A 115,343-nucleotide genomic window follows, 5' to 3' on the forward strand; every position below is an offset into this window, starting at 1 on the left:
GGACAATACCATAGAAAATATAAAAAAGACGATAAGTTAGATTTAATGCATATAGCTATTTGTCGTCTTTTGGAGCCATACGGGTTCTATGAATTCAGTTTTTTTGATGAAGATGGCTGGCCTCATTATAATGTAGTTGAAGAATTACCCTCTTTAAAGGCAGGGGAGCAATCTGTACTGATGAAAGAAGCGATTGTTACATATTTCATAGAAAAAGACTTTATACAATAAACCATGAAGAAACCCTATTACGCTGTTATTTTTATATCTACTAGAACAACAGGTGATAATGGATATGGCAAAATGGCCCATTTTATGGAGCAATTGGCCAAAAAGCAACCTGGTTTTATTGGTATAGAAAGTGCCAGGGAAGAAATTGGAATTACCGTAAGTTATTGGGAGAGCTTAGATGCAATTCATGATTGGAAACAACAGACCGATCATTTATTGGCACAACAAAAAGGGATAGCAGATTGGTATAATTCATACACTGTTCGCGTTTGTTTAGTAGAACGAGAATATAGTTTTAATAAAAACCATTAAGTCTTCCGGTCTTTGCAATCAGCTTTAATTCCGCTATATTTAGGAAAATAACTTAAAGCACATGTCAAGGCAATTTATAGTATCATTAGATCAGGGAACTACAAGCTCTAGGGCTTTGTTGGTAGACCATGACGGTACCATTAAAGGAATGGTCCAAAAAGAATTCAAACAAATTTTTCCAAAATCTGGCTGGGTAGAACATGACCCAAAAGAAATACTGTCCTCTCAGATGGCTGTTTTAAAAGAGCTTCTAGAAAAAGAGAACGTAAAACCAAACGAGATAGTTGGTATAGGGATCACTAATCAAAGGGAAACAACGGTAGTTTGGGATAAAAATACGGGAGAACCTGTATATAATGCCATTGTTTGGCAAGACAAGCGTACGGCAGATATCTGTGAGCATCTGAAGAAAATAGGACTTACGGAGCACGTAAAGAAAACTACGGGGTTGGTTATTGATTCCTATTTTTCAGGAACCAAGGTAAAATGGATATTAGATAATGTTGATGGCGCAAAAGAGAAAGTCAAGGCAGGAGATTTACTTATGGGTACTATAGATACTTGGTTGGTCTGGAATATGACAAAAGACCACAATCACGTAACCGATTATACCAATGCATCACGTACCATGGTTTATGATATTGTTAATCTGAAATGGGACGATAAACTGTTAAAAGCGCTAGGCATACCTAAAACAATGTTGCCAGACGTAAAACCATCTTCTGCAGATTTTGGAGATTATGAGTTGGATGGTGTTAAAATACCTATTGCTGGTATTGCGGGTGACCAACAAGCAGCTTTGTTTGGTCAGGCTTGTTTTAAGAAAGGTTCCGCAAAGAATACGTACGGTACCGGCTGTTTTATGTTGATGAATACCGGTGAAAAACCTCAGTTTTCTAAAAACGGACTTTTAACAACAATAGCCTATGGTTTAGACGGTAAGGTCAATTATGCCTTGGAAGGAAGTATTTTCATTGCAGGAGCTGCCATACAGTGGTTACGAGATGGTCTAGAACTTATTAAAGATGCCAAGGAAACTGAAGAATTAGCAAATTCTATTGAAGGGGAAAATCCAGTATATGTGGTGCCAGCTTTCGCGGGTCTTGGAGCACCGTATTGGGATATGTATGCCAGAGGAGCCGTTTTTGGTTTAACAAGAGATACAGGTAAAGCACATTTGGCAAAGGCAACTCTAGAGGCGTTGGCATATCAAACCAAAGATATTTTAAAGGCAATGGAAGATGATTCTGGTATTCAGCTTAAGAATTTAAGAGTAGATGGCGGTGCATGTGCAAACAATCATTTAATGCAGTTTCAGGCAGATATTTTAGATTCTGAAGTTCACCGACCAGAAATTATTGAATCAACAGCAATGGGCGCAGCATTTCTTGCAGGAATTCAAGTTGGTTTTTGGGAACAATCAGACATTGATCAAAGCCGACCGATGAATCAAATCTTTAAGCCAACTTTTGATCGAGTGAAAAGAAAACGTTTGTACAAAAAATGGCAAAAGGCTGTAGAACGATCAAAAGGTTGGGAAGAAGAAGAGTAGCATAAATATCAATTTTACAATTTATTAATTTTATAGAGCATAGAATAGCATAACACTAGTTCTATCTTTGCTTATAAATGTTAGGTTTTGGTCTAATTGCGACCTAAATAATCGTTTCAAATAAAATAGACATCTACTGATGAAGAATATAAAATTTACCAATTTAGAACGTCAAAAAACAATAGATAATTTAGCATCTGAGGATTTTGATTTGGTGGTTATAGGAGGGGGGATTACCGGTGGCGGTATTGCATTAGATGCTGCATCGCGTGGCTTAAAAGTAGCGGTGTTAGAAAAAGGAGATTTTGCTTCTGGAACCAGTAGTAAATCAACGAAACTCATACATGGCGGATTGCGATATTTAAAGCAGTTCGATTTTTGGTTGGTGAAAGAAGTAGGCTCAGAACGTGCTATTGTACATAAATTGGCGCCACACTTGGTTTTACCTGAAAAGATGTTATTGCCATTAATAGAAAATGGATCTTATGGTAAGTGGTTAACATCTATTGGTCTTAAGGTGTATGATATTCTAGCTCAGGTTACGGGTGATGATAAACGAAAGATGCTGGAGAAAAAGGAAGCCTTGAAATTAGAACCTTTATTGCCTAAAAAGATTTTGAATGGTGCAGGGTATTATGCAGAGTACAGAACAGATGATGCTCGTTTAACCATTGAAAATATAAAGACCAGTCTTTTGTTCGGTGCCCAAGCATTAAATTATGCCAAAGTGAATGAGTTTGTATATGAAAATGATAAAGTTGCCGGTGTTAAAGCAATAGATACGGTTACGGACAAAGAATTTACCATTAAATCTAAATACGTAATAAGTGCAGCCGGTCCGTGGGTAGATGAGTTAAGAAGTCTTAACAATTCTAAAAAAGGAAAACAGCTTCATTTAACAAAAGGTGTTCACTTGGTGTTCCCTTATGAAAAACTACCGGTTAAGCAATCTTGTTATTTTGATATACCAGATGGTAGAATGATGTTTGCTATTCCAAGAGGTAAAATTACGTATGTAGGTACTACGGATACCAATTATAATGATAATAAAAATAAGGTAAGGACAGATCTTGCAGATGCTATTTATTTAATATCTGCGGTTAATAACATGTTCCCGGATATTAATCTTGAATTGGAAGACATTGTTTCTTCTTGGGCAGGTTTACGTCCGCTTATTCATGAAGAAGGTAAATCTGCTTCAGAGCTATCTAGAAAAGATGAGATTTTTGTGTCAGACTCAGGTTTGATCAGTATTGCGGGTGGTAAGCTTACAGGCTATAGAAAGATGGCCGAAAGAGTAGTGGATCGCATTGCCAAGAAAATGGAAGAGAAACATGATACTGTTTTAAAAGAGTGTTTTACAGAGAAAATATTTCTGTGTGGTAATGTTGATTTCAAGAAATTTAAACATGTTAAAAAGTACATTGATGAGGTGTACGGTCTAATTAAGGAAGATGGTTTTACAAAGCACGATGCTTGGTTTTTGGTAACCAACTACGGTAAGCAAACAGAAACTATTCTTGAAAATTACAAGGGTATAGTAGAAGCCGATAAATACGTACGTTTAGCCAAGGCAGAATTAGCATTTGGTATAGATTATGAAATGGTGCAAACCCCTATGGATTTCTTCATTAGAAGAACCGGTAGGCTATATTTTGATATAGATAGCATAAGAACGCTTATGGAACCTTTACTTGCAGAGTTTAAAACTAGGTTTAAGGTTACTGATGACGTAATCGAAGAATGGAGAACAACCTTGAATGCAGAATTGAAAGAGCATTCAGATTTTTCTTTAGAGAGACGTTAATCTAACTGATCGGTTAAATCAAGAAATACCTTTTTAGGATTCTTATTTTCATAGAGAACTTTATAGACAGCGTCAATAATTGGAGTTTTGACCTTTTTTGTAAAGTTCTCTTTTATTTTATAAGCACTTTTTGCGGCATAATATCCTTCGGCGATCATACTCATTTCCATTTGGGCACTTTTTACGGTGTATCCCTTGCCAATCATATTGCCAAACATTCTGTTACGGCTAAATATAGAATACCCGGTCACCAATAAATCTCCTAAATAGGCAGACTTGTTAATGTTGCGATCTAATTTATGAATACGTTTGGTATAACGCTTCATTTCTCGAATAGCATTACTCATCAAAACACTTTGAAAGTTGTCTCCGTAACCTAGACCATGTGCAATACCCGCTGCAATGGCATAAATATTTTTCAGCATAGCGGCATATTCGGTCCCGATGATATCTTTACTGATACTGGTTTTAATATAAGCACTAGCTAGGTTATTGGCTACTAGTTCTGCCTTTTCAGTATCTGCACAAGCAATGGTCAAGTATGATAGACGCTCCATGGCTACTTCTTCAGCATGGCATGGACCGGTAATAACACCAATATGTTCAAAAGGAATTTCATACGTATTATGAAAATGCTCCCCAACTATCAATCCTGATTCTGGTACAATACCTTTAATTGCCGAAAAGATAATTTTATCCTTCAAACAAGCCGTTAATTTTTCTAATTCTCCAACTAAAAAAGCAGAAGGTATCGCGAAAATTAAAACATCTGCATAATTGACTGCTTCGTTAATATCATTCGTCAAGAACAGTTGCTCTGATTTAAATTCTACCGAAGTAAGATAATTTGGGTTGTGTTTTTGAGTTTTAATGTGCTCAATAGCATCGGTATTACGCATGTACCAACCTATCTCTTCTTGATTGTTAGTTAGCATTTTTACAATAGCCGTAGCCCAACTTCCTCCACCTAAAACCGCAAATTTCGCATTCTCGTTCATAGTGTAAATTTACCAATTATTTGCATGATCATAATATGATTAGAATCAGTCTTGTAAAATTTTGGCATGGAGATTGTTTCTAGGTAGATAACCTATTAAATGAAATCTTATGAAAACACTAAAACTACTTACAGGATATTTCCTATTGGCAACTTTAATGGTTTCTTGTTATACAGAAGTAATTATTGAAGATGATTTTATAGAAGAGTCGGCATTTAATACCGACCAAGTTTTACAGAGTTATGATTTATGGTATGTAGATATTAATGCTACTAGAGGTAATGGTGAAGTACCATTTCTACAAAGGGCATTTACGGTTTCTTTTGACCGGGGAGTATTGTATGCAAATAATAATATTGTAGGTATTGGTAAAACAGGTGGCGGCTATGGTATTGATGTAGGAACTTATGGAACGTTAAGAGGTACTGTAGATATAAATCATGATATTGATGGCTCTTGGTTTTTAGAAGTTTATGCGGTAAACAATAATACCATAGAGTTGTATGATGCCAGTACAGATACTTCATATTACTTAAAAGGGTACCAAATAAATAATTTTGATTATGACATGGTTTTCTATGATAACATAAATTATTTCATTCAAGAATATGATGCTTGGGAGAAAATTTATACCAGTGAAACAGGTGCGTTAAATGATTTTGATAATGAAAATTATTTACAGTTTTTACCAAGATATTTTAGGTCTTCTTTAAATGCACCAAACTCTAGTATTTCAAATCTACGATGGGATTTTGAAGGTGATTACCAAGTCTTTAATGTTCAAGGGGATAATTCATTGAAAACCCTGACTTTGGATTATGATTTCTTTGGTAATGACTATTTTGAATTATACGTTATTAACGATAATACCATAGAATTATATCATCCAGAAAGTGGCACAATATATGAGTTTAGAGGTAGAGGGTATCAAGAATATTTGAAGTCTGGAAAAGGTACAGAGAGTAAGAAAAGAATTAAAACTTCTAACCCTACAATGAACGTAGAGCGGAAGAAGGCAAAATAGTTTTTAGGTTGATTGTCTCAAGAGTGCCCTGTCAAAATATTTGCAGGGCACTTTTTTATGCGTCATCCTTAACATCTTCCATAATTATAGAATCTACTTCTCTAAGCGTATCTGTGTGAAGAACAGAAATATCTCCCGTAGTTTCAAATACCACGGCTTTTACTTCAGAAAGCTGTAAAACATTTGCTTCACGTAATTTCCCCATTAAATCAGCTTGGCTCACTAAAGCTTTCTTTAAATTGTTTTTTAAGATAGTGCCATTTTTCATTAACAAAATAGGGGTGTTGGTCATAACTTTCTGTGCAGAATTAGATGATGACAGTAATTTGGCGAACAATGCTTGTAGACCTGCAAGTAGGGCAATAGAAACCATAGCAGGCATTAAGCTAGATACTGGCTTGTTAACCGCATCTGCTAAAATTGATCCCATGGCAATAGTTACGGCAAAGTCAAAACTTGTCATTTTTGCAAAAGTTCTTTTACCGGTTACCCTAGTAATGAACATCATGTATAAATAGATGAAAACTGCTGCAATACAAATTTGAAAAACAGTTTTGAAAGTAAGTGGGTCAAAAATTTCCATGGTTGAATTTTAGAGGTTGTACACTTTATTTAAGAGTTGAAAAAGTGCATGCATTATGCTTTGCTAAAATTAACACGGTATGGTTTTAATTGTTTCCTCTATTGATTATAATTCTATTGCAATTAATTAGTTTGAAGTCTTTTTTTAAATGCAGATGGATTTTCTCCCGTTACCTTCTTAAAAGTTCTGTTGAAGTAAGACAGACTTTCAAATCCGCATTCAAAACAGGTTTCGCTCACATTTTTTCCGTTTAGTAATAAACGTTGCGATTGGCTGATGCGATATTGATTTAAGAATTCAATAAAAGTACTACCGGTCGCTTTTTTAAAGTAGCGACAAAAAGCAGGTTTGGTCAAGTTGCAGAACTTAGCAACTTCATCTACAGATATTTTACCCTGGTAACGTTCATCGATCAAGGCATAAATATCACGAATTCTACTTTGCTCCTTTTTACTGTACCTGTTCTTATAAGGTTTTTTATGTAGTAGTTCAAATTCATTGCTTTGAGAAAGTCTTTTAAGAATATTCATGATAGCCATAAAATATTCAAAAGGCTTTAGGGTGTGAAGTTCTTTTAATAATTCGCCCACCACTTTTTTAGTTTCTCCGTGAAAAGCAATTCCGTATCTGGATAGATCCAATAATCTATTCAAGTTTTTCAATTCAGGAATAGGGTCTACAAAAGTATCTTTAAAAGTAGGTTTAATATGTAAAACCTCTTCGCGATAGGTAGTCTTAACACCGTAGTCAAAATTTAGATGTGGTATGTTAGAACCAATAAGAACCAAATCTGTTTCTTCATACTCAGAAATGTGGTCTCCTACATGTCTTGTGCCGTTGGCGCCTTCAATATATACCAGTTCATATTCCGGATGAAAATGCCAATAAAAAAGATGGCTCAGCTTGGGGTCGTGTAATAGCCTAAACGGACTTTTAGAAGCGGGGTCAATAGTTTCTAGTTCTACCTTCATAAGATTAAATGTAACAAAATTGCAGTTAAATTTAATGAGGCGTGCCTAAAAAATCAATATTGTTCAAATTATGGTCAATATTACGGTAGTTCAAGTTGCTAACGCTCAGTAGTTTTATAAAATACTTCAACCTTAAATTTTATACGATGCAACAGACAAATAATAAAGTTGAGCAGGGAAATAAAGCACATAAAGATAAACCCGGTAATCCATCAACAGCAACCAGTAGTAAGAAAAAATTGAACGATAGATCAAATGGTAAACCACTTCGAGCACTCAGCGAAGAGGATTGGAAGTTTTGGTTAGAGAATGGTTATATAGTAATAAATAATGCGGTGTCTTTAGAGCAAGCAAAGGCAACTGCAGATTTTCTTTGGGAGTTTGACGAAAAGAGCCCTACGGATTCTTCAACCTGGTACGCTCCACCAAGGGCAGAAATGAAAATGAAAGAACTAATGGGAACGGGAATGGTTGAGGTTTATAACCATCAACATTTATGGAACAATAGACAGACCCAAAGAGTATATGATGCTTTTGTAGATGTTTGGGGAACAGAAAAGCTTTGGGTTACAATAGATCGGGCAAATTTAAATTTCCCGTTACCACCAGGAGTAGACAAGAAAGGATTTATACATTGGGATTATGATCCGGAAACCAAGCCACAAAATGTCCAAGGAGTATTGGCATTAGCTGACCAAGATGATGAGAATATGGGAGGCTTTCAATGTATACCGTGGTTGTATCGCAATTACAATTCTTGGAAACTGACACAACCAGAAGACCGCGATCGTTTTCAGCCTTCATTAGATGGTTTAGAAGATAAAATTGTAAAAGTGAAAATGAAGGCTGGCGATCTGTTAATTTTTAACAGTACGGAACCCCATGGCATTAGACCAAATAAGTCTAAGGATAAAGTTAGAATTGCACAATACATTTCAATGATGCCTGCCGAGCCAGAAAATGAAGAAATGCGTAATTGGAGAGTTAATTCTTGGAAGAACAAAATTGCACCAGAAGGATATGCTTTTCCGGGCGATCCACGTAAATGGGAGCAAACCAAATATGATACTGCTAAATTATCACCTTTGGGAGAGAAATTATTGGGATTAAAAGCCTGGTAGACAGATAATATGGTAATATTATGTTAGTTAGTGGCGAGGCCGGTAAATATGACTTATTTTTGCGCCCTTAAATTCATCGAGCATGCAGAAGTACCTCAATATTTTCGATTTCAATCAGAAAGTAGATTATAAAAATGAAATTTTAGCGGGATTAACGGTTGCAATGACAATGATTCCAGAATCGTTGATGTTTGCCATACTTGCAGGGTTTTCACCATTGGTAGGTTTGTACGGTGCATTTATAATGGGCTTGGTGACCGCAATTTTCGGTGGAAGACCTGGTTTAATTTCTGGTGGAGCAGGAGCTACCGTAGTTGTTTTAATGGCATTAATGAACTCTCATGGTTTAGAATATGTTTTTGCGGCAGTTGCCTTGGCAGGTGTTTTTCAATTGATTGTAGGATTTTTAAAGTTAGGAAAGTTCATTCGTTTGGTTCCACAGCCGGTAATGTTTGGGTTTGTGAACGGTTTGGCCATTATTATATTTATGGCGCAAATGGATCAATTTAAAGTTGGTGTGGGTGATGCTGCAGTTTGGCTAACAGGTGCTACATTGTATACTATGGTAGGTTTGGTGTTGTTCACTATTGCAATAATTGTTTTTGTTCCTAAACTTACCAAAGCGGTACCCGCTTCGTTAATAGGAATCATTGTTGTGTTTCTAGTAGTGTACTTTTTAGATATTGAGACCAAACAAGTAGTAGATATTATAAATCAAGATACGTTACCAGGAGAAGAATTAAAATCGCTTAGTGGGTCTTTGCCATCTTTTCATATACCAACTATTCCCTTTACGTTAGAAGCCTTTAAAATTATATTGCCATACGGGTTAATAATGGCAGCTGTAGGTCTTACAGAAGGTCTATTGACCTTGAACTTGGTAGATGAGATTACCAATACAAAAGGTAATAGTAACAGAGAGTGTTTGGCACAAGGTGGTGCAAATATATTGAACGGTTTCTTTGGTGGTATGGGTGGTTGCCCAATGATTGCACAGACTTTGGTCAACCTATCAGCTGGTTCTAGAGCGCGTTTATCAGGTATAATAGCTGCCTTGACCATATTGGTGATTATATTGTTTGGGGCACCGGTAATAGAATTGGTACCCATAGCTGCATTGGTTGGTGTTATGGTTATGGTTTCTGTAGGTACGTTTGAGTGGGCAAGTTTTAAAGCTTTGAGAAGAATGCCTAGGTCAGATATTTTTGTAATGATTTTAGTTACTTTAATTACCGTAGTACTCCACAATTTGGCATTAGCGGTATTGATAGGGGTAATCATATCTGCATTGGTATTTGCTTGGGAAAGTGCCAAGAGAATTAGAGCTAGAAAGTATGTAGATGAAAACGGGGTAAAGCATTATGAAATTTATGGACCTTTGTTCTTTGGTTCTACTACGCTTTTTAATGAAAAATTTGATGTTCAAGGTGATCCAAGCGAAGTTATTATCGACTTTAAAGAAAGTCGCGTTTCAGATATGAGCGGTATAGAAGCTTTGAATAAGATTACCGAACGTTATGCCCAAGTGGGTAAAAAAGTTCATTTACGTCATTTGAGTAATGATTGTATACGTTTATTGGCAGCTGCAGATGATATTATAGACGTAAACGTAATGGAAGACCCTACGTATAAGGTAATGGTAGACAAGCCTCTTTCCAAATCAAAAGTAGATGAACCAGAAACTAAAAATCCTTTTAAGTTGTGGGGCTTATAAAACTCAAGATTAGGAGTTAAAATAATAGATGGCATAGAATGCACCTATAACAATAGTTATGGAAAGAATGTAAATCCCGACCTCTTGTATACTATCTTTTTTAGCTTGGGCTATTATTCTGTCACGCACCATTTTGCGTTCAAAATCGGTAAGTTCTTTGAAGTGTAACTTTGTTTCTTTTGTATAATCTAAATAATCTTTGCGAAGCTCTTTAAAGCTTCTACTTTTTTTAAGTAAGGCCCTGTTCGCTTTTATTACTTTCATTGGTTGTCCTCCGTATCCCATCGTTCTGTCTTTCTTATATGTAGTAAATTCTAAGGTTTTGTTACATAGAATTGAATTATTCTTATTTTTTGGACAATTCTTTTATACATTTATTGATTGTAATAGAAGATTGATTTTCCTTTTTGTACGGGAGAATTTTAATAGATTAGAGTATTAGAAATATGAAGAGTAAAGTTAGTTTGCTTATCGCAATTATTGGGTTGATTATTTTAAACAGTTGTAAGGTGGAAGAGTCAAAAAATGAGGAAGTTCTTTTTGTAGGTACCTATACCGATAATGGTAGCGAAGGTATTTATAGATTCCATCTTAATTTAGGTACCGGTGAGTTGACAAACCAAACTTTAGCAGCCAAAATTAAAAGTCCATCATATATCGCATTTTCTCCAGATAAAAATTCTTTATATGCAGTTAGCGAGGTCAATGATTATAAAAAAGATGATGGTTCAATTACCACATTCAGGGTAAAAGATACCTCTCTTGTTTATGTGGAAGAGCAATCTACACATGGTGCACACCCATGCTTTGTTGGTGTAAGTAATGATGGCAAGCTAGTGGCTGCAGCAAACTATACCGGGGGTAATGTAGCGGTTTATAATGCTTTAGAAAATGGAAATCTAAAACCTTCTCCACAGATTATAGATCATAAAGTTTTAGATACGACGAGAAAAGCCCATGCGCACATGTCTTCATTTTTAAATGGCGAATTAATTGTGTCTGATTTAGGTCTTGACCGAATAAAAAAGTACATCTTATCTAATGGAAAATTTATTCCAAGCAATCAGAAAGAATTAGTGGTTGCGGAAGGTGCAGGACCTAGGCATTTTGTAAGCTCTAGTGATGAAGAATTTCTTTACGTCATCAATGAATTGAATTCTACGATAACAATGTTTCAAAAAGAAGAGAGCAAGTATTATGGAAAGAAAACCTATGATACCGTAGCATCGGATTTTGAAGGGGAGAGTTTCTGCGCAGATATTCATTTATCCCCAGATGGCAAATTTCTTTACGGTACAAATAGAGGGGAGAATACTGTAGTAATATTTAAGGTCGATAAAACTACCGGAAACTTAGAATTAGTAGGTAGGGAGTCTGTAAAGGGCGATTGGCCAAGAAACTTTACTATTGACCCTACGGGTAAATATGTACTGGTAGCAAATCAACGTAGCAACAATATTGTTGTTTTTAATAGAAATGCAGAAAATGGCACTCTAAGTTTTGTGAGCCAGGTTGATTTGCCTAGTCCAGTATGTTTAAAATTCTATTAATTAGATTTAATAATCTGTAATAAATCATTTTTAGGTACTACACCAGATTGTCTCCAAACCTGTTTACCGTCTTTAAAAAGAATCATAGTAGGTACACCTCTAACTTGATATTGCGAAGCTAGAGTTTGATTTTTATCTACGTCTATTTTAACAACTTTGATAGCGTCACCCAAATCTCCTTTTACATCTTTTAAAATAGGAGCTAGTGTTTTGCATGGTCCGCACCAGTCAGCAAAAAAGTCAACTAAAACTGGAGTGTCCCCTTTAATGATATCAGAAAATGATGATTTCATATCTTTTGTTTTATAAATTAATATTTTCTTTTAGCTAATGTTAAGTTAGCAAATTCCTGTTGATGGATCACAACTATCACCTGTGGCAATTATTTTTAGTGGAGCCACTTGTTGAAAGGCTTCTAAAAATGCAGCAGGTGGTTGTGCACCGCTTATACCGAATTTATCGTTGATGATAAAGAAAGGTACACTATTTACACCTCGTTGCTGGTAATGTGCTATTTCTTGCTTTACCGCATAGGCAATAGCATCATCATTTAGAGTTTTTTCTGTTTTTTCTGAGGACCAATCATATTCGGCCATAATAGCACTTAGAACGGCAACATCGTTTAAATGAAGATTTTCATCAAAATACGCTTTCATAAATCGTTCTTTTAGAGCGTCTTTAAAACCTTCTTCCCCGGCAACGTGTAAAAGTTGATGTAAGGGCAATGTGTTTACCGCCAACCATTCTTTTCCGAAGTTGAAATTAATTCCTTCTTCTTTGCCACTTTCTTCTAATCTTTTGGTCATTTCAAGTGGTCCTTCTACACTGCCAAATTTATTAGTGAGATAGGTATCTCTATCTAACCCTTCTTTTGGTATGTTAGGGTCTAGTTGAAAAGGATGCCATTCAATTTCTATCTCTGCTCCGTCCCATTCTTTTATTGCTTTTTCTAATCTTTTCTTACCAACATAACACCATGGGCAAGCAACATCAGAAACTATATCTATTTTTATTTTATCGTTTTGCATATATGTATCGTTTAATATTTAATTGGTCGTAAAAAGTCATGAAAACATACGCTTAAAAGTGACCATTAAAATGAAGTAAAAAAGAAAACCCTTTCATGTACATGAAAGGGTTTTCGGTATTAGGTTGGCGTTTAACTCTAAAGAGTACGTAAATATTCTGCTATGTTACGTGCCTCATCTTCTTTTAAGTTTTGATTAAGCATTATGGCATTGTTGTATTCTTTCAATAATGCTTTTGCAATAGGGTCTTCTTTCAACATTTTATCAGGGTTGATAATCATGTTCATTACCCATTCTGGACTTCTACGTTCGTAAACACCTTTTAGTGCAGGTCCGATCATACGTTGTTCTGCCATATGACAAGCAGTACAAATTGTTTGGAATTTTTCTTTACCTGCAGCGGCCATTTCTTCATTAACAGCGTCATCAAAAGTAACACTGGTAATAGGACCAACTCCTTTATTATCTAAATCAACTGGCACGCCTTCACTTGCCGTTTCTGTTTTAGCTTCTTTTTTGGTTCTGTTCATTTCAAAACCATCTTTTTTCTCTTCCTTCTTCTCGCCACAACTAATTATCATTGTGCCAAGAGCTAATAAGGTGAATAATTTGCGCATACGTAACTTTCTTTTAAGTGTTGTCAGTAAATTGAGCGACTAATATATGAATTTTTGCGGGTAGAAGTGTATATAAACAAGTAACCATTTTAGTTTTTAACTAATAATCTAAAGTAAGTAACAAATTAGATGAATGTTTTTGTATTTGTTCAATAAACTTAGGCAATATTATCTAAAAATTCTAGTGTACGCCTTTCTGTATAAGTGTAGTTATTGTTTCCGTAAAACCCAACATGACCGCCATATTTAGGCATTTCTAGAAAAAGCTTGCTATGATGTTTTGCAATCTCTACAGGGTAGCATTCAGATCCTAAAAAAGAATCATTCAGTGCATTTATTATTAAAGTAGGTACTTTAATATTGTCTAAGAATTGAAGACTGCTGCTTTTTGCATAATAGTCCATTGCATCATTAAAACCATGGGCTTTGCTAGTGTAAAAATCATCAAAATCTTTGAGAGTCTTAATATTGCCGATATCTGTATCGGAAATAAGCTCAGGAAATAATTCTTGTTTTAATCTCAGTTTTTTAATAAGATTTCCCTTGAACCGTTTGGCATATATGGCATTCTTGAACTGAAGTAGCTGGTGCAGTGAGTCTGCTAATTGGCAAGGTACCGAAATGGCAACTGCTCCTTTAATTTCATTGACCCTTTCTCTTTTCTCGCCTAAATATTTTAAAAGTAGATTACCGCCAAGACTAAAGCCATGCAGATATATACTTTTGTATTCATCTAAATGTAAAACATGTTCAATAACAGCTTGTAAATCTTCGGTAGCCCCAGAATGGTAAGATCTAAATAATTTGTTGGCAGTGCCACTGCAACCTCTTAGGTTAATGGCACAAACATCATAACCAGATTGTGTTAAAACTTTGGCGCTACCCTGTATATAAGCTCTCTTAGAGCTCCCTTCTAGACCATGAATTATAATCACTAATTTTTTAGAAGGAGCTGAAGCATAGCTCCAGTCTGTATCTAAAAAATCAGAGTCAGGCAGGGTAATACGAATGCGTATTTGCTCTAAATCACCTACTTTTCTAACCAACCCGGAATATATGGTAGATAGGTGTCCGCTTTTAAAAAATAATGGCGGATTGTATGTAGAGTCAATTAAAGGCATCTATTTGTAAAAGCTAAAATTATGTTTACTTAGGGTATGTTTCTAGAACCTTCATTTGTTCTTCTATAGCCTCTTTAAATTCCGCTTTTAAGTGTGATACCAGTTCGGTGACAGCTATAGAGTCATCTATTAATGCAGAGCCTTGACCTGCGGACCAAATAGTTTTCCAAGCTTTTGCCTCAGTATTCATTTCTTTGCCGAAATCTATTTTGACATCTTTTTTAAGGTCTTCTTCTGTTATACCTGCCGCTTTTAAACTGGCGCCAAGAAAATTGGCATGTACACCAGAAATAGAAGCAGTATAAACCACATCGCTAGCGCCTGCATCAATAATCATTTGTCGATATTCTGGTGTGGCCTTACTTTCATTGGTATTAATGAATCTTGTACCCATATATGCTAGATCTGCACCCATTTGAAGGGCAGAGGCTATGTCTCTACCAGTACTGATACAACCGGAAAGGAGAATAGTTTTATGGAAAAATTTCTTTATTTCGGCAACCAAGGTCATTGGGTTGATGGTACCTGCATGACCGCCTGCACCGGCAGCAACAAGAATTAATCCGTCAACACCTGCTTCGGCCGCTTTTTCTGCATGACGCTTTTTAATAATATCGTGAAAAACCAATCCGCCATAACTATGTATAGCATCTACAACTTGCGAAACAGCACCTAAAGAAGTAATAATCAATGGTACTTTATGTTTAACGCATAGTTTTATATCTGCCTCTAATCTAGGGTTTGTTTGGTGCACGATTAAATTTACACCGAACGGAGCCGCTTTTTTTCCGGTCTCTTCTTCAAATGCCTTTAAGGCAGATTTGATTTCAATAAGCCATTCTTCAAAACCTTCGCTGGTACGTTGGTTCAATGCAGGGAAAGTACCAACAATGCCATTCTTGCAACATTCTATTACCAATTGTGGTCCAGATATTAAAAACATTGGTGCTGCAACTGCAGGCAAGGATAACTCTTTGATGAAAGCGGGTTTGTTTGACATAGTGATGTAAATTTTGAACGTGACTTAAAAATAACTATAAAAAACGATGTTCTTTAGTTCTTACATTTCAAAACTATGGTATTTTTATAAAGTATTATGCATGCATAGCAAAAATTATTAGAATGTATACAAAGGATTTTGAAGTACGGTGGAGTGATATTGATGCAAATCGTCATTTGGCAAACTCGGCATTTGTTAATTTTATGAGCCACACAAGATTGGCTTTTTTAATGGAGCTTGGTTTTAACCAAAAGACAATGGTAGACTATAAAATAGGTCCTGTGGCTTTTTATGAACATATGTATTATTTTAAGGAAGCCTTTTTAGGGAATAATATTAAAGTCTCTTTAGAAATAAAGGGACTAAGTGAAGATGGAAAGTTTTTTGAATTCTATCATGATTTTTATAATGATAAAGGAGAAAATATTGCTCGTTGTGAGATGATGGGCGCATGGATCAATTTAAAATCAAGAAAGCTAACGGGGCTGGCAGAAGAATTGCTAAGTAAATTTAGTAACATTGAAAAAGCAGATGGTTTTAGGGTTTTGACGAAAGAAGACACAAGGCGCTTTTTGAAAATTCCTAAAAATTTATAAGAATTGTAATGTTAAATACTTTATTTTTAAGTGACACAATGAATTACAGTTAGTACCCCCCTCTTTGACTGTTAAGTTATAATAACCACCAATACTAACATTTATATTTAATGGTCAGCCTACCAGAAGAAATTTTTAAGGACACTTACGGTAAAGTAAAAAAGTTGATTGTAACCAAAAAACTGGTTCCTGGTCAACTCATAACAGAACATAGGCTGTCCCATACTTTAAATATAAAAGACGACACTGTTCCGGTAGTGTTGCTACAATTGAAACAAGAGAGTCTTCTAGTGGGTAGTTTGGACAATGGTCTTACCGTTAGAGAATTAAGTGAGCAAGAAATCTCAGAAATGTTTGACTGTAGAATTGCACTGGAAACCATGGCTGTAAAACTATTTACCCAAAATGCTCCGCAATCTAAAATTGACGATTTAAGAAGTCTTTTGGTGCCATTTGAAAATGGACCTAAAAACGGTTATGTTTTCTATAAAATTGATAGATATTTTCACGAATTCATAATTAAAAGCTGTGGAAATAGAACGTTGTATGAAATGTACAAGTCTGCGAAAATATTACCTTTTATGGATTTGATGGGTTTGAATAGACCTTTGCATTTAATTTTGAAAATGCATCTTGACCTTGTTTCTGCCATGCATCACCGAGATGAAAATAAGGCTGTAGAAATCTTATCGATGAATTTAGAAAATGCTAAAAAATCACATATTTATTGTCCCTGAAGTTGTCTTTTAGGTTTTTTGCTAGAAAGATAAACACCAACTAATACAAAACAAGCAGCAACAATTTTTACTGTTGTAATGGTATCTTGACCAGTAATAACTGCATAAGCTATACCTAATAATGGTTGTACATAAACGAAAGCACTTAAAGTAGATGCCTTAAGCTGGGTAAGAGCAAAAATATTGAATAGGTAAGTGCAAAAGGTGGTCCCTATAATTACAAACCCAATCCCAAAATAAGCTTCAAAAGGTAAGGTACTCCACGAAATATCTATAAATTCTTGATATCCAAAAGGCAAACAGATAAGCACGCCTAAAGAGAAAAGCCATTTCATAAATGTAAACGGATGATATTTGCTAATCAATACTTTTACCAGTACTAAATAAGATCCGTAAAACATAGAGTTCAGAAAAATCAGGAAGTTACCTAACGGAATATTTGGAGCATCCTGTCTAACTTCTGCACTAAATAGTATTAAACCTAAAGCGCCTAATAACCCTATCCCAATACCAAATATTTTTCTGCCAGAAATCTTTTCCTTTAAGATTACGGCAGACAGTATAAGAACAATAATTGGTGACGTTGTAATCAGTACTGCGCTATTAATAGGAGTAGAAAGAGATAGACCTTTAAAGAATACTAACATGTTGAAAGCCATACCCAATATGGCACAAACTAACATTCTAAGATAATCTTTAGGGTCTATATGTTCTTTTGGTCCTAAAGGTGATATCAGCCAAAATAGAATTGCAGCACCCAAAACCCTAAGAATAATGAATCCAAAAGGTTGCACATAATGTGGCATAACACCTTTTGCAATAGTATGGTTTAAGGCATATATCGTAGTCGCTCCAATGGCGGCAAGTATGGCTAATAACCTTTTGCTCAAGGGTGTATTGCCATTTTAGCGGCTTCAACCACTTTTTTGCTATTACCAATAAATATTTGTTCGTCAACAATAATTACGGGGCGTTTTAAAAAAGTGTATTGTTCTAAAATCAACGCTTTAAAATCGTCTTCAGATAAGTTTTGTTCTTTAAGATTGCGTTCTCGGTATAAAACAGCTCTTTTACTGAAAAGAGCTTCATAACTGTTAGAAAGTCTATGCATTTCTTCAAGTTGAGAGGTAGTAATAGGTTCTGTTTTTATGTCTTGTAATACAAAATTAGTAAGAGGTTGCAGTTCTTTAATAATACGTTGGCAAGTAGTACAAGTACTTAAATGATATATTTTTTTCATGTGTATGATTGTAAGGAAGATGTTTTTATGTCTTTCTGAAAGTAAAACACCTTAGTTAGATGTAGACTTTAGAAATACAAAGAAACCTAAATATCATTAATTGTGCTATTTTTACAAACCTTAAAATGTGAAATGATGACAGAGAATTTATTTGGTATTATGTTGCAAAATCGTAAAAATCTACATGCGATATTAACAAAGACTCCTAAAGAAAAATTGCTTAGAATACCTGAAGGATTCAATAATAACGTTTATTGGAATATTGCACATACAGTAGCAACGCAACAACTTCTTATCTACAAGTTAAGTGGTTTGCAAATGCGTATACCAAATGAATTAGTTGCCAAATTCAGTAAAGGTACCGTGCCAGATGGTACAGCAACCGAAGAAGAGATGATGATGGTAGCAGATTTTTTAATTTCTACGGCAGAATGGCTTATTGAGGATTATAATACGGCACTTTTCCAATCATTTAACGAGTATACAACAAGTGCAAAGGTTACGCTTAAGAATGTTGACGATGCTATAGTGTTTAATTTATTACATGAAGGGTTGCACCTTGGGCAGATTAGTCTTTTGTTAAAACAGTTGTCTTAAAGTTCTTTGGGGTACTTTAAAAAAGTATTTGCCTCTGTGTAAGGTATAGTCAGTATGATTGGACCATCTGCAAAAGATGCTATTTCGTAAGGTTCATAATATAGTAGTAGTCCGTTTTCTGTATACCCCATGTTATCGGGTAAATAAAAACGCTCTGTTTCGAACATAAAACCGGTGTCGTTAATGGAACCTTCTGCAGGTATGTTTTCTTGTTTTCTAAAAAGTGTTTCGGTGAAGGTTTTAAATTCTTCTAAATCGGTGAATAAATCTTCTTGATATAATTCGGTGCCGTTAAGTTTATCAAAATTTAAAAATCGGTTGGTACCATATCCGTGTGCCCCACCAGTATAGATGTAAGATTCTAATTTAATGGTGATGATGCTTTCGTTTTCAAAAGTGATATTCCCTTCAACAGTAGCTTCCCAAGGCATAGATTCTTCTGGAAATTTTCCGTTTACTTCTTTGTAATCATCTAGAAATGTCTCTTTTGCTTCTTCAAGATTTTGTGCGTTACTTTCCTCATAAAAATTCAGCAATGCTATAATTTCACTTTCTAAGGCTGCGTTGATGGTTTTGCTGATTTTTGTTTTTCCGTTTGCTTGCGGAATTTCTATGCGTACAGAAGTACAATTTTCGCAAGAATCTGTAGCGATAGTTAATGGTTCAAAAGAAAGCGAATTCTTGTTATTACAGGCAAGTAACAGAAAACAGATAAGTAGGCAGGTAAGCTTAGATTTCATGAAAAGATTAGATTTATTGTAAAAATACAGCTTCATTGTATTCCCCGAAAGATAACGATACATTTGTGTTATAAATACTTGAATATGGCTTCTAAAAACTTAAAATTTAATACCAAGACCATACATGGAGGTCAGCAACCAGATGAAGCTTATGGTGCAGTTATGCCGCCAATTTATCAGACCTCTACTTATGCCCAGACTACACCGGGTGGTCATAAGGGATTTCAATATTCTAGAAGTGCAAACCCTACAAGAACAGCGTTAGAAAATTCATTGGCAAGTATAGAAGGAGGGGAATATGGTCTGGCTTTTGGCAGCGGTATTGCGGCAATAGATGCAGTCATTAAATTATTGGAACCAGGAGATGAGGTAATTTCAACCAATGACCTTTATGGAGGAACCTACAGAATATTCAAAAAGATTTTCGAAAAGTTTGGTATTGTATTTCATTTTGTAGGGATGCAAGGAGCAGATGCCGTACGTAATCAGATAAATTCAAGGACAAAATTAATTTGGGTAGAAACACCAACTAACCCAATGATGAATATTATAGATATAAAGGCAATAGCTGATTTAACTATGAATTCTGATATTTTGCTAGCGGTAGATAATACATTTGCTACGCCATATTTGCAAAAACCTTTAGAATTGGGTGCAGATATTGTTATGCATTCCGCTACTAAATACCTTGGTGGTCATAGCGATACAGTCGTTGGGGCATTGGTAGTTAAGGACAAAGAATTGGCAGATAAACTCTATTTCATACAAAATGCCAGCGGTGCGGTTTGCGGCCCCATGGACAGTTTTTTGGTGTTAAGGGGAATAAAGACCCTACATGTACGCATGCAACGCCATTGCGAAAATGGTAAAGCAATAGCAGTGTATCTTAAAAACAATCCTAAAATTGAAAAGGTATACTGGCCCGGTTTTGAAGATCATCCTAATCATTTAATTGCAAAAGAGCAGATGAAAGATTTTGGAGGTATGATTTCATTTGTGCCAAAAGGAGGTAGTTATGAAGATGCCGTTAAGATTGTAGAAAAGTTACAAGTATTTACATTGGCAGAGTCTTTAGGTGGTGTGGAAAGTCTAGCAGGTCACCCTGCAAGTATGACCCATGCAAGTATTCCAAAAGAAGAACGACTTAGTAGCGGTGTGGTAGATGCATTGATAAGATTAAGTGTTGGTATTGAAGATGTTGATGATTTAATTGCAGATATAGAACAAGCGATAGGATAATGCCCTAAATGTTAAATTAAATGTAGCAAGTATAGGTAGTTTGTTGTCAAAACAACAATTTTTATCGAATTTTAAAAAAATAAGCAATCAAATTACACAAATAGCATAATTTTGACGTTATATTTTGAAATCAATAATTTAAATAAGTTTAAATAGCTTTATGGAGAATAAAATAAAAGCATTTATGGACGAGGTTATCTCCAGAAATGGACATGAGCCAGAATTCATTCAAGCGGTGCAAGAAGTTGCAGAAACAGTTATACCATATATTGCAAGTCAAGACATATATAATGGTAAGAACATTCTTTTAAGAATGGTTGAGCCAGAGCGTTTAATTTCTTTTAGAGTTGCTTGGGTAGATGATGATGGTGAAATTCATGTAAACCGTGGTTATAGAATTCAAATGAATTCTGCTATTGGGCCATATAAAGGTGGTTTGCGTTTTCACCCTACCGTAAATGCAAGTATCTTAAAATTCTTAGCTTTTGAGCAAGTATTCAAGAACAGTCTTACAACATTACCTATGGGTGGTGGTAAAGGTGGTTCTGATTTTGACCCTAAAGGTAAATCTGATGATGAGGTAATGCGTTTTTGCCATGCCTTCATGTTAGAGTTGAATAGACATATTGGTCCAAACACAGATGTTCCTGCAGGTGATATTGGTGTTGGTGCTCGTGAAATAGGTTTCCTTTTTGGTATGTACAAAAAGATAAGAAATGAGTTTACGGGTGTATTAACCGGTAAGGGTCTTTCTTGGGGTGGTTCTAAAATTAGACCAGAAGCAACAGGTTACGGTACCGTATATTTTGCACAAAGTATGCTTAAGACAAAAAACGAAAGTTTTGATGGTAAGACTGTAGTAATTTCTGGGTCAGGTAACGTTGCACAGTACGCTGCTGAAAAAGCAATTTTATTAGGTGCAAAAGTGGTGACACTTTCAGATTCTAGTGGTTATATCTACGACAAAGACGGCATCAATGATGAAAAGCTTGCTTTTGTAATGGATCTTAAGAATAATAGAAGAGGGCGTATTTCTGAATATGCAGATAAATATCCTTCTGCAGAATTTTACGCAGGTAAAACACCTTGGGAAGTAAAATGTGATATTGCATTACCATGTGCAACGCAAAACGAGTTAGATCAACAAGATGCTAAAAATCTATTGAAAAATGGATGTATGTGTGTTGCAGAAGGTGCAAATATGCCTTGTAATACAGATGCTGTTCATGAATTCAACAACGCAAAAATATTGTTTGCACCAGGTAAAGCTTCAAACGCCGGTGGTGTAGCAACATCAGGATTGGAAATGTCTCAGAATTCATTAAGAATTAGCTGGACACGTGAAGAGGTAGATGAGCGTTTAAAAGATATTATGGAAGATATTCATGATTCTTGTATTGAATTCGGTAAAGAAGAAGATGGTTTCTGTAACTATGTAAAAGGAGCCAACATTGCTGGTTTCGTTAAGGTTGCAGATGCAATGCTTGCACAAGGTGTGATCTAGAAATTAGATTAGCTAAAGCACATATATTTATAATGCGAGGTTCTATAGTGGAGCCTCGCATTTTTTTATACCTTTTCGTTACCAAACTTCAATCAACTATCTTTGTTTAAACAGATGTTATAATATGCAGGTAACCACAAAGGCGATAGTATTTTCTGCACTAAAATATGGCGACACAAGCCTTATTGTAAAAGCCTTTACTGCATCTGACGGAATTAAATCTTATCTATTACGTGGTGTTTTGTCTTCAAAAAAAGGGAAATTGAAAACTGCTTATTTTCAGCCTTTAACACAACTAGAGATTGTTGCAAACCACAAAAACAAGGGTACTTTAGAAACACTGAAAGAAGCCAAGGTGTTCTATCATTACCAAACATTATATGCAGACATGGCAAAAAACGCCATGACTTTGTTCTTGGCAGAGCTGTTGAGCAATAGTATACGTGAAGAAGAAATGAATGAAGATTTGTTTCAATTTCTAGAAGCATCGTTGCAATGGTTAGATATGCATAAAGATGTTGCTAATTTTCATCTCTATTTTATGTTGTCGTTGACACGGTATTTAGGTTTTTATCCAGATGTATATCAGATAGATAAGCCTTATTTTGATTTGTTGGAAGGTGAATTTGCAGCAGTAGAATCATTGAACCCTATGTTGAGAGGTGAAAATATTTATTATTTCAAGACCTTATTGGGCACAAATTTTGATGCAATGCATACCGTAAAGATGAAAAAAACCAATCGCCAAGAATTACTGAAATCCCTAATACTTTATTTTGAATTGCATTTACAGGGATTTAGGAAACCAAAGTCGCTTGCCGTTTTAAATGAAGTTTTCAATACCTATGTATAAGTATTTAGTATTAGCACTTTTTTTATGTTGTTGTCTTGGCAATGCTCAAGAGATTATCGTTTTAGATGCCGATAGTGGAGAAGAGATTTCCAATGTTGCCGTGTATAACAAAGACAAATCTAAAATTGCATTATCAAATTTTGATGGGGTTTTTGATGCTTCGGTATTTATGGCTAAGGAGCGCATCACCCTAAAACATATAGGGTATCAAGAATTTAAAACCACAAGATTACAACTACAAAGGCAAGGTCAAAGAGCTTATTTAATTATGAAAGTCCAACAATTAGATGAGGTGGTCATGTCGGTTTCTAAGTGGGAACAGCAAAAGAGAGATATTCCAAATAGAATTATTTCTTTAGATGCTAGGTCAATAGCATTTTCTGCACCCCAAACTTCTGCAGATTTACTCCAAAATAGCGGAAAGGTCTTTGTGCAAAAAAGTCAGATGGGTGGTGGTAGCCCAATGATACGTGGTTTTGCAACCAATAGATTGTTGTTGTCTGTAGATGGGGTAAGAATGAACAACGCTATATTTAGAGGGGGTAATGTGCAAAATGTAATTTCTATTGATCCTTTTACCGTTAAGAATACAGAGGTAATATTTGGACCGGGTTCAGTTATTTATGGCAGTGATGCTATTGGAGGGGTGATGAACTTCTACACTAAAAAGCCTATGCTATCTGAGAATGATAGTCTTTTGGTACATGGTAATGCAAATTATAGGTTTGCATCAGCGAACATGGAAAATACAGTTCATGCAGATATTAACCTAGGAAAAAAAACATGGTCGTCACTAACGAGTGTTACCTATAATAATTTTCAAGATTTAAGAATGGGTTCACATGGTCCAGATTCTTATCTAAGAAATACTTACGTACAAACTACTAATGGTGTTGATGAACTAGTTGAAAATGCTTCTCCCAAAAAACAAGTGCCAACAGGGTATGACCAACTAAATTTAATGCAAAAATTCTTGTACAAGCCTAATGCTAAATGGGATGTAAACTTGGGAGCATACTATACCGAAACTTCAGACTATTCTAGATATGATAGATTTATAAGACCGGCAAGTGATGGTTTAGGGTTGCGCTCGGCAGAATGGTACTATGGTCCTCAGAAATGGTTTATGGGAAATGCCCAAGTACAGAAAAAAGGAAACGGAAAGGTGTATGATGGTTTAAAATTAGGTTTGGCTTATCAGCATTTTGAAGAAAGCAGAATTAATAGAGATTTTCAAGATGAGATCAGAAATTCTACAAAAGAAAAAGTAGATGCCGTAAACTTTAATATTGATTTTGAGAATAAGAAAATTGGAAATTTTAAGCTTTATTATGGTACCGAATATATTTATAACAAGGTAAGGTCAACAGGAAATGATTTTAATATTGTAACTGAAGAAAAAACAAATGCAGCTTCCAGATATCCAGATGGTTCTACTTGGCAAAGTTTGGCAGGTTATGCAAATGGGGAATATAAGGCAAAACCTAATTTTACGATTATGTCTGGGTTAAGGTATAGTCATGTCTGGGTAGATGCAGTGTTTGATGATACTTTTTATGATTTTCCGTTTGAGACAGCAGATTTAAGTACAGGTGCATTAACGGGTAGTTTGGGCTTTAGTTGGTTTCCAAGGGCAAATCTTCAAGTGACATTAAATGGTTCAACAGGTTTTAGGGCACCTAATATTGATGACGTGGGTAAGATATTTGATTCTGAACCTGGATCGGTAGTGGTTCCTAATCCCGATTTAGAACCTGAATATGCCTATAATGCCGAAATAGGGGTGCAACGTAATATTAATGATAAGATTATTTTAAAGGGAACGGCTTATTATACCTATTTAGTAGATGCCTTGGTGAGAAGAGATTTTAGCTATAACGGCATCTCTGAAATTGAATATGGAGGCGAATTGAGTAATGTGCAGGCAATTCAAAATGCTGCTAAAGCTTATGTCTATGGTTTTGAATTTGGGTTAGAGGCTTATTTGACAGAGCAATGGTCGTTATCATCTAACTTAACATTGACAGAGGGCGTAGAAGAGGAAGATGATGGATCTGACACTCCTGCACGTCATGCGGCACCAACATTTGGAGATTTTCATATAGTATGGAAAAATCAACGATTACGAACAGATGTATTCTTGAATTATAACGGAGAGATAGCAAACGAAGATTTGGCAGTATCAGAACAGGCTAAGGAATATATTTATGCGGTAGATGAAAACGGCAATCCGTTTTCTCCATCTTGGTATACTTTAAATTTTCGATCGCAATATGATGTTACCAATGATCTTAAAGTCACTACGAGTATAGAAAATTTAACTGATCAGCGTTATAGAACTTATTCATCTGGTATAGTTGCACCAGGTTTAAATATAATTCTTGGAGTAGGATATCATTTTTAAATAAAAAAAGACCCGCTATTAACGGGTCTTTTAAAATTATAAAAAAAAGGGTTATTGTTAGTGTTTAACCGCATTTTTTACGTCTTCAGCTTTTTGAGCTGCTTTGTCAGCCGCACTATTAGCAGCATCTTTTACGTCATTACCTGCTTCTTTTACAGCGTCCATACCATCTTGACCTGCTTTTTTAGCGGCATCCATAGTATCTTCACCTGCTTTTTTAGCAGCATCCATACCTTCTTGACCAGCTTCTTTTACTGAATCAGCAGCTTCACCAGCAGCATCCATTGCTCCTTCACCAGCTTCTTTTGCTGCATCCATACCTTCTTGACCAGCTTCTTTAGCAGCATCCATTGCTCCTTCGCCAGCTTCTTTTAAATCGTCACCAGCATTTTCTAAAGCAGCTCCTGCTTCTTCTGTTGCAGATTTTGCTTTATCAGCTGCATCTCTACAAGAAACAGATAAACTAAGTGCTAAAATTGCTAATGATCCTAAAATTACTTTTTTCATTTTTGTAAACTTAAATGGTTATTTGTTCGTGGTAATATACGTAGAAATTTAACTTTTGGATGTTTATGACGTTAATAAATTCATTAATACATGGTTTATAGGTATTTCAGTACGGTCAATACGCTCCTTTTTGATCAAAATTTTATAATTTTGCAGCCTTTTAAACCTAGTACCATAAGCATTTCGTATGAAGTTCACAGAATATCAAGGATTGAATTTACCAAAGGTCGCAGAAGAAATACTTGACTACTGGTCAAAAAATGACATTTTTGAAAAAAGCATCGCTACTCGTGAGGGTAAAGACAGCTATGTTTTCTATGAGGGTCCGCCTTCGGCAAATGGTATGCCGGGTATTCACCATGTAATGGCTAGAACCATTAAGGATATCTTTCCAAGATATAAAACCATGAAGGGTTATCAAGTTAAGCGTAAAGCTGGTTGGGATACTCATGGTCTTCCAATAGAATTGGGTGTTGAAAAGGAATTGGGTATTACAAAAGAAGATATTGGAGTTAAAATCTCTGTAGAAGAATATAATGCCGCCTGTAAAAAAGCGGTAATGAGATATACAGATGTTTGGAATTCAATGACCGAACAAGTTGGCTATTGGGTAGATATGGAAGATCCTTATATCACTTACAAGTCCAAATATATGGAGACGGTATGGTGGTTGTTAAAACAAATCTATTCTAAAGATTTAATTTATAAGGGGTATACTATACAACCATATTCCCCTAAGGCAGGGACAGGTTTAAGCTCGCATGAGCTAAACCAACCAGGTACATACCAAGATGTAACGGATACTACGGTGACCGCTCAGTTTAAAGCCGTAGAAGAAACCTTGCCGGATTTCTTGCAGAATGAAGGAACGATATACTTTTTGGCCTGGACGACAACACCTTGGACATTACCTTCCAACACGGCATTGACAGTAGGACCAAAAATTGACTACGTGCTTGTAGAGTCTTATAATCAGTACACTTTTGAGCCAATGAATGTAGTGCTTGCCAAGAATTTGGTAGGTAAACAATTCTCAGGTAAGTTCACGGAGGTAACAGAGAAGTCGGCATTGTTGGAGTATAAATCTGGCGATAAAAAAATACCTTACTACGTTGTTAAGGAATTTAAGGGAAAAGATCTATTGGAAATAAGATATGAGCAGTTATTGGATTATGTATTGCCATATGAAAACGCAGAAAACGCTTTTAGAATTATTGCAGGAGATTTTGTTACCACTGAAGATGGTACGGGTATTGTTCATACCGCGCCTACTTTTGGTGCAGATGATGCTTTTGTAGCAAAGCAGGCGGTTCCTGAAATACCGCCAATGTTGGTGCTAGATGAAAATGCCAACTTAGTGCCCCTTGTTGACTTACAAGGTAAGTTTAGGCCAGAGTTGAAAGAATTGGGCGGTAAGTACGTAAAGAACGAATATTATGAAGATGGTAAAGCGCCCGAACGTTCAATAGATGTTGAAATTGCCATTAAACTAAAAGAAGAAAATAAGGCCTTTAAGGTAGAGAAGTATGTACACAGTTACCCTAACTGCTGGCGTACGGATAAGCCCATATTATATTATCCTTTAGATTCTTGGTTCATTAAAGTGACGGATGTTAAGGATAAAATGTTCGGTCTTAACCAAACGATCAACTGGAAGCCAAAAGCAACTGGTGAAGGTAGATTTGGTAATTGGTTGGCAAATGCAAATGATTGGAACCTTTCTAGGTCACGTTATTGGGGTATTCCATTGCCGATCTGGAGAACAGAAGATGGTAAAGAAGAAATTATTATAGGTTCTGTTGCTGAGCTAAAGTCAGAAATGGCGAAGGCAGTTGAAGCGGGAGTATTGGAAAAAGATATTTATGCAGACTTCGTAGTGGATGATATGTCTGACGAGAACTATGATAAAATAGATTTACATAAAAATATAGTTGATCAAATAACATTGGTTTCCGCTTCTGGAAAACCAATGAAACGTGAAAGTGATCTGATTGATGTTTGGTTTGATAGTGGTTCTATGCCATATGCACAATGGCACTATCCTTTTGAGAATAAAGAATTGATAGATGAAGGAAAAACGTTTCCTGCAGATTTCATAGCAGAAGGGGTTGATCAAACACGTGGTTGGTTCTATACCTTGCATGCAATCGCCACTATGGTCTTTGATTCTGTTGCGTATAAAAATGTGGTATCTAACGGGCTGGTTTTAGATAAGGACGGTAAGAAAATGTCTAAGCGTTTGGGCAATGCCGTAGATCCGTTTGAAACAATGAACGATCATGGTGCAGATGCTACAAGGTGGTATATGATCAGTAATGCCAACCCTTGGGATAACTTAAAGTTTGATACAGAAGGTATAGTAGAGGTTAAGCGTAAGTTCTTTGGTACTTTGTATAATACATATTCATTTTTTGGATTGTATGCCAACTTAGATAAATTTACGTATGCTGAGGCAGATGTACCAATGGCAGAACGTACAGAGATTGATTGTTGGATCCTTTCTGAGTTGAATTCATTGATTAAAACAGTTGATACAGCTTATGAAGAATATGAGCCAACACGTGCTGCTAGGGCAATTTCAGAATTTGTTCAAGAGAACCTGAGTAACTGGTATGTACGTTTGTGTAGAAGACGTTTCTGGAAAGGTGAATATGCTACAGATAAAATTGCGGCATATCAAACCCTTTATACCTGTTTAGATGTAGTGGCTAAACTTTCTGCGCCTATTGCACCGTTTTTTATGGATCGTTTATATTTAGATTTAAATAAAGCTACCGTAAAGGATGGTTTTGAAAGTGTGCATTTAGCAGATTTCCCTGTGGCAGATGAGTCACTTATTGATGAAAGCTTAGAAGTGAAGATGCATAAAGCACAGGTAATATCATCTTTAGTACTGTCTATTCGTCAAAAAGAGAAGATAAAAGTGCGTCAACCTTTGCAGAAAATCATGATTCCTGTGCTTGATAACAAGGATAGAGAAGAAATTGAAGCAGTTTCAGAATTAATTAAATCTGAAGTTAACGTTAAGGAAATTCAATTGTTAGATGATGCTTCTGGAATATTGGTAAAACGTATTAAGCCTAATTTCAAGACTTTAGGTCCAAAATTTGGTAAAGAAATGAAGCAAATTGCTCAAGTTGTCAATGGTTTTGAACAGAATGACATCCAAAAAATTGAGCAGGATGGCGAATTAACAATCCAATTAGAAAATAAAAGTATTACTTTACAGTTACAGGATGTAGAAATCTCTTCTCAAGATATTGAAGGTTGGATGGTAGCGACCTCTGGTAAATTAACCGTTGCATTAGATGTAACTATTAATGACGAATTGAGAAATGAAGGAGTTGCAAGAGAGTTGGTAAATAGAATTCAGAATATTAGAAAAGATTCTGGTTTTGAGGTAACCGATAAAATTGCAATTGAAATATTGAAAGATGGTTTTGTTGAAGTTGCTGTAGAAAATAATGTAGAATATATTAAAGCAGAAACATTAACGGCCGAACTTAATTTTGTAGAAAAGTTGGAAAAAGGCATAGATATTGCTTTTGATGAGGTAAAGACTAAATTGTTTATTGAAAAACATTAAAATATGGCAGAAGATTTAAAAGTGAGGTATTCTGACAAAGATTTGGCAGAATTCAAAGTATTGATCGAAGAAAAGGTTGAAAAGGCAAAAAGCCATTTAGAGCTATTGAAAAGTGCTTACATGAACGATGGTAATAATGGTACGGATGATACGTCTCCTACCTTTAAAGCTTTTGAAGAAGGTTCAGAAACTATGAGTAAAGAGGCGAACACGCAATTGGCTATTAGACAAGAAAAGTTTATTCGTGACCTTAAAAATGCCATGTTACGTATAGAAAATAAAACTTTTGGTATATGCCGTGTAACGGGTAAGTTGATCAATAAAGAACGATTAAAACTTGTGCCGCATGCTACATTAAGCATTGAAGCTAAAAATATGCAATCATAATTTAAACGCCTTTAGGGGCGTTTTTTAATAGCCATAATTTTGAGAGTTTCCTTGTTATGTTTCGTGCTTCTATTTTCTTTTGGCCTTAGTGCTCAGAAGAAGGTTTACAAAAATATATTAGCAGATCATATTAGTTTAATTCAGGTAGATGCTGCCAATTGCTTTATTGTTGAGCTACATACAGGTGATAATAATGAAATCAGTGTTGAAGCTGAAATGGAGGGCGAGTACAGTCAAGACTTGGATTTGGAAGTTTCAACAAACGGGTCTACTCTACTTGTAAATGCGGGCTTTGCTCCTAGCTTTAAAAATCCAAATGATAAATTAAGTGCCCATAAAGTAGTTTCTATTTTATTAAGATTAAAGGTGCCCTCCTATAAGAATTTAGAAATTTTTGGAACTAATACCAGGGTACTTTTAGATGGTAAGTATAATAAATTACAAGTGTCTTTATCAGATGGTACATGTGTACTTAACAATGTTATTGCCAATGCAAAAATAAAAACGCAAAGCGGAAATATTAAGGTTTTTTCAGCCGCCGCTACTATTGATGCCGTTAGTAAGTACGGTTCAGTTTCTTCAAACGTAATACCGGCAGGAAATTCATCTTTTAAACTACAAACCGTTACCGGAAATATTGATCTCTCTAAAACCGAATAATATTTATATTTTTGCGCTCATTGATTAAAGCCCATGAACATTAAAAAATCTGTACTATTTATTCTGTTGATATTGATTATTGATCAATGGAGTAAGATTTATATAAAAACCCATTTTGTATTGGGAGAGTCAGTTGAGGTATTTAACTGGTTTAAAATTCTATTTATTGAAAATGAAGGTGCTGCTTGGGGTGCAAAATTAAGTGATGTGTTGCCTATTTCAGATAATATAGGAAAGCTGGTATTGACCGTATTCAGATTATTTGCCATTTTTGGTATAGGATATTGGCTTTTTGATGTCATTAAAAAGAAAGCTTCAAATACTTTAATATGGGCAGTTTCTTTAATTTTTGCAGGAGCATTGGGTAATATTTTGGACTCGGTTTTCTACGGTGCTATTTTCAATGAAAGTTATAACGAAGTAGCAACGCTGTTTTCTGACGAACCTTACGGTAAATTGTTTTATGGTAAAGTAGTAGATATGTTATACTTTCCTATGGTAGATTCTACTTGGCCAACTTGGATGCCTATGGTGGGCGGACAAAATTTTAGGTTCTTTGAGCCTGTTTTTAATATTGCGGACACGGCAATAAGTACAGGTGTTGGTATCTTATTGGTTTTTAACAAAAGAGCTTTTAATAAAGAAGAGGAGTTGTCAACTGAAGAAACCGAGACTTTTCAGGATTAAGAGGTTTTGAAGGAATAAACGTTTTGGGGAGTAATGCAGTAGTCTAAGGGAATATCTGTAGTATCTACATCTTCTATGTTACTTTCGGCTTCAAAAAATGATAGCCCAATTTTTATAACATCTTCTTTGCATTCACCAAGAAAACGGTCATAGTATCCTTTTCCATATCCTATTCTGTTTCCTTGCTCGTCGAAAGCTAAAAGAGGAATAAACACAACATCTAATTTTTTAGCTTCTATAGTAATACCATCCACAGGTTCAGGGATGTTTAAATTATTGGTAGTGAATTTAGTGTTGTCGGTAAGAAGATAATGTTCTAGTGATGTATCTGAAATTATTTTAGGTACAATTACATTTTTGTCTAAACCGAGTAATATTGAAATGATACCTTCTGTGTCTATTTCAGATTTTTGCTCAATAGGAAGAAATATGTGGAAATAAAGATTATTCCATATAGGTAATTGCAAAACTGAATTTGCAATTGCAATACTTTGTGAAGATACTTGAGAGGTTGTTAGGGAACTGCGTAGTCTTAAATATTTTATGCGTAAATCTTTCTTCAACATAGTGAAGTGATTTTAACATTATGATATTTCAATTTATTCTTTACCTGCAACAGCAAAAAATACCTTGAAAAATAACATTAAAATAAGGTAAGTTCCTAAAGTGATGATGTAGCTATCCATGATGTATAATTTGTAAATGAGCCTATAATTGTTGTTGTTGAGTTAAATTTAGGTAAAAAAATTAATAAAACATCCTTTAAGTGCACTTTTTTGTCGTTGAAATGCACTTTTTTATAAAAAAATTAACAATTTCATTCATATAACGTAGCATGTAATCAATTAATTGTCTGAAAATCAAACTTTTAAATATATGGATATATTTTTAGATTATTGATACCATAATAATGATATGTTTAAATTATTTAAAAAGAAATAATAGGCATGTAAAAAAATCATATTCATAATTAGTTAGAAAAAGTCTGTCTTTAGATTTAACTAAGTTGACGTATTTTAAAATGGCATTAATAGACTAATTTAGTAGTATTAAATTATGACAGAAATTCCCATTAAAATACAATTAAGCGCATTGCCTACCAGTCCGGGGGTGTATCAATTTTATGATAGTGATGACGGTATACTATATGTAGGTAAGGCAAAGAATTTAAAAAAACGTGTTTCATCGTATTTCAATAAAAATCATGAATATGGTAAAACACGGGTTTTAGTTAAAAAGATTCGTTCTATAAAGCATATAGTGGTACCTACAGAGTCAGATGCTCTTTTGTTAGAGAATAACTTGATAAAGGAATTAAGGCCTCGGTATAACGTATTATTGAAGGATGATAAATCTTATCCTTGGTTATGCTTAAAGAATGAAAGGTTTCCAAGATTGTTTCCTACGAGAAGGGTAATTAAGGATGGATCAGAATATTTTGGTCCATACACCAGTATGAAAACGGTACGTGTGCTGTTAGATTTAATTAAGAGTGTTTACCCGTTGAGAACCTGTAATTATGATTTGTCTGCAGAGAAAATTAATGCGGGTAAATATAAAGTGTGCTTAGAATATCATTTAGGTAATTGCAAAGGACCTTGTGAGGGCTATCAATCTATAACGGAATATGATAGGCAAATAGATGACATACGTGAAATAGTAAAGGGTAATTTCAAGTCTTCGATTACTTATTTCAAAAGTCAAATGAAAGCATTGGCAGAAGAAATGAAGTTTGAAGAAGCTCAAGAAATAAAGGATAAAATAGATGTTTTAGAGAATTACCAGGTTAAATCAACTATTGTAAACCCTAAGATCAGTAATGTTGATGTGTTCAGTATAATATCTGATAATGCTTTTGCCTATGTAAATTTTCTTCAGTTGGCACATGGTTCAATTATAAGGTCTCATACTATGGAGATCAAGAAAAAACTTGAAGAGAAAGATGAAGATTTGCTTGAGCTTGCTATTGTGGAAATTAGAGATAGGTTTAAGTCAGATTCAAAAGAACTTTATGTGCCTTTTAATATTGCCGTATCACCAGGCTTGAAAGTTACGGTGCCTAAGTTGGGAGATAAAAAGAGAATTCTTGATTTGTCTGAACGAAATGCTAAGTTCTTTAGGCAAGAACGTTTTAATCAAATTAAGATTATTGATCCAGATCGCCATACAAATAGGATAATGGCGCAAATGAAAAAAGATATTCGTTTATCTGCCGAACCTAGACATATTGAGTGTTTTGATAACAGTAATATACAGGGTAGTAATCCTGTAGCGGCATGTGTAGTATTTAGAGATGGTAAGCCTTCAAAAAAAGAGTATAGACATTATAATATAAAGACGGTTACCGGTCCAGATGATTTTGCGTCAATGGAAGAAGTGGTGTATCGTAGGTATAAAAGATTGCAAGAAGAACTACAGCCATTACCGCAATTAATTGTTATTGATGGTGGTAAAGGTCAATTATCATCGGCTTTAAAAAGTTTGGATCTTTTAGGATTGAGAGGTAAAATTGCTATTGTAGGTATAGCAAAGAGGTTAGAGGAAATATACTTTCCAGAAGACCCTATACCTTTATATTTGGACAAAAAATCTGAAAGTCTTAAAATAATTCAATATTTACGGAATGAAGCCCATAGGTTTGGGATTACATTTCACAGAAATAAAAGAAGTAAAGGAGCAATTAATTCTGAATTAGAAGGAATTGATGGTGTTGGTGAAAAAACGGCACAACAACTATTGAAGAAATTTAAATCGGTAAAACGTATTAAAGAAGCTTCGGTAGAAAGTTTAAGTCAAGAAGTGGGAGCTTCAAAAGCAAAAAAGATATATGAATCTTTTCGTAAAGAATAATTTCAAAAAAATACCAATGGTATTAGCGGTGCTTTTAGTGAGTACCGGTTCTTTGATTGCTCAAAATATAGGTGAACAAAATAAACCTAAAATTGGCTTGGTGTTAAGCGGTGGCGGTGCAAAGGGCATGGCACATATTGGTGCGTTAAAAGTAATTGAAGAAGCAGGTGTCAAAATCGATTATATTGGTGGCTCAAGTATGGGGGCAATAGTAGGCGCGTTGTATGCTGCAGGTTACACTGCTAATGAGCTAGATTCTCTATTCAAAGTAACCAATATAGGATCGTTAATTCAGGATAATCTACCAAGAAGTGCTAAAACCTTTTATGAAAAAGAAGATTCTGAACGATATGCATTAACATTACCTTTTAAGAATTTTAAGGTAACGGTGCCTCCTGCAATTTCTGGAGGTCAGAATATTTATAATGAATTTGTTAGGCTCTTATACCATGTAAAAGATATTAACGATTTTAATAAGCTACCTACCCCGTTTGTATGTATTGCAACTGATATAGAGACAGGTAAACAGGTAATCTTAAATTCAGGGTACTTGCCAGAGGCTATTTTAGCTAGTGGAACCTTGCCGTCATTATTTGAGCCTACTGTTATTAATGATAGAGTCTTAATAGATGGGGGCGTAGTTAATAATTATCCAATAGATGAAGTTAGGGCAATGGGGGCTGACATTATTATCGGTGTAGATGTACAACATGATTTATCTGATCGAGATGCATTGTTATCTGCCACAGAAATTTTATTGCAGATCAATAACTATAGAACGGTTGCGGATATGGAAGTGAAGTCTAAAAAGACGGATATCTATATAAAACCGCATATAGAGGAATATTCGGTAATAGATTTTAATAGACTGGACGAGATTGTTAAAACAGGGGAAGTTGCTGCAAATTTAAAAAAGGAAGAACTTAAAGAACTGGCTACTGATTATAGAAAAAGTGAAAATTCAATTTCTATTATAGGTGCAGATGATAAATTGACCATTAATAGGTTGTTGATAGACGGTAATACCGATCACACCAGAGGCTATGTAAAAGGTAAATTAAGATTCAGTCTTGATGAACCTACGAATTTTGAAAGGCTTCAACAGGGTATCAGTAATTTATCTGCAACGGGTAATTTTAGAACTATTAAGTATAAGTTGTTGGATAATATGAATGGTGGTGAAGACTTAATTCTTCCACTTGATGAAACTAAAAACACGTCTTTTTTACGATTAGGTGCTCATTTTGATGATTTATATAAAAGTGCTGCACTTATAAATATTACAAAGAAGAGAATATTGTCAAAAGATGATGTAGCCTCTTTTGATTTTATATTAGGGGATAATATCAGATATAATTTTGAATACTACTTGGATAAAGGTACTTATTGGAGTTTTGGCATTAATTCTAGATTTAGTGATTTTGAGCAAGAAATTGACTTTGAATTAATAGAGGGTAATTTTGAAGTTGGTACAGGAACGGCGCTCAATAGAATTAACTTGAATGTATCTGACTTTACCAATCAACTGTATATACAAACGGTAGTTAAAGAGGAGTTTGCGTTTACCCTTGGTGGCGAGTTCAAGCATTTACAATATAGTACAAGAACATTTGGTGACACTCCAGATGTTACAACGCCCGGCACAACATCTAGTAATGGTAGAACCTATTTTGAGCGAAGTAATTATATCAGCGCTTTCGGGTCATTAAAACTAGATACTTATGACGATAAATATTTTCCTTCAAGAGGTTTATATTTTGATGGTGATATGCATTATTATGTGCTTTCGTCAGATTTCAATAATAATTTTAAAGATTTTTCAGTGTCTAAAGCTCGTATTGGCATGGCAATGCCAATAATCAATAAGTTGTCTATAAATATTGAAACAGAAGGTGGTTTTAAATTAGGTACCTCAAATGTAACTTCGTTCGATTTTCTTCTTGGTGGTTATGGTACTGACTTCATAAATAACTTTGTGCCATTTGTAGGGTATGACTTTATTAGTCTGCCAGGAAACAGTTTTGTAAAAGCATATGCTAGGTTAGATTATGAATTTGTACAGAAGAACCATGTGCTGTTCAGTGCAAATTTTGCCAATGTAGACGATGATCTTTTTAGAACGGGAGATTGGTTCAAAGCACCTACATATTCTGGTTATGGAATAGGGTATGGCTTAGAATCTTTTTTGGGTCCGGTAAACCTTATGTACTCTTGGACACCAGAAATTGACAAATCTCAATTTTTTGTAAGCATTGGTTATTGGTTCTAGTTTTTCTTGTTTAAAACTACCGTGGTAAAGGGTCATAATTAGTCTATATTTCTTAATAGTTTCCCAATTATTAATAGGAAGTGTGAATAACTGTTAAGGTTATCCTTAAAGTAAGTTAAACAGTAGTACTGGTAGAATAATGTGCCTTAAATTTACATCAGCTAAGGGGTGGTTCCCTTACAACTTTAAGTAGTGGTTTTTCATAATTTAAAGTTTGGTTGGTTATTTAGGAAAAGCCCAGTTTTTAAGCTGGGCTTTTTTTATACAACAATACTTTGGAATAAATTTTGTTTAAGATATTGTAACGAAAGTTATAGAGAGCTATCTATTACTATTTTTACAATAAACTACTGACTATGAAAAAATATTTTTTACTTGCCCTGGTCTTAACATATTTTGGTGTACAAGGTCAAAATACTAAGTCAGCTTTTAAGACAGGAGAATGGTTGAAGTTTAGAATGCATTACGGTTTTTTAAATGCAAGCTATGCTACACTGCAAGTTAATTCAACCACTTTAAACAATAAGTCTGTCTACCATGTAGTGGGCCATGGTGAAACTACCGGTGTGGCCAGTTGGTTTTTTAAAGTAGATGATACCTATGAAAGTTATTTTGACAAGCAAGATGGTAAGCCATATAAGTTTGTTCGTAAAATTAACGAAGGGGGTTATAAAAAAGATGTAGAGATAAACTTTGACCATAATGCATCTAATGCAGAACTTAATGATAAGAAAAACAAGAAAAAGCTTAATTTTACATTAGAGAACAATATACAGGATCTAATATCCGCTTTTTATTATTTGAGGAACAACTATAAAACAGAAGACCTTGAAGTAGGAAAAGCAATTACCCTGAAAATGCTTTATGACGATGACGGTATTTTCAATTTTAAACTTAAGTATTTAGGTTTAGAGGTTTTAAATACAAAATATGGTAAAGTAGAATGCTTAAAATTTAGGCCTTTGGTACAATCGGGGCGTGTATTTAAAGAGCAAGAAAGTTTATCATTATGGGTTTCGAACGATGACAATCGAATTCCAATTAGAATTAAAGCAGATTTAGCCGTAGGTGCTATAAAAGCAGATATTGATGGGTATAATGGTCTTAAGCATCAGTTTAAAATTATAATGGATTAGACCCTAAATGGAAGATAGAGAGAAGATCAAATCCCAAATATCTAAACTAGAAGAAAAATATAAAGATTCAGGGCAAGATCTTAGCTCTTATTTAGATGGTCTATTGCACCAGCGTTATCTTACCTATTGGGACTATATACATTTAGACACCCTATTAAGTCTACAAGTACCAAGAACTCATTTTCCTGATGAAGAAATATTCATCATGTACCATCAAATTACCGAATTATACTTTAAATTGATTTTGCACGAGCAAAAGCAATTGGTAGATGATAAAAGTGACAATTTAGATTTTTTTATAGAAAAGGTCAGAAGAATAAATAGTTACTATAAAGTTCTAATATCTTCATTTAGTGTAATGATCAAAGGTATGGAGCGAGAGCAGTTTTTGCAATACCGTATGGCATTGTTGCCTGCCAGTGGTTTTCAGTCTGCACAGTTTAGAATGATCGAGCTTTATGCCACGCCCTTAGAAAATTTGGTTCATGTATCGGAAAGGGCTCAATTCTCATCAGAATCTACGATCGAAGAGTTATACGAACACATTTATTGGAAAAAGGGTGCTACAGATAAAGAAACGGGCGAAAAAACATTGACATTGAAACAGTTTGAATATCGTTATACGCCCAGGCTGATAAGAATAGCAAAACAGGTAGAGAATACTACAATATATCATAAATACTTAAGTTTGCCCATAGAGCATAGAGAAGATGCGGTATTAGTGGAGGCGTTAAAGACTTTAGATGTAAATGCTAATATAAATTGGCAATTGATGCACATGGGTTCGGCTCATAGATATTTAAGAAAAGAAACCGGTGATATAGAGGCAACAGGTGGTACCAATTGGAAAGAATACCTGCCGCCTAGTTTTCAAAAAATTGTATTCTTTCCAGAATTGTATACAGAACAGGAATTAAATAATTGGGGTAAACAGTGGGTAGACCATATGTTGAATCCAGATAAATCAAGAGTAGAATAATGCAGAAATATTGGGGGGTATTATTGGCATTGACAGTAATTGCATCATGCAAGGACGCCGGTAGTGAGAAGAAGGATATAGCTCAAAATCTCAAGGTTATAGAAGCACCTGAAGTCAATGAGAGATTTGGTTTCAATTTAGATGAATTTAACGTTAAGTTAGATACTGTAAGGTATGGGGATAGTTTTGGTGAATTAATGCAGGATAATAAAGTAGATTATCCAAAAGTTTTAGCTATTTCGGAAAATTTTAAGGATAGTTTTGATGTACGTAAAATACGCGTGGGCAGGCCATATGCTATTTTACAATCTAAAGATACTACTGCGCAAGCTCAGGTGTTTATTTACGAGAACGATCCAATAAACTATACCGTAATAGATTTGCGGGATAGCGTAAAAGTCTACAGGGATAAGAACAAGGTTAAGTTTGTTCAACGAGAAGTTTCGGGGGTTATAGAATCTAGTTTGTCCGAAGCTATATTAGAACAGGGCGTAGATTATAATGTTACGCACAACCTGGCAAATGTATATGCGTGGACAATAGATTTTTCAAGATTACAAAAGAACGATAAGTTCAAGATCATCTATAATGAGAAGTTTATAAATGATACGGTATATGCAGGTGCCGAACCGATCGAAGCTGCATTTTTTGAGCATAATGGCAAACCTATTTATGCCTTTGCCTATGAAAATGATTCGTTAAAAAGTTTGGTCGATTATTTTGATGAAAATGCAAATAATCTAAGAAGAACTTTTTTAAGAATGCCCGTTGAATATGGTAGATTATCTTCAAGGTATAATCTTAAGAGAAGAATAAAATACTACGGTTATAAATTACGCCCACATAAGGGTACTGATTATGCTGCCCCTATTGGAACACCAATAATGGCTACGGCAGATGGTACGGTGGTAGAATCTACACGAAGAGGCGGTAATGGTAAATATGTAAAAATTAGGCATAACGGTACGTATTCTACCCAATATTTACATATGAAAGCCCAAAAGGTGAAAAAGGGTGAGTTTGTGCGTCAAGGAGATGTAATTGGTTGGGTTGGTATGACTGGTAATACCGGAGGGCCACACGTATGCTATCGTTTTTGGAAAAATGGAAAGCAAGTTGATCCATTAAAAGAAGAATTGCCACAAGCAGAACCATTACATGATTCGCTTAAAGAAGAATATTTTGCATATATCTCAACATATAAAGAACAGTTAGATTGTATAATCTATCCTAAAGTTTTAATTGAAGAAGAAGACGAGGATTTACTAACACTTAATCAAGAAAATGGCACTAAATAAAATAAACCCACAGCAAACCGATATTTGGAAAGAATTAACGGCGCATTATGAAGCTACAAAGGGAGAACATCTTAGAAGTTTGTTTTCTTCGGATGCAAAAAGAGCTGAAAAATTTACGCTGCAATGGAATGATTTCTTGTTCGATTATTCAAAGAACAGAATTTCTGAAGAGACCATGCAATTACTGCTTAAGTTGGCTGATGAGGTGAATTTAAAAGGAGCTATCAAAGATTATTTTGGTGGAGATTTAATTAATGAGACTGAAGGTAGGGCTGTGCTACACACGGCATTGCGTGGTAAAGAAGATGATGAGGTTTTGGTTGACGGTGAAAATGTAATGCCAGAAATCTATGAAGTAAAAAAACATATAAAAGAATTTACAGATTCGGTAATTAACGGAGATTTAAAAGGTTATACGGGTAAGGCTTTTACAGATGTGGTAAATATTGGTATTGGTGGTTCAGATTTAGGTCCGGCAATGGTAACCGAAGCATTAAAGTTTTATAAGAATCATTTGTCTATTCATTTTGTTAGTAATGTTGATGGTGATCATGTTCATGAAATTTTAAAAACGTTAGATCCTGAGACAACTTTATTTGTGGTGGTTTCTAAGACCTTTACAACACAAGAAACTTTAAGTAATGCTACTACTATAAAGAAGTGGTTTTTAAATCATGGAACACAAGAAGATATTGCAAAGCATTTTGCAGCGGTATCAACTAATAGTGAAAAAATAGCTGAGTTTGGTATTGACGCCGCAAACGTATTCCCTATGTGGGATTGGGTTGGTGGAAGATTCTCATTATGGAGTGCGGTTGGTTTAACAATTGCATTGGCGGTTGGTTATGACAACTTCGATGCTTTATTAGATGGAGCCAATGAAACAGACGTGCATTTTAAGGAAACTGATTTTTCAGAGAACATTCCGGTTATTATGGCATTGATAAGTGTTTGGTACAATAATTTTTATGGTGCTGAAACAGAAGCTATAATTCCTTACGCACAATATTTAAGTAGATTCTCTGCCTATTTACAGCAGGGTATTATGGAGAGTAATGGTAAAAGTGTAGATAGAGCAGGTAATACTGTTAGTTATGAAACGGGTACTATAATTTGGGGCGAGCCAGGCACCAATTCTCAACATGCCTTTTTCCAATTGATACATCAGGGAACTAAATTAATACCTACAGATTTTATAGGCTTTAAACATTCTTTGCATGGAGATAAGGATCACCATGACAAGTTGATGGCAAACTATTTTGCGCAGACAGAGGCTCTAATGAACGGTAAAACTAAAGAAGAAGTAGTTGCAGAGTTAAAAGAAAAAAATCTGTCACAAACTGATATTGATAAATTAGCTCCCTTTAAAGTATTTGCAGGTAATAAGCCAACCAATACCATATTAATAAATAAGTTATCACCTAAAAGTTTAGGAGCTTTGATAGCGCTTTACGAGCATAAGATTTTTGTTCAAGGTGTCATTTGGAACATATTTAGTTACGATCAGTGGGGGGTAGAATTAGGAAAACAGTTGGCTGGGACTATTCTTGACGATATTAACAATTCAGATATTTCTGATCACGATAGCTCAACATTGCGACTTTTGCAATATTTTAAGAAATAATCTTAAATCCAATAAAGATTATTTAAAAAGGATAACTATTTCATTTCCAAGTAAATTATGTGAAGTTTTTGGGTATTTTTGAAATGCTGATTTAACGTTGTCTTAACGTTGGAGGTTTTAAAATATAAGACTTTTGCAGCAAGTTAAAATAACTAACAAATACTCGAAGAAAATGAAAAAAATGTATTTTGCATTAGCGGCATTTTTAATGACCGTGACTGCTTTTTCACAAGGACCAATTACAGGTACTGTATTAGATGGCGACACTAACACTCCGTTGCCAGGTGCTACAGTAATGGTAAAAGGTACAACTAATGGAACATCAACTGATTTTGATGGAAATTTTACAATTAATGCAAGTGCTGACTCAGGAACTTTAGTAGTTTCTTACATCGGTTTTAACTCAAAACAAGTAGCTTTCACTTCAACTGGTAGTATTGGTTCAATAGTATTGGAACCTAATGCAGAGGAATTAGAAGGTGTTGTTGTAACTGGAATTTTAGATATAGCAAAGGATAGAGAAACTCCTGTTGCCGTTTCAACTATTAGAGCTGCTGAAATACAAGAGAAATTAGGTTCTCAAGAATTGCCTGAGATACTTAAATCTACTCCTTCAATATATGCTACTAAAACAGGTGGTGGTTTTGGTGATGGTAGAGTTAATGTAAGAGGTTTTGATTCTAGAAACACTGCTGTAATGGTAAACGGTATACCTGTGAACGATATGGAAAATGGTCGTGTATTCTGGAGTAACTGGTCTGGTTTAGGAGATGTAACTACTGCTATGCAGGTACAAAGAGGTTTAGGTTCTTCTAAATTGGCAATATCTTCTGTAGGTGGTACTATTAATGTTATAACAAAATCTACTGAAAAAGAAGAAGGTGGTGCTGTAACTTTAGGTGGTGGTAATGATGGCTACTTAAAAACTACTGTAGCATACAATACTGGAAAATCTGATAAAGGTTTTGCTGCATCTATTTTATTAGGTAGAACTGCTGGTGATGGTTACATTCAAGGAACAGAATTTGAAGGTTACAACTATTTTATTGGTTTAGGTTACGAGCCTAATGAAAAGCATAATTTTCAATTCGTATTAACAGGTGCTCCACAAGTTCACAACCAAAGAACATCAAGTTTCTTTAATGTGGCAACTTTAGCTGATCATTTAGAATACGGTGCTAAATACAATTACAACGGTGGTACTTTAAATGGTGAAGAATTTGGTTGGAGAAGAAACTTCTATCACAAGCCTATTACTTCATTAACTTGGGAATGGAAGGCATCTGAAAAATCTACATTATCAACTTCTGCTTACGCATCTTTTGGTCGTGGTGGTGGTACAGGTGATATTGGTTCTGGACCAAACTTTGGCTTTGCTAGTTCTAGCAGGTATAGAATACCAGAAACAGGACAAGTTGATTACGATTTAATATCTCGTTTTAACGGTGGTGAAGCGGTTACATTTTATGATGGTAACGAGTACCAATTATCACCAAACGGTGATGGTGAATATATTACTACTGGTTTCGGAGATGGTTTAGCTAGAAGAGCATCTATTAATTCACATAACTGGTTCGGTGTTATTGCAAACTTAAATACACAAATCAATGAAAAATGGAGCTATGATGTTGGTGTTGACTTAAGAAGTTACAAAGGTATACACTACAGAAGAATGGATAACTTGCTAGGTGCAGATGGTTATTTAGATGATGATGATATTAACGATCCAACTCATGTAATTCGTGAAAGTGATGTAATTGATTCTGATTTTAGTTCTATTGTAAACGTATTTAAGAGTATTGACGATGAAGAAAAAATTGATTATTACAATGATGGTCTTGTAAGATGGACAGGTGCATTCGGTCAAGTAGAGTATACTGATGGTGTAGTATCTGCTTTTGCTCAAGGTGGTATTTCTAATCAAGGATTTAAGAGAATAGATTATTTTAACTATTTAGATTCTGATCCTTTACAAGAAACAGATTGGGAAAACATCTTAGGTGGTAACATTAAGGGTGGTGCTAACTTCAACTTAAACGAAGCGAACAACGTTTTCGTTAACGCTGGTTATTATTCAAAACAACCTCAGTTCGATGCTGTTTATATCAACTTTGTAAATGAGTTGAATCCAGATTTGACTAATGAGAAAGTTTTAGGTTTAGAAATGGGTTATGGTCTTAATCTTGGTGATTTTAGAGCAAAGGTTAACATTTATAGAACAACTTGGAAAGATAGATTCGTTAGTATTGGTGTTGAAACTCCAACAGGTGATGAAGGTAATGCAAACATTAACGGTGTAGAGCAAATTCACCAAGGTATTGAAATTGAAGCTGACTACCGTGCATCAGATGTTGTACAGTTTAGAGGTATGTTATCTTTAGGTGATTGGGAATATGCAGGTAATGCAACTGGTCAAGCTTTAGATGATGACAGAAATGTTATTGATCCAGATGTTACGTTGTTTTTAGATGGTGTAAAGGTAGGTGATGCTGCTCAGTTCACAACGAACTTAGAAATGATCATTAGACCTATTGAAGATCTTAAGATTAGCGCAAACCTTTACAATGCATCAAGATTATATGCATTCTTAAATGCTGAGGATTTTGATTCTGCTGATAACCAAGGTTCATTACGTTTACCAAGTTATACGCTTTTTGACTTAGGTGCATATTATACTTTTGGTTTTGGAGGAAGCAACAAACTAAGTATTGCTGCTAACGTAAACAACCTTTTTGATACAGAGTATATTGCTGAATCTTTAACAAACACGTTTGCAGAAGGTAATGGTGCTACTTATGAAGGAATTTCAACTGATAACAAAGTATTCTTTGGTTTTGGAAGAACTTTCAACGTAAGCGCTCGTTACAGTTTCTAAGTATTTAATTACAATAAATATTAAACCCTGACTGCGAGGTCAGGGTTTTTTTATGCTCAAAATTCAGTACATTTAAAACTTAAAATTAGAACTATGTACGAAACTATTCAGATGCTACATTCATACTTGGCTTATATTGCATTGGCTATATTGATATTAGCAGTTATTAATGCTATTACAGGGCTTGTAGGTAAGCGAATCTTTAATATGGGAAAAGACCTTAGATTAAGTCTTTTTGCACTTATTCTATGCCATATTCAATTATTGGTAGGGTTAATTTTATACTTTGTTTCACCAAGCGGATTAAGCGCAATACAAGAATTTGGTATGGGTGGTTTAACTTCTGCCGCACGATTATTGGCAGTTGAGCATCCTTTCATTAATATATTAGCAATTGCATCAATAACCATTGGTTGGTCAAGACATAAGAAGTTTGTTGAGGGAGCTAAAAAATTTAAGAGCATTGCTATTTTTTACACCATAGGTTTACTTCTTATTCTAAGTAGAATTCCTTGGGGGCAATGGTTTAATTAAATAACAGTTCACAAAAAATAACGAGCCAAATTAATAGTTGGTTCGTTATTTAATTTTGTTTTTTTATAAGGTGTAAATAGACAGGGAGGTGGTCGCTGTATCCACCAACATAACTTCCGCCTGCGTAAGTCCGCAACGGGTAACCTTTATATTTACCTTTTGGGTCCATTAAATAAGAAGGGGAGAAAATACCAACCTTCCAGTAGCTATAACTTTCTCTTTCTTTATTTATAAGAGTTGATGTCATATAAAGTTGGTCAAATAAATTCCACTTGTCTCTATAGGCTAAAGAACCTCTTCCTTTTTTGTAAAGTTTTTCCATAGGTCCGTAAAGACTTAAAGAGTCCAAATTGTTATAATTTTTTTCAACTTGTAATATTTTTTTAAAACTAGGGTCTATGGGATCATCGTTAAAATCTCCCATGCTTATAATCTTAGCTTTAGCGTTTTGTCTTTGAACAGAATCTATAATACGCTTATTTAGTTTTGCAGCCTCTAATCTAAAAGGTCTACTTCTGGCTTCGCCTCCACTTCTAGAGGGCCAATGATTTACCATAAAGTATATCTTTTCATTATCTAATAATCCTTCAACTATAAGCTGGTCTCTTGTGTAATCTCGTTTTCCTTCTAAGTTAAAAAGTAGTAATCTATGGCTATTAAAATTTACAGGAACAAATGCATTTTTCTTATATAATAAGGCAACATCAATACCTCTTTCATCAGGTGAATCAAAATGTATAATTCCGTAGTTGTATTTTGACAGGTTTTCATGGTGTATTAAATCTTCAAGTACGTTTAAGTTTTCTACTTCACAAACGCCAACTACGTCTGGTGCAGTTTTGTTATCCGCTGAACCAATTTCAGAAATAACTTTGGACATATGTTCTATTTTTTTCAAATAGCGTTCTTCTGTCCAATTATCTTTTCCTTCTGGAGTTCTATCATTATCGTAAATTAAAGAATCATTTTTTGTGTCGAATAAGTTCTCAAGATTGTAGAATGCAATTGTTCTAATTTGATAGGTGTCAGCCTTTTGAGCAAAGGTTAATAGAGGAAAAAATAGTATGATGATAAATGATATTCGCATTATAAAGGGTATTTTATCTTGATTTTCAGTGAGTATGCAGAATTTCCGCGTTAATTATTTCTTAAATATTATCTTAATGGCTCAATATTAAAGCTTTAAGTTTTAGAATGATTAAGCATCTCCTGTTTTTATTACTATTTATTAAAATATGTTTCATTAATGCTCAAAGTACTATAACAATATCTGGCCTAATTAAAGAAAAAGTTAGAAGTGAAGTAATTACAGATGTAACTGTTGTTTTAGAAGGCGCATCGATATCAAGTAAAACGAATGAATTAGGAGAATTTCAACTTATCGTTTTCAATAAGGGAGAATTTATACTTCAAATCTCTTCCACCGATTATAACGCTAAGAGAATACCAGTTTATCTCAGTGAAAGTAATATTGATTTAGGAGTTATCTTTTTAGATAGAGATATAACCGTAGAGAAATCTATAAACTTGATTAATATAACCGATGATGAATTATTAGATGATGAGATAAATTCTAATGCGCTGGCTTTATTACAATCCACAAAAGATATTTTTCTGAATAGGGCGGCGTTCGATTTTGGTCAGGCATTTTTTAGGGTTAGAGGGTATGATTCTCAATATGGCGAAGTTCATCTTAATGGATTGCCCATGAATAAAATGTATGACGGCAGACCGCAATGGAACAACTGGGGAGGGTTAAACGATGTAATTAGAAATCAGCAATATGCAAATGGCTTAGAGGCATCTGAGTTTACTTTTGGTGGTGTTTTAGGAAATACAGATATAGATTTAAGACCATCTGGTTTACGACCTGGTACAAGATTATCATCTTCAGTATCGAATAGAACATATCGTGGTAGGTTAATGGCAACCTATAATTCTGGAGTTAAGGATGAAAAATTCTCATATTTAATTTCTGCTTCTCGGCGCTGGGCAAAAGAAGGGTACATCAATGGCACCTTATATGATTCTTATTCTGTTTACGGTACCATGGAGTATTTGTTGAATGAAAAGAATACGTTTTCGGCGACTGCAATGGTTGCCTCAAATAGAAGAGGGCGCTCGTCTGCAATTACAGAAGAGGTGCAAGAGATACAAGGAAATAGATATAATCCGTACGCAGGTATTCAAAACGGAAAAATTAGAAACTCCAGAGAAAGACATATTCGTGAGCCACTATTTCTTTTAAATTACCATCACGAATCTAAGAACCTTCAAATTAAAGCTGGTATTGGTTATCAAACAGGTATATATAAAAGAAGTCGGTTAGGGTATTACAATGCTCCAAATCCAGATCCTACATATTATCGCTACCTACCAAGTTTTTACTTAAACTCACCAATTGGGGTTAACTATGAAAGTGCAATACAGGCAGAGGAAGGTTTTCTGGAACATCCACAATTTGATTGGAATAACATATATAATGCGAATACAAGTTTAAGCCAAAACGGTGAAGCCGCTTATGTACTATATGATGATATTACTAAAGACAATCAATTAACTGTTAGAACAAAGGCCAATATTAATTTTAATAATCATTTAAGATTAGATGTAGGGTTAACTCACCGCCAACTATACTCTAATAACTTTGCTAGAATAGATGATCTTTTAGGAGCGGAGTATCATAAAGATATTGATGTGTTTTCAGAAACATTAAATAATCTTTCAACTGAAGTTGATAAATTAGAAGGTGAAATTTTTAATTATCATTATGATTTAACCGGAAGTAATACAGATATATACACTCAAATAAATGCACATTATAATAAGGTTAAAACATTTGTCTCCGGTAAATATGAAGTGGTAAATTATCAAAGAAAAGGCTTGTTTCAGAATGAGCGATTTATTGATAACTCAATAGGAGAGAGTGAAAAGGCCGAGTTTTCTAACTGGTCGTTAAAATCTGGAATATCTTATACAATTACGGGTAGGCATTGGGTTTCTCTTCATGCAGGCTTAATAAATAAAGCGCCAGTTTTACAAAATGTATTTATTAATCCTAGGGAGAATAATACTATTGTACCCAATTTGCAAAGCGAAACCATAACTAGTGTAGACGCTAACTACTTTCTTAGAATGCCAAAATTGACGGGTAGATTTACTGGGTTTTATACACGCTTTCAAAACACCACCGATGTTAATTTCTTTTTTGTTGATTCTGGGGTAGGTTCAGATTTTGTGCAAGAAGTAATCACAGATTTAGACAAATTGCATTTAGGTATTGAATTAGGCTTAGAATATCAGTTGTCTAGTGCGGTTAAATTATCATTAGTTACCTCTGTTGCAAAACATGAATATGCTAGCAATCCTTTTGTGACCATTAATTTTGACACTGCAGCTGAAGATTTGATTGATATATCTGGTTCTAAATTTTTAGGTCAGTCCAACATTAAGGGGTATAAGCTGGCGCAAGGTCCGCAAAAAGCAATTGCAGCTGGTATAGAATATAGAGATCCCAAATATTGGTGGATAAGTGCTTCTGCGAACTATTTAGCGAACAATTATGCTAATATTTCTACAATAACTAGAACGCAGAGTTTTCTTATAGATCCAGAGACGCAATTAAGGTTCACTGATGCAACAGATGAAAATGTGCAGAAGCTTTTAGAACAAAAACCACTTGATAATTTCTATTTATTAAATATGGTTGGCGGTAAATCATGGCTAAAAAAAGGAAAGTATATAAGTGTATTTGCCAGTATTAATAATGTTTTTGATACCACTTTTAGAACAGGGGGCTATGAGCAAAGTAGAAACGGTAATTATGGTCAGTTAAGACAAGATAATTTAAGTGGTAACCCGTCTTTTGCACCTAAATATTGGTATGGTTTCGGTAGAACCTATTTTTTAAATTTTGCTTTTAGTTTTTAAAAATCAAGTAATTGAAATGAATAATAGTGTCAGTAAATATATTGCGATAATGACTATTGTCATCATGCTTTTCTCATGCGTGAAGAACAGAGAATTTGATACACCTGAATTAGCTTGCTCGGATTCTGAATTTTCGTTCATAAGTATATCTGAATTAAAGAGTTTGTATAATGGAGAAACCATGCAGATTCATGAAGATTTGTTTGTTAAAGGTTATGTGATTTCGTCAGATAAAGAAGGTAATTTTTTTAATACTGTACATTTTCAAGATGAGTCAAGCAATCCTTCTGATGGTATGCAGATAGAATTGGAATTAAGAGATTCTCATTTGTTCTTTGATGTAGGTCAGCAGATTATCATAAAATTAAAAGGATTGTATTTAAGCAAATCTAATGATGTGTATAAAATTGGAGGTGTGTTTACCTCTTTTGGTAATCGTAGTGTTGGTAGGTTGCCTAAAAATGTTGTCTTTGATCATGTTTGGATGTCTTGTGAATTAAATAGCGGCATAGAACCTACTTTGGGTGTAATCTCAGAATTAAACGATTCTATGTTGAACACCCTGATTACACTAAACAATGTGGAAATTAAACAAGAAGAACTAGGAGAAACTTTTGCTGTTAAGGAAGAGGAAACATTACGTACTCTTGTAGATTGTTTAGATAATGAATTGGTTATGGTAAACAGTGGTTATGCAGATTTTCAATCAGAAATTCTACCAGATAAAATGGGTACAGCTATTGGGTTGTTAACTAAAGATAATAATCAATATCAATTAATTCTCAGTAGTAAAAATGACCTTGTATTTACTCAAGAACGCTGTAAAAATTTAATCGATGAGTTTACGTCTTCATCAATTTTAATATCCGAGATTGCCGATCCAGATAATAATGCAGGGGCACGTTTTGTAGAACTTTATAATACATCAGAAGAGACTCTGTCTTTGAAAGGGTGGAAATTGAAACGCTATACCAATGACAATATTGAAGTTAGTTCAAGTATAGATTTATCCAATTATGAAATACCTGGCAAAGGGTTTCTAATAATTTCACCCAATGCAGAAGAGTTTAAAAATATATACGGTTTTGACTCCAATATCTCTGTAGGAACTAATTCACCGGCAGATTCAAATGGTGACGATACTATCGTGCTAGTAGATCCCTTTAATTCTGTTGTAGATATATTTGGTGTTATAGGTGAAGATGGTAGTAATACCAACCATGAATTTGAAGATGGTAGAGCCGTTAGAAAAATAGAAATAAATTCTAATAATACTGTTTTTGATCCTGCTGAATGGTTAATTTATAACGATACTGGGGGTGAAGGTACTATTAACCAGCCTCAAAATGCTCCGTTAGATTTTACTCCTGGTTTTAGATAATATTACATCTTATCCTTAGAATCTATAATTTTTTTGACCGCACTTTCTGTCAAAGGTTTTACAATATAGTCTTTGACTAAATTATAATCTTTAGCTTTCTCCATGTATTTAGGACTAATAAAAGAGCTGGTAATATAAATTTTAATGTGACTTATTTTATCTTCAGGAAGGTCTTTAAATTCTTCTAGAAAAGACCAGCCATCTCTATTGGGCATATTTAAGTCTAGAAAGATGATATCTGGTAATTTTATATTTTCAACCAACAAACCAATAAGTCCGTCAAGCGCCTCTTGGCCACCTGTATAGTACAGAATGTTATCACTAAAGTTATGATGCTTTAAAATATTCTTACTACTAACTGAAAAAAATTCGTCGTCATCAATAATACAACAACTAGAAAATATACTCATTTTTAATTATTTCAAAAGTAAATCTTGATAAGATTTTGGGTTGTTAAGTCTGTAATCATTTACAATTGACTAAGTTATGTAATTTATTGATTTCTAATTGTTGATAATAATAAGTTTCACTTATTGTTATCAACAAAAGTATTCTTAAAATTTAGGAGCATTTATTTGTATTAACTTTCTACTAATGCTCCTAGTATTTTAGTTAAATCATCTGGGGTAATAGGTTTAAGAATATAGGTGTCGACCTGGTCATAATTTTTAACCCGTTCTAAGTCTCTTGGATCTACAGAAGAGCTAATAATGTAAATTACAATTTTTTTTGATCTTGGACTTTTACAGTTTTTAAACTCGTCTAAAAATTCCCATCCGTTCAAAATAGGCATATTAAGGTCTAAAAATATGACGTCTGGTAATGGTTCGTTGGCGATACATGTTTTCATGAGTCCGTCAAGAGCTTCTTGTCCGTTGTTATAAACGATAACAGAATTTGCAAAATCTACCTCCTTTATAATTCTTTTGGTACCATATACGAATATGGGGTCATCATCTATAATACAGCAAATTTCAACTTTTTTCATAATCAATTTTAGTTTAGCTCTGTTTAAGTTCTATGAATATAGTGGTGCCTACATCTACAATACTTTCAATAGTTATACTGCCGCTCATTGCTTCTATTTGGTTTTTTGTAATAAATAGACCTATACCCTTGGCATCTTTGTGTTTGTGAAAGGTCTTGTACATGCCAAATATTTTATCGCCATGTCTATCCAAATCTATTCCCTGACCATTATCAGTAAAAGTTATGAGAACATGATCTTTTTTTAATATTGATTTTATCTTAATTGACGGGTTGCGATTTGGTGAACTGTATTTTAAAGCATTTGTAAGAACGTTTAAAAATATACTTTCTAAATAAGCCGGTACTGCATTAACGAAATGAGATTTTGATACATCAATATTTATGGTTGCTTTTTGCTCTTCAATCAACCCATTTATACTTTTTGTTATTTGGTTGATAGTATTTAGAACACTAATACTCTGTAGTTTTTCAAGAGCTCCGGTTTTAACCTGTACAACGTCGTTTAAATGTGCAATTGTCTCTGTTAGACTTTCTGTGGCACTGGTTATCATTTTGTTTAAATTTTTACGCTCGTTCTCATCCTTTTCTTTATTTAAAAATTTAGTCAACATGGTCATATTCGTAGAATGTGACCTAAGATTATGAGATACTATATGCGCAAAATTAGTTAGACTTTCATTTTGGCTTTTAGTGACGTCGACTAATGTCTCAAGTCGTCTTTTTGAGTCTATGCTATCTGTAATGTCTAAGAATTGGGTAATTGCATGACTAGGTTTTCCTTTTAAATCTTTTACAGGGGTAACACCAATAATGGCGTGTACTATTTTTCCATTTTTATGAAAGTATCTTTTTTGTAGCTGTAGGTTATTTTCTTCGTTATTAAAAACTTTAGTCTTAAAAGCTTCACTATCGGTTAAGTCATCTGGATAGGTGATATCCGTAGTTTTCATATTTAATAATTCTTCTTCTGTATAGCCTAAGCTTTTAGATAAACTCCTGTTTACTTTTAGCCATTTAAGTTCTGGGCTAACTAATGCCATACCAATGGCAGAGTGTTCAAAAGTCTCTGCAAATAGTTTGGAGTTTTGTTCAAGTTTAAGCTCTGCACTTCTTAAATCTGTAATATCCCAATTGGCACCGGTCATCTTTACAGGATTACCGCTAAAGTCTTTTATAGTTTTAGAAATACCTTTAATATGCCTAATTGACCCGTTTTGATGATATATTCTATATTCTTCGTCAAAATCCTTAATTCCGCTAATTGCATTTTTGGTGGCAGTTACCGTTTTTTCTTTGTCATTAGGGTGTATTGTTGATGACCAAGCTTCAAATACACCTGAAAATTGATCTTTTTTTACATCAAAAATCCGATACATTTCATTATCCCAAACCAGTTTGTCTTCTATTAGGTCATAATCCCAAGTTCCAATTTTTGCAGACTGATTTGTAATTTTTAAGCGTTCCGTAATTTCTTTATGTGCTAATTCAATTTTTTTGCGTTCATCTATGTCTTGAAATGTACCAACAATTTTTATGGCCTTGCCATTGACTATTTCTACTTCTCCTTTTGCAGCCACCCAAATCTCATTACCCTTGGCGGTAATAATTATTAATTCGGTATGAAATGATTTTAAGTCTGCAATAGCAGTACTTACTAGGTGGGTAATATTGTCTCTATGAATTCCTTCTTTGTAAAAATTAATTCCATCCTCCAGATTAGGTTTGAAATTCTCATCTACTTCATGAATGTCTTTTGTTGTTTTGGTCCAGTTAACTAATCCTGTATTAAGATCAAGTTCCCAACAGCCAATTCTTGCTACTTCTTCAGCTTTATGAAGAAGTTCAATTTCTTTCTTATAAACCGTAATATCATCTAAGAATATTATAACTCCGTCAAACTCATTGGCTTCAAAAGTTGCAGGTAAGATTTTCCATTTTAGCCATAATGTTTTGCCGCTGGGCAAAGTAAATTTTTCCCCTGTATTAATATTTTTTTCCCCCTTTATTCCATTAATAATGGCAGTTTTAAGAGTTTCAGGTAATTCAACGGTAACGTCAAAAAAGTGTTTATTCGTTATATCGTTACTGTTTAAGGTAAATTTTTGTATCCACTCGTTAGAGTAGCTAATAAAGTTTAACTTAGTATCCACGATAGCGATTGCATTGGGGGATTCTCTTAAAAGAAAGTCAACAGCTAATGTTCTCAAAGGTTCTTACATTTAAAATTAAAGGTACGTATTTCATATTAAGTAAGGTAATATTGTTTATAAGTAAGAAAATACAACCTAATTTAATTTTGTTATCTTTTTAAACGCTGAGTGTAATTTATAAGATGAAACCATGAACGAGTTTTTTTTCAAAGGAATAAGAGAGGGTAGCTTTAATGAGGTCAAAGCAATGCTCGAAAAAAATCCATTACTAGTGAATAGTAAGGATGGTAGAGGGTCTACTCCCTTAATATTAGCCACTTACTATGATGAGAAAGAGATAGCTTTGTTATTGTTGGACCATGGTGCTAAAATAGATGCTGTAGATGAATCTGGTAACACTGCATTAATGGGTGTTTGCTTTAAAGGTTATACTGATATAGCCAAGTTGTTGATTGATAAAAAAGCTGAATTGAATAATCGTAATGCTATGGGTGCCACATGTTTAATCTATGCTACACAATTTAATAGATTAGAGATTGCAAAATTATTGATGGCAAATGGCGCCGATAAAACGATTAAAGATAATAGGGGGAATAGTGCATTAGATCATGCTAAGACACAGGGCTTAAGTGCTTTTATTGATATGTTGGAATAAGAAATGAAGGAGAATCTAAATAAGAGTCTTAAAATTGCCTTGATTCAATCTATTTTACATTGGGAAAATCCATTGGCTAATAGAGAGATGTTCGGTAATAAAATAGAACAGATTGTCGAATCTGTTGATGTAATTGTTTTGCCAGAAATGTTTACTACAGGCTTTACCATGTCACCTGGTAATATTGACAAAAATGAAGGGTTGATTACCTTGGATTGGATGAAAAAAATGGCATCTACTCATAATAGTGCTATTACAGGTAGTATTGTATTTCATGACGATGGCAAGTATTACAATAGGCTTTTTTTTGTGGAACCAAGTGGTGATTACCAAAGTTATGATAAGCGTCATACATTCACATTGGCAGGTGAGGATAAGGAATATACAGCAGGTACAGATAGGTTACTATTGCTTTATAAAGGCTTTACTATTTGCCCGTTAGTGTGTTATGATCTTCGTTTTCCGGTATGGAGTAGAAATACAGAAAATTTTGATGTATTGCTGTATATCGCAAACTGGCCAACACCAAGAGTTAATGCTTGGGATGCTCTTTTAAAAGCAAGGGCTATTGAGAATATGGTCTATTGCATTGGGGTAAATCGTATAGGTGAAGATGAGGTAGGGCATAAATATCCTGGGCACTCAAGTGTATATGATCCTCTGGGAAAGTTAGTTCTACTTTCTGAAAAAGAAGAAACATCAATAGTTGAAATTTTTAAAAATGAAATTGATGATGTTAGAAATAAACTTCGGTTTTTAGATGATAGAGATGAGTTTACTCTATTAAATTAAAGACTTCTATTTTTTCCCAATTAGCTCGTAATTCAATCAAGTTTGGGTAGTAACTAATTTTTTCTGGTTGCCTTTTCTCTAAAAAACTACCGGTATCCCATTTACCGTTACCATTCGTGTCAAAAATAACACGTGCTTGGTATTTGCCGGGATCAAGATTGTCAAAAACATATACTTGCGATTCTGTTGAAAAAATTTCACGTTGTAAATCGCCCTTTTCATTGGTTAATTGCACAATTATAGGATACACAATATTACTACCATTTAAATTTAAAGTAAGATTGCCATAATCAGCTAAACCTTTAGTTCTAAATGAATAAGCGACTGAGTCATTAGAAGTTTCAAAAAAATCTGTGACTGCGCCTGGTATTAATTCCATTCTATAGCTTTGGTCCGGGTCAATTTTGAAATCAAAATTCAGCAAATTCTCTAAGGTGTCTAGTTTTAATTCGTAAGCTATTTCAACAGAGTCCTTATCCATTAATTTAATTTTGGTACTGTCATAGCTTACTAGTGGTGTATTACTTAGAAGGTTAATAGGCTTATCCATTTCTATATTTCCATTTTGGCTCATAGAAATTTTCAACGAGTCAAACCCAACTTTTCTGTTCTTCACTTTAAATGTGTCTTGTATTTTTAAGTTTTCGTTGGTAATTGTAAATAGAAGAGAATCCATTTGGTAGGGTGTAAACCAAAAATTCAATGTATCCTTTTCTCTTTCTTTTGTAATCTTTGTTTTAACGCTATCAGGTATTTGGGTTAAAGTTTCAATTTTAATACTGTCACCTTTACCGTAGTATCCAAAACTTATTCTATTGCTTGCTTCCATGCTGGGCACAGCTACACCGTAATCTTGTATTTCTTTGAAAAGATTTAAAAGGTAAATTGAATCTGTTGGTAAGCTAATGGTATCTTCTACAAATCCTATTTTATCTGTTTTCTGATCAAATAAGTTATTGCTAGACGCATCTTTAATGCCAAATAGGGCATATTTACCTTCTTTTAGATTTTTAAGTTTAAATATTACGGCACTATCTAGCGTATTTGTAATATAATTGGGAGGTCTTTTGTAAACCGTAGAATCATTATAACTACTGTCAATTTTATAAAGCATAACGCTTATAAAATCATCTGCTTTTTTGTTGAAAGCATCTTTTACTACTCCTGTTAACTCTAGTGAGTCAATATAATCACCGGTAGAGAATACATAAGTGAAAAAAGAATTTGGATTTTCTTCATTATTATCAACAATACCTTGACCAAAATTAAAAGTGTAGGTTGTATTAGGTTCTAGTGTATCCTTAATGGTAATTTCTACATATTTATTGGCATTGCCAATAGGGGAAAGTACCGGGGAATTTTTTAAAGGCGGAGAAATGATAAGTTGTTTTTGAATATCATTTAACTTCACCAATTCATTAAAATATAATCTAATTCTCTGCCCTTTAAAATTGGTGGTTAAATTAGGGGGTTCTGCTTTTGTTAATTTTGGTGGAGTAATATCTTTTGGTCCGCCAGTAGGTGTACCTCTTTGTGCACATTGGTAAGAAACCAGTACAATGACAAAAATAAATATTAAACCTAGAATTTTTCTGCCCATTAGTGTATTTATCGACCGCAAAGAAACAACATATTTTATAGAAATCTAATACTAAGGAACAACGGCCATGCTAGAAATATAAATCTGAATACCTTCAATATCTTTGAAAGTGTTGGCGCAAATTTCCATAGTAGCACCGGTAGTGATTACATCGTCTACCAAAAGTATGGTTTTGTTGGCTAGTATTTTTCCATTTTTAATTTCGTACAAGGACCTATTATCATACCATCTACTTAGTCTATTCTTTTTGGTTTGCGTTTTTGTATTAGCGGTTTTTACTAAAATGTTATCACTGTAATCTGCGTTAATATGAAAAGCAATTTGTTTTGCAAAAAGCGCTACTTGGTTATAACCTCTTTTTTTGAGTTTTTTTCGATGTAAAGGAACAGGAATTACAAAATCAATATTTGGTAAATGATTTTGTTCTTTTATTATTTGACCATGCCAATCTCCTAAAAACTGTCCAATACCTTCTTGGTTTTTGTATTTTAAAAAATGTATTAAGTTTTTTACGATTCCAATTTCGGTAAAGAATAAGAATGAATTTGCTTTTTTTATGTTAATTCGACCATAAAAAATACGGTCAACTGCATTTTCATCGTTAAAGGTGTACTCGGTAAGTGGTAATTGATGTCGGCAAGATGTACAGAGAAGCACCTCTCCTCTATATAATCGTGCATTACATCCAAAACATGATATGGGTAACAGTATGTTGGTAACATCCTTTAGTATATTTGAAATTCTGTTTTTCATCAAATTTTACAGATTAAACAACCTACAGCCCGCTTTTTAAATGGACAGTCAAGATAATAAATTCAATTATAAAATAATACTGGCAGCATTTGTTGCAGTTCTATTAGCGTTATTAATTGCGTTCTACTATAGTTATGCCCAGTCAAATGCTCAAATTGACTTTTTAGAGCAAGAGAAAGAAATTTTGGTAAGAGATCTTACCCTTATGAAAGCAGATGTAGACCGTTTGTCCGCAAAAAGCGAAATGAACGAAATTGAATTACAAGATTCTAAATTTAAGGTACAAGAGCTTTTAGATTCTGTTGGGCGATTAAATTTTACAGTTCAAAAACTGAGAGAGTTTAAAACAGAGTTACGTAGGTTAGAATCTAAGAATGATAGTTTACTTCTAAAAAACAACTTCTTACGTTACAATAATATGTTACTTACAGATAAGTATGACGAGTCTCGTAAGCAAATTGAAAATCTAAGGGCAAATAGCAATTCTTTGGCGGAGGCAGAAGCTTTGCAAAGAAGGAAAATATTAGAACTTAACCAGAAATTAAAGACCAAAAGCTATTTAAAAATGGCTAATTCTGAAGGTAGTGGTTTTAGGTTGATTCGTGGTACAAAGCCTACCAAAACAAATAAGGCCTCTATAATTGAAAAGCTTAGAGGTTGTGTAACGGTTTTGGCAGATGAGAGCGAAGCTAACAACGAAAAAGTGATTTATCTTCAGTTCTTAGATCCTAATAAGCAAATTATTGAAGATAATGCCAATACAATAACTGTAAATGGTAACGTATATAGCAAAAGAGTTGAATTTGTTTTTACAGGTACAGACCAGTCTTTATGTGAAGCTATTACAATACCAGAAGGTTCATTAGAGCAAGGTATTTATACCTTGAACGTGTTTGAAGATGAACGATTAATTACTTCTTCTGAATTTGAATTAAAATAATTATTATTTTTTTAGCCTATTGTTCTATTTTTGCCGCATGGCAAAGCAAGAAGATGATTTTAAGCGTGTAATCTCACACGCAAAGGAATACGGATATGTATTTCAATCTAGTGAAATTTATGATGGTTTAAGTGCTATTTATGATTACGGTCAAAATGGTGTTGAACTTAAAAAGAATATACGTGACTATTGGTGGAAAGCCATGGTGCAGCTCAATGATAATATTGTTGGGTTAGATGCGGCAATTTTTATGCATCCGTTAACGTGGAAAGCTTCTGGGCATATAGATGCATTTAATGATCCGTTAATAGATAATAAAGACTCAAAAAAAAGATACAGGGCAGATGTTTTAGTAGAAGACTATGTTGCTAAAATTGATGCTAAGATTGAAAAAGAGGTAAAAAAAGCAGCTAAGCGTTTTGGCGATGCTTTTGATAAAGAACAGTTTCTACAGACTAATCAACGTGTAGTTGATTATCAAGAGCAAGGTAAAGCAATCTTGAGCAGACTGGGTAAATCTTTACAGAATGAAGATTTAGCCGATGTAAAAGCACTTATTGAAGAATTGGATATAGCATGCCCAATGTCTGGCTCAAAGAACTGGACAGATGTAAAGCAGTTTAATTTAATGTTCGGTACTAAATTAGGTGCCAATGCAGACAGTGCAATGGATCTATATCTTAGACCAGAAACTGCACAGGGTATTTTTGTAAACTTCTTGAACGTACAGAAATCTGGTCGTATGAAGCTTCCTTTCGGAATTGCACAGACTGGTAAGGCATTTAGAAATGAAATTGTTGCAAGACAGTTTATTTTTAGAATGCGTGAGTTTGAGCAGATGGAAATGCAATTCTTTATTCAACCAGGTACACAAAAAGAATGGTATGAGGTTTGGAAAGAGAAAAGAATGAAATGGCACTTATCTTTAGGTCTAGGTCAAGATAACTACCGTTTTCATGACCATGAGAAGCTTGCACACTATGCAGACGCTGCATCGGATATTGAATTTCGTTTTCCGTTCGGATTTAAAGAGTTGGAGGGAATTCATTCCCGTACAGATTTCGACCTAAGCAGCCATGAGAAATTCTCTGGTAAGAAATTACAATATTTTGATCATGAGGTGAACAAAAATTATGTTCCTTACGTTTTAGAAACTTCTATTGGTTTAGATAGAATGTTCTTGGCGGTATTCTCTAACTCACTAAAGGAGGAAGAATTGGAGAATAATACAACAAGAACAGTACTTAAGCTTCCAGCTGTTTTAGCTCCGGTAAAAGCGGCTATTTTACCTTTGCTTAAAAAGGATGGTTTACCAGAAATAGCACATAAAATTATAGATGACCTTAAGTGGGACTTTAATGTAATTTATGATGAGAAAGATGCTGTAGGTAGACGCTACAGAAGACAAGACGCCAATGGTACACCTTTTTGTATTACTGTAGATCATCAAACATTAGAAGATAACACAGTTACCATTAGACATAGAGATTCTATGGAGCAGGAACGTGTTGCTATATCGGCATTGAACGGTATCATTCATGATGCAGTTGATATGAAAACATGGTTGAAGAAAATGGAATAGTTTAAAGGGTGTAATTCAGCTTTACACCACCATAATAGTTGATATTGTTCCCAGGGTAGAAATACCTTGGGGCATTTCCTCCAAATCCTGTAGCGTTAATTAATACGGACTGTGCGTACTTTTTATTAGTAAGGTTATTGATGCCAAAATCTAAACCTAAACGTAGTTTTTCTGTTATTTGTTTTTTATACCCTGCCTTTATATTTAATAAATTGAAAGAGTCGCTATAAAGGGAATTCGAATCTGTCAACGGTATTTCATCTACAAATTGATGGGTGATATTTGCAAACAGCCCATTTCCAAGATTAGTTTGAATCCCTGAGTTTACTTTGTTTTTTGGAACTCCTGTTAAAGCATTTTCAGAATAGTCTTCATCAGCTTCCTCATCTGTAAAATCAATAAATTTATGGTTGCTGTAGGTATAGCTTATAAATGGTGAAATCGTTATTTTATTGGTTAAGTTGATGCGGTAGCTCCAATCTAAATCAACACCTTGATGTTTGGTTTTACCTGCATTACGTCCAATATATTGGTTATTTCCAACACGTTTGGCAACTAATAGGTTTTTAATGGGCATAATGTAGGCGGCCACTTCTAAATTTAGTCTATTGTCTTTGCTTTGATGTTTTATGCCAATCTCATAATTTGTTCCTGTCTCTTGAGCAATATCTGGATTAATGATACCGTCAGGAGTAAGTGTTTCTTCTAAACTAGGGTTTGAAAATCCGCGGCTAATATTCGCAAAAAGTTGGTTTGTTGGTGTAATTGTGTAGTTAATATCTAAGCTTGGTAGAAAAAGGGTCTTAAAATTTCTATTGGCACTTGTATTGTTTTCGCCCGAGTTTAATAGGTCTCTAAAATCATATTGAGTTTTATTGATATTTAGACCCAATTGTGCGGTCAACTTGGGAGTAAAAGAATATGTTGCCGTAGCAAAACCGTTAATTTGATTTCTAAATTCTTTGTTTTTAGATAATCTACCACCTTGTAAACTTCCGTTGCCATTGTTTTCTTGATAAAGATTTTCAAATGTTCCCCAAGAATATTCATCTTTATAAAGTTCGCCACCAAATGTATAAGTGAGCGTATTTTCAGAAATAGCTGCATTTCCAGAGAACAAGGTTCTAAAACCGAATCCATTTGTATATTCATCTAAAATATTAAACGGTGCAGGTTCGTAATGGTCTAAGTAAGTATAAAACAAACTGGTAGTATTTTTTAATTTTGAATTTGCGTAATAGGTGTGAGAAAGACCAATAAGACTGTAGTTGTTGTCTTCATAACCTTTAGCAGAATTCCAAGTAAACGCAGCTTGTGTTGGGTCTTCGTCAAAATCTTCTTGGCTAACGGAACTGGCTATTTGGGCAGAGTAATCAATATGATTTACCAATAGCTCAACTTCACTTTTTTCTGAAAGTTTAAATATGGTGTTTAAAAGAAACCCATCACGTTCAAATCTGTTATTATCGCGATAACCGTCTATTTCCATATGCCCGTATTGAAAGGTCATATAAAAATCTTCTTGTGAGTGTGTAAATCCTAGACTGTTTTTAAACAGTCCGTATGAACCTATGGTAGTGTTGTTAGTGAATTTAGTGGGTTGGTTACTTGTTTGCTTGGTGTTTAAGATAATTGCGCCACCTAAATTGGTTCCAAAACCAGTTCCCTTTGGTCCTTTTATTACTTCTATTGAAGTAAGGTTTTCTATATCAAAAGCCTCAATGGTAGAAGAACCTGTTCCGTTGGTAATTGGAATATTATTGTAATAAAGTCTAAGCTTATCAGTGCCAAATAATGTCCTGGATCCAACACCTCTAATAGTAATTCTATTAGTATTTAGTGCTCCTGATAGTGCGTAAAGTCCTGAAACTTGATTGATGGAGCTTATGAAATCTACAGGACTATAATTGGCGAAAGTAGTAACGCCAATAGTTTGTGATGGTATAATGCCAATAGCATTTTTTGCTGTTAGCGTATCTATGACAATAACTTCGTTTAATTGGGTTACACTATCTTTTTTAATAGTGTTTTGTGCAAAAAAACTTAGGGTAAATGATGCAAACAGTAATGTAGAAAGTAATTTTTTCATAGGAGGATAAACCTCAAAAATACCTATTAAAAGCGGTAACCTAAAGATAAACCGGCTTTGAACATGAAATCATTCTGAAAATCTTCTGGATTAATATTTCTACCCAGGCCTCCATTGAGTTCAATGGTGAATTTTTGACTTCTGGTAGCCCATTTATATCCGCCTCCAAGACCAAGTGCTATTGTAGAGTAGTCATAATTTCTATTTCCCAGGTTTGCAGTGTCTACATCATCATCTTCACCAGTGTAATATAGTCCGAATACTTCGGCAAAAAGACCGCTTTTTGGTCCGTAACCAAAATATGCCCTTAAATTAGGCCCTATTCCAAAATTACCGTTATAATCAGTTGATTTTCCATCAAAATATAGTGTGCCACCAATACTGGTGTCTTCGTTTATGTAATACTCATAGCCAAATTCAACCGTAGTGGTTACCAAAAATTGACCAATGTTTAGTTTTACTTCATGGCTATTTTCATCGTTGTAATAAGCTTGAGAAAAAGAAGAAGTGGTAAAAAAAACTAAAAGAACTGAAAAAATAAACTTGTTCATGATATGCGTTTTAAAATGCAAATATTTTTTAAAGCTGTGAAATTATGATTTTAATAGAAAGTATGCACCCATAATCCTTAACTCTTTTTATTTTTAAACAAAAAAATAGATGAAAATCATATCCTACAATGTTAATGGAATACGTGCGGCAATAAGAAAGGGTTTTTTAGATTGGTTGAGCGCGGTATCGCCAGATGTTGTTTGTTTGCAAGAAATTAAGGCAAATGAAGATCAACTAGATCTTTCGTTATTTGAAGAGGCAGGTTATAAATATAATTATTGGTATAGCGCTCAAAAAAAAGGGTATAGCGGTGTGGCTATACTATCTAAAACAAAACCGGACAATGTAGTTTTTGGTACAGGTATAGATTATATGGATTTTGAGGGAAGAAATATACGAGCAGATTTTGGAGATATTTCTATCATGAGTATGTATTTGCCTTCAGGTACCAATATGCAGAGGTTAGATTTTAAACTTACGTATATGGCAGATTTTCAAGAGTATGCTAATGTTCTAAAAAAAGCTAATCCTAATCTAATAGTTCTTGGTGATTATAATATTTGCCATGAAGCAATAGATATTCATAATCCTGTAGGTTTAAAAAATGTATCGGGCTTTTTGCCGGTAGAAAGAGAATGGATAGGAGAATTCATGAAAAGCGGATTTATAGATAGTTTTAGAGAATTTAATTCTGAGCCAGATAACTATACGTGGTGGAGCTATAGGGCAAATGCAAGAAACAATAACAAGGGTTGGCGTTTAGATTATGCTATGGTAGCTTCATCGTTGAAAGACAGGTTGTCAAGATCTGTAATTTTATCAGAAGCAAAACACAGTGACCATTGCCCTATTTTAATAGAGGTAGAGAGTTAACGAAATAGACACCATCACACTGATTATATTTAGTAATTTTACATTTAAATATTGAAAATTTTAAGCTGAATGATTTATACCAATTTACCACATACAGATATTGAAGTAAGTAAAATATGTTTGGGTACAATGACTTGGGGTAATCAAAATACCGAAGAAGAAGGTCATGAGCAAATTAATTTCGCCATAGATAAAGGCGTTAATTTTTTAGATACTGCTGAGTTGTATCCTGTTCCTGCACATAAAGATAGATATGCTGCTACCGAGAAAGTCATAGGCAATTGGTTTAAGAAAAACGGTAATAGAGAAGATATCGTTTTAGCTTCTAAAATTGCAGGAAAAGCCGATATGACGAAGTTTATTAGAACTACGGGGTTTACTAGAGAGTCTATTATTGATGCTGTAGAAGGAAGTTTGCAGCGTTTGCAAACAGATTATATAGATTTATATCAACTGCATTGGCCAGACAGAAGCACTAATTATTTTGGTCAAAGAGGATACAAGCATGATATAGCAGACCACTGGGAAGATAATATTCATCAGGTTTTAGAAACCATGCGCGATTTAATTCGCGAAGGTAAAATTAAGCACGTAGGTATATCTAACGAAACTCCTTGGGGTACTATGCGATTCTTAGAAGAAAGTAAAGTTCATGGAACACTACCAAGAACAATAACCGTTCAAAACCCTTATAGTTTATTGAATAGATTGTTTGAAGTAGGCATGGCCGAAATTTCAATGAGAGAGCAAGTAGGCTTGTTGGCATATTCGCCAATGGGTTTTGGTGCCTTGAGCGGAAAATACTTAGGTGATAGAATGCCAGAAGGCTCTCGTTTAAGTCTATTTCCTCAATACAATAGATATATAGGTGAAAGCGCTGTTGAGGCTACAAAAAAGTATTATGAATTAGCGCAGGCCCAAGGTCTTAGCTTAGCGCAAATGGCGTTGGCATTCGTAAATACAAGACCTTTTGTAACCAGTACTATTATTGGTGCTACAAGTATAAAGCAGTTAGAGGAAAATATTGGTAGTATTGATGTTGATCTTTCTGAAGATATTTTAAAAGAAATAGAAGCTATTCATAATTCAATACCAAACCCTGCGCCCTAAAATGGAAAGTTTAGTATTTTTAAAAGTCGGATTTGGGCAAATTGTACTTATTCTAGTGGTAATAGTCATTATAATGGTATTGGCTAGAATAATGAGAGATAAGCGCTAGCTAAATAAGTTTGCGGCTACCTCTTCAATCTTAGAAGCCAATAAAATTTTGATTTTGGTTGATTTGAGACCTATTTTATTGCTTTTTGATACAATTATGGTGTCGTAGCCTAATTTTTCTGCTTCAAGAATACGTTGCTCTACACGCTGTACGGGTCTAATTTCTCCGGCAAGTCCAACTTCGGCCGCAAAACAAATTCCTTTATTAATAGGTATGTCTTCATTACTTGATAAAATAGCCGCTACGACTGCCAAATCAATAGCTGGGTCGTCTACCGAAATACCTCCGGTAATATTTAAGAAAACATCCTTAGCGCCTAATTTAAATCCTGCACGTTTTTCTAGCACTGCCAATAACATATTTAATCTTTTGACATTATAGCCTGTTGTAGAACGTTGAGGTGTTCCATAAACAGCTGTGCTCACCAATGCCTGAATTTCAATGAGTAAAGGGCGCATGCCTTCCACTGTAGATGCAATTGCGGTGCCGCTTAAGCCTTCATCGCTTTTAGAAATCAATACTTCAGACGGGTTGTTAACTTCACGCAGACCACTACCTTGCATTTCGTAAATACCAAGTTCTGCGGTAGATCCAAATCTATTTTTTAATGATCTAAGAATACGGTATACATAATTACGGTCGCCTTCGAACTGAAGAACCGTGTCAACCATATGTTCTAAAATTTTAGGTCCGGCAATTGATCCGTCTTTGGTAATATGTCCAATAAGTATAACAGGTGTATTAGTTTCTTTTGCAAATTTTATAAGCTCAGCTGTACACTCTCGTATTTGAGAAATACTACCAGCAGCAGATTCAATATAGTCTGAATGAAGGGTTTGTATAGAATCGATAACGACAATATCAGGCTCTGTAGCCTCAATCTGTTTAAAAATGTTTTGTGTTTTTGTTTCCGTAAGAATAAAACAGGTTTTACTGTTTGGCTGAATTCTGTCGGCACGCATTTTAATCTGTTTTTGGCTTTCTTCACCAGAAACATAAAGCGTTTTGTAAGGTAGTTTTAATGCTATTTGAAGTAGTAGTGTGCTTTTACCAACACCGGGTTCACCGCCTAATAATACTAAGGCGCCAGGAACAAGACCGCCACCAAGAACTCTATTGAATTCAAGGTCAAAAGTATTTAGGCGTACTTCTTTTTCAATACTTATTTCATTCACTAAAAGAGGTTTAGAAACTCTTTTGGCTGTTTGTGAAGGAGTTTTCCAACTGGTCTTTTCTTCCTTTTGTACCACTTCTTCAACAACGGTATTCCATTGTTTGCAAGCAGAACATTGTCCTACCCATTTAGCATATTGAGTGCCACAATTTTGGCAAAAAAATGCAGTTTTAGTTTTAGCCATCTTTAGCTTTTATCGATAAAAGCTAAAGGTAGCAAGAAGTTTGAAATGATAGTGTTTTAGAATGAAATTAGAGTTTACTTTTCACTGGATCTTTCTTTTTTAAAAGCACTAAAGGCGAGGAAAAATGATGCCCACGCCATAAATAGGGCAATTCCGTTATAGGCTAAGTTGAACTCTCCCTTTAAGCCAAAGTAAGTAAAGAGCACTCCGGAGAACACGAAGTACATTGCGTCAATTTTAATCATAATTAAGTAGGTTGGGCTAATTTGGGACTAGCCGTTTATTTAATATAATAATTTTTAAAAACCGAAATCGGCTTTCAGTGCATCCATTTTTTCAAGGGCCATTTCTTTAGTTAAAAAATCTATTTCTTCCATTTGAAACGACTTTTCAAATGTTCTTAATGCTTTTTTGGGCTCGCCAAGTTGTTCGTAGTACTCAGCTTCAAAATAAAAACCTAACATAGTTTCTGGGTATTCCTTTTTGCAAAGGTCAGATAAAGGTTTTAGTGATTCAAAATCTTCTTTTTTCCTAGAAGCGGCATATATAGCCATAATATCGTTTAATTCAACAGGCTTACTAAAACCAAACATATCTACAATTCCTTGGTATTTATTTTCTAAATAGTCATAAACCGGCTCTTCACTGGTTAATATTTGAGTTTTGTATTCCTTAGGGCTAATAGGCTTGAACATGCCAAAGATATTATCGAACGCTTTTCCAATGCCATAGGTGGCAACAGAAATATGATCGGCGTTTGAGTACTCATCAAAGAAATAATGTAAAGATTCTTTTTTAACAGCTTTTAAATCTTTATCCATCGTTAAAATTCGCTGCTTGTCTTTACTTGCTTCACCTTCAACAATTAGCTGATAGAATATTTGGTCTTCAATAACACCTAAACGCATAGGTACTCTGCTTTCCATCTCTGGGGCAAGAGTAGGTGAGATGCTTACGTAACCATCAAAAATAGAATTGTCTTTGAACAACCAGTAATTCATAAAATTTGCGGTAATATCATACCCTACAATCATTTTAAAAGGTGCTGTGCTGTAGTTAAGGTCTAGGTAAGGAATAAGTTCCATACCAATAAATTCATAAAAACTTTTTCCTTTTTCAGATGGGAGACCGTTATCTGGGTCAAATGCGCAATCTTCATATCTTAGGTCATTCTCGCTTTGGTTAATACCTACAATTATACTTTGTGGCATACCATGAAATCGACTGTAGAATTTTGAATTTGCAACTACTTGTTCAAACAGGTATTCACCGTCAAGTACAATGATTAAAGGGTACTTTTTAGTTTCATCCATGTTTTCAGGAAAGTAGTAGTTTACATCTCTTCGTTCTTGAAGTTTAAAAGATTCGAAGATTTCTTGTGTCACTTGAGCATAGGAGGTTATCCCAAATAAAAGTGCGAATATTAACGATACATAACGCATAAGAGGTAATTATAAGTTGAAAGTAACTATTTACTACTGTTCAATAACGGTAATAAAAGAAAAGATATTGCACCAAAAACAACTATCATAAGAGTCTGTGCTATCCATATTATCCATCCAAAGGCATCACCAGATACCGCACTGATGCCAAAGATCGCAAGAGCGCTGCTTACGGCAATAGGATAAAGACCTATGCCACCGTTAGTAGTTGCCATTGCAAAAGCCCCAGCTACAAAGGCTACCAAGAGTTGGCTAAGTGTAAGCGATATGGTTTCTGGAACCGTAAATTTTATAATCCAAAGCATACCAATATAGCATGCCCAAATGAAAAAGGTATGAAAAATAAATAGCCATTTATTTTTCATTTTAAAAATACTGAACACTCCATCCAGAAGACCTTTTACAAAGGTTCTTATTTTTTGAGCAAATGCACTCTTAGATTTTTTAATGATAAATATAAAAGCAAGGAATAAAGCTATTCCGCCTAATGCAAGAAATATGAGTCCGGTAGCATTGAAACCACGTTCTTGAAGAATATCCATAATAACATCTGTCTGTAATAAAAATGCAATGGTTACTACAAAAAGAAGCATGATTACATCAATTACCCGCTCTGTTACAATGGTGCCAAAACCCTTTTCAAAAGGTACATTTTCATATGTAGTTAGAGCTGTGGCCCTTAATATTTCGCCAGTTCTAGGTATACCTAAATTAGCAAAATAAGAGGTTAGGATAATAAGAATGTTGTTGATGAGTTTTGGCTTGTATCCCAGAGGTTCAAGAAGGTAGTTCCATCTAACCGCCCTAGAAATATGACCTAAAATACCTAGAAGAATAGAAAGTGACACATAAAGCGGATTAGCCTCTTTAATATAAAAGATTATTTGCCTTCTATTTTCTGCTGTGGTAGAATTGTAAGAGTACCAAACTAAAAAAACTCCCAAGGCTATTGGGAGTATGATCTTAAGATTTTTTTTTAGTGTATTCGTCAACTTTAGGTTAAAAGATTGTTCTCTTCATTAGGGAAAACTAATGAAGGGTTAAATTTCTTGGCATCTTCAATATCCATCCAAGTATAAGAAATTAAAATTAGAATATCACCAACAGCTACTTTTCTTGCTGCCGCGCCATTTAAAGTGATTTCACCGCTTTTTCTTGGACCTGGTATAATATAAGTTTCTAATCTTTCACCGTTATTATTATTAACGATTTGAACTTTTTCGCCACGAATAAAATTTGCGGCATCCATTAAATCTTCATCGATAGTAATGCTGCCAACATAATTAAGATCAGCACCGGTAACTTTTACTCGGTGTATTTTTGATTTAACTACTTCTATTTGCATATCTTATTTTAATTTAGGGCTATGTTATCAATTAGCCTTACGTCTTCCACATAAACGGCAATAAACGCCCTGTATTTTAAATTATTTAATTTATTCTTTATTGGGGTCAATGTTTCAACATCGGTAATGTCAAAATATTCTAATTGAAAATCGTCATTATTTTTAAATTGATCAATTACCCAATCTTTTACATTCAATGCATTTTCCGTGCCAAATTTATTCTTGGCAGTCTTTAAGGTTTCGTAAATAAAGGAAGCTTTTTGTCTTGTGTTTTTGCTCAACCTTTCATTTCTGGAGCTCATAGCTAAACCATGGTCCTCTCTAACAATCTCGCAGCCTATTATTTCTACGGGAATTTTCTGTATTTCAGTAAGTTTTTGAATAATGCGTAATTGTTGAAAATCTTTTTCTCCAAAATATGCTCTAGAAGGTTGTACAACATTTAGTAATTCTTCTACTATAGTGCCAACTCCATTGAAATGGTCATCTCTAAATTCACCTTCCATAACCTTGTCCAATCCTTCAAAATCATAAATTTTTGGAACAATCGTGTCTGGGTATATTTCAGAAACTTCTGGAGTGAATATGATTATTTTATCTGAGATGGCAGAAATCAGTTGTATGTCTGCATCAATTGTTTTTGGATACTTGTCTAAATCTTCTTTGTTGTTGAACTGTGTGGGGTTGACAAAAATACTTACTACTACATTTTCATTTTGTTCAACAGCTTTTTTAATAAGCGATGCATGCCCTTTATGAAGTGCGCCCATAGTGGGTACAAGACCTAAGTCTTGTTGATTGCTTAACTTATTAAGTGTTTCTTTTAGCTTGGTTTTGGTCTGTATTACCGGCATTGAAAAGTTCATTAGCGAGCAAACTTACTATAATTACTGCTAATCTCTATATTTTTTGTAATTTTGCAGTTGCGTTTCAGTGAAAAATAAAATATAACCTTTATGAATGGTAAAAAGATATTATTTGTATCTTCTGAATTAGTTCCTTACTTACCCGAAAACGAAGTTTCCCTAATGTCTTATGAAGCACCTAGAATGGTCAACAGCAATGGTGGTCAGATTAGGATTTTCATGCCTAGATACGGGAACATTAATGAGAGAAGGCATCAATTACACGAAGTAATTAGACTATCAGGTATGAACTTGGTAATTAATGATATGGATATGCCATTGATCATTAAAGTAGCGTCTATACCAAAAGAAAGAATCCAAGTTTACTTTATTGATAACGAAGAGTACTTTAAGCGTAAAGCTACTTTTACGGATAAACAAGGCAATTTGTTTCCAGATAACGACCAACGTGCAATCTTCTTTGCAAAAGGGGTTATGGAGACGGTTAAAAAATTAAATTGGTCACCAGATATTATCCATGTTCATGGGTGGATGGCAAGTTTATTACCATTGTATCTAAAGAAATATTACTCAGATGAACCACTTTTTGCAGATAGCAAAATTGTACTTTCGGTTTACGGCAAAACATTTGAAGGTTCTTTGGATAAGGATATGATCAAGAGAATATCTTTTGATGGTATTCCAGAAGAAGAAATTGCATCTTTAGGAGAACCTACCTATAATAATTTGTTAAAGGTAGCTGTTGATTATTCTGATGCGGTTATTTTAGCTTCGGAAGAAATTCCTGATGAATTAGAAAACCATATATCTAGCCAAGAAAAACCAGTGTTGCCATATGTACCTGTTCAAGAATTTGAAGAGGCATATGCTAATTTTTATAACACCGAAGTTTTAAAATAATCTGAATGAATTTTATTGCTAAGTCCGCTTTCCCTAAGTTTTTAGGGTTGTTATTGATATTGGGTATTTTGGTTTCATGTGAGCAAGATTTAACTACTGTTGGGTCTGGTGTTGTTGGTAACGAGCCTTTTACTACCGGTACAGAAGTGTATGATGTTTTTGTGTTCAACAAGAACATTGAGGCGGTTCAGACCAATAAACTTGATATTTATCAACTGGGTACATATAATGATCCTATTTACGGTAAAACAGAGGCATCTGTAACTTCGCAATTATATTTAAGTACGGCTAACCCTTCTTTTGGAAGTTTTTCTCAAGATAAAGAGGATAGGGCGGGTACTACAGATGAGGCAATAACCACCGTTCAAGAAAATGAAACTATAAAAGAAGTTTATCTGTATATACCATTTTTAACAAACACTAGTTCTTTGGATAGTGATGGTGATGGTGTGGTAGATGAATTTGATTTGGATCCAGACGATAGTAGTAATGACAATGATGGCGATGGTGTTTCAAATATTATAGAGACGGCATCTAATACGGATCCTTTGGATGGTTCTAGTGTTGATGAGGATCGTGATGGTGTTAATGACCTTGACGGATCAACGATTTTTTCAGATAATTTCGCTGAAAAAGTAGAGATAGATAGTATTTATATTAATGGTATAAACTATGATAATGTCTCTAAAACTCCAATACCTTCTTTTAATTTAAAGGTTGAGCGTTCAACTTTTTTCTTGCGAGATTTAGACCCAAATGCTAGTTTTCAAGAAGCACAACAATATTATTCAAATCAAGTATTTTCTCCTGATTTTGTTACTGGTGATCCACTATTTGAAGGTCTAGTTGAAATTATTGATGAAGAAATATTAATTCAGAATGAAGACGATGATTCAACTGAGGATGTAGATGAGTCTTTAACTTTTACAAAACTACAACCGGGTATTAGGGTTGCGTTGGATAATGAATTTTTTCAGACCAACATTTTGGACAAAGAAGGAAGTTCAGAATTAATTAGTCAAGCTAACTTTACTGAATTTATTAGGGGGCTTCATTTTTCTATAGAAGATGAATCTGGTAATGATGTGCTTTTTATGTTCAACTTGAATAGTTCCAACATTACTATGACTTATAGTTATACCAACTATGATACTAATAGTACTACTGATGACACTAGTGATGATAATCCTAATAATATATTGGAAAAGGATTTTACCTTTTCATTTTTAACATTGAGTACAAGTGGTATTGTTTCTGGTAATGCTGTAAATACCATTTTAACAGAGGAATACGGTCCTCAGATTATTCAAACTTTAGATAACGGTGAAAATGCTTCTAGAATTTATTTGAAAGGAGGCCCGGGTACTTATGCTGAAATTAATTTATTCGAAGAAGATGGTGGTGAAAGTATTATTGAACAAATTAAAAGTGAAAATTGGGTAATTAATGAAGCAAATTTGGTTTTCTATATAGATAGAGATCAGTTGGATGCTGCAGGTAGTACATTAGAGCCTCCAAGATTATATTTGTACAATTCAGAAAATAAATTTCCTTTAATAAATACGTCTACAGATGTGGCATTTGCCGAGACAGGGACTCCAAATTTATTTGCATTTTATCCAGATTATGATGGGGTTATAGAGAAATCTAGCGGCAAAGGAGTTCGGTATTCGGTAAAAATTACGGATCATATTAATAATATGGTGGTAAGAGATTCTACGAATGCTACTTTAGGCTTAACGTTAACGACGAATATTCAAAATTGGAATATAGCAGATGCTAAAGTTAATGACGGTGAAGAAGAATTGCCAATAACTTCAACGGTAACTCCATTAGGTACTGTATTGTTCGGTAGTAATATAGATGCTGCTGATCCTGATTTTGATAAAAGATTAAAATTAGAAATATCATATACTAAAGCCCAGTAAACAATTAAATAATCGTCGTTGTCATTATATTTAGTTTATGACATACCACTTCTACATTATTAACGTTGTATTACTTAAATGATATATATCTTTATGTTTACTTTTTAAGCTAAAGGTTTTAAAATAAATATTTTCAAATAGAAATATCAATATGTGCGGAATTGTTGGTTACATAGGTCATAGGGATGCTTATCCTATTATTATAAAAGGACTTCAAAGATTAGAATATCGTGGTTATGATAGTGCGGGTATTGCATTATATGACGGTAATCAAATCAATCTAGCTAAGACAAAAGGTAAGGTTGAGGATTTAAAAAATAAAGCTAAAGAAATATCTCAGGCAGGGAGTATTGGTATCGGGCATACACGTTGGGCAACACATGGCGTTCCAAATGATGTTAATTCTCACCCACACTATTCCAATTCAGGAAACCTTGTTATTATACATAATGGTATCATTGAAAATTATGAAGCCATTAAGCAAGAGCTGACTAAGCGTGGATATACATTTCAATCAGATACAGATACAGAGGTATTGATCAATCTTATTGAAGAGGTTAAGAAAACTGAAGGCGTCAAACTTGGTAAGGCAGTTCAGATTGCATTGAACCAAGTAGTGGGTGCTTATGCCATTGCGGTATTTGATAAAGAAAAACCAGATGAGATTGTGGTTGCCAAATTAGGTAGTCCATTAGCTATTGGTATTGGTGATAACGAATTTTTTATAGCTTCAGATGCTTCACCATTTATAGAGTTTACTAATAATGCCGTTTATCTTGAAGATGAGGAAATGGCTATTATAAGGTTGGGAAAAGAGATTAAGCTTAGAAAAATTAAAGGAGATGCAGTTGCATATCCAAGAATTTTAGAGCTTCAAATGAATCTGGAGGAGATTGAAAAAGGCGGTTATGATCACTTTATGTTAAAGGAGATTTATGAGCAGCCTAGAGCTATTAAAGATACTTATAGAGGTCGTTTGTTAGCTGATCAGGGTCTGGTAAGAATGGCAGGGATTGATCTTAATATGGAAAAATTCTTAAACGCTAATAGAATTATTATAGTAGCATGTGGTACTTCATGGCATGCTGGTTTAGTTGCTGAGTATATATTTGAAGATTTGGCAAGAATACCTGTAGAAGTAGAGTATGCTTCAGAGTTTAGATATAGGAACCCTGTTATTACAGATAAAGATGTTTTAATTGCAATTTCGCAATCTGGTGAAACTGCAGATACCTTGGCAGCTATAAAATTAGCTAAAGAAAAAGGAGCATTCGTATTCGGGGTTTGTAATGTTGTAGGTTCTTCTATTGCAAGAGAATCAGATGCAGGAGCTTATACGCATGCGGGACCTGAAATTGGGGTAGCTTCTACAAAAGCATTTACGACTCAAATTACAGTTTTAACCCTTATGGCTTTAAAATTAGCGAAGGCAAAAGGTGTTTTCTCTGAAACAAAGTATAGAGAATATTTGACAGAGCTAGAGACGATACCAAGTAAGGTAGAGAAATCTTTGGAATCTAATACGCTAATAGAAATTATAGCTGATGTGTATAAAGATTCAACTAACTGTCTTTATTTAGGTAGAGGATATAATTTCCCTGTAGCATTAGAAGGTGCACTTAAATTAAAAGAGATAAGTTACATCCATGCAGAAGGGTATCCAGCAGCTGAAATGAAGCACGGTCCGATTGCATTGATTGATGAACAAATGCCAGTTTTTGTAATTGCGACTAAGAAAGGGCATTATGAAAAGGTTGTAAGTAATATTCAAGAGATAAAATCTAGAAAAGGTAAAATTATAGCAATTGTTACAGAAGGTGATGAGCAGGTTAAAGATTTAGCGGATCATGTTATTGAGGTTCCGGAAACTTTAGAAAGTTTAACTCCGCTTTTAACAACAATTCCTTTGCAATTACTTTCGTACCATATTGCAGTAATGAGAGATTGTAATGTAGATCAACCTAGAAACCTAGCTAAATCGGTGACGGTAGAATAAATAAATTATTATTTAAGTTATATAAGGGGGCATGATTCATTTCATGTCCCTTTTTTTATATGTTTATGTAGTGTAAAATGTAAATAATACTATCGTTTTTAATAGTATTTGCAGGTTTTTGTTCAATTTTCAGTGAAATGTTATTTAAAAGTTAATTGCGTATATCCCAATAAATGAATCGTTTAATTATCAAAATAATACTATGCGTGCATAATTTTTTTCAAATTACTATTATCCATGTGAAATTATCTGTATCTTAACCCTCAACTAATTTTAAACTTTGATAAAGAATGAGAGCAATACTTCTTTTAGCATTGATGATTGTGGGTACTTTAGGGTACTCTCAAACCAATATCAGTGGTAATGTTGTTGACCAGAACAACTCGCCCATCCCAGGGGCCAATATTGTTATTGTTGGCAAAACCATTGGAACAGTAACAGATTTCGATGGTAATTTTAATTTGGCTACATCCGAAGTGCCACCTTTTAAGATAGAGGTGTCTAGCATTGGGTATACGAGTACTACAGAAAGTATTACGAGTGCGAGCCAAAAAATCACAATAACCTTAAACGAATCGCAAACCTTTTTAGATGAAGTTGTTATTTCAGCTTCTAGAACACCAGAGCGTATTTTTGAATCTCCTGTAACCGTAGAGAGAATAGGTATTTCTGAAATTAAGAATACTACGGCCGCTGATTTTTATGGTGGATTAGAGAATTTGAAAGGGGTTGATGTAAATACGAACAGTTTAACGTTCAAGTCGGTAAATACCAGGGGTTTTGCATCTTTTGCGAATACCCGTTTTATGCAACTTGTTGATGGTATGGATAACTCCACACCCGCGCTAAACTTCCCTATTGGTAACTTGGTAGGTATGGTTGAAACAGATGTGCAAAGTGTAGAGCTTTTGCCAGGTGCTTCTTCTGCGTTATATGGTGCAAATGCTTTTAATGGTATTTTGTTTATGCGTAGTAAAAGCCCGTTTGATTATGAAGGTATAAGCGTATCTATTAAACAAGGTATTACGTCGCAACAAGCGGCTGGTGATAATTCTTATACCGATTTTGGTATTAGAGCGGCTCATAAGTTCAGCGATAAATTTGCGGCTAAAGTTAATTTCGGTTATTTGAAAGGAACAGACTGGGCAGCTAATAATACAGATGATAAAATAACGCCTGGTGGAACAAGAGCAAATTTAAACTATGATGGTGTAAACGTTTATGGTGATGAGGTTTCTACTAACATAAAAGAAGTAGCGCTTACCTTAGAAGGGTTAGGAATTTTGCCTTCTGGTGCAAATGCATTGGTGCCTTCAGAAATTGTAAGTAGAACAGGTTATAATGAAAGTGATCTTACCAATTATAATGCAGAAAGTATAAAAGCTGATTGGGGTTTATATTATAGACCTATAGAGGATAATAGTTTGGAGCTTTCATATGTGGGTAAAGTAGGTACTGGTAATACAATTTACCAAGGTACTAACAGATATAACATCAAAGGCTTCTTTCAAGAACAGCATAAACTTGAAATCAGAAACGATAACTTCTTTGTAAGAGGTTATGTTGTTGGTGATAAGTCTGGTGATTCTTATGATATGGTGTTTACAGGTATTAATATCAATAGAGCTTGGAAAGATGATAATACATGGTTTGGTGAATATACAGGTGCATATGTACAAGCTACATTATCTGGAGCTACTGATGAGCAAGCACATGCTGCTGCAAGAGCTCAGGCAGAATCTGGTAGATTTTTACCAGGTACACCAGAATTTGAAGCTGCTTTCAACAGAAGTGTAAATGATCCAGATTTATCTACAGGGTCTAAGTTTCAAGATGCATCAAAATATTACCATGCAGATGGTAACTATAACTTTAGTCATTTAATTGATTGGGCAGAAATTCAAGTAGGTGGATCTTTTAGAAAATATGATTTAAATTCATCTGGTACTATTTATACAGATTTTGACGGACCAATTAGATATTCGGAATTTGGTATTTACTCTCAAGTTCAAAAAACAATTCCTTTTGAAAGCGAAAAGAGTTTAAAGTTAACAGGTTCTGTTAGATATGATAAGTCAGAGCTCTTTGATGGTTTTTTCTCTCCTAGATTATCTGCAGGTTATACCTTAAATAGAAACCATAATATTAGAGCTTCTGCACAAACGGGCTTTAGAAATCCTACTACTCAAGATTTATTTATTGGCTTAAATGCAGGTAGAGCTATCTTAGTGGGGTCTGCAGAAGATAATTTAGATCGTTATTCAAGAGACTATGAGATAAGTGCTAGTGGTCAACTTTTAGGTCAACCTTCAGAGATTACCCAAACTGGTGGTGCTGCATATACTAATTCTTATTCTGCAGCTTCTGTTACGGAATTAGGTGAAACAGGCAATCCGGCGGTATTAGAAGTTTCTAATCCAGATTTGATCAAACCTGAAAAAGTGACCTCTTTTGAAATTGGATATAGAGGTAAGGTAGATAAACTGGTTATTGACTTTAGTACCTATTATAACAGCTATGAAGATTTTATATCTCAAGAAGTGGTTATTGCTCCTTTCTACGGGGAAGTTGGTGATGGCGGACTTTCTGTAGCTGCAATAGCAAATGGAGATTTTCAGGCATATAGTGCTTATACAAATACAGATGCTAATGTAAATTCATATGGAGCTTCATTAGGTCTGAATATGAAAGTACTTGGTAATTTTGATCTAGGTGGTAGTTATACATTTACCAAGTTGGATTTTGACCGTGAGGCAAATCCTGATGTAATGTTGAATTTCAATACACCTGAACATAAGTTCAAGGCATCTTTCGGTAACAAAGAATTGTTCGAAAATTTCGGATTTAATGTATCCTATAGATTTAGTGATGATTATTTCTGGGAAGCTACTTTTGGTAATGGAGTAATTCCTGAATTCCATGTTGTAGATGCTCAAATTAATTATGATGTTCCAAGTATTAAATCTTCTTTCAAATTAGGAGGTACAAACCTTACTAATAAAGAATATTATACGGCTTTCGGTACTGGCTTCATAGGTTCTATGTACTATTTATCTTGGACAATTAACAACTAATTAAAATCAAAAGTTGAAATGAAAAACTTAAAATATTTATATATTTCTTTAGGTATATTTGCTTTTACGGCTTGTAATGATCCTGAAGATGTTGATCTTGAGCCAGAAGTAATGGCAGAAGAGTTACCGGCATTAACAGCTGGTTCGGCAGATTTCTCTAATTATGTTTCTTTAGGAAATTCGTTAACGGCAGGTTTTACTGATGGGGCATTATTTCAAGCCAGTCAGAGTCTTTCTCTTCCTAACTTATTATCTCAAAAATTTAGTCTTGCAGGCGGCGGTACATTTACACAGCCATTGACTAATGATAATATTGGTGGTTTGGCACTAGCTGGAACAAGAATTCAAAGCCCAAGGTTAGTTTTTGGAGGTGCGGGTCCGGTTCCTTTAGAGTCTGTAATTGGTGATGTTACTGTAACCACGGATATTGCACTGAACAACCCAACAGGTCCTTTTAATAATTTAGGTGTGCCTGGTGCCAAGAGTTTTCATCTACTGGCTCCTGGATATGGAAATATAGGTAATGTACAACTAGGTCTAGCAAATCCATATTTTGTAAGAATGACTGGTGCAACACCAGATATAAGTGTGTTAGAAATGGCAGTAAGCCAAGCGCCTAGTTTTTTCTCTCTATGGATAGGTAATAATGATGTATTAGGTTATGCTACTACAGGTGGTGACGGTACTGATCCTATTACGCCTGTTTCTGGTGCGCCAGGTCAAGGTTTTGATGGTAGTTACGGTGCTTTGATAGCAACGCTAACAGCTGGTGGAGCACAAGGTGTAGTTGCAAACATTCCTAATGTTACAGATGTGCCTCATTTTACTACCGTACCACATAATCCTCTAGATCCAACGGATGAATCTTTTGGAGCTCAGATTGCTACATTAAATGGAATTTTTGGTCAATTAAATCAAGTTTATGCATTTTTAGGTGTGCCTGAGCGTTCCATTGAGTTTTCAGAAACCCAAGCAAGTGAGGTAATTATTAAGGATGAAGAGTTAACTGATTTATCTGCTCAGATTGCTGCTGTGTTAGGTGGTAGTCCAACATTTCCAGCTTTTGTACAATCATTTGGTTTACCGGCGGAAGCTGCACCTTTAGTAGCTGGATTATTAGGAAGTGTTTATGGTCAATCTAGAGAAGCAACAGCAGATGACTTGTTCGTTTTACCTAGTTCAACGGTTATAGGAACGGTAAATGTAGAATCAGTAGGCGCGTTAATGGCTGCAGGATTGCCACAGGCATTAGCTGGTCAGTTTTCGGTTGAAGGTATAACGCTTCCGTTAGAAGATAAGTGGGTTTTAATACCTGAAGAGCAACAAGAGATTGCCGTAGCTACTGAAGCTTTCAATCAAATTATTGCGGCTACAGCTAGCCAAGCAGGTTTGGCATTGGTAGATGCAAATACGTTATTGAATCAATTGGCAAATGGTGGTATTACAAGTGGCGATTTCACTTTACAATCAAATTTAGTGACCGGTGGAGCCTTCTCTTTAGATGGTATTCATCCTACTGCTAGAGGTTATGCATTATTGGCAAATGAGTTTATGATAGCAATTGATGCTACTTATGGTTCAAATTTTAAAGAATCAGGTAATTTGTTAAATGTGGGTGATTATCCTACCAACTACCCGGCAACACTTCAATAAATGGGTTTAAAATATTAAGATTTACAAGGCACTTTTTAAGTGCCTTTTTTCTTTTTTAAAAAAGAAAAAAAACAATTTTTCTTTAAAATTGAAAAGAGTATCTTTGCAGCCTGAAAATGAGAGTATTTTTCAGGTTTTATAAAACGCAATAAATAAACATATAAGTAATGTCAAAAGTTACAGGTAAAGTTTCGCAAATCATTGGACCCGTAGTTGATGTAGAATTTCAGTCAGGTGCAGATCTTCCTAAAATCTATGATTCCTTAGAAATTGAAAATAAGGATAAATCAAAATTGGTCTTGGAAGTACAATCTCATGTTGGCGAGAATACGGTAAGAACTATTTCAATGGATTCTACCGATGGTCTAAGTAGAGGGGTTGATGTAGTTGCTACAGGTAGTGCGATTCAAATGCCGGTAGGTGATGATGTATATGGTCGTTTGTTCAATGTTATCGGTGATGCTATTGATGGTTTAGGTGATTTGCCTAAAGCAGGTAAAGATGGTCTTCCAATACACAGAGAAGCGCCAAAATTTGAAGATCTTTCAACTTCTACCGAAGTATTATTTACAGGTATTAAAGTAATCGATTTGATCGAGCCTTATGCAAAAGGTGGTAAAATTGGATTATTTGGTGGTGCCGGTGTAGGTAAAACGGTATTGATTCAAGAATTGATTAACAACATTGCAAAAGGTCATGGTGGTCTTTCTGTATTTGCAGGTGTAGGTGAAAGAACTCGTGAAGGAAATGATTTACTCCGTGAGATGTTAGAGTCGGGTATTATTAAATACGGTGATGATTTCATGCATTCTATGGAAGATGGCGGATGGGATTTGACCAAAGTTGATAAAGAAGCAATGAAAGGTTCAAAAGCGACATTCGTTTTTGGTCAAATGAACGAGCCACCAGGAGCACGTGCTAGAGTTGCCCTTTCAGGTTTAACGATTGCTGAGTATTTCCGTGATGGAGCAGGTGAAGGTCAGGGTAAAGACGTACTTTTCTTCGTAGATAACATTTTCCGTTTTACACAAGCTGGTTCAGAGGTATCGGCATTATTAGGTCGTATGCCATCAGCGGTAGGTTACCAACCAACTTTGGCAACAGAGATGGGTGCTATGCAAGAACGTATTACATCAACAAAAAGAGGTTCTATTACATCTGTACAAGCGGTTTACGTACCTGCGGATGATTTAACGGATCCAGCACCGGCAACAACGTTTGCTCACTTAGATGCAACAACCGTATTATCTCGTAAAATTGCTGAGCTAGGTATTTACCCAGCGGTAGATCCACTAGATTCTACATCAAGAATTTTAACTGCGGATATTTTAGGTGATGAGCATTACGCTTGTGCACAAAGAGTAAAAGAGTTGTTACAACGTTATAAAGAACTTCAAGATATTATTGCCATTTTAGGTATGGAAGAATTATCTGAAGAAGATAAGTCTGCGGTAGGTAGAGCAAGACGTGTACAACGTTTCTTATCTCAGCCTTTCCACGTTGCAGAGCAGTTTACAGGTATACCAGGTGTTTTAGTAGATATTAAAGAGACTATTAAAGGATTTAATATGATTATGGATGGTGAATTAGATCACTTGCCAGAATCTGCTTTTAACCTTAAAGGTACTATCGAAGAGGCTATAGAAGCTGGTGAAAAAATGTTGACTGAAGCTTAAACTGTTATAAGTTTGTGGCCGGGTTTGTTAAAGAATAAACCAGCAACGAACAACGAACAACGAACAACTAGAAAAGTATGTATTTAGAAATTGTATCACCAGAGGCAACATTATTTGCAGGTGAAGTAACTTCGGTTACGGTACCAGGTATAAATGGTGAGTTTCAAATGATGAAAGACCACGCCCCAATTGTATCATTGTTACAAGAAGGTAAGGTAAAGGTTGCAGGTAATATCACTTTAGATGAAGAATATGCCTCTAAGTTCACTAAAGATGCTAACGGAAATACAGTATTACAAATTTCTAGCGGAACTATAGAGCTTAAGAATAATAGAGTAATTGTACTGGCAGATTAACTAGTACATTTAGTATAAATTAAAAAGGCTATACTTTTAAGTGTAGCCTTTTTTTATTCCTTTTTATAAGCAAGAATATCTGCAGGTTGGCAGTCTAATGCCTTACAAATAGCTTCTAACGTAGAAAAACGAATTGCTTTAGCTTTGCCTGATTTTAGAATAGAAAGGTTGGCTTCTGTAATGCCGATCATTTCTGCGAGTTCTTTACTCTTAAGGTTACGGTCTGCTAGTACAGTATTTAAGTTAACGACTATGCTCATGGTTATATGGTTAAGTCGTTTTCAGATTGTACGTTAAAGCCCTTTTGAAACATGTAAGTTAGAAACAAGGAGATCATTCCAAATATAATCAGCAGAATAAGATTGTGAATATTTCTAAATTCAGTCTTATGCATTATTGGATAATGAATTAGAAAGTATAAAACAGGACCAATAATTAAATTTAGGATGGTTAAGAGTTTTAAATTTTTAATGATGCCTTTATTAAATATGACAGTTTTTTTTAAGGCTTTAAAAATGTTAGAAAGTAAATAGAGCAGTAGAATTCCAAATATGAGAATTAGAGTTATAGTTAGTATATCACTAGAGTGATAATTGCCATCAATAGAGCTTCCTGTCAAAGGAATTTTCATATTAAATCTACCGTCTGTGATCGTAAATCTATCGGTAATAAAAGCAAATTCCATATAGGTTAGAAAAGCCAAGAGTACAATTGTAATACTTCTAAATATATAGTAGAAGAATGCTGAAAGTGATTTTGGACCAAATATTTTCATGTTATTCTTTTTATATAGTTAAGTCGTTTTCTTGTTTTAGACGATAGCCTTCTTTAATTAATTGGGCTATAATAAGTAGAAAAATAGCGATTACTAAAAGTGATATTCTTCCGCTTAGTGCCGTTCCAAAATTTTTGCCTAAGGTATATGATGCTGAAACACCATATTCTAAAGTTATTTCAAAGGATTTTTCTATTAATCTTATAAAGAAAATTAAAACAGAATAGGTTATTAGTCCGTTACCGACCTTTCTAAAAATAGCACTATTTTTTTCTGTAAATATTGTATCGGTTTTAAATCCAGGTATTACTTTTCTTAATTTAAAAAGAAGCCAGAATATATAACCTTGTAATAAAACAGTTAGTAAAGGAATTAGAAGCATTAGTATCCAGCTATTTTCTTCGCCGGAATATTGGAGCAAATCAAATTTTGTAAGAACGTATTTTGATAAATCACCTAAGTTTAAAATTATAGATATTAGTACGGAGAAAATTAAAAAATTAATAAGCCATTTGAGTGCAGTAAGAAGACTTTTCATAATATAATTATTGTTTAACGATAACAAATATATAAAAATTATCGAAAAACAATAATAAATTACAAGATATATGGTTTTATGAAGTCTTCAAAGAAATCAATTCCCAATCTTGGCCCAAAGAACTGTAAGTGCATATTTTTTCAAAACCTACGGCATAATGAGCACCTAAGGATCTGCTGTTAGTGGCGTCAACTTCTGTAATAATAGCATCGTAAGTTGGGTAGGAGGCAATTTTCATGGCGTTGTAAAGTCCGCGGAAAATTCCCATTTTCCTATGGGTTTTGGCAACACAAATTTGCCCCATAGTAATGAAATTTTGAATGTTAACGTTTTCCATTTCTGAAAACATTGGTCTTAAAACAGAGATTTCATCTTTAAAATCTTCGGTCATTGAAAGGGCATAACCAACTACCTTATCACCATCTTTCGCAATAATATGTGGGCAGGCGTTATTCATTCTGGTAAGAATATCTAAGGTATGGTGAACGGTAACAAAACCCTCTTGTTCCATTTCTAAATCAGAAACAGTTGATTTTAAGTTCATCTGTTGTAAAGAAAGAATCTGTATTAATTCTTCATTGGTTGTGGCGGTCGTATATATCAAATTCATTTAGTCAACTTTTAACCAAGCTTTACGAGCTTTTAATACCTTTTTTGAAGGAGCTTTTTCATTTTTCTCAACTAAGCTGATGGTATAATTTGGATCAGAGCTTAAGGTTACCTCTGCTTTTCTTTCTATACCATCTCGTAAAAATGTTATTGAAAGAATATCTTCTGGTTTAAATTCATCTTTGATAAACGTACTAAATTGAATACCATTAGGGAATGATTTGCCATTTATTGAAGTAATGATATCACCTTTGTCTAAGCCGGCAATATAAGCCGGACTCCCAATTTTTGTGTTGCTTCTAATTTCGCCGTTTAAATCATCTGTAATAGATACAGCAGCGCCAAAATAAGCCACTTCTGGGTCTTGAGATAAACTTACGCCTACCATTTTAAATAGTTCGTTATACTGCGGCATTTCGCTTTTGCGAATAAAACGGTTGAAGAAGTTATTGCCGAATGTTTCGCCGGCATACATGTTCAAAGTTTGGTTCAAATTTTCAATAGTGTATGGATTTTCCGTTTTACCGTAGGTAGTCCAAACCAGTTTCATGAAATCATCTAAATTCAATCCCTTTTCACGTAAAGAAAGGTCTAGCGCAAGACCAAGAACACTGCCGTAAGAATAATAAGAGATAAATGTATTTTCTCTGTTAACCGGGTCTACAGAAGTTGCCGCATCAACAAAAGGAGCTTGATGACTCATTTCTATGGGGTTGAAAAATTTTCTGGCAGGTGAATTCCAAACATAGTTAAAAGTACCTGTTAATCCTTCTACATATTTTTCTGGAGTGATCAATCCTGCTCGGCATAAAATTAGATTGGTGTAATAACTGGTAAAACCTTCTGCAAACCAAAGCTCGCCACTCATATTGGCTCCTTTAAAATCAAATGGTTCTAAAGATTTAGGTCTAATGCGTTCTACATTCCAGCTATGGAAAAATTCATGGGATACCGTACCAATATTTCTTTCCATACCGCTGTTTGCTAAAGTTCTGGTACTGGTTAAAATAGTAGAATTTCTATGCTCCATGCCATCGCCAGAGACATTTGGCATGTAACAGGCTAAAAAGGTATAAGTGCCGTAATCAAATTTAGGAAGCTCCCCAAAAACATCTTTTTCTGCAAGCACAACTTTTTTTACTTTTTCAAAATAGGTGTCGGCTTCTTCTTCAGTACCTGGGTCTAGTAATGCTAGTGTAATGGTTTGCCCATCTACCTCAAATTCCCTCACTTTATGATTGCTTAACAGCGTTGGGCTATCCATAAAATAATATAGATTGGGTGCGCTGTAGATAGTACCTTTTACATGTGGTAATTGGGTGGCTATTTTCCAGTTTAAGTCCGCTCTTATTTTAAAATCTACCGTAATATCCCTGTTGCTAAGCTGTGGAGCGTACATAAATGTAGCAGGTATATTTAAGTGTGCATTGGTTTCATTAATTTGCGAATAGGTGCCATCTGCTCTATTTGCAAACAGGATGTACTCAATTTTTACGGTGCCGTCATGTCCATAAACCTTCCATTCATATGGGTTTTTTCTTGAAACCTTTAATGCATTACCATTAGCATCAGTAGCTGTAAAATTATACACATTTTTGGCAAATTCATGAAGTGCATATCTGCCTGGCGATGTTCTACTCATTCTAAGAGATAGCGTATCTGAAGTTATATCTGGGAATGTAGCTGAAATATTAGCTTCATGATGAACGGCATTTTCAAAAGAGATTGTGTAAGAATTAGTCTGTGCAATTAGTTGAACAGCGTGTAGGGTAAAAAATAATATAAATAGGAGATAGCGCATACAATGATTTTTAGCTAAGATAATGAAGCTATTTTATGTATGAATCTACAAAAGTAAAATTAGAGAAAAGTGGATTATATGATTTGATTTTTTTCAAACCTATCTTCAATACTATCTTTTATTCCTTTTAATAAAAATTCTGTAATTGGTTTGGTAACAAAGTCGGCTACTAAGGCTTTTTTCTTTAATTTTTCTATATCATGCCTATAGGCAGATGAGGTAAGAACAAATACCATACAATTATCAGTAGAAGCAAAAGATTCTAACTGGTCCATAAATTCCCAACCGTTCATTACAGGCATATTTAAGTCTAGAAAAATAATGTAGTTTTTCTGGTCTGAATATTCGTTTGTCAAATATTCTATTGCAGGTTTTCCATTAGAAAAACTTATAGTCTCGCCTTTTAAATCTGCATGTTTAATTCCTTTTTCTAGTAAAAAAGTGAATATAGGGTCGTCCTCAATAAGTAATATTTGGTAATTCATTTAATATCTTCTATCTCAATTGCGTTAATGGTATTTTCAACAATGTCTTTAATGACATGGTCAATTTCATCTGCAGAGGTGATTATATAATTAAGAACTTGTTCTCTTTCTTCTGATTTTAATTTCTCTTTGTCGTCTCTTAAAAGATCTACTAAGCCCATTAATCTAGCAACGGGAGCTCTTACTATATGAGACTGGGTCCATGCTATTTTTTTAAGTTGGGCATTTTGCGCTTCTATAGCCCTTAAATGTTGCACCTTGGTGGTAACATCTTTAGAATTGACGACGATACCTTTAATGGTGGGCTCATCTATTTTATTGGTTATAGCGGTTTCTAACCAAACCCAATGACCGGCACCGTGCCTAAATCTAAATGGTTTAATGTTTATATGTGAAGAATCTATAATCTTTATAAATTCATTGTATACATAATCATGGTCATCTGGATGTACATAGTCGAAAGCATTACGCCCAACAAATTCTTCTGGTGTGATCTCTAAAATTTTGGTGGAAGTTGGGCTGGCATAAGAGAAAACAGCATTTTCATCAACTATACAGATCATGTCGCTGCCTTCTTGAACTAAAGTTTTATATCGTCGTTCGCTATTTTCTAATTGTTTTTCAGCCTTTTTCTTTTCAGTAATATCTCGTGTAGTAACTACTACTCCGCTTATTGAAGGTTCATTGAGTTGGTTGGTTACTATGCTTTCAAACCATTTCCATTCACCATTGATATCTCTAAATCTAAACGAATCTATTTCAATAGAATAATTATCTATTATAGAGTTAAATTTTTCTTTGACCCTTTCTAAATCATCTATATGTATATAGTCAAATGCGTTAGTGCCAATATACTTTTCTGGAGCGGCACCTAGTATTTTTGTTGTACTAGGGCTTACATATGTAAAATTACCTTCTAAATCTATAATAGATATAATGTCACTACTTTCCTGTACTAAGGTTTTAAATCTACGTTCACTGTTTTCAAGCTGAAATTCGGCTTTTTTCTTTTCGGTATTATCTTTTGCAATACAATAAAAAACACCCTCATTTTCATCCCAGTTAGATGACCAAAGCATGGGTACTACATGCCCGTCTCTATGAATATATCTATTTTCAAAATTCAACACTTTCTTGCCAGAAGTAGCAGTGGCGGCAGAATTTTTTGTACTAGGCTTATCATCTTCATGAACTAGCTCCATATAATTGGTGCCAATAATATCTTTAGGGTCATATCCCCAAATAGCTTTACTTGCTTGGTTTACACTTAAAAAATACCCTTCTTCGTCAATAGTACAAATAATGTCTAAAGAGGTATCCATTATCTTTTGCATTTCTTCTTTGGCACTGATCAGTACCTGTTGTGATAAAACTTCTGAAGTAATATCTTTTGAAAAGCAGGTAATACCAGTTATTTCACCTTCTTTATTATACATAAGATCAAAAGAGGTAAGACCATAGGTAGTCCAAAACTTTTTTGGGTTTTGAATTTTCTGTTTTACCGAGAACCTACCGTTGGTAAGTGCTCTCTGATAATATGATTTCCATTTATCTGTTACTTGTTGAGGTACGGCATCAGAAAAAACAGGGTCACCTTCTTTAAAAGGATGTCCTTGAATTTTTTCAACTAAATCATGAAAAGCGGTATTTGCAGTAATAAGATTAAAATCTAGATCAATGGACCACATTAGATCACGAGAACTGTTGATCATTGCATCTTGATTGTTTTTAATCCTTTGAAGTTCTTTGGTGTAACTTTTCTTTTCGGTAATATCTTGTACGGTACCGTACATTAATTGTGGCTTTTTATCATCGCTCCATTGAAGTACTTTTCCAATTTCTTGAAGCCATTTGTAATTGCCATCATTTTGTAGCATTCTGTATTGTACGCTACAACCTACCGAAGGGTAGGTAAAACAAGCTAACATTTTTCTTTTTACTTCAGGTAAGTCTTCATCATGTATAAGATCAAACCAAATATCAGTATTAAATTCTGATAAAGAATCTCTGTTAATTCCATAAATTTCAAGAGCTTGATCATTAAGGGTAAGCAGATCTTCATTTAGATTTCGCTCCCATATGCCAATTCCCGTAGCATTGACAATATTGTCTAAAAGTTTTCCTTTTCGTTCTAAGTCTAATTTTTGATCTTCTTCTGTTTTTTTAGATTTACGAAGTTCAAATAATTGTACAACTTGTTTTGCAAGTGTTTTTAGACTGTCAATTTGCTTTTCGTTAATCTGCCTTGGTTCATAATCTAGCACACAAAGCGTTCCAAGTCTTTCTCCATTTTCTGTAGTTAAGGATGCACCTGCATAAAAGCCAATATTGGGGTCGTTTTTAACCATGTTATAGTTAGAAAACCTTTTGTCTTTATGCATGTCTTCTACAACTAACGTATCTATATCATCTATAATAAGATGCTTGCAGAAAGAGTCCTTTAAGGGTGTTCCGTTTATTTCTACTCCTAAATGAGATTTGAAGAATTGTCTTTTATCATCAACCAATGATATAATACTTGCTGGGGTGTTGCAAATAGAAGATGCCAATGATGTTATCTCGTCATAGATCGCTTCTGGAGGCGTATCCATAATGTCGAAAGACATCAATGCATTTAGTCTATTAGTATCTAAGATATTATCCCCTTTCATCTAATCCTGGTCAAAACACAATTAAGTTAATCTAATACTTTAACGTCAAAGTAGGAAATTTCTTTAGAAAAAGAGGCAAAAATATGCTTTAAGTTTGTTTTGCACACTAATTTATCGATTTATTTTTTAATAATTAGGCATATTTTAGTCTTTGTAAGTGATTATTAATCAATAATATAAATATAAAATTAATAGTGATTTTAAGAAAATACCGATATTTTTTTACTTGAACAGATATAACGCTGAGAAAAAATATTGTAATTCGTTAATAATATGAAGATTCATTTCATAGAAAAGCTATTTTTGCGATATGACCCAACTGCCAAAAAAATTGCTGAGCGTACTAGCAACCCGTAAAAAAGAAGACACGTTTCGCACATTAAATTCTATAGAAGGTTTAATTGATTTTCTTTCCAATGATTATTTAGGTTTTGCCACTAATGAAACTTTGTTTTCTAAAACGTTTCAATTGTTGCTTACAGAAAGTGTAGCTTCCAATGGTTCTGGAGGATCAAGGCTTTTATCAGGTAATCACAAATTGTATATTAAGTTAGAGTCCTTATTGGCTAGTTTTTACAAATCTGAAGCCGCTTTGGTCTTTAATTCTGGCTATGACGCCAATATGGGTTTGTTTAGTGCTTTGCCCCAAAGAGGAGATTTAGTGTTTTATGATGAATTTGTTCACGCTAGTATAAGAGAAGGTATAAGAATGAGTCATGCAAAAGCATACAGTTTCTCACATAATAGTTTATCGAGCTTAAAAGAGAGAGTAGCATTGAATATTGCTAGAAACGAATATGAAGATAGTGCTGTGTATGTTGTTACGGAAAGCGTTTTTTCCATGGATGGCGATACACCAGATTTAAAAGCTTTTGTAAAATTCACAAAAGCTAATGGTTATAACTTCATTGTAGATGAAGCGCATGCCGTTGGTATTTTGGGGAAGAATGGAGAAGGGTTAATACCGCAATTAGGTCTAGAAAAAGATGTTTTTGCCAGAACCGTAACTTTTGGTAAAGCCTTTGGCGGTCATGGAGCATCGGTACTTGGTGCTGAAAATTTAAAAGATTATTTGGTGAATTTTGCCAAGCCGTTCATTTATACTACAGCGTTAACGCCACATACGCTAGCCACAATTATTACCGCTCATGAGTATATGGGCGAATTAGGTGAAGATCCAAAAGAGCTATTAAAAGGGAATATAGAATTTTTTAAGGAACAGTTAGGTATGCATAAAATTGAACAGTTTTTTATACCTAGTGATACTGCCATACAAGGGTGTATTGTTTCTGGTTCTAAAAAAGCGAAACTGGTGTCGAAAAAATTAATCGATAAAGGTTTTAATATTAAAGCAATTCTTGCGCCAACCGTACCAGAAGGTCAAGAACGATTAAGAATATGTTTACATAGTTTCAATTCTAAAGAAGAAATAGGGTTGTTGGTAAAATTGTTGGCTGGTTTTATTTAAGAATATGGAAGATAAATTTTATCAGTTGGCATCTTTTGAATATGTTGCCGATGTACAGATTGTAAAAGGTAAATTAGAGTCTGAGGGTATACCCGTATTTCTAAGAGATGAAAATACCTTAAATTCTGATCCGTTAATTAGTAATGCCATTGGTGGTGTTAAATTACAGGTGTATACAAGAGATAAAGAAAGAGCTATTGCCATTTATGACGATATAAGAGCTTATGCCGTAGATATTGATGGTGAGGCTATTATTTGCCCAAATTGTAAGGCTAAGAAATCAGAACCATATTATAACAGCACAGGATTATTTTATAAACTTTTTCCATTTTTTGAAAAAAGAAAATATAAGTGCCTAAATTGTGGCATGATCACTAATTCAAAGTAATAAGTAATGCAGAAAATATTTGTAACAGGAATTTCAACTGAAGTGGGTAAAACAATTGCATCGGCAATTTTTACCGAGGCATTAAAGGCAGATTATTGGAAACCTGTACAAGCTGGTGATTTAGATAATACAGATACTGATAAGGTAAAAAGGCTCATATCAAATGATACCTCAAGATTTCACGAAAGTAGTTATAACCTAAAAGCGGCTATGAGTCCGCATGCTGCAGCGGAGATAGAAGGTATAGAAATAGATCGGTTTCATATTGTTGAGCCAGAAACAGAAAATAACTTGGTGATCGAGGGTTCTGGAGGTATTTTGGTTCCGTTAAATGATGAAGACACTATGTTCGATATCATTATGCCCGATTATAAAGTAGTGGTAGTTTCTAGAAATTATTTAGGGAGTATAAACCATACACTTTTGACCATTAAGTGGTTGTTGCAAAAAGGATATGAAGTTTCGGTACTGTTTAGTGGAGAGGCCAACCCGCATACAGAAAATATTATTCTTCATAAAACAGGAGTGTCTTTAATTGGTAGAATAGACGAAGAAAAAGAATTTACCAAAGAGGTCATTAAAAAATATGCAGATAAATTTCAAGGAATATTGAAAACACTTTAACCAAGTTTTATTCTGCTTTTTTAATGTTAAGAATTTCCATATTTAAAACTTGATCTTCTTTTTGAACATATTGACTTCAACATTTTTTTAATTTGATGGTTTTCTATCGGTACTCTAGTCTTTAGAAGGTGTAAAATCTGCGTAATCCCTTAAATAGTATCATAAAAGATTAAAAGCCGTGTATTAAGTTGAAATGCGTATTAACTGTCTTGTTATACCTTTGAAGACAAAAAATTTCTATTGACATAGAAATAAAAGGCATTTTTGTTTCTTTCTACAGCACTTATTTATTGCAGTTTATTTCCCGATCTTTGTAAGATAGATAAAATGAAGAATTATAAATTCTATGAAAGTGGAAAATCTATCGAGTCGAGATAAAAAATATTTATGGCATCCATTAACCCAGCATAAGTTGGGCAAGCCACAGTTACCAATAACTAGGGCAAAAGGTGCTTTATTGTTTGATGAAGAGGGGAAAGAATATATTGACGGAATTGCATCTTGGTATACCGTTATGTACGGTCATGCAAATGAAGATATAATCTCGGCAATGACCCAGCAAATGCAGAAGTTAGATTTTGTAATGTTCAGTGGCTTGACGCATGAGCCGGCAATAGAATTGTCTGAAAAATTAATGGAAATTTTACCTGGAAATCAGGCAAAAATATTCTTCAATGACAATGGTTCTACAGCTATTGAGGCGGCAATTAAAATGTCACTTCAGTATTTTCACAATAATGGCGAAAAAAGAGATACGTTGATAGCTTTTGAAGATGGTTTTCATGGCGATACGTTTGGGGCAATGAGTGCATCTGGTTTGTCCTCTTATAATGGTCCGTTTGAAGAATTTCTTTTAAAAGTCGTTCGAATTCCTGTTCCACAAGAAGATAATTTAGAGGAGGTTAAAAGTATGCTTTCCCAAATTTTAAATGAAAACGAGTGCGCAGCTTTCGTATTTGAGCCTTTGGTACAAGGTGCCGCAGGTATGAAATTTCATAGCACTGAAGGGTTAGATGCTTTAATTGGACTATGTCAGAAATATGAGGTTTTGTGTATTGCCGATGAAATAATGACCGGATTCGGTAAAACAGGAAAGAACTTTGCTTCTGATAATTTAACCAACAAACCCGATGTAATCTGCTTAAGTAAAGCATTGACCGCAGGCATGTTTCCTTTAAGTATTACAAGTTGTTCGCAGAAAATATATGATCGCTTTTTAAGTGATGAGGTTCATAAAGGCTTTTTTCACGCACATACGTTTAGTGCACACCCATTAGGTTGTGCGGCGGCATTGGCAGGAATAAAACTATTGAATTCTCCAGAGATTTTAGAGAGAAGAGCTGATATTGAAAAATTACATAACTCATTCGCTGATAAAATTAAAGATCACGAAAAAGTGAAAGATGTTCGCGTCAAGGGTGTAATTTTAGCCATAGATCTCAATATTGAAACGGAACGCTATGGTAATTTACGGGATGAGTTGTATGGCTTCTTTTTAGAAAGAGGGGTATTGCTAAGACCGTTAGGTAATACAGTTTATGTGTTACCGCCATTTGTTATTACAAATCAAGAATTACAAAAGGTTTACGATGCCATTACAGAGGCATTCAATACATTTTAGTCAAGAAATTGAAAGAAAAAATATCTATAACATCCATAGCTTCGATTTCTCCATTAGGGAGCACATTAGAAGAAACGTGGAAAGCATATCAGAATGACAATCATTACTTTTCTTTATCAGAAATAAATGGTTCTAAAACTTGGGTGGCAGGCATATCTGCATCTGCAAAATTAATGGTAGATGAACTAAGAGAATCTGATAGTAAATATCGAAAACTAGATGATAGTGTTTTATTTGCTATGGTGGCATCAAGAATGGCAGTAGCACAATCTGGTTGGAAGAATACTTCAGAATTCGGAATCAATATGGGGTCCTCTAGAGGGGCTACAAAATTGTTCGAAGCCTATCATTCAGAATTTCTGGAAACAGGAATTTCATCGACCTTAAGTTCACCTACTACCACACTTGGTAATATATCATCATGGGTTTCTCATGATTTAGGCGCAACCGGACCAGAAATATCGCATTCCATTACCTGTTCTACTGGTTTACATTCGGTTTTGAATGGTGTGGCGTGGTTAAATAGCGGAATGTCAGGCAAGTTTTTAGTAGGTGCCAGTGAAGCTCCGCTGACCAATTTTACCATTGCCCAAATGAAGGCATTGAAAATTTATGCTAAAGCACCGGAGTCAAACTCGGGATTGGTAGTTGATGTTTCAAAGGTAACTGAGCGTAGCCAAAGTTACCCGTGCCAGTCATTGAACATGGAAAAGGAATATAATACCATGATATTGGGTGAAGCGGCATCTGTAGCTTGTCTAGAGGCAGGAGTGGTGGAAAATGCATTAGCAGTGATTGAAGGAGTGGGATTTGCCACTGAAATATTAAAGCATAATACCTCTATTTCTGCAAATGCAATTTGTTTTCAAAAATCCATGAATATGGCTTTGGGAAATATCAATTCTGCTGAGGTAGATGCAATAGTTATGCATGCACCAGGTACTATAAAAGGAGATTCATCAGAATATAATGCCATTAAAGAAGTTTTTGGCGATGATATGCCTCAATTGACCACAAATAAGTGGAAGATTGGTCACACATTTGCGACGTCAGGTATGCTGAATTTAGAGTTGGCGGTTTTAATGTTGCAGAACAATAAGATGGTTTCGGTTCCTTTTTTAGAGAAGAAATTCAAAGAAAGAAACCTTAGAAAAATACTTGTAAACGCTGTAGGTTTTGGTGGTAATGCAGTCAGTATTTTAATAAGTAAAAATGAATAAGTAATTGTAACAGATGATGGAAATGAGCGGTAAGTCATTATTTTAAAAACATCCAATTATTTTTTCAATTTAAATTCCGTTATTTTTGAACTCTGGTAACAACCTAAGATTATATGAGCGAAGCAAGACATAATTGGTCAAAAGAAGAAATCCTAGAAATATACAATAAGCCTTTAATGGAGCTACTTTACGAAGCTGCAACTGTACACAGGAAAAATCATGATCCTAATACGGTGCAGGTTTCTACGCTGCTTTCAATTAAAACAGGCGGTTGTCCAGAAGATTGTGGTTATTGTCCGCAAGCTGCACGTTATCATACGGATATTGAAGGTAATGACCTTATGGCCGTTTCTCAAGTAAAAGCTCAAGCGTTAAGGGCAAAAGCATCAGGTAGTTCTCGTGTATGTATGGGTGCTGCATGGAGAAATGTAAAAGATGGTCCTGAGTTTGATCAAGTATTAGAAATGGTGCGTACCATTAACAAGCTTGATATGGAGGTGTGTTGTACCTTGGGTATGATTACGGAGAATCAGGCAAAACGTTTGGCAGAAGCTGGTTTATACGCTTACAATCACAATTTAGATACTTCAGAAGATTACTATAAAGATGTTATTTCTACACGTGCCTTTGAAGATCGTTTAGATACTATTGAAAATGTACGTAAAAGTAATGTAACCGTTTGTAGCGGTGGTATTATTGGTATGGGTGAGGCATTAGAAGATAGAGCAGGTATGTTGGTAGCTTTAACTTCATTGAATCCGCAACCAGAATCAGTGCCAATTAATGCATTAGTTGCCGTAGAAGGTACACCAATGGAAGATATAGAGCCAGTTTCTATATGGGATATGATACGTATGGTAGCTACAACAAGAATTGTAATGCCAGAAACTCAAGTTCGTTTATCTGCAGGTCGTACAGAAATGAGTAGAGAAGGGCAGGCAATGTGTTTCTTTGCGGGAGCAAATTCAATTTTTGCTGGCGACAAGTTGTTGACTACTCCGAATCCCGATGTAAATGAAGATATGGCCATGTTCAAGATGTTAGGTCTAAATCCGCAAAAGCCATTTACAAAAGTGTCACAGCCAAAAACGGTAGAAGCAGAAGATTCTCAACTAGATTCTTTGGGTGAAAAACCAAAATGGTCTAGACCGGGTCATTCTATTGAGCGTAATGAAAATGCGAAGCAGAAAGCTAAAGTTGTTGAATAATACTACATTATTACATTTTTAAGAAATTATTTTCTTAACGTTAATTACCTTTGGCATCCCTAAAAAACCATTTGTAATTGAAGTTAGCAGATATCCCCAGGGTAAAACATATTACCAAGGACACTTTTATTAACGACTACTTTAAGCCTCAAAAACCTGTTGTTTTAGAACAGGCAATTGAAGATTGGCCTGCTTTTAATAAGTGGAACCTAGATTATATTAAAGAAGTAGCCGGAGATATAATTGTGCCTTTGTATGATGATAGACCGGTACAACATAAAGATGGTTTCAATGAGCCACATGCTAAAATGAAGATGGCAGCTTATGTTGATCTATTAAAGAAGGAACCTACTAAGTTTAGAATTTTTCTTTGGAATATTTTAAAGGAAGTGCCTGCGTTACAGAAAGATTATAAGTTCCCTGACTTCGGGTTAAGGCTTTTAAAAGGTGTGCCTATGATGTTTTTTGGCGGACGCGACTCGTACACTTTCATGCATTATGATATTGATCTGGCGAATATTTTTCACTTTCATTTTGATGGGGAAAAGGAAGTAGTGTTATTTCCGCAGTCAGAAACCAAAAAGCTTTATAAGGTTCCACATTCTCTAATTACACATGAGAGTATTGATTTCTCAAATCCTGACTATAATAAGTGGCCGGCGTTAAAAAATGCAAACGGATTTAAAACGACTTTATCACATGGTGAAGTATTATATATGCCAGAAGGTTATTGGCATTATATGAGATACAATACGCCTGGTTTTTCAATGAGTTTAAGAGCGTTGGCACGTAATCCTAAAAACTTGGCAAAAGCATCGTATAACATACTTATAATGCGTTATTATGATGTGTTAATGCGTAAGCTAAAAGGGCAAGATTGGATAGATTGGAAAAATAAAGAAGCTATTTCTAGAACAAATAAGAACAATAAGGTTTTAGTAGAAAATTAGTCAGACTTATTTTATAAGTTCTTGCAGTTTCTCATACACCAAATGACTTTCCCAGCCTCTGTATAGAAGGTAATCTGCTAGTTTTTTTCTGCGCTTTTGAATATTGGTTTCGGTGATCTGTTCTAGTCTTTTATGAGCTAAATCATCTAAGGTAGTTAAGTATGCTTCAGGTTCAATCTCTTTTAGGGCAGTGGTAATATTGTATTTAGAAATATTTCTAAACTTTAGTTCTCTAACAATTCTAATTTTTCCCCATTTTTTAATATTGAATTTACCACGGGCAAAGCTTTTGGCAAAGCGTTCTTCATTTAAAAATCTGTCTTCAATAAGCTGGGCTATAATGGTATCTACCGCTAAAGGGATCATACCCATTTCCTTTAATTTTGAAACCACTTCTTTGTGGCAGCGATCTTGGTAAGCACAATAGCTTTCTATTTTTTTGGTGGCTTCTTGAACAGTGTAGCCTTTTGATTTTGAAGTAGACAAAAGTATATTTATTATAATTGAGAATAAACGTTAGGTAAATTTACCATAACTTATCTATATGTTGAAATTTTATAATATTTTGGGCGATTGCGAGTTTTATAATAAATTATTGAAGATGAGAAAATTGCTATTGCTAGTATTTGTTTTTTCGATGTTGACTGCTTGTGACGAAGAAGAAATAATAGTTAATGAAATAGAGTTAAATGATATTACAAGTAACATATTAATAAATAACCCTATTATTTATGAGTCAACTGATGTCAATATCACAGTTGAAAATAATAGTGGTGCAATAGAATCTATAATAGTTTATTTTAATGATGAAATTATTTTGAATTTAGAGAATAATTCAAATGTCAACTTTAGTTTCAATCCTGAACTATACCCAACTGGATTAGCAAATATTAAGATTGAAATAATTGAAAAATCTGGTGGGGTTATTTCAAAAATTTATCCAATTACAATTCATAGAAAGTTATTAGACGTTGAATTAGATAATTACTTTTTTCGTAAAGGAAATAAAGATTTTATGATTTTTGCATCAGCATTTGATGGTTCACTGTTAGCTACTAGGTTGATTGATTCTACTCCAATATCGTTTGTTTTGTCTACTGAAGTAGATATAGATTTAGAAACACCTTATATGTTCACTATTGCCTCAAGAAACGAATTCGTAGATATAGAATATGCAAATTTATATACTGTAATGGATGTAACAAGGTCAGGTTTTAATGAATTTAGACCAAAATCTCCACGAAGAAGTGAGTATTCTAAACAATATAAATTAAACACTATTGGTTTTTCGGAGGATGTAATAATTGAAGGATCAATCAACCCAGGGTATTCCACAGGTTATGATCATTTGGATTTTTCTTTTTCTTTAACAAAGTATGAATATTTAAACGAGGATAATAATATAGATACTTATTATATCAACGCTTATAATCGAAATACTAGACAAGTAAGTCACATGTGGATTAACGATGATACTTTGTTAAATAATCAAGAATTAAATGCGAATGAATTATCTACAGAAGACCAGATTGAAGGTTTTGTAGATACAACTTATTCTGATGGTTTAGAGAATGATCATACTAGAATGCTTCAAATAAGAGGATACCAAAATGAAAAAGATTTTAAAAATGATAATCATCATGAAATTTGGCGAAGTGGTCATACCACAACGCAATCACCTGATATGTACATTCAGCCTATAGAAGATTATGTGTTAAATACATCATTTTATAAATATTCACATTTCTTACGTTTAGAGGATTATATAACAAATAGGGCTGGTATCCCTTTTGAAAAATATAATATACCAAATTGGGATTTAGATTTTCAAATTATTGATAGGCAAATAAATTTAACAGTCAATGGAAGTGGTCATAATGTAGGTAAATTGTTAATTTCTTCAGGAAATTCGGCTGATGAAATCCCTACTGTTGAAGGTAAATTAAACCATTATACTTGGAACATTAATTTTGATAGTAATAAAACATCAATAATTACACTTCCTGAGGTTCCTCAAGAAATTAAAAATTGGAGTTTTGGAAAATTTTATAATTCATCTAGTCTAAATGTTAAATGGTTTAGAGTAGAGAGGTATGAAAATATAGAAGATTATGATAATTATTTAAATCAAATTATAAGGGAGAATAAAATTCTATTTCAAGTAAGCCCTTTATTTGAGGCAAAATTTATATCTAACGACAATTATAGTGATTTTATGTTCGATTCAGGTACATTTTTTGATTAACAATTTTAAAAAACATAAAACCAAAAAAAGCGACCCTGTTGAGGATCGCTTGGTATTTATTGTTAGTGCAATACAGCACTACTTTAAATTATCGCCTATTATAAAAAGTTATAGCCTAGTACCACAGAAAGTACTTTATAACTTGATGATATTGCAGCGTAGTTGCTTAATAATTCTCGTCTAGGGTTATAGTTTAATTTGATACTTGCATTTTTATGAGCAAAGCCTATCCCAAAATTAAATGAAGTTCTTGGTTTAATTTCAAAGTCACTACTAGATTCGAAATCTATTTTTGAATCTAAAGCTGTATCTATTTGAAATGCTGAATTTATGAATATCCTGGAGTCTGAATTAAGAAAAAAGTAGTGTCTTAACCCTAAAGATGTTTCAATAGATTTATAATCTACTAATACTTTTTGAAATTCTAATTGTTCTTCACCTTCAAAACTTTGATATATAGGTTGAATAAATAATGACCATTTGTTTTTATTAAAGGGAAGTATAGCTTCAATTTCAACTCCGAATCTTACACTAGAATTATTTTCAAGTTCAAAATTAGTACTAGGTTGAGGAGAATTAAAATCCATTGAAGCAGAATTAAGTCCGGCTCTAATACCTACATTAAAGGCATCACTCTTTTTCTTGTTTGAAATTCTAGAATCCACATAGTTAGGGTCTTTGCATTGATTGTATAAGGTAAAAAATGAGAGTAGCTCAGTTTTTTTGTAATCAGTTGCTTTTACCTTATCAAGGGATAAATTTTCACATTTAAGATTGTCCCAAAGCTGCTTTTTGTATTCAGTATTCTCTCCAATGAGATTGTTTTCATTAAGATATTTTTTATAGACTAATTGTTTGGTTGTATTGCTGTTCAGATTGTAAAAAAATCTTATTAAGTTACTATCTTCATAATAATATAAATTAGCGTCTCCTTCAGTTAGTTGTTCAAGAAATAAAGTTTCTGATTTAAACTCAGCTTCTTTGGTCTTACTCAATCTCTTAAGAATGTTTTTAGACCTATCGATTTCTACTTCTTTTCTTATAAACTTTTTGCCGTTTTCAATTGAAAATTCTGCTATGTTGTAAATGCTGCCCTCCTGAATTTCAGCATTTAAATCTTTTTTAAATTCAAATGTAGTTGGGTTATTTTTCCAACCATTGTTTTTAATAAGGCAATACTTCTTTTCACCAGTATTATCAACTATGTATCCTGATTCAAATGTGATTTGGGCAAATGTGTTCAAACTTATAAAAAGCAATAAAAATAAAGATAGCGTAGATTTCATTTGGTCTTTGTATTGGTTGTGATTAATAAAGTATGTCCGTTAATTTTCGGCAACAAAAAAAGCGACTCCGTAAGGAAATCGCTTTTTTTATTAATATATTGTTTTGCCGTCTTTATTTTTAAAACGGTATTCAAGATACGTATACGCATCACGCGGTTGAATTTTTATCCACTTTTTATACTCTAAGAACCATTTTGTTCTCATTGATGGAAAACCTTTTGTAATATAGGCTGCTATAAAAGGGTGTATATTTAAAGTTATACTGCTATCCTTTTTAGGGCCTTTAAGAAGTTTTTCAAGGTCCGCTGTAATTTTATCTATTAAAACAATAGGTGCTTCCACCTGTTTCCCTGCATTGTTAGGGTCCTCTTCAGTTGTTTTAATATTCATTTCAGGTCGTACCCTTTGTCGGGTAATCTGAATTAAACCAAATTTACTAGGAGGTAGTATTTTATGCTTGGCACGATCATCTTTCATCTCATCTCTAAGATGTTCAAAAAGCTTCTTTCTGTGTTGTGGTTTTAACATGTCGATAAAATCTACCACTATAATTCCGCCCATATCACGAAGACGTAGTTGTCTTGCAATTTCAGATGCGGACAAGAGATTTACCTCTAGGGCAGTATCTTCTTGATTCTTAGCTTTGTTTGATCTGTTGCCACTGTTAACGTCTATAACATGAAGTGCTTCAGTATGCTCTATAATTAAATAGGCGCCTTTACTCATAGCTGCAGTACGGCCAAAAGACGTTTTAATCTGTCTTTCAATACCAAACTTCTCGAAAATAGGTACGTTAGTGTTATAGTGCTTAACGATGCTCTCTTTTTCTGGAGCGATCTCTGCCACATAATCCTTAATTTCATTAAATAAGGTGGCATCATCTACATGTATTCCGGTAAAACTATCATTGAAAACATCTCTTAAGATAGAAGATGCTCTATTGAGTTCTACAAATACTTTTGATGGTGTTTGAGCACGATGTAATTTTTTACACATTGCTGTCCATTTGTTCAGCAAGTTTTCTAGATCTTTGTCCAGTTCTGCGACTTTTTGTCCTTCTGCGACTGTTCTAATGATAACACCAAAACCTTTTGGTTTAATGCTTCTAACGAGTCTTTTTAACCTGTCTTTCTCTTCTTTGCTACCTATCTTTTGAGATACGGATACACGATCGGAGAAAGGAACCATTACCAAGTAACGCCCAGCTATTGATAGCTCAGAACTAATTCTTGGTCCTTTAGTAGATATAGGTTCTTTTACAATTTGAACCAATAATGATTGGTTCGCTTTAATGACATCGGTAATAACACCATTTTTGTCAATATCGGTTTCGAACGGGAAATTTTCTAAAGTGTAATCCTTTAGTTTTCCTGTACTCACTTGTTTAATGAACTTAAGCATTGAAGATAACTGCGGTCCAAGGTCATGATAATGCAAGAATGCATCTTTTTCATAACCAACGTTTACAAACGCTGCGTTAAGACCGGTTACCGGTTTTCTGATTTTGGCTAGAAAAATATCGCCAACAGAAAAGTCGTTACTGTTTTCCTCTTTATGTAGTTCAGTGAGTTTTCCGTCCTTTAATAAGGCAAAGTCAACAGATTGGGAACTAGATCTTACGATTAATTCTCTATTCACCTGAATATATTTTTAGTCGTTTACCTAAAAAATAGGTAACGAACTGATTAAACAATACCATAGACAAATACAAATGTATCTGCCGAAATCCAAACTCTGGATCTCTATGTCAATGAACGTATTTTAAAAAGAAAAAGTAGTTATAAAACTACTTTTTCTTGTGTCGGTTAGCTCTTCTACGCTTCTTGCGCTTGTGTGTAGCTACCTTATGTCTCTTTCTTTTCTTACCGCTTGGCATAAAGTTCTTTTTTTAAGTTAATTATTTTACGTGTACGTTGCTCTTAACTCCTTCTACAAAAACCTTTGCAGGCTTAAATGCTGGAATGTTGTGAGCGGGTATTTTAATAGTTGTGTTCTTGGAAATGTTTCTACCGGTTTTTTCGGCTCTAGTTTTAATGATAAAACTACCGAAACCTCTTAGGTAAACATTATCACCACTTTCTAATGATGTTTTTACCTCTTCCATAAAAGATTCAACAGTTGCCTGTACATCTCCTTTTTCAATTCCCAGCTTATCTGAGATCTTCGATACAATTTCCGCTTTCGTCATCTTTCAATATTAGATTTTCTGTATGTTTTTTCGGGTTGCAAATATATAAATTAAATTCAATCTTTCTTTCTAATGGGTTAATTTTAAGTGTATAAACTGCTACTTTTATGACTTAGTATTTAAGAGCATGTCATTTTCGGGTAAAATATTAGATTGGTATCATACAAATAAGCGCAGTTTACCATGGCGCAAGACTACTGATCCATACAAAATATGGCTGTCAGAAATCATACTTCAGCAGACACGTGTAGCTCAGGGAACCCCGTATTACCTAAGGTTTATTGAAAATTTCCCTACGGTAAAAGATCTTGCCGATGCAGAAGAAGAGAAAGTTTTAAAACTTTGGCAAGGGCTAGGGTATTATTCTAGGGCAAGAAATCTACATGCTTCTGCTAAAATGGTAGTAGAACAGTACAATGGTGAATTTCCTGACAATTATAAGAAACTTTTAACACTAATAGGGGTAGGTGACTACACCGCTAGCGCCATTTCATCTATATGTTTTAACGAGCCGCATGCGGTGGTAGATGGAAATGTCTACAGAGTACTCGCTAGATATTACGGTATAGATACACCTATTAATAGCACTGAAGGCATCAAATATTTTAAATCGTTGGCTCAAAAAGTCATGGATTCAGAAGAAATAAGAGACTATAATCAAGGTATTATGGAGTTTGGTGCAATACAGTGCTCGCCCAAAAAGCCTTTATGTTTGCTTTGTCCTTTAAATGATAGTTGTGTGGCATTGGAAAAAGGCTTGGTAGATGTCTTGCCGGTTAAGTTGAAGAAGACAAAAGTGCGCAGTCGATACTTCAATTATCTTATACCTATATATAAGGATACGGATGGAAACCAATTTACAAGGTTAAATCAAAGAACGGGTAAAGGTATTTGGCAGAATCTGTGGGAGTTTCCTTTGTTGGAATCAAATGATATATTAGAAATAGATGATATTACTATAAGGTATAAAGGAACCCTACATGATATACAGTCTAATGAAGTGTTGTCATTTAATGAGAATTCTATAGTTCATAAATTGTCGCACCAGCATTTGCATACAAAGTTTTGGTTGGTCTATACAAATGATGATTTTAATGATATGATTCCGGTTGAAAAAATAACCGATTTTCCTGTACCTGTTTTAATCGCAGATTTTATCAAAGCATTTAAATTTTAGTACTTTTGATTTTTATATCTTTAAGTTATGAGCGGTACATTAAATAAGGTGATGTTAATTGGGCATTTAGGTGATGAAGTTAAAATGCATTATTTTGAAGGAGGCGGTAGTATTGGGAGGTTTCCAATAGCTACAAATGAGACATATACCAACAAATCTACTGGTGAACGTGTTACAAATACAGACTGGCACAATGTAGTGGTTAGAAATAAAGCTGCTGAAATTTGTGAAAAATATCTAAGCAAAGGAGACAAGGTATATGTAGAGGGCAGATTGAAAAATCGTCAATGGCAAGGTGAAGATGGTAATACCAGATATTCTACTGAGGTACATGTACAAGAATTTACATTTTTGACTACTAAGAAAGAAGGTATGCAGAATAACGGTGGTTCAGCTCCTGCTGCTCAAAAACCGGCAATTACTGAAAATAAAGCACCATCTAAAGCATCTGCCCCTGCACCTACAAGTTCAGAGGATGATGATGATTTACCATTCTAACAATATTTAAATAACAACTATTGGACCCAGAACCCTTACCGTTATTAATGACAACATTGGTTGTAAACGGTGTTTTTGCAATGAATATAGTTGTACTATGCGTACTACTTGTTTGCTCAGCGCTGATTTCTGGTGCTGAAGTAGCTATGTTCGGCTTATCTACGACAGAAATAAAGGAGTTGCAAGATGAGAAAACTGCTAAAAGTTCTATTTTAATCAAACTTCTAGAACGACCAAAAAAGTTGTTGGCCACTATACTGATAGCCAACAATGCTATAAATATTGGTGTGGTTCTATTGTTCAGTGTTATCGGTGATACACTTTTTGAAAATATCAATAGAATATGGTTCGGTGTACTTTCTGAGCGGTTTCTATTAGAAGTTGTAGTAGCTACTTTTTTAATTTTAATGTTCGGTGAAATTCTACCAAAGGTTTATGCCAATAGAAATAGAATGAGCTTTGCCCATTTTATGGCTTACCCTTTAAGAGTGTTAGATTTTATTTTTTCACCGTTGAGTTTACCAATGCGTTCAGGTACATTGTTTCTGTACAATAAACTTGGTAAACAGAAATCAAGTTTAAGTGTGGATCAATTATCACAAGCTTTAGACTTAACTTCTCAAGGCGATACTACCAAAGAAGAAAAAAAGATTTTAGAGGGTATTGTAACTTTTGGTAATACTGACACCAAGCAGGTAATGCGACCTCGTATAGATATTTTTGCCCTTAATGAGCAGATGAAATTTCCAGAAGTGCTTGGGGAAATTAAAAAGCATGGATATTCAAGAATCCCGGTTTTTGGCGAGAGTATAGATACCGTAAAAGGAGTGCTGTATGTAAAGGATCTTTTGCCTTATCTAGATAGAAAAACTTTTAATTGGATGTCCCTGATAAGAGAGCCTTATTTTGTTCCTGAGAATAAAAAATTAGATGATTTGTTAGGTGAATTTCAAGAGAAGAAAAATCACTTGGCTATAGTTGTTGATGAATACGGTGGAACCTCTGGACTGGTGTCTTTAGAAGATATTATTGAAGAAATTGTAGGTGATATTAGTGATGAGTTTGATGATGAGGATTTAATCTTTTCTAAACTAGATGATTTCAATTATGTATTTGAAGGAAAAACACCTCTTAAAGATTTTTATAGAGTAATTAAGCTAGAGGATAATGAATTCTTTGAGGAGAATAAAGGAGAATCTGAAACCCTGGCAGGCTTTGTATTGGAAAAAGCCGGTAGTTTTCCAAGACGTGGAGAAAAAATAATATTTGAGTCTTATACCTTTGTAGTGGAAGCAATGGACAAGAAAAGATTGAAACAAATAAAAGTAACCTTACCACATGAAGAGTAAGTCATTCGTTAAGTTTTTTGTAGTGTTTTTGTTAATAGTCAGCTGTAAAGACGAACAAGTGCTGCCTAAGCCGAAAGCAAAAATGCGATTAGAATATCCGCAGGGTAAGCTGGCAGATCTAGAAACTGAGAATTTCAGTTTTAAATATAATCAACTGGCAAATGCAGAGCCAAATGGTGATCAAGCCTATACGATTTCTTATCCAGAGATGAAGGGAGCTATTTTCTTAAGCTATAAAAAGATTAACGGTAATTTGTCTCAGTTGATTAATGATTCTAAAAGACTTAGTTACGAACATGCTGCAAAGGCAGATAATATAGTAGAACAACCATATGTAAATGCTGATCAGAAAATATATGGTTCTTTATTTGAGGTTCAAGGTAACGCGGCCTCACAATCGCAATTTTTTGTAACCGATAGTACAGAGCATTTTTTAACAGGTTCCGTTTATTTTTATACGAAACCTAATTATGATTCTATTTTACCTGCGGCATCATATCTTCAGAATGATATAAGAGGGATTATTGAAACCCTAAGGTGGAAAAAATAAAGAGGTATGATGACAAAACAAGATCTATTAAATTGTCATAAACGAATTGCTCCATTTGTACACAATACACCCGTACTAACATCAAGGCTGATTGATAAGGAAGTCAATGCTCAGGTATTTTTTAAGTGCGAAAATTTTCAAAGAGCAGGGGCTTACAAAATGCGTGGCGCTACCAATGCTATTCTACAGTTATCAGAAGAGCAAAAGAAAAGTGGAGTAGTAACCCATTCGTCCGGTAATTTTGCCCAAGCCTTATCGTCGGCGGCTCAGAGTATTGGTGTAACGGCACACATTGTAATGCCAAATACAGCGCCAGAAGTTAAAAAAGTTGGGGTCAGGGAGTATGGTGGTAACATATACGAATGCGAGCCAACGGTAAAAGCAAGACAATCTTTAGCAGATGAAATAGGAGAGAAAACGGGAGCAACTTTTGTGCATCCTTCAAATGATAATGATGTTATTCTGGGTCAAGGTACCGCAGCATTAGAATTGCTAGAAAAACAACCCGATTTGGATTTTATATTTTGCCCTGTTGGCGGTGGCGGTCTTATTGCCGGATCTGCGTTGGCGGTAAAATATTTTGGTCATAACTGTAAAGTATATGGAGCAGAACCTTTTGAGGCAGATGATGCCTACCGCTCATTACAAAGTGGTAAAATAGAAAGTAACGAAACCACCAATACCATTGCAGACGGATTAAAAACAATGTTGGGAGATAAGAATTTCCCAATTATAAAGGAGCTAGTAAGCGGTATTGTTAGAATTACCGAAGATGAGATCGTAACCGCTATGAAATTGGTTTGGGAGCGTATGAAAATAATCATAGAACCCTCTAGTGCTGTAACTGTGGCTGCGGTTTTGAAACAATCAAAAGCACAGCCAGAAGTTTTTCAGGATAAAAAAATAGGTATAATAATTTCAGGCGGCAATGTAGACCTTTCTAAATTGCCCTTTTAGTAAAAGTTTGTTATTGCTTGCTAAGAATTTCTTCAGCACGTTCAATACTAGAATTGATGTTCTCTTTTACTTGTTGAACTTTCTCTTCTTCTTCATTTAGCCATTCTTTCTTTTCGTCAGAAAGTTCTTTGCCGTTCATGATCTCATCAGCATCAAAACGGTCGCCAAAACCTTGCATCCAATCCATCATTGATCTATTGGCTTCTTGAAGATCTTTCATCGCTTTTGCTTCAACTGATTCAGCTCCTAAAGAATCTGCCATTGGTTTTAATTGTCCTACCAATTTACCCAATGTTCCCATTTTTGGCATTACTTCATCATGAATGCTCATTACATGCTCCATTTTAGAAGGCTCCTCTGTTTTTTTAGTTTCCTTGCATGCTATAAAGGTTAATAATGTAGCTATAGTAATTGTGTAAAGTATCTTTTTCATCTTAATTGTTTTTAGGGGTAACAGCTGTAATAGTTTTAGTAGATGTAATGGTATAAACGTAATCTTTTACTTTGGTGTCGGTAATTATTGTCTTTACCTCTTCAAGAGTAATAATGTTATGGTCAAAAGTTATTAGACCGCTTTTGTTTTTAAAACTGATATCAGAAGAAACAACGCCTTCACTCTCCATTAAGTTTGATGATATTTTATCTGCGCAACCTTCTTGGCAAGCCATACCTTCTATGGTAAGTAAAATGGTGCTGCTGTCACTAACTAAATCTTCGACAATTATAGTTTCGCCTTCTTGAGCTAAAGAAACTTGTGTTGTCAATGTAAATATGGAAACGAATAGAATTAATATTTTGAACTTCATTGTTTTAGATTTACTATATGCTTGATAAAAGCAAATATGTTTATAGTGTAAAGATACCAAATATGTAAAATGCTTTAATCAATGAATTTTAAAAATATCTGGTTATCAGGTTGGTTTGATTAGAAAAAAGCTCACTTTTGTTTTAAAATCATCGGCATTGAAGAATATAGATCAAAAATGGATTTACCTAGTAGTGCTATCGCTTATATGGGGTTCTTCATTTATCTTGATCAAAAGATCTTTAGTGGGGTATACGCCTTTGCAGGTAGGCGGTTTAAGAATTGTATTTGCATCGGTGCTGCTATTTATATTGGGTTTTGGATCTTTAAAAACACTTTCAAAAAAAGATTGGAAATGGGTGACTGTTGCTGGACTGTGTAGTTCTTTTTTTCCACCATTTTTCTTTGCCTTGGCGCAAACTGAAATAAGCAGCGGTATAACTTCAATTTTAAATTCTGTAGCACCTTTGTTTACTACCTTGGTAGGGCTAGCACTTTTTGGGCTCTCATTAAAGGGTAGACAGGTTCTTGGGGTTTTGATTGGTTTGTTCGGTACCGTGGTTCTTATTGCAGCTGGTATGGAGAATAATGTAGATCAGAATTATTGGTACGCACTGTTCATTATTGTTTCCGCTTTGGGTTATGCCTTCAATATCAATATCATTAAAAAGCATTTATCTCATTTAACCTCTTTGGCTGTAACTACGGCTAGTTTTGGGGTGGCCTTTCTTCCTGCGTTAGTAATATTGGTGTATTCTGGCGTGTTTCGGCAGTTTGTGGGTAATAGCGCTATGCATGAAGCTGTTTGGTATATAATGGCATTGGCATTTTTAGGTACGGCATTGGCAAATATTCTGTTTAATAAATTGATAAAATTATCTAGTCCGGTATTTGCGGCTTCCGTTACATATTTAATACCACTTGTTGCCGTTTTATGGGGTTTCTTAGATGGTGAGAACATAAATATTCTACAGTTGTTAGGTGGTCTCATTATACTATTTGGGGTATGGCTGGTAAATAGAAAAAAGACAATAGTTCAGCAGAAATAATTGTTTCTACTGTAACAAAATGATTTTTGGCTTGTCTTTGTATAGAACTAATCAAAAAAACGGAAATCATGAAAAAAATTATAGGAGCACTATTGGCGGTAATATTGACGGGTGGTGCTATTCAGGCACAAGAAAAAACTATCAACGTAAAATCTTTTGATAAATTGATTGTTAGTCCGCACATAGCAGTAAATTTAGTGGAAGGTGAAGAAGAAAGTGTGGTCATTGAAAATGCAAAAATTTCTTTAGATAAAATAAATGTAGAAGTAGAAGGCAGAACTTTACGTTTGTATTTAGACGGAGCCAAAGTAGTAACAAAATCTGAACGAATTTCAACTGATCAATGGCGTGGTAGTAAAGCACTTTATAATGGCACAATGGCAACTGCAACCGTTACCTATAGAAAGTTGGAAAATTTATCAATAAGAGGAGAAGAGGTCGTGAAATGTAAAAACCTGTTCACAGCAGATGATTTTAAAATGTCTTTGTATGGCGAGGCAAAAGTGTATTTTGATTCGGTTTCTATAGATGAGTTAACAGTAGCTATCTATGGCAGCAGTTATTTAGAAATAGGCGAAGGTGCTGTGGCTAGACAGGTATTTAGAGCTTATGGTGAAAGTGAAGTGAATACGGTAGGGATGATGGCAGAAGAGACTAAGATTACCGCTTATGGCGAAAGTAATTTTAGAGTTAATGTAAAAGATAGGTTAAAGGTAACGTGTTACGGAGAAACCAATGTAAATTATATGGGCAGCCCAGAAGTGGATAAAGGATTAATTTTTGGCGAAGCAACTATTAGAAAAATAGGATAAACTTAACCTGTAGATTGGAAAACAAAAAACCCGCTTATAAGCGGGTTTTTATTTTTAAGCTAAATTATTGTTATTCAAAATCGGTAGGTGATACACCGTCATTGACTTTGATTTCAGAAACTATAAATTCAAAAGATTGAGGACCTACAGTTTGTATTATTTTAAAAGGAAACATTATACCTGAAACTTCTTTGTAATCTTCAAAGTTAGAAGTGCTAGAAATTTGTTGTCCTTGCATTTCGGTTACGGTAATCTCTTGTAGTTTAAGTCCGGTTTCGGCATCGAAGAAAGCAGATTTGTTTTCTCCAATTTTTAATTTGTAAGCATTTTTATCACCTACCATTTCCATGCCTTCTATCGTTACAGACTCATCGTTTACTAATTGCAGTTCAGTGAAAGGAGCAGATTCTTTTTTAATGGCATCCAGTTCCTTTTCTTCAAGATCTTTACGTTGGCCTTGCATTATCATATAACCGGTATCTCCATTTAGAACTTGTTTGCTTACAGAGTTGCCCATCATTTGTACATCTTGCATAAGTTGGTCGCTAGATGTTTTTTTGACATTTAAGTCTAGCTTCATTCCCTGCATTTCTGCAGCGGCCATCATGGCCAAGGTGTTTACGCTCTCAAGTTTGTCTTTACCGCCAATAGCTGTAATGTATTTTTCAAGTACCGATTGCGCAGATACATCTGTAGGCACAGCAACATTGTAATCAGGGGTTTCAACTCTGTCGGCAGTTTTAGAATAGGCAAGAACCGGAAGTTTCTTTCCTTTATAGTCTATGTTTTGTAGACCTGAAAGAATGTCACTTCCTTTGCCAACAACTATTACTCTAGCATTATCTACATTAAAATACTTTTTTGCGGCAGCTTCTACTTCTGCTTTACTAACCTTGTCTAACTTCTCAAGAAATGATTTGTAAAAGTCTTTAGGTAGATTTTCTTTTTCGATATTCAAGGCGTATCGAGCAATAGTTTCTGGATCTTCTAGTGCCATTATGAAACTGCCGGCATAAATCGCCTTGGTAGTTTTTAATTCGTCTTCTGTTACGGGCTTAGTGATAATTTGTTCAAGCTCTTTCAATATTTGAACTACAGAACTATCTGTTACCGTATTTCTTACCTCTACAGAAGCGGCAAATCTAGAAGGACCGTATTTGTCATTTCCTAAAGAGGAATATGCGCCATATGTATATCCTTTATCTTCCCTAAGGTTGAGGTTTAATCTACTATCAGAACCACCACCAAAAATTTGATTCGCCAATAAAGCAGCGATAAAATCGTCATCGCTCATTTTTAGGTTTACAATATTCTGTACCGTAATTTCAGATTGTACCGCATTTGGCATATCTACAAAGTTGATTTGCGTATTGGGTACGTTCTTAGGTTGAGAATAAGAGAAACTTGGTGGTACGGCTTTTGTCCAAGAAGTAAAATATTTCTCGGTTAATGACTTTACTTCTTCAAGGTTGACATCGCCAATTACAATTAGGTATGCATTTGCCGGCACAAAGTATTCTCTGTAAAACTCTTCAACATCACTAAGGGTTACATTGTTTACGGTCTCTTCGGTAGTAAATTCACCATAAGGATGATTTTTACCATAAGCTAAAGCTCTTTGAACTCGGCTAGAAATTGATGAAACTACTTTCTCTTCAGATTTCAACCCTGTAATAAGTTTATCTTTTTCTTTATCAAATTCCTCTTGTGTAAAATTTGGATAAATAGCGGCATCTGCCATTAGCTCCATCATCCTTGGAAAGTATTTAGAAAGCGATTGGGAATATGCAGTTTGAGAGCTAAAATAAAGTCTGGCTCCTAAAAAATCTATTTCTTCGTTGAAAGCTTCTTTCGTAATATTTTTAGAACCTAGCCCTAAAAGACTTCCAGTTAAACTTGCTACACCAGCTTTGTTGCCTTCTAATATTGGCGGGTTATCTATAGATAATTGCATAGAAACCCTAGGTAGTTTGTGATTCTCTACAACAAGTACCTTTAATCCATTGTTGAGGTTGAATGATTGTGGTACTCCTAAATTAATTTCGGGAGCTGGTCCTGGTTTGGGCATGACCGTGCGGTCTACCTGTGCTTGTACGGCAATAAAGGAGAATAGTGTTAATAGTAATATATATGTATTTTTCATAATCATTTTTAGTTTGCAGAATTTTGTTCAGGTAAATATTCTAGAACCAATCTTTGGTTGGGCTTTAAATATTTGTTGGCTACTTCTTTAATTTCTTCTCTTGTAATAGATCTGTAAACTTCTATTTCTTTATTAATAAGAGATGTATCTCCATAAAGGGCATAATAATCAGCAAGCGATTCTGCAATACCTTCAATACTAGAATTACTGTTTACAAATCGGTTTTCAAACTTGTTCTGTAGTTTTTGATAATCATTTTCAGAAATAAGTTCATTTCTTAATTTCTCAACTTCAGTTTCAATAGAAGTATTAAGTGTGCTCAAGCTGGTTTCACCCACCGGAAGTGCAAAAACAATATACATACCGTAGTCTTCTAAGGTTACCGGTATGGCACCGATTTGTAATGCCTGCTTTTCTTCATCTACCATTTTCTTGTAAAGTTTTGAAGAAGGTCCGTCAGATAAATAGGTAGAAATCATTTCTAGTACTTGGCTATCTCTATTTTTTAGACCGGGAGTTCTATAAGCGATCATAGTAGCCGGTATTTGAATGTTAGAGTCGTAAGCCTTTGCATTAATTTCTGTTGTGATAGGATTTTCTTTTGGAAAGCTTCTTGTAATTTCTGCTCCCTTAGGGATATCCTTAAAATATTCTGAAATCAACTTTTTGGCATTTTCGGTTTCAAAATCTCCTGCAATAACCAAAACGGCATTGTTGGGAGAGTAGAATTTTTTCTGGAAAGCTTTGAATTCATCTAGAGTAGCGGCATCTAAGTCTGCCATTTTTCCAATAACAGTTTCTTTATAAGGATGGCTTTTAAATAGATTCTTTTTAATGTTTTCTATGAATTTGCCGTAAGGAGAATTATCAACGCGAAGTCTTTTTTCTTCTTTGACTACTTCATTTTGCGTGTCAACACCTTTTTGGTTGATAACGGGGTGAAGCATTCTTTCAGATTCTAGCCAAAGACCTAATTCTAAATTGTTAGAAGGAAAAACTTCATAGTAGTAAGTTCTATCTTCATTGGTAGTGGCATTGCCTGATCCGCCGTTTGCGGATACTATCTTATCCCATTCTCCTTTTTCAATATTTTTTGTACCCTCAAAAAGTAGGTGTTCAAAAAAGTGTGCAAACCCTGTTCTTTGTGGGTCTTCGTCTTTAGATCCTACGTGGTAAAATACAGAGATAGAAATAATAGGGGCGGTGTTATCTTGATGTAGAATAACGTGTAAATCGTTTTCAAGGTTGTACTCTTCGTAGGCAACTTCTTGTGCGAGTCCGGCAAATCCAAAAACGGATAGTGCCGAAACCAGTAGTAATTTCATTTTCATTTAAACTGTTTTAAGTTAGTGTTCACTTGTTCTTTCTTGTTAGTGTGTATTTAGATTAAAATGTTACACTCATCAACAATTTTGTAAGAACAATCTTCAATATATGAATTCTTTAACAGTTATTATTTTATTATGTTTTGTTTATTGATTATCTTAAAAGTCTAAACAAAAATATATTCGTTATGAAAAATTATGCCTTACCTCTTAGATTTGGTGTTGCCGCCAGTGGTTCTTTAATTGCTTATTTCCTAATACTATCGTTACTTGGTCTACATGTGAATGTTTTTTATAGTTTATTCAATGCTGTAATCACAGGTTTTGCCATTTTTGAAGCGATCAAGTATTATAAGTTAAAAAAGGGTAGTGAATTTAGTTATGCAGGTGGTTTCATGGCAGGTTTGATAACCGGTGGTGTAGCAACGTTAATTTTCACCATCTTTTTTGCGTTTTATTCTACTGAGTTGCAGCCAGGTTTTTTAGAAGAATTATCTACAAGATGGGCAAACACATATAGAAGTTTTGAAGCCATTGTTTTTTTGGTCGTAGCAACTATGGGTTTTACCAGTAGCATTGTTTTGACCCTTGCATTTATGCAACTATTTAAGACTTCGAACACTACATTGGTAAAGAGTGTTTAAAAATCATAAAAAAGACTTGTAAATTCACGATTAAAATCTATATTTGCACCCGCCTATGGAAAAAATCCATCAGGTTTAATCATTACATTTAACAATATGTACGCAATTGTAGAGATGGCAGGGCAGCAATTTAAAGTTGCAAAAGACCAGAAAGTGTACGTTCACCGTTTACAAGCAGAAGAAGGTAAGAAAGTTACTTTTGACAATGTTCTTCTTTTAGCTGATGGATCGAACGTTACTATCGGCGCCCCGGCTATAGACGGAGCCGCAGTAGAGGCCAAAGTCGTTAAACACCTAAGAGGTGACAAAGTAATCGTTTTTCACAAGAAAAGACGTAAAGGTTACAGAAAGAAAAATGGACATCGTCAATCTCTTACGGAGATTGTAATCGAATCTATTATTTCTAAAGGAGCAAAGAAAACTGAAACTAAGAAAGCTGAACCAAAGGCTAAAAAAGTTGAAGAAAAAACAGCTCCTGTAGCAGCACCAAAAGCAAAAGCAAAGAAAGCTAGCGCTAAAGGTGATGATTTGAAGAAAGTTGAAGGTATCGGTCCAAAAATCGCTGAGACTTTGAATAATGCAGGTATTTCTACTTTTGCTGAATTGGCAAAAACAGACGCAGCTAAAATTTCTGAAATTATAGCAGACGTTCGTGGAAATCACGTAACTGACACATGGCCAAAGCAAGCACAATTAGCTGCTGATGGTAAATGGGACGAGTTACAAAAATGGCAAGACGAATTAGACGGTGGTGTAGCTAAATAAGCTAAATCATTAAAGTATAATAATATTTAAAACCTCAGACAATGGCACATAAGAAAGGTGTAGGTAGTTCGAAAAACGGTAGAGAATCAGAATCGAAACGATTAGGAGTTAAGATTTATGGTGGTCAAGCTGCTATCGCTGGTAACATTATCGTTAGACAGCGTGGAACAAGACACAATCCTGGTGAAAATGTTTACGCAGGAAAAGACCATACATTACACGCACGTGTAGATGGTTTAGTAAAGTTTACTAAAAAAGCTGGTGGAAAATCATTTGTTTCCATAGAGCCTTTTGAAGCATAAGCTTTAAACAAATTATTTAAAAAACCCTCTTCAGCAATGAAGAGGGTTTTTTGTTAGCAATGGGTTAACTTAATGTAAATATCTATTAAAATTCAAGATATCTTAAAATAGCCTTAAAATTAAGGCAACACTATTTCAACTCGTTTCTAATTTCTTTGTGGCCCAATAACAACCACATAGAAAATGAAAAAACCAGTATTATTCTCCTTGCTCTTATTCTTGCCTTTTATTTTACTTGCCCAATCTGGTAACATTCAGGGCGTCGTTACCGATGAAAATGGATTGTATTTACCCGGGGCAAATGCTATTATCCCTTCATTGTCAAAAGGTTCAATTACAGACTTTGATGGGAAATTCACAATAGTAGATGTTCCAGAAGGCACTTATTCTATAAAAATATCTTACCTAGGATATGCAGATTTATCACAAGAAGTTACCGTAGTTGCTCACCAAACCGTTAGTATTAGGTTATCTGTAGAACAGAAAAGTGTGGAACTTGAAGGTGTTGAGGTATCTGCTTATGGGTTAAGTGGTCAGTCAAAAGCCTTGAATACCCAAAAGACCAATTTGAATATAACCAATGTAGTATCAACTGATCAAATAGGTAAATTTCCTGATGCAAATATTGGAGATGCGGTAAAAAGGATTCCTGGTATAACCATGCAAATGGATCAAGGTGAGGCAAGAAATGTAATTGTTAGAGGTTTATCACCTCAATTAAATTCCGTGACATTAAATGGTAGCAGAATACCCTCTGCTGAAGGCGATAACAGAAATGTTCAGATGGATTTGATACCTGCTGATATGATACAATCTATAGAAGTAAGTAAAGCAGTTACACCAGATATGGATGCAGATGCATTGGGTGGTTCTGTAAACTTGATAACAAGAACATCTCCGCAAGGTTTTAGACTTTCTGCAACATTGGGGTCAGGTATTAATTTCATTACAGATAAACCCATTTTAAATGGCTCGGTTCTTTTGGGTGACCGCAGTAAAAATGATAAGTTTGGTTGGATGATTTCAGTCTCTGGTAATGATAACGATTTTGGCTCTGATAATGTAGAAGCAGAGTGGACAGATGAGTTCGAATATAATACTGGAATTGAAGATGGCGATGGAGAACCAATTTTAGAAGAGGTAGATGTTGATCCTTACGTAAATGTCTATGAGCAACGAGAATATTTGGTACAGAGGATAAGACGCAGTTTTTCAGCAAATTTAGATTATAAATTCGACGCTAATAATACTGTGTTTCTAAAAACAATGTATAATTGGAGAGATGATCGTGAAAACAGATTTCGTTTAGAGCATGATATTTTAGATGCAGAAGATATTGAAGAAAGCGACTTTATTATAACCGACGGTGTACCTACAAGATTCCCTGTAGAAGTCAAAAGACAATCTAAAGGTGGTATTGATAGTGGTAGAAATAAAAATCGCCGCTTAGAAGATCAACGCATGCAAAATTACAGCTTAGGGGGAAATCATCTTTGGGGTAATTTAAAAGTAGATTGGATGACTTCTTTTGCTAAAGCATCTGAAGAGCGTTTAAATGAGCGTTATGCAGAGTTTGAATCTGAATATAGTATTAATAATGATGTATTAAATTCTAGGTATCCAAGATATTCGGTAGTAAATACGGCAGATGCTGCTTTAGAAAATTTCGAGTATAGTGAGGTTACTGAAGAAAATCAGTATACAGAAGAAGAAGATTTAAACGTATTTGTAAATTTTGAAATTCCAGCAGATATTTTTAGTCAAGGTGAAGGCAGCGTAAAATTTGGTGCAAGAGGTAGATTTAAATCCAAATTAAGGGATAATAATTTTTATGAATTTGATTTAGAAGATGATTTTCCAACCTTGGCAACAGTACCCG

The 115,343-nt window shown here is 34.4% G+C and carries 104 protein-coding genes (2 of these 104 running past the window's edge); 61 read left to right on the forward strand and 43 right to left on the reverse strand.

Annotation, left to right across the window (positions count from 1 at the left end):
• The 4 genes from PXD56_RS10880 to PXD56_RS10895 form a co-directional block, all read left to right on the forward strand.
• On the forward strand, positions 1-231 hold the 3' portion of the coding sequence (locus PXD56_RS10880) for a hypothetical protein (RefSeq protein WP_276493370.1). It extends 126 nt beyond the left edge of the window; only the last 231 of its 357 coding nucleotides appear in the window; its start codon lies beyond the left edge, outside the window; its stop codon occupies positions 229-231.
• Positions 232-234: 3 nt separating this feature from the next.
• Positions 235-543 carry an antibiotic biosynthesis monooxygenase family protein gene (locus tag PXD56_RS10885; RefSeq protein WP_276493371.1) on the forward strand — a complete coding sequence of 103 codons (309 nt, stop codon included), beginning with the start codon at positions 235-237 and terminating at the stop codon, positions 541-543.
• Positions 544-604: 61 nt separating this feature from the next.
• On the forward strand, positions 605-2,095 hold the full coding sequence (glpK, locus tag PXD56_RS10890) for a glycerol kinase GlpK (protein WP_276493372.1): 1,491 nt from the start codon (positions 605-607) through the stop codon (positions 2,093-2,095).
• A gap of 139 nt (positions 2,096-2,234) precedes the next feature.
• Positions 2,235-3,902, forward strand: coding sequence for a glycerol-3-phosphate dehydrogenase/oxidase (locus tag PXD56_RS10895; RefSeq protein ID WP_276493373.1), 1,668 nt, complete (start codon positions 2,235-2,237; stop codon positions 3,900-3,902).
• On the opposite strand, the gene PXD56_RS10900 is transcribed toward PXD56_RS10895, so the two are convergent.
• Positions 3,899-4,900, reverse strand: coding sequence for an NAD(P)H-dependent glycerol-3-phosphate dehydrogenase (locus tag PXD56_RS10900; RefSeq protein ID WP_276493374.1), 1,002 nt, complete (start codon positions 4,898-4,900; stop codon positions 3,899-3,901). The two genes, PXD56_RS10895 and PXD56_RS10900, sit on opposite strands and share 4 nt — an antisense overlap.
• A 109-nt stretch (positions 4,901-5,009) precedes the next feature.
• Between PXD56_RS10900 and PXD56_RS10905 the strand changes: the two genes are divergently transcribed.
• Positions 5,010-5,924: a nicotinic acid mononucleotide adenyltransferase gene (locus PXD56_RS10905; RefSeq protein ID WP_276493375.1), complete on the forward strand. Its 915-nt coding sequence runs from the start codon at positions 5,010-5,012 to the stop codon at positions 5,922-5,924.
• A gap of 55 nt (positions 5,925-5,979) precedes the next feature.
• Here PXD56_RS10905 and PXD56_RS10910 read toward each other — a convergent pair whose 3' ends face one another.
• Positions 5,980-6,507 carry a DUF421 domain-containing protein gene (locus tag PXD56_RS10910; protein WP_276493376.1) on the reverse strand — a complete coding sequence of 176 codons (528 nt, stop codon included), beginning with the start codon at positions 6,505-6,507 and terminating at the stop codon, positions 5,980-5,982.
• Between the two features lie 122 nt (positions 6,508-6,629).
• On the reverse strand, positions 6,630-7,478 hold the full coding sequence (locus PXD56_RS10915) for a helix-turn-helix domain-containing protein (RefSeq protein ID WP_276493377.1): 849 nt from the start codon (positions 7,476-7,478) through the stop codon (positions 6,630-6,632).
• 146 nt (positions 7,479-7,624) lie between these two features.
• Here PXD56_RS10915 and PXD56_RS10920 point away from each other — a divergent pair, with 146 nt between their 5' ends.
• Both PXD56_RS10920 and PXD56_RS10925 read left to right on the forward strand, forming a co-directional pair.
• A complete protein-coding gene (locus tag PXD56_RS10920) occupies positions 7,625-8,599 on the forward strand; it encodes a phytanoyl-CoA dioxygenase family protein (RefSeq protein WP_276493378.1) in 975 nt (324 codons plus the stop codon).
• 82 nt (positions 8,600-8,681) lie between these two features.
• Complete coding sequence (locus PXD56_RS10925; protein ID WP_276493379.1) at positions 8,682-10,313, forward strand: SulP family inorganic anion transporter; 1,632 nt, start codon at positions 8,682-8,684, stop codon at positions 10,311-10,313.
• 9 nt (positions 10,314-10,322) lie between these two features.
• Here the strand turns inward: PXD56_RS10925 and PXD56_RS10930 are convergent, their stop codons facing one another.
• Entirely contained in the window at positions 10,323-10,598 is a 276-nt protein-coding gene (locus PXD56_RS10930; protein WP_276493380.1) for a hypothetical protein, read from the reverse strand.
• A gap of 161 nt (positions 10,599-10,759) precedes the next feature.
• On the opposite strand from PXD56_RS10930, the gene PXD56_RS10935 reads away from it, so the two are divergent.
• A complete protein-coding gene (locus PXD56_RS10935) occupies positions 10,760-11,863 on the forward strand; it encodes a lactonase family protein (RefSeq protein WP_276493381.1) in 1,104 nt (367 codons plus the stop codon).
• Here the strand turns inward: PXD56_RS10935 and trxA are convergent.
• The 5 genes from trxA to PXD56_RS10960 all read right to left on the reverse strand — a co-directional run bounded on the left by trxA (position 11,860) and on the right by PXD56_RS10960 (position 15,629).
• Positions 11,860-12,156, reverse strand: coding sequence for a thioredoxin (gene trxA / locus PXD56_RS10940; protein ID WP_276493382.1), 297 nt, complete (start codon positions 12,154-12,156; stop codon positions 11,860-11,862). The two genes, PXD56_RS10935 and trxA, sit on opposite strands and share 4 nt — an antisense overlap.
• Positions 12,157-12,201: 45 nt before the next feature.
• Complete coding sequence (locus PXD56_RS10945; RefSeq protein WP_276493383.1) at positions 12,202-12,891, reverse strand: DsbA family oxidoreductase; 690 nt, start codon at positions 12,889-12,891, stop codon at positions 12,202-12,204.
• A 137-nt stretch (positions 12,892-13,028) separates the two neighbouring features.
• Complete coding sequence (locus tag PXD56_RS10950) at positions 13,029-13,508, reverse strand: c-type cytochrome (RefSeq protein WP_276493384.1); 480 nt, start codon at positions 13,506-13,508, stop codon at positions 13,029-13,031.
• 158 nt (positions 13,509-13,666) lie between these two features.
• Positions 13,667-14,629 carry a YheT family hydrolase gene (locus tag PXD56_RS10955; protein ID WP_276493385.1) on the reverse strand — a complete coding sequence of 321 codons (963 nt, stop codon included), beginning with the start codon at positions 14,627-14,629 and terminating at the stop codon, positions 13,667-13,669.
• A gap of 25 nt (positions 14,630-14,654) precedes the next feature.
• Positions 14,655-15,629: an NAD(P)H-dependent flavin oxidoreductase gene (locus tag PXD56_RS10960; RefSeq protein WP_276493386.1), complete on the reverse strand. Its 975-nt coding sequence runs from the start codon at positions 15,627-15,629 to the stop codon at positions 14,655-14,657.
• Between the two features lie 122 nt (positions 15,630-15,751).
• On the opposite strand from PXD56_RS10960, the gene PXD56_RS10965 reads away from it, so the two are divergent.
• Both PXD56_RS10965 and PXD56_RS10970 read left to right on the forward strand, forming a co-directional pair.
• On the forward strand, positions 15,752-16,225 hold the full coding sequence (locus PXD56_RS10965; protein WP_276493387.1) for an acyl-CoA thioesterase: 474 nt from the start codon (positions 15,752-15,754) through the stop codon (positions 16,223-16,225).
• Between the two features lie 110 nt (positions 16,226-16,335).
• Positions 16,336-16,962: a GntR family transcriptional regulator gene (locus tag PXD56_RS10970; protein ID WP_276493388.1), complete on the forward strand. Its 627-nt coding sequence runs from the start codon at positions 16,336-16,338 to the stop codon at positions 16,960-16,962.
• Here the strand turns inward: PXD56_RS10970 and PXD56_RS10975 are convergent.
• The gene (locus PXD56_RS10975) at positions 16,950-17,852 is read right to left on the reverse strand and encodes a DMT family transporter (RefSeq protein WP_276493389.1); all 903 of its coding nucleotides are present in this window, start codon (positions 17,850-17,852) and stop codon (positions 16,950-16,952) included. The genes PXD56_RS10970 and PXD56_RS10975 overlap by 13 nt on opposite strands.
• The gene (locus PXD56_RS10980) at positions 17,849-18,202 is read right to left on the reverse strand and encodes an arsenate reductase family protein (RefSeq protein ID WP_276493390.1); all 354 of its coding nucleotides are present in this window, start codon (positions 18,200-18,202) and stop codon (positions 17,849-17,851) included. Before PXD56_RS10980 ends, PXD56_RS10975 begins: the two co-directional genes overlap by 4 nt.
• Positions 18,203-18,337: 135 nt before the next feature.
• Between PXD56_RS10980 and PXD56_RS10985 the strand changes: the two genes are divergently transcribed.
• The gene (locus PXD56_RS10985) at positions 18,338-18,799 is read left to right on the forward strand and encodes a DinB family protein (protein WP_276493391.1); all 462 of its coding nucleotides are present in this window, start codon (positions 18,338-18,340) and stop codon (positions 18,797-18,799) included.
• Here the strand turns inward: PXD56_RS10985 and PXD56_RS10990 are convergent.
• Positions 18,796-19,539 carry a DUF3298 and DUF4163 domain-containing protein gene (locus tag PXD56_RS10990; RefSeq protein WP_276493392.1) on the reverse strand — a complete coding sequence of 248 codons (744 nt, stop codon included), beginning with the start codon at positions 19,537-19,539 and terminating at the stop codon, positions 18,796-18,798. The genes PXD56_RS10985 and PXD56_RS10990 overlap by 4 nt on opposite strands.
• Before the next feature lie 84 nt (positions 19,540-19,623).
• Between PXD56_RS10990 and PXD56_RS10995 the strand changes: the two genes are divergently transcribed.
• The 4 genes from PXD56_RS10995 to PXD56_RS11010 all read left to right on the forward strand — a co-directional run bounded on the left by PXD56_RS10995 (position 19,624) and on the right by PXD56_RS11010 (position 25,539).
• The gene (locus PXD56_RS10995) at positions 19,624-20,778 is read left to right on the forward strand and encodes a cystathionine gamma-synthase (RefSeq protein ID WP_276493393.1); all 1,155 of its coding nucleotides are present in this window, start codon (positions 19,624-19,626) and stop codon (positions 20,776-20,778) included.
• 160 nt (positions 20,779-20,938) lie between these two features.
• The gene (gene gdhA, locus PXD56_RS11000; RefSeq protein ID WP_276493394.1) at positions 20,939-22,282 is read left to right on the forward strand and encodes an NADP-specific glutamate dehydrogenase; all 1,344 of its coding nucleotides are present in this window, start codon (positions 20,939-20,941) and stop codon (positions 22,280-22,282) included.
• Positions 22,283-22,406: 124 nt separating this feature from the next.
• Positions 22,407-23,135, forward strand: coding sequence for a DNA repair protein RecO (gene recO, locus PXD56_RS11005; protein ID WP_276493395.1), 729 nt, complete (start codon positions 22,407-22,409; stop codon positions 23,133-23,135).
• Positions 23,128-25,539 (forward strand): TonB-dependent receptor plug domain-containing protein, encoded by a 2,412-nt coding sequence (locus PXD56_RS11010; protein WP_276493396.1) that lies wholly within the window; start codon positions 23,128-23,130, stop codon positions 25,537-25,539. Before recO ends, PXD56_RS11010 begins: the two co-directional genes overlap by 8 nt.
• A gap of 57 nt (positions 25,540-25,596) precedes the next feature.
• Here PXD56_RS11010 and PXD56_RS11015 read toward each other — a convergent pair whose 3' ends face one another.
• Positions 25,597-26,046, reverse strand: a complete 450-nt coding sequence (locus PXD56_RS11015) for a hypothetical protein (RefSeq protein ID WP_276493397.1) — start codon at positions 26,044-26,046, stop codon at positions 25,597-25,599.
• A 187-nt stretch (positions 26,047-26,233) separates the two neighbouring features.
• Between PXD56_RS11015 and ileS the strand changes: the two genes are divergently transcribed.
• The 4 genes from ileS (at position 26,234) to PXD56_RS11035 (ending at position 31,366) form a co-directional block, all read left to right on the forward strand.
• Entirely contained in the window at positions 26,234-29,632 is a 3,399-nt protein-coding gene (ileS, locus tag PXD56_RS11020) for an isoleucine--tRNA ligase (protein WP_276493398.1), read from the forward strand.
• A 3-nt stretch (positions 29,633-29,635) separates the two neighbouring features.
• Positions 29,636-30,019 (forward strand): TraR/DksA family transcriptional regulator, encoded by a 384-nt coding sequence (locus tag PXD56_RS11025; RefSeq protein WP_276493399.1) that lies wholly within the window; start codon positions 29,636-29,638, stop codon positions 30,017-30,019.
• A 63-nt stretch (positions 30,020-30,082) separates the two neighbouring features.
• Positions 30,083-30,679, forward strand: a complete 597-nt coding sequence (locus tag PXD56_RS11030) for a DUF4097 family beta strand repeat-containing protein (RefSeq protein WP_276493400.1) — start codon at positions 30,083-30,085, stop codon at positions 30,677-30,679.
• Positions 30,680-30,712: 33 nt separating this feature from the next.
• Positions 30,713-31,366 (forward strand): lipoprotein signal peptidase, encoded by a 654-nt coding sequence (locus PXD56_RS11035; protein ID WP_276493401.1) that lies wholly within the window; start codon positions 30,713-30,715, stop codon positions 31,364-31,366.
• Here PXD56_RS11035 and PXD56_RS11040 read toward each other — a convergent pair.
• A complete protein-coding gene (locus tag PXD56_RS11040) occupies positions 31,363-31,932 on the reverse strand; it encodes a 5-formyltetrahydrofolate cyclo-ligase (protein WP_276493402.1) in 570 nt (189 codons plus the stop codon). The two genes, PXD56_RS11035 and PXD56_RS11040, sit on opposite strands and share 4 nt — an antisense overlap.
• A gap of 490 nt (positions 31,933-32,422) precedes the next feature.
• Here PXD56_RS11040 and uvrC point away from each other — a divergent pair, with 490 nt between their 5' ends.
• From uvrC to PXD56_RS11080, 8 genes are all read left to right on the forward strand, one after another.
• Positions 32,423-34,216 carry an excinuclease ABC subunit UvrC gene (uvrC, locus tag PXD56_RS11045; protein WP_276493403.1) on the forward strand — a complete coding sequence of 598 codons (1,794 nt, stop codon included), beginning with the start codon at positions 32,423-32,425 and terminating at the stop codon, positions 34,214-34,216.
• Positions 34,194-36,485 (forward strand): patatin-like phospholipase family protein, encoded by a 2,292-nt coding sequence (locus PXD56_RS11050; RefSeq protein ID WP_276493404.1) that lies wholly within the window; start codon positions 34,194-34,196, stop codon positions 36,483-36,485. The genes uvrC and PXD56_RS11050 overlap by 23 nt, the downstream gene beginning before the upstream one ends.
• Positions 36,486-36,841: 356 nt before the next feature.
• On the forward strand, positions 36,842-37,621 hold the full coding sequence (locus tag PXD56_RS11055; RefSeq protein ID WP_276493405.1) for a DUF3108 domain-containing protein: 780 nt from the start codon (positions 36,842-36,844) through the stop codon (positions 37,619-37,621).
• 7 nt (positions 37,622-37,628) lie between these two features.
• The gene (locus PXD56_RS11060) at positions 37,629-38,600 is read left to right on the forward strand and encodes a tryptophan 2,3-dioxygenase family protein (RefSeq protein WP_276493406.1); all 972 of its coding nucleotides are present in this window, start codon (positions 37,629-37,631) and stop codon (positions 38,598-38,600) included.
• Positions 38,600-39,898 (forward strand): peptidoglycan DD-metalloendopeptidase family protein, encoded by a 1,299-nt coding sequence (locus PXD56_RS11065; RefSeq protein WP_276493407.1) that lies wholly within the window; start codon positions 38,600-38,602, stop codon positions 39,896-39,898. Before PXD56_RS11060 ends, PXD56_RS11065 begins: the two co-directional genes overlap by 1 nt.
• Positions 39,885-41,522 (forward strand): glucose-6-phosphate isomerase, encoded by a 1,638-nt coding sequence (pgi, locus tag PXD56_RS11070; protein ID WP_276493408.1) that lies wholly within the window; start codon positions 39,885-39,887, stop codon positions 41,520-41,522. The genes PXD56_RS11065 and pgi overlap by 14 nt, the downstream gene beginning before the upstream one ends.
• 172 nt (positions 41,523-41,694) lie before the next feature.
• Positions 41,695-44,397 (forward strand): TonB-dependent receptor, encoded by a 2,703-nt coding sequence (locus tag PXD56_RS11075; protein ID WP_276493409.1) that lies wholly within the window; start codon positions 41,695-41,697, stop codon positions 44,395-44,397.
• Between the two features lie 93 nt (positions 44,398-44,490).
• Positions 44,491-44,931 (forward strand): hypothetical protein, encoded by a 441-nt coding sequence (locus tag PXD56_RS11080; protein ID WP_276493410.1) that lies wholly within the window; start codon positions 44,491-44,493, stop codon positions 44,929-44,931.
• Positions 44,932-44,980: 49 nt separating this feature from the next.
• Here PXD56_RS11080 and PXD56_RS11085 read toward each other — a convergent pair whose 3' ends face one another.
• The gene (locus tag PXD56_RS11085) at positions 44,981-46,018 is read right to left on the reverse strand and encodes an endonuclease/exonuclease/phosphatase family protein (RefSeq protein WP_276493411.1); all 1,038 of its coding nucleotides are present in this window, start codon (positions 46,016-46,018) and stop codon (positions 44,981-44,983) included.
• Between the two features lie 107 nt (positions 46,019-46,125).
• Here PXD56_RS11085 and PXD56_RS11090 point away from each other — a divergent pair, with 107 nt between their 5' ends.
• Both PXD56_RS11090 and PXD56_RS11095 read left to right on the forward strand, forming a co-directional pair.
• Positions 46,126-48,861 (forward strand): TonB-dependent receptor, encoded by a 2,736-nt coding sequence (locus tag PXD56_RS11090; RefSeq protein ID WP_276493412.1) that lies wholly within the window; start codon positions 46,126-46,128, stop codon positions 48,859-48,861.
• Positions 48,862-48,877: 16 nt separating this feature from the next.
• Complete coding sequence (locus tag PXD56_RS11095) at positions 48,878-50,242, forward strand: DUF5689 domain-containing protein (RefSeq protein ID WP_276493414.1); 1,365 nt, start codon at positions 48,878-48,880, stop codon at positions 50,240-50,242.
• A gap of 2 nt (positions 50,243-50,244) precedes the next feature.
• Here the strand turns inward: PXD56_RS11095 and PXD56_RS11100 are convergent, their stop codons facing one another.
• The 3 genes from PXD56_RS11100 to PXD56_RS11110 form a co-directional block, all read right to left on the reverse strand.
• A complete protein-coding gene (locus PXD56_RS11100; protein WP_276493415.1) occupies positions 50,245-50,652 on the reverse strand; it encodes a response regulator in 408 nt (135 codons plus the stop codon).
• A 170-nt stretch (positions 50,653-50,822) separates the two neighbouring features.
• Positions 50,823-51,230, reverse strand: coding sequence for a response regulator (locus tag PXD56_RS11105; RefSeq protein WP_276493416.1), 408 nt, complete (start codon positions 51,228-51,230; stop codon positions 50,823-50,825).
• Between the two features lie 13 nt (positions 51,231-51,243).
• On the reverse strand, positions 51,244-53,439 hold the full coding sequence (locus PXD56_RS11110; RefSeq protein ID WP_276493417.1) for a PAS domain-containing sensor histidine kinase: 2,196 nt from the start codon (positions 53,437-53,439) through the stop codon (positions 51,244-51,246).
• A 133-nt stretch (positions 53,440-53,572) separates the two neighbouring features.
• Here PXD56_RS11110 and PXD56_RS11115 point away from each other — a divergent pair, with 133 nt between their 5' ends.
• Positions 53,573-54,037, forward strand: a complete 465-nt coding sequence (locus PXD56_RS11115) for an ankyrin repeat domain-containing protein (protein ID WP_276493418.1) — start codon at positions 53,573-53,575, stop codon at positions 54,035-54,037.
• Positions 54,038-54,040: 3 nt separating this feature from the next.
• A complete protein-coding gene (locus PXD56_RS11120) occupies positions 54,041-54,829 on the forward strand; it encodes an amidohydrolase (RefSeq protein ID WP_276493419.1) in 789 nt (262 codons plus the stop codon).
• Here the strand turns inward: PXD56_RS11120 and PXD56_RS11125 are convergent.
• The gene (locus PXD56_RS11125) at positions 54,813-56,429 is read right to left on the reverse strand and encodes an Ig-like domain-containing domain (protein ID WP_276493420.1); all 1,617 of its coding nucleotides are present in this window, start codon (positions 56,427-56,429) and stop codon (positions 54,813-54,815) included. The two genes, PXD56_RS11120 and PXD56_RS11125, sit on opposite strands and share 17 nt — an antisense overlap.
• Positions 56,430-56,480: 51 nt before the next feature.
• Positions 56,481-57,182 (reverse strand): ComF family protein, encoded by a 702-nt coding sequence (locus PXD56_RS11130; RefSeq protein ID WP_276493421.1) that lies wholly within the window; start codon positions 57,180-57,182, stop codon positions 56,481-56,483.
• Between the two features lie 40 nt (positions 57,183-57,222).
• Here PXD56_RS11130 and PXD56_RS11135 point away from each other — a divergent pair, with 40 nt between their 5' ends.
• Together PXD56_RS11135 and PXD56_RS11140 are read left to right on the forward strand one after the other, a co-directional pair.
• Positions 57,223-58,122 (forward strand): hypothetical protein, encoded by a 900-nt coding sequence (locus PXD56_RS11135; protein WP_276493422.1) that lies wholly within the window; start codon positions 57,223-57,225, stop codon positions 58,120-58,122.
• Positions 58,123-58,159: 37 nt separating this feature from the next.
• Positions 58,160-59,704: a glycine--tRNA ligase gene (locus PXD56_RS11140; protein WP_276493423.1), complete on the forward strand. Its 1,545-nt coding sequence runs from the start codon at positions 58,160-58,162 to the stop codon at positions 59,702-59,704.
• A 1-nt stretch (position 59,705) separates the two neighbouring features.
• Here PXD56_RS11140 and PXD56_RS11145 read toward each other — a convergent pair whose 3' ends face one another.
• Both PXD56_RS11145 and PXD56_RS11150 read right to left on the reverse strand, forming a co-directional pair.
• Positions 59,706-61,793, reverse strand: coding sequence for a TonB-dependent receptor family protein (locus PXD56_RS11145; protein ID WP_276493424.1), 2,088 nt, complete (start codon positions 61,791-61,793; stop codon positions 59,706-59,708).
• 26 nt (positions 61,794-61,819) lie between these two features.
• Complete coding sequence (locus tag PXD56_RS11150; protein ID WP_276493425.1) at positions 61,820-62,344, reverse strand: DUF3575 domain-containing protein; 525 nt, start codon at positions 62,342-62,344, stop codon at positions 61,820-61,822.
• A 109-nt stretch (positions 62,345-62,453) separates the two neighbouring features.
• Here PXD56_RS11150 and PXD56_RS11155 point away from each other — a divergent pair, with 109 nt between their 5' ends.
• Positions 62,454-63,218 carry an exodeoxyribonuclease III gene (locus PXD56_RS11155; RefSeq protein ID WP_276493426.1) on the forward strand — a complete coding sequence of 255 codons (765 nt, stop codon included), beginning with the start codon at positions 62,454-62,456 and terminating at the stop codon, positions 63,216-63,218.
• Between the two features lie 69 nt (positions 63,219-63,287).
• Positions 63,288-64,328: an aldo/keto reductase gene (locus PXD56_RS11160; protein ID WP_276493427.1), complete on the forward strand. Its 1,041-nt coding sequence runs from the start codon at positions 63,288-63,290 to the stop codon at positions 64,326-64,328.
• A 105-nt stretch (positions 64,329-64,433) separates the two neighbouring features.
• On the opposite strand, the gene radA is transcribed toward PXD56_RS11160, so the two are convergent.
• From radA to panC, 6 genes are all read right to left on the reverse strand, one after another.
• Entirely contained in the window at positions 64,434-65,795 is a 1,362-nt protein-coding gene (radA, locus tag PXD56_RS11165) for a DNA repair protein RadA (protein ID WP_276493428.1), read from the reverse strand.
• A gap of 74 nt (positions 65,796-65,869) precedes the next feature.
• The gene (locus PXD56_RS11170) at positions 65,870-66,040 is read right to left on the reverse strand and encodes a hypothetical protein (RefSeq protein WP_276493429.1); all 171 of its coding nucleotides are present in this window, start codon (positions 66,038-66,040) and stop codon (positions 65,870-65,872) included.
• Between the two features lie 54 nt (positions 66,041-66,094).
• Positions 66,095-67,237, reverse strand: a complete 1,143-nt coding sequence (locus tag PXD56_RS11175) for an alpha/beta hydrolase (protein WP_276493430.1) — start codon at positions 67,235-67,237, stop codon at positions 66,095-66,097.
• A 26-nt stretch (positions 67,238-67,263) separates the two neighbouring features.
• Positions 67,264-68,229: a lysylphosphatidylglycerol synthase transmembrane domain-containing protein gene (locus PXD56_RS11180; protein WP_276493431.1), complete on the reverse strand. Its 966-nt coding sequence runs from the start codon at positions 68,227-68,229 to the stop codon at positions 67,264-67,266.
• 2 nt (positions 68,230-68,231) lie between these two features.
• Positions 68,232-68,582 (reverse strand): aspartate 1-decarboxylase, encoded by a 351-nt coding sequence (panD, locus tag PXD56_RS11185; RefSeq protein ID WP_276470845.1) that lies wholly within the window; start codon positions 68,580-68,582, stop codon positions 68,232-68,234.
• Positions 68,583-68,590: 8 nt separating this feature from the next.
• Entirely contained in the window at positions 68,591-69,448 is an 858-nt protein-coding gene (gene panC, locus PXD56_RS11190; protein ID WP_276493432.1) for a pantoate--beta-alanine ligase, read from the reverse strand.
• Between the two features lie 90 nt (positions 69,449-69,538).
• Here panC and PXD56_RS11195 point away from each other — a divergent pair, with 90 nt between their 5' ends.
• From PXD56_RS11195 to PXD56_RS11225, 7 genes are all read left to right on the forward strand, one after another.
• Positions 69,539-70,348 carry a glycogen/starch synthase gene (locus tag PXD56_RS11195; protein WP_276493433.1) on the forward strand — a complete coding sequence of 270 codons (810 nt, stop codon included), beginning with the start codon at positions 69,539-69,541 and terminating at the stop codon, positions 70,346-70,348.
• Between the two features lie 5 nt (positions 70,349-70,353).
• On the forward strand, positions 70,354-72,276 hold the full coding sequence (locus PXD56_RS11200) for a DUF4270 domain-containing protein (protein ID WP_276493434.1): 1,923 nt from the start codon (positions 70,354-70,356) through the stop codon (positions 72,274-72,276).
• Between the two features lie 151 nt (positions 72,277-72,427).
• The gene (gene glmS, locus PXD56_RS11205; protein WP_276493435.1) at positions 72,428-74,272 is read left to right on the forward strand and encodes a glutamine--fructose-6-phosphate transaminase (isomerizing); all 1,845 of its coding nucleotides are present in this window, start codon (positions 72,428-72,430) and stop codon (positions 74,270-74,272) included.
• A 290-nt stretch (positions 74,273-74,562) separates the two neighbouring features.
• Positions 74,563-77,346 (forward strand): TonB-dependent receptor, encoded by a 2,784-nt coding sequence (locus tag PXD56_RS11210; protein WP_276493436.1) that lies wholly within the window; start codon positions 74,563-74,565, stop codon positions 77,344-77,346.
• An 18-nt stretch (positions 77,347-77,364) separates the two neighbouring features.
• Positions 77,365-78,999 carry an SGNH/GDSL hydrolase family protein gene (locus PXD56_RS11215; protein ID WP_276493437.1) on the forward strand — a complete coding sequence of 545 codons (1,635 nt, stop codon included), beginning with the start codon at positions 77,365-77,367 and terminating at the stop codon, positions 78,997-78,999.
• Positions 79,000-79,166: 167 nt separating this feature from the next.
• Positions 79,167-80,675, forward strand: coding sequence for a F0F1 ATP synthase subunit beta (atpD, locus tag PXD56_RS11220; protein ID WP_276493438.1), 1,509 nt, complete (start codon positions 79,167-79,169; stop codon positions 80,673-80,675).
• A gap of 77 nt (positions 80,676-80,752) precedes the next feature.
• Positions 80,753-81,031, forward strand: coding sequence for a F0F1 ATP synthase subunit delta/epsilon (locus PXD56_RS11225; protein WP_276493439.1), 279 nt, complete (start codon positions 80,753-80,755; stop codon positions 81,029-81,031).
• Positions 81,032-81,084: 53 nt separating this feature from the next.
• On the opposite strand, the gene PXD56_RS11230 is transcribed toward PXD56_RS11225, so the two are convergent.
• From PXD56_RS11230 to PXD56_RS11255, 7 genes are all read right to left on the reverse strand, one after another.
• Entirely contained in the window at positions 81,085-81,291 is a 207-nt protein-coding gene (locus PXD56_RS11230) for a helix-turn-helix domain-containing protein (protein WP_276493440.1), read from the reverse strand.
• A 2-nt stretch (positions 81,292-81,293) separates the two neighbouring features.
• Complete coding sequence (locus tag PXD56_RS18630) at positions 81,294-81,806, reverse strand: DUF2975 domain-containing protein (protein WP_420828446.1); 513 nt, start codon at positions 81,804-81,806, stop codon at positions 81,294-81,296.
• Between the two features lie 10 nt (positions 81,807-81,816).
• Complete coding sequence (locus PXD56_RS11235; protein ID WP_276493441.1) at positions 81,817-82,344, reverse strand: DUF2975 domain-containing protein; 528 nt, start codon at positions 82,342-82,344, stop codon at positions 81,817-81,819.
• A 76-nt stretch (positions 82,345-82,420) separates the two neighbouring features.
• A complete protein-coding gene (locus tag PXD56_RS11240) occupies positions 82,421-82,954 on the reverse strand; it encodes a GNAT family N-acetyltransferase (RefSeq protein ID WP_276493442.1) in 534 nt (177 codons plus the stop codon).
• Positions 82,955-84,754 carry a M61 family metallopeptidase gene (locus tag PXD56_RS11245; RefSeq protein ID WP_276493443.1) on the reverse strand — a complete coding sequence of 600 codons (1,800 nt, stop codon included), beginning with the start codon at positions 84,752-84,754 and terminating at the stop codon, positions 82,955-82,957.
• A 74-nt stretch (positions 84,755-84,828) separates the two neighbouring features.
• Positions 84,829-85,239 (reverse strand): response regulator, encoded by a 411-nt coding sequence (locus PXD56_RS11250; protein WP_276493444.1) that lies wholly within the window; start codon positions 85,237-85,239, stop codon positions 84,829-84,831.
• Complete coding sequence (locus tag PXD56_RS11255) at positions 85,236-87,890, reverse strand: PAS domain S-box protein (protein WP_276493445.1); 2,655 nt, start codon at positions 87,888-87,890, stop codon at positions 85,236-85,238. The genes PXD56_RS11250 and PXD56_RS11255 overlap by 4 nt, the downstream gene beginning before the upstream one ends.
• Positions 87,891-88,200: 310 nt before the next feature.
• On the opposite strand from PXD56_RS11255, the gene PXD56_RS11260 reads away from it, so the two are divergent.
• The 7 genes from PXD56_RS11260 to PXD56_RS11290 all read left to right on the forward strand — a co-directional run bounded on the left by PXD56_RS11260 (position 88,201) and on the right by PXD56_RS11290 (position 95,369).
• A complete protein-coding gene (locus tag PXD56_RS11260) occupies positions 88,201-89,358 on the forward strand; it encodes an aminotransferase class I/II-fold pyridoxal phosphate-dependent enzyme (RefSeq protein ID WP_276493446.1) in 1,158 nt (385 codons plus the stop codon).
• Positions 89,359-89,362: 4 nt separating this feature from the next.
• Positions 89,363-89,746, forward strand: a complete 384-nt coding sequence (locus PXD56_RS11265) for a putative signal transducing protein (protein WP_276493447.1) — start codon at positions 89,363-89,365, stop codon at positions 89,744-89,746.
• 6 nt (positions 89,747-89,752) lie between these two features.
• Positions 89,753-90,370, forward strand: a complete 618-nt coding sequence (gene bioD / locus PXD56_RS11270; RefSeq protein WP_276493448.1) for a dethiobiotin synthase — start codon at positions 89,753-89,755, stop codon at positions 90,368-90,370.
• Positions 90,371-90,716: 346 nt separating this feature from the next.
• Positions 90,717-91,991 carry an adenosylmethionine--8-amino-7-oxononanoate transaminase gene (gene bioA, locus PXD56_RS11275; RefSeq protein ID WP_276493449.1) on the forward strand — a complete coding sequence of 425 codons (1,275 nt, stop codon included), beginning with the start codon at positions 90,717-90,719 and terminating at the stop codon, positions 91,989-91,991.
• Positions 91,992-91,999: 8 nt separating this feature from the next.
• Entirely contained in the window at positions 92,000-93,211 is a 1,212-nt protein-coding gene (locus PXD56_RS11280) for a beta-ketoacyl synthase N-terminal-like domain-containing protein (RefSeq protein ID WP_276493450.1), read from the forward strand.
• Positions 93,212-93,324: 113 nt separating this feature from the next.
• Complete coding sequence (bioB, locus tag PXD56_RS11285; protein ID WP_276493451.1) at positions 93,325-94,419, forward strand: biotin synthase BioB; 1,095 nt, start codon at positions 93,325-93,327, stop codon at positions 94,417-94,419.
• Between the two features lie 77 nt (positions 94,420-94,496).
• Entirely contained in the window at positions 94,497-95,369 is an 873-nt protein-coding gene (locus PXD56_RS11290; protein ID WP_276493452.1) for a cupin-like domain-containing protein, read from the forward strand.
• 6 nt (positions 95,370-95,375) lie between these two features.
• On the opposite strand, the gene PXD56_RS11295 is transcribed toward PXD56_RS11290, so the two are convergent.
• The gene (locus PXD56_RS11295) at positions 95,376-95,855 is read right to left on the reverse strand and encodes a regulatory protein RecX (protein WP_276493453.1); all 480 of its coding nucleotides are present in this window, start codon (positions 95,853-95,855) and stop codon (positions 95,376-95,378) included.
• 115 nt (positions 95,856-95,970) lie between these two features.
• Between PXD56_RS11295 and PXD56_RS11300 the strand changes: the two genes are divergently transcribed.
• The gene (locus tag PXD56_RS11300) at positions 95,971-97,614 is read left to right on the forward strand and encodes a hypothetical protein (RefSeq protein WP_276493454.1); all 1,644 of its coding nucleotides are present in this window, start codon (positions 95,971-95,973) and stop codon (positions 97,612-97,614) included.
• A gap of 98 nt (positions 97,615-97,712) precedes the next feature.
• On the opposite strand, the gene PXD56_RS11305 is transcribed toward PXD56_RS11300, so the two are convergent.
• The 3 genes from PXD56_RS11305 to PXD56_RS11315 form a co-directional block, all read right to left on the reverse strand.
• Positions 97,713-98,900, reverse strand: a complete 1,188-nt coding sequence (locus tag PXD56_RS11305; protein ID WP_276493455.1) for a tRNA modification GTPase — start codon at positions 98,898-98,900, stop codon at positions 97,713-97,715.
• A 90-nt stretch (positions 98,901-98,990) separates the two neighbouring features.
• Positions 98,991-100,538: an Rne/Rng family ribonuclease gene (locus PXD56_RS11310; RefSeq protein WP_276493456.1), complete on the reverse strand. Its 1,548-nt coding sequence runs from the start codon at positions 100,536-100,538 to the stop codon at positions 98,991-98,993.
• A 259-nt stretch (positions 100,539-100,797) separates the two neighbouring features.
• The gene (locus PXD56_RS11315; protein ID WP_027065813.1) at positions 100,798-101,088 is read right to left on the reverse strand and encodes an HU family DNA-binding protein; all 291 of its coding nucleotides are present in this window, start codon (positions 101,086-101,088) and stop codon (positions 100,798-100,800) included.
• A gap of 127 nt (positions 101,089-101,215) precedes the next feature.
• Here PXD56_RS11315 and mutY point away from each other — a divergent pair, with 127 nt between their 5' ends.
• The 5 genes from mutY to PXD56_RS11340 are packed head-to-tail and all read left to right on the forward strand — an operon-like array spanning position 101,216 to position 105,619.
• Complete coding sequence (mutY, locus tag PXD56_RS11320) at positions 101,216-102,265, forward strand: A/G-specific adenine glycosylase (RefSeq protein ID WP_276493457.1); 1,050 nt, start codon at positions 101,216-101,218, stop codon at positions 102,263-102,265.
• A gap of 27 nt (positions 102,266-102,292) precedes the next feature.
• Positions 102,293-102,763, forward strand: coding sequence for a single-stranded DNA-binding protein (locus tag PXD56_RS11325; protein ID WP_276493458.1), 471 nt, complete (start codon positions 102,293-102,295; stop codon positions 102,761-102,763).
• A 20-nt stretch (positions 102,764-102,783) separates the two neighbouring features.
• Positions 102,784-104,112, forward strand: coding sequence for a gliding motility-associated protein GldE (locus PXD56_RS11330; RefSeq protein WP_420828447.1), 1,329 nt, complete (start codon positions 102,784-102,786; stop codon positions 104,110-104,112).
• Entirely contained in the window at positions 104,102-104,662 is a 561-nt protein-coding gene (gene gldD / locus PXD56_RS11335) for a gliding motility lipoprotein GldD (RefSeq protein ID WP_276493459.1), read from the forward strand. The genes PXD56_RS11330 and gldD overlap by 11 nt, the downstream gene beginning before the upstream one ends.
• A gap of 9 nt (positions 104,663-104,671) precedes the next feature.
• Positions 104,672-105,619 (forward strand): pyridoxal-phosphate dependent enzyme, encoded by a 948-nt coding sequence (locus tag PXD56_RS11340; RefSeq protein ID WP_276493869.1) that lies wholly within the window; start codon positions 104,672-104,674, stop codon positions 105,617-105,619.
• A gap of 10 nt (positions 105,620-105,629) precedes the next feature.
• On the opposite strand, the gene PXD56_RS11345 is transcribed toward PXD56_RS11340, so the two are convergent.
• On the reverse strand, positions 105,630-106,052 hold the full coding sequence (locus PXD56_RS11345) for a hypothetical protein (RefSeq protein ID WP_276493460.1): 423 nt from the start codon (positions 106,050-106,052) through the stop codon (positions 105,630-105,632).
• A 1-nt stretch (position 106,053) separates the two neighbouring features.
• On the reverse strand, positions 106,054-106,425 hold the full coding sequence (locus PXD56_RS11350) for a heavy-metal-associated domain-containing protein (protein WP_276493461.1): 372 nt from the start codon (positions 106,423-106,425) through the stop codon (positions 106,054-106,056).
• A gap of 157 nt (positions 106,426-106,582) precedes the next feature.
• Between PXD56_RS11350 and PXD56_RS11355 the strand changes: the two genes are divergently transcribed.
• On the forward strand, positions 106,583-107,473 hold the full coding sequence (locus PXD56_RS11355) for a DMT family transporter (protein ID WP_276493462.1): 891 nt from the start codon (positions 106,583-106,585) through the stop codon (positions 107,471-107,473).
• A gap of 68 nt (positions 107,474-107,541) precedes the next feature.
• Positions 107,542-108,285 carry a head GIN domain-containing protein gene (locus tag PXD56_RS11360; RefSeq protein WP_276493463.1) on the forward strand — a complete coding sequence of 248 codons (744 nt, stop codon included), beginning with the start codon at positions 107,542-107,544 and terminating at the stop codon, positions 108,283-108,285.
• A gap of 70 nt (positions 108,286-108,355) precedes the next feature.
• Here PXD56_RS11360 and PXD56_RS11365 read toward each other — a convergent pair whose 3' ends face one another.
• On the reverse strand, positions 108,356-110,428 hold the full coding sequence (locus tag PXD56_RS11365; protein ID WP_276493464.1) for a M16 family metallopeptidase: 2,073 nt from the start codon (positions 110,426-110,428) through the stop codon (positions 108,356-108,358).
• 8 nt (positions 110,429-110,436) lie between these two features.
• Positions 110,437-111,759 (reverse strand): M16 family metallopeptidase, encoded by a 1,323-nt coding sequence (locus PXD56_RS11370; RefSeq protein ID WP_276493465.1) that lies wholly within the window; start codon positions 111,757-111,759, stop codon positions 110,437-110,439.
• A gap of 182 nt (positions 111,760-111,941) precedes the next feature.
• Here PXD56_RS11370 and PXD56_RS11375 point away from each other — a divergent pair, with 182 nt between their 5' ends.
• The 4 genes from PXD56_RS11375 to PXD56_RS11390 all read left to right on the forward strand — a co-directional run.
• Positions 111,942-112,397, forward strand: coding sequence for a DUF4199 domain-containing protein (locus PXD56_RS11375; RefSeq protein WP_276493466.1), 456 nt, complete (start codon positions 111,942-111,944; stop codon positions 112,395-112,397).
• A 96-nt stretch (positions 112,398-112,493) separates the two neighbouring features.
• Positions 112,494-113,162 (forward strand): 50S ribosomal protein L21, encoded by a 669-nt coding sequence (gene rplU, locus PXD56_RS11380; protein WP_276493467.1) that lies wholly within the window; start codon positions 112,494-112,496, stop codon positions 113,160-113,162.
• Between the two features lie 41 nt (positions 113,163-113,203).
• Positions 113,204-113,464 (forward strand): 50S ribosomal protein L27, encoded by a 261-nt coding sequence (gene rpmA / locus PXD56_RS11385; RefSeq protein ID WP_276493468.1) that lies wholly within the window; start codon positions 113,204-113,206, stop codon positions 113,462-113,464.
• A 183-nt stretch (positions 113,465-113,647) separates the two neighbouring features.
• Positions 113,648-115,343: the 5' portion of a TonB-dependent receptor gene (locus tag PXD56_RS11390; protein ID WP_276493469.1), read on the forward strand. It continues 1,187 nt past the right edge of the window; 1,696 of the gene's 2,883 nt are visible here — the first part of the coding sequence; the start codon lies at positions 113,648-113,650; the stop codon falls past the right edge of the window.

The organism is Maribacter zhoushanensis, from assembly GCF_029350975.1.
GTDB lineage: Bacteria > Bacteroidota > Bacteroidia > Flavobacteriales > Flavobacteriaceae > Maribacter > Maribacter zhoushanensis.

What these genes read in the sequence shown, in the direction of transcription:
- mutY (WP_276493457.1), top strand. Translation starts at nt 101,216, where the DNA reads ATGTCATTTTCGGGTAAAATATTAGATTGGTATCATACAAATAAGCGC.
- PXD56_RS10990 (WP_276493392.1), bottom strand. Translation starts at nt 19,539, where the DNA reads ATGAAATCTAAGCTTACCTGCCTACTTATCTGTTTTCTGTTACTTGCC.
- PXD56_RS10925 (WP_276493379.1), top strand. Translation starts at nt 8,682, where the DNA reads ATGCAGAAGTACCTCAATATTTTCGATTTCAATCAGAAAGTAGATTAT.
- PXD56_RS11305 (WP_276493455.1), bottom strand. Translation starts at nt 98,900, where the DNA reads ATGAAATCTACGCTATCTTTATTTTTATTGCTTTTTATAAGTTTGAAC.
- PXD56_RS10920 (WP_276493378.1), top strand. Translation starts at nt 7,625, where the DNA reads ATGCAACAGACAAATAATAAAGTTGAGCAGGGAAATAAAGCACATAAA.
- PXD56_RS11015 (WP_276493397.1), bottom strand. Translation starts at nt 26,046, where the DNA reads ATGAAAAAAGTAATTTTAGGATCATTAGCAATTTTAGCACTTAGTTTA.
- PXD56_RS11200 (WP_276493434.1), top strand. Translation starts at nt 70,354, where the DNA reads ATGAATTTTATTGCTAAGTCCGCTTTCCCTAAGTTTTTAGGGTTGTTA.
- atpD (WP_276493438.1), top strand. Translation starts at nt 79,167, where the DNA reads ATGTCAAAAGTTACAGGTAAAGTTTCGCAAATCATTGGACCCGTAGTT.
- PXD56_RS11155 (WP_276493426.1), top strand. Translation starts at nt 62,454, where the DNA reads ATGAAAATCATATCCTACAATGTTAATGGAATACGTGCGGCAATAAGA.
- PXD56_RS11250 (WP_276493444.1), bottom strand. Translation starts at nt 85,239, where the DNA reads ATGAATTACCAAATATTACTTATTGAGGACGACCCTATATTCACTTTT.
- PXD56_RS10985 (WP_276493391.1), top strand. Translation starts at nt 18,338, where the DNA reads ATGACAGAGAATTTATTTGGTATTATGTTGCAAAATCGTAAAAATCTA.
- recO (WP_276493395.1), top strand. Translation starts at nt 22,407, where the DNA reads ATGCAGGTAACCACAAAGGCGATAGTATTTTCTGCACTAAAATATGGC.
- PXD56_RS11080 (WP_276493410.1), top strand. Translation starts at nt 44,491, where the DNA reads ATGTACGAAACTATTCAGATGCTACATTCATACTTGGCTTATATTGCA.
- PXD56_RS10955 (WP_276493385.1), bottom strand. Translation starts at nt 14,629, where the DNA reads ATGCCTTTAATTGACTCTACATACAATCCGCCATTATTTTTTAAAAGC.
- PXD56_RS11365 (WP_276493464.1), bottom strand. Translation starts at nt 110,428, where the DNA reads ATGAAAAATACATATATATTACTATTAACACTATTCTCCTTTATTGCC.
- PXD56_RS11230 (WP_276493440.1), bottom strand. Translation starts at nt 81,291, where the DNA reads ATGAGCATAGTCGTTAACTTAAATACTGTACTAGCAGACCGTAACCTT.
- PXD56_RS11090 (WP_276493412.1), top strand. Translation starts at nt 46,126, where the DNA reads ATGATTAAGCATCTCCTGTTTTTATTACTATTTATTAAAATATGTTTC.
- PXD56_RS11255 (WP_276493445.1), bottom strand. Translation starts at nt 87,890, where the DNA reads ATGAAAGGGGATAATATCTTAGATACTAATAGACTAAATGCATTGATG.
- PXD56_RS11060 (WP_276493406.1), top strand. Translation starts at nt 37,629, where the DNA reads ATGGAAGATAGAGAGAAGATCAAATCCCAAATATCTAAACTAGAAGAA.
- PXD56_RS11195 (WP_276493433.1), top strand. Translation starts at nt 69,539, where the DNA reads ATGAATGGTAAAAAGATATTATTTGTATCTTCTGAATTAGTTCCTTAC.
- PXD56_RS11120 (WP_276493419.1), top strand. Translation starts at nt 54,041, where the DNA reads ATGAAGGAGAATCTAAATAAGAGTCTTAAAATTGCCTTGATTCAATCT.
- PXD56_RS11050 (WP_276493404.1), top strand. Translation starts at nt 34,194, where the DNA reads ATGAATCTTTTCGTAAAGAATAATTTCAAAAAAATACCAATGGTATTA.
- PXD56_RS10960 (WP_276493386.1), bottom strand. Translation starts at nt 15,629, where the DNA reads ATGTCAAACAAACCCGCTTTCATCAAAGAGTTATCCTTGCCTGCAGTT.
- PXD56_RS10970 (WP_276493388.1), top strand. Translation starts at nt 16,336, where the DNA reads ATGGTCAGCCTACCAGAAGAAATTTTTAAGGACACTTACGGTAAAGTA.
- PXD56_RS11075 (WP_276493409.1), top strand. Translation starts at nt 41,695, where the DNA reads ATGAAAAAAATGTATTTTGCATTAGCGGCATTTTTAATGACCGTGACT.
- PXD56_RS10900 (WP_276493374.1), bottom strand. Translation starts at nt 4,900, where the DNA reads ATGAACGAGAATGCGAAATTTGCGGTTTTAGGTGGAGGAAGTTGGGCT.
- PXD56_RS11215 (WP_276493437.1), top strand. Translation starts at nt 77,365, where the DNA reads ATGAAAAACTTAAAATATTTATATATTTCTTTAGGTATATTTGCTTTT.
- uvrC (WP_276493403.1), top strand. Translation starts at nt 32,423, where the DNA reads ATGACAGAAATTCCCATTAAAATACAATTAAGCGCATTGCCTACCAGT.
- PXD56_RS11345 (WP_276493460.1), bottom strand. Translation starts at nt 106,052, where the DNA reads ATGAAAAAGATACTTTACACAATTACTATAGCTACATTATTAACCTTT.
- PXD56_RS11085 (WP_276493411.1), bottom strand. Translation starts at nt 46,018, where the DNA reads ATGCGAATATCATTTATCATCATACTATTTTTTCCTCTATTAACCTTT.
- PXD56_RS11065 (WP_276493407.1), top strand. Translation starts at nt 38,600, where the DNA reads ATGCAGAAATATTGGGGGGTATTATTGGCATTGACAGTAATTGCATCA.
- PXD56_RS10945 (WP_276493383.1), bottom strand. Translation starts at nt 12,891, where the DNA reads ATGCAAAACGATAAAATAAAAATAGATATAGTTTCTGATGTTGCTTGC.
- PXD56_RS10885 (WP_276493371.1), top strand. Translation starts at nt 235, where the DNA reads ATGAAGAAACCCTATTACGCTGTTATTTTTATATCTACTAGAACAACA.
- PXD56_RS10965 (WP_276493387.1), top strand. Translation starts at nt 15,752, where the DNA reads ATGTATACAAAGGATTTTGAAGTACGGTGGAGTGATATTGATGCAAAT.
- PXD56_RS11235 (WP_276493441.1), bottom strand. Translation starts at nt 82,344, where the DNA reads ATGAAAAGTCTTCTTACTGCACTCAAATGGCTTATTAATTTTTTAATT.
- PXD56_RS11375 (WP_276493466.1), top strand. Translation starts at nt 111,942, where the DNA reads ATGAAAAATTATGCCTTACCTCTTAGATTTGGTGTTGCCGCCAGTGGT.
- PXD56_RS10995 (WP_276493393.1), top strand. Translation starts at nt 19,624, where the DNA reads ATGGCTTCTAAAAACTTAAAATTTAATACCAAGACCATACATGGAGGT.
- rpmA (WP_276493468.1), top strand. Translation starts at nt 113,204, where the DNA reads ATGGCACATAAGAAAGGTGTAGGTAGTTCGAAAAACGGTAGAGAATCA.
- PXD56_RS11260 (WP_276493446.1), top strand. Translation starts at nt 88,201, where the DNA reads ATGACCCAACTGCCAAAAAAATTGCTGAGCGTACTAGCAACCCGTAAA.
- PXD56_RS11055 (WP_276493405.1), top strand. Translation starts at nt 36,842, where the DNA reads ATGAAAAAATATTTTTTACTTGCCCTGGTCTTAACATATTTTGGTGTA.
- trxA (WP_276493382.1), bottom strand. Translation starts at nt 12,156, where the DNA reads ATGAAATCATCATTTTCTGATATCATTAAAGGGGACACTCCAGTTTTA.
- PXD56_RS11160 (WP_276493427.1), top strand. Translation starts at nt 63,288, where the DNA reads ATGATTTATACCAATTTACCACATACAGATATTGAAGTAAGTAAAATA.
- PXD56_RS11210 (WP_276493436.1), top strand. Translation starts at nt 74,563, where the DNA reads ATGAGAGCAATACTTCTTTTAGCATTGATGATTGTGGGTACTTTAGGG.
- PXD56_RS11175 (WP_276493430.1), bottom strand. Translation starts at nt 67,237, where the DNA reads ATGCGTTATGTATCGTTAATATTCGCACTTTTATTTGGGATAACCTCC.
- PXD56_RS11105 (WP_276493416.1), bottom strand. Translation starts at nt 51,230, where the DNA reads ATGAAAAAAGTTGAAATTTGCTGTATTATAGATGATGACCCCATATTC.
- PXD56_RS11095 (WP_276493414.1), top strand. Translation starts at nt 48,878, where the DNA reads ATGAATAATAGTGTCAGTAAATATATTGCGATAATGACTATTGTCATC.
- bioB (WP_276493451.1), top strand. Translation starts at nt 93,325, where the DNA reads ATGAGCGAAGCAAGACATAATTGGTCAAAAGAAGAAATCCTAGAAATA.
- PXD56_RS18630 (WP_420828446.1), bottom strand. Translation starts at nt 81,806, where the DNA reads ATGAAAATATTTGGTCCAAAATCACTTTCAGCATTCTTCTACTATATA.
- PXD56_RS11140 (WP_276493423.1), top strand. Translation starts at nt 58,160, where the DNA reads ATGGCAAAGCAAGAAGATGATTTTAAGCGTGTAATCTCACACGCAAAG.
- PXD56_RS10910 (WP_276493376.1), bottom strand. Translation starts at nt 6,507, where the DNA reads ATGGAAATTTTTGACCCACTTACTTTCAAAACTGTTTTTCAAATTTGT.
- PXD56_RS10930 (WP_276493380.1), bottom strand. Translation starts at nt 10,598, where the DNA reads ATGGGATACGGAGGACAACCAATGAAAGTAATAAAAGCGAACAGGGCC.
- PXD56_RS11245 (WP_276493443.1), bottom strand. Translation starts at nt 84,754, where the DNA reads ATGCGCTATCTCCTATTTATATTATTTTTTACCCTACACGCTGTTCAA.
- PXD56_RS11325 (WP_276493458.1), top strand. Translation starts at nt 102,293, where the DNA reads ATGAGCGGTACATTAAATAAGGTGATGTTAATTGGGCATTTAGGTGAT.
- PXD56_RS11100 (WP_276493415.1), bottom strand. Translation starts at nt 50,652, where the DNA reads ATGAGTATATTTTCTAGTTGTTGTATTATTGATGACGACGAATTTTTT.
- PXD56_RS11265 (WP_276493447.1), top strand. Translation starts at nt 89,363, where the DNA reads ATGGAAGATAAATTTTATCAGTTGGCATCTTTTGAATATGTTGCCGAT.
- PXD56_RS11300 (WP_276493454.1), top strand. Translation starts at nt 95,971, where the DNA reads ATGAGAAAATTGCTATTGCTAGTATTTGTTTTTTCGATGTTGACTGCT.
- bioD (WP_276493448.1), top strand. Translation starts at nt 89,753, where the DNA reads ATGCAGAAAATATTTGTAACAGGAATTTCAACTGAAGTGGGTAAAACA.
- PXD56_RS10895 (WP_276493373.1), top strand. Translation starts at nt 2,235, where the DNA reads ATGAAGAATATAAAATTTACCAATTTAGAACGTCAAAAAACAATAGAT.
- panC (WP_276493432.1), bottom strand. Translation starts at nt 69,448, where the DNA reads ATGAACTTTTCAATGCCGGTAATACAGACCAAAACCAAGCTAAAAGAA.
- PXD56_RS11010 (WP_276493396.1), top strand. Translation starts at nt 23,128, where the DNA reads ATGTATAAGTATTTAGTATTAGCACTTTTTTTATGTTGTTGTCTTGGC.
- radA (WP_276493428.1), bottom strand. Translation starts at nt 65,795, where the DNA reads ATGGCTAAAACTAAAACTGCATTTTTTTGCCAAAATTGTGGCACTCAA.
- PXD56_RS11040 (WP_276493402.1), bottom strand. Translation starts at nt 31,932, where the DNA reads ATGTTGAAGAAAGATTTACGCATAAAATATTTAAGACTACGCAGTTCC.
- PXD56_RS11240 (WP_276493442.1), bottom strand. Translation starts at nt 82,954, where the DNA reads ATGAATTTGATATATACGACCGCCACAACCAATGAAGAATTAATACAG.
- PXD56_RS10950 (WP_276493384.1), bottom strand. Translation starts at nt 13,508, where the DNA reads ATGCGCAAATTATTCACCTTATTAGCTCTTGGCACAATGATAATTAGT.
- gdhA (WP_276493394.1), top strand. Translation starts at nt 20,939, where the DNA reads ATGGAGAATAAAATAAAAGCATTTATGGACGAGGTTATCTCCAGAAAT.
- PXD56_RS11350 (WP_276493461.1), bottom strand. Translation starts at nt 106,425, where the DNA reads ATGAAGTTCAAAATATTAATTCTATTCGTTTCCATATTTACATTGACA.
- PXD56_RS11340 (WP_276493869.1), top strand. Translation starts at nt 104,672, where the DNA reads ATGACAAAACAAGATCTATTAAATTGTCATAAACGAATTGCTCCATTT.
- PXD56_RS11025 (WP_276493399.1), top strand. Translation starts at nt 29,636, where the DNA reads ATGGCAGAAGATTTAAAAGTGAGGTATTCTGACAAAGATTTGGCAGAA.
- PXD56_RS11145 (WP_276493424.1), bottom strand. Translation starts at nt 61,793, where the DNA reads ATGAAAAAATTACTTTCTACATTACTGTTTGCATCATTTACCCTAAGT.
- PXD56_RS10980 (WP_276493390.1), bottom strand. Translation starts at nt 18,202, where the DNA reads ATGAAAAAAATATATCATTTAAGTACTTGTACTACTTGCCAACGTATT.
- PXD56_RS11130 (WP_276493421.1), bottom strand. Translation starts at nt 57,182, where the DNA reads ATGAAAAACAGAATTTCAAATATACTAAAGGATGTTACCAACATACTG.
- PXD56_RS11035 (WP_276493401.1), top strand. Translation starts at nt 30,713, where the DNA reads ATGAACATTAAAAAATCTGTACTATTTATTCTGTTGATATTGATTATT.
- glmS (WP_276493435.1), top strand. Translation starts at nt 72,428, where the DNA reads ATGTGCGGAATTGTTGGTTACATAGGTCATAGGGATGCTTATCCTATT.
- PXD56_RS11135 (WP_276493422.1), top strand. Translation starts at nt 57,223, where the DNA reads ATGGACAGTCAAGATAATAAATTCAATTATAAAATAATACTGGCAGCA.
- PXD56_RS11125 (WP_276493420.1), bottom strand. Translation starts at nt 56,429, where the DNA reads ATGGGCAGAAAAATTCTAGGTTTAATATTTATTTTTGTCATTGTACTG.
- glpK (WP_276493372.1), top strand. Translation starts at nt 605, where the DNA reads ATGTCAAGGCAATTTATAGTATCATTAGATCAGGGAACTACAAGCTCT.
- PXD56_RS11225 (WP_276493439.1), top strand. Translation starts at nt 80,753, where the DNA reads ATGTATTTAGAAATTGTATCACCAGAGGCAACATTATTTGCAGGTGAA.
- PXD56_RS11315 (WP_027065813.1), bottom strand. Translation starts at nt 101,088, where the DNA reads ATGACGAAAGCGGAAATTGTATCGAAGATCTCAGATAAGCTGGGAATT.
- PXD56_RS11170 (WP_276493429.1), bottom strand. Translation starts at nt 66,040, where the DNA reads ATGATTAAAATTGACGCAATGTACTTCGTGTTCTCCGGAGTGCTCTTT.
- pgi (WP_276493408.1), top strand. Translation starts at nt 39,885, where the DNA reads ATGGCACTAAATAAAATAAACCCACAGCAAACCGATATTTGGAAAGAA.
- bioA (WP_276493449.1), top strand. Translation starts at nt 90,717, where the DNA reads ATGAAAGTGGAAAATCTATCGAGTCGAGATAAAAAATATTTATGGCAT.
- PXD56_RS10935 (WP_276493381.1), top strand. Translation starts at nt 10,760, where the DNA reads ATGAAGAGTAAAGTTAGTTTGCTTATCGCAATTATTGGGTTGATTATT.
- PXD56_RS11360 (WP_276493463.1), top strand. Translation starts at nt 107,542, where the DNA reads ATGAAAAAAATTATAGGAGCACTATTGGCGGTAATATTGACGGGTGGT.
- PXD56_RS11115 (WP_276493418.1), top strand. Translation starts at nt 53,573, where the DNA reads ATGAACGAGTTTTTTTTCAAAGGAATAAGAGAGGGTAGCTTTAATGAG.
- PXD56_RS10915 (WP_276493377.1), bottom strand. Translation starts at nt 7,478, where the DNA reads ATGAAGGTAGAACTAGAAACTATTGACCCCGCTTCTAAAAGTCCGTTT.
- PXD56_RS10905 (WP_276493375.1), top strand. Translation starts at nt 5,010, where the DNA reads ATGAAAACACTAAAACTACTTACAGGATATTTCCTATTGGCAACTTTA.
- panD (WP_276470845.1), bottom strand. Translation starts at nt 68,582, where the DNA reads ATGCAAATAGAAGTAGTTAAATCAAAAATACACCGAGTAAAAGTTACC.
- PXD56_RS11370 (WP_276493465.1), bottom strand. Translation starts at nt 111,759, where the DNA reads ATGAAAATGAAATTACTACTGGTTTCGGCACTATCCGTTTTTGGATTT.
- rplU (WP_276493467.1), top strand. Translation starts at nt 112,494, where the DNA reads ATGTACGCAATTGTAGAGATGGCAGGGCAGCAATTTAAAGTTGCAAAA.
- gldD (WP_276493459.1), top strand. Translation starts at nt 104,102, where the DNA reads ATGAAGAGTAAGTCATTCGTTAAGTTTTTTGTAGTGTTTTTGTTAATA.
- PXD56_RS11150 (WP_276493425.1), bottom strand. Translation starts at nt 62,344, where the DNA reads ATGAACAAGTTTATTTTTTCAGTTCTTTTAGTTTTTTTTACCACTTCT.
- ileS (WP_276493398.1), top strand. Translation starts at nt 26,234, where the DNA reads ATGAAGTTCACAGAATATCAAGGATTGAATTTACCAAAGGTCGCAGAA.